The sequence below is a fragment of the Polyangium sp. y55x31 genome, assembly GCF_029946505.1.
In the GTDB taxonomy this organism is placed as follows: Bacteria; Myxococcota_A; Polyangia; order Polyangiales; family Polyangiaceae; genus Polyangium.
This window is the reverse complement of record NZ_JARZHG010000004.1, coordinates 285,499-400,841: the sequence shown is the minus strand read 5'-3', so window position 1 is coordinate 400,841 and position 115,343 is coordinate 285,499. Positions and strand designations below refer to the sequence as shown.

General features: G+C 69.5%; 94 protein-coding genes (2 of these 94 only partly in view). 59 read left to right on the top strand and 35 right to left on the bottom strand.

Going from position 1 to position 115,343, the window contains the following annotated elements:
* Both QHF84_RS10645 and QHF84_RS10640 read right to left on the bottom strand, forming a co-directional pair.
* Positions 1-576: the beginning of a prolyl oligopeptidase family serine peptidase gene (locus QHF84_RS10645; RefSeq protein ID WP_281313119.1), read on the bottom strand. The gene continues 1,554 nt to the left of window position 1, outside the view; the window shows 576 of its 2,130 coding nt (coding positions 1-576); the start codon lies at positions 574-576; its stop codon lies beyond the left edge, outside the window.
* Entirely contained in the window at positions 576-1,610 is a 1,035-nt protein-coding gene (locus QHF84_RS10640; protein WP_281313118.1) for an ATP-grasp domain-containing protein, read from the bottom strand. The genes QHF84_RS10645 and QHF84_RS10640 overlap by 1 nt, the downstream gene beginning before the upstream one ends.
* A gap of 70 nt (positions 1,611-1,680) precedes the next feature.
* On the opposite strand from QHF84_RS10640, the gene QHF84_RS10635 reads away from it, so the two are divergent.
* The gene (locus tag QHF84_RS10635; RefSeq protein ID WP_281313117.1) at positions 1,681-1,986 is read left to right on the top strand and encodes a hypothetical protein; all 306 of its coding nucleotides are present in this window, start codon (positions 1,681-1,683) and stop codon (positions 1,984-1,986) included.
* 17 nt (positions 1,987-2,003) lie between these two features.
* Positions 2,004-2,702 carry a hypothetical protein gene (locus QHF84_RS10630; RefSeq protein WP_281313116.1) on the top strand — a complete coding sequence of 233 codons (699 nt, stop codon included), beginning with the start codon at positions 2,004-2,006 and terminating at the stop codon, positions 2,700-2,702.
* Positions 2,703-2,710: 8 nt separating this feature from the next.
* Here QHF84_RS10630 and QHF84_RS10625 read toward each other — a convergent pair whose 3' ends face one another.
* Together QHF84_RS10625 and QHF84_RS10620 are read right to left on the bottom strand one after the other, a co-directional pair.
* On the bottom strand, positions 2,711-3,268 hold the full coding sequence (locus QHF84_RS10625; protein WP_281313115.1) for a phage holin family protein: 558 nt from the start codon (positions 3,266-3,268) through the stop codon (positions 2,711-2,713).
* A gap of 12 nt (positions 3,269-3,280) precedes the next feature.
* Positions 3,281-3,553, bottom strand: a complete 273-nt coding sequence (locus QHF84_RS10620; protein WP_281313114.1) for a hypothetical protein — start codon at positions 3,551-3,553, stop codon at positions 3,281-3,283.
* 133 nt (positions 3,554-3,686) lie between these two features.
* On the opposite strand from QHF84_RS10620, the gene QHF84_RS10615 reads away from it, so the two are divergent.
* Genes QHF84_RS10615 through QHF84_RS10605 form a run of 3 tightly spaced genes read left to right on the top strand, consistent with a single transcriptional unit; the run spans position 3,687 to position 6,651 of the window.
* Positions 3,687-5,087 (top strand): phosphomannomutase/phosphoglucomutase, encoded by a 1,401-nt coding sequence (locus QHF84_RS10615; protein WP_281313113.1) that lies wholly within the window; start codon positions 3,687-3,689, stop codon positions 5,085-5,087.
* Entirely contained in the window at positions 5,084-5,980 is an 897-nt protein-coding gene (prmC, locus tag QHF84_RS10610; protein WP_281313112.1) for a peptide chain release factor N(5)-glutamine methyltransferase, read from the top strand. Before QHF84_RS10615 ends, prmC begins: the two co-directional genes overlap by 4 nt.
* Positions 5,981-6,036: 56 nt before the next feature.
* Positions 6,037-6,651, top strand: coding sequence for a DUF4272 domain-containing protein (locus tag QHF84_RS10605; RefSeq protein ID WP_281313111.1), 615 nt, complete (start codon positions 6,037-6,039; stop codon positions 6,649-6,651).
* A 15-nt stretch (positions 6,652-6,666) separates the two neighbouring features.
* On the opposite strand, the gene QHF84_RS10600 is transcribed toward QHF84_RS10605, so the two are convergent.
* Entirely contained in the window at positions 6,667-7,437 is a 771-nt protein-coding gene (locus QHF84_RS10600; protein WP_281313110.1) for a hypothetical protein, read from the bottom strand.
* Between the two features lie 30 nt (positions 7,438-7,467).
* On the opposite strand from QHF84_RS10600, the gene QHF84_RS10595 reads away from it, so the two are divergent.
* On the top strand, positions 7,468-9,822 hold the full coding sequence (locus QHF84_RS10595; RefSeq protein WP_281313109.1) for a radical SAM protein: 2,355 nt from the start codon (positions 7,468-7,470) through the stop codon (positions 9,820-9,822).
* Here the strand turns inward: QHF84_RS10595 and QHF84_RS10590 are convergent.
* On the bottom strand, positions 9,755-10,609 hold the full coding sequence (locus tag QHF84_RS10590; RefSeq protein ID WP_281313108.1) for a hypothetical protein: 855 nt from the start codon (positions 10,607-10,609) through the stop codon (positions 9,755-9,757). The two genes, QHF84_RS10595 and QHF84_RS10590, sit on opposite strands and share 68 nt — an antisense overlap.
* Before the next feature lie 127 nt (positions 10,610-10,736).
* Here QHF84_RS10590 and QHF84_RS10585 point away from each other — a divergent pair, with 127 nt between their 5' ends.
* From QHF84_RS10585 to QHF84_RS10560, 6 genes are all read left to right on the top strand, one after another.
* A complete protein-coding gene (locus tag QHF84_RS10585) occupies positions 10,737-11,099 on the top strand; it encodes a hypothetical protein (RefSeq protein WP_281313107.1) in 363 nt (120 codons plus the stop codon).
* Positions 11,096-11,458: a hypothetical protein gene (locus tag QHF84_RS10580; protein ID WP_281313106.1), complete on the top strand. Its 363-nt coding sequence runs from the start codon at positions 11,096-11,098 to the stop codon at positions 11,456-11,458. The genes QHF84_RS10585 and QHF84_RS10580 overlap by 4 nt, the downstream gene beginning before the upstream one ends.
* A 79-nt stretch (positions 11,459-11,537) precedes the next feature.
* On the top strand, positions 11,538-11,942 hold the full coding sequence (locus QHF84_RS10575) for an encapsulin-associated ferritin-like protein (RefSeq protein ID WP_281313105.1): 405 nt from the start codon (positions 11,538-11,540) through the stop codon (positions 11,940-11,942).
* 3 nt (positions 11,943-11,945) lie between these two features.
* Positions 11,946-12,755, top strand: a complete 810-nt coding sequence (locus QHF84_RS10570) for a family 1 encapsulin nanocompartment shell protein (RefSeq protein WP_281313104.1) — start codon at positions 11,946-11,948, stop codon at positions 12,753-12,755.
* 76 nt (positions 12,756-12,831) lie between these two features.
* Positions 12,832-13,161 carry a hypothetical protein gene (locus tag QHF84_RS10565; RefSeq protein WP_281313103.1) on the top strand — a complete coding sequence of 110 codons (330 nt, stop codon included), beginning with the start codon at positions 12,832-12,834 and terminating at the stop codon, positions 13,159-13,161.
* Positions 13,162-13,181: 20 nt separating this feature from the next.
* Positions 13,182-13,838, top strand: coding sequence for a hypothetical protein (locus tag QHF84_RS10560; protein WP_281313102.1), 657 nt, complete (start codon positions 13,182-13,184; stop codon positions 13,836-13,838).
* Positions 13,839-13,895: 57 nt separating this feature from the next.
* Here QHF84_RS10560 and ggt read toward each other — a convergent pair whose 3' ends face one another.
* Together ggt and lpxC are read right to left on the bottom strand one after the other, a co-directional pair.
* Positions 13,896-15,815 carry a gamma-glutamyltransferase gene (gene ggt / locus QHF84_RS10555; protein ID WP_281313101.1) on the bottom strand — a complete coding sequence of 640 codons (1,920 nt, stop codon included), beginning with the start codon at positions 15,813-15,815 and terminating at the stop codon, positions 13,896-13,898.
* A gap of 81 nt (positions 15,816-15,896) precedes the next feature.
* On the bottom strand, positions 15,897-16,730 hold the full coding sequence (gene lpxC / locus QHF84_RS10550; RefSeq protein WP_281313100.1) for a UDP-3-O-acyl-N-acetylglucosamine deacetylase: 834 nt from the start codon (positions 16,728-16,730) through the stop codon (positions 15,897-15,899).
* Between the two features lie 146 nt (positions 16,731-16,876).
* Here lpxC and QHF84_RS10545 point away from each other — a divergent pair, with 146 nt between their 5' ends.
* Positions 16,877-17,827, top strand: a complete 951-nt coding sequence (locus tag QHF84_RS10545) for a diacylglycerol kinase family protein (RefSeq protein ID WP_281313099.1) — start codon at positions 16,877-16,879, stop codon at positions 17,825-17,827.
* Positions 17,828-17,890: 63 nt separating this feature from the next.
* Positions 17,891-19,099 carry a 2-dehydropantoate 2-reductase gene (locus QHF84_RS10540; protein WP_281313098.1) on the top strand — a complete coding sequence of 403 codons (1,209 nt, stop codon included), beginning with the start codon at positions 17,891-17,893 and terminating at the stop codon, positions 19,097-19,099.
* Here QHF84_RS10540 and QHF84_RS10535 read toward each other — a convergent pair.
* The gene (locus QHF84_RS10535; protein ID WP_281313097.1) at positions 19,094-20,692 is read right to left on the bottom strand and encodes a hypothetical protein; all 1,599 of its coding nucleotides are present in this window, start codon (positions 20,690-20,692) and stop codon (positions 19,094-19,096) included. The genes QHF84_RS10540 and QHF84_RS10535 overlap by 6 nt on opposite strands.
* 197 nt (positions 20,693-20,889) lie before the next feature.
* Entirely contained in the window at positions 20,890-21,018 is a 129-nt protein-coding gene (locus QHF84_RS10530; RefSeq protein ID WP_281313096.1) for a hypothetical protein, read from the bottom strand.
* 85 nt (positions 21,019-21,103) lie between these two features.
* Between QHF84_RS10530 and QHF84_RS10525 the strand changes: the two genes are divergently transcribed.
* The 13 genes from QHF84_RS10525 to QHF84_RS10465 all read left to right on the top strand — a co-directional run bounded on the left by QHF84_RS10525 (position 21,104) and on the right by QHF84_RS10465 (position 40,580).
* Positions 21,104-23,020 (top strand): DUF4139 domain-containing protein, encoded by a 1,917-nt coding sequence (locus QHF84_RS10525; protein WP_281313095.1) that lies wholly within the window; start codon positions 21,104-21,106, stop codon positions 23,018-23,020.
* A gap of 39 nt (positions 23,021-23,059) precedes the next feature.
* Positions 23,060-24,799, top strand: coding sequence for a carbon starvation CstA family protein (locus QHF84_RS10520; RefSeq protein WP_281313094.1), 1,740 nt, complete (start codon positions 23,060-23,062; stop codon positions 24,797-24,799).
* 239 nt (positions 24,800-25,038) lie between these two features.
* Positions 25,039-26,664, top strand: a complete 1,626-nt coding sequence (locus tag QHF84_RS10515) for an AgmX/PglI C-terminal domain-containing protein (protein WP_281313093.1) — start codon at positions 25,039-25,041, stop codon at positions 26,662-26,664.
* 425 nt (positions 26,665-27,089) lie between these two features.
* Positions 27,090-28,340, top strand: coding sequence for an AgmX/PglI C-terminal domain-containing protein (locus QHF84_RS10510; protein ID WP_281313092.1), 1,251 nt, complete (start codon positions 27,090-27,092; stop codon positions 28,338-28,340).
* A 33-nt stretch (positions 28,341-28,373) separates the two neighbouring features.
* Positions 28,374-29,375, top strand: a complete 1,002-nt coding sequence (locus tag QHF84_RS10505) for an asparaginase (protein WP_281313091.1) — start codon at positions 28,374-28,376, stop codon at positions 29,373-29,375.
* The gene (locus tag QHF84_RS10500) at positions 29,372-30,325 is read left to right on the top strand and encodes a DMT family transporter (protein WP_281313090.1); all 954 of its coding nucleotides are present in this window, start codon (positions 29,372-29,374) and stop codon (positions 30,323-30,325) included. The genes QHF84_RS10505 and QHF84_RS10500 overlap by 4 nt, the downstream gene beginning before the upstream one ends.
* Positions 30,326-30,400: 75 nt before the next feature.
* Complete coding sequence (locus QHF84_RS10495) at positions 30,401-32,935, top strand: glycosyltransferase (RefSeq protein ID WP_281313089.1); 2,535 nt, start codon at positions 30,401-30,403, stop codon at positions 32,933-32,935.
* A 115-nt stretch (positions 32,936-33,050) separates the two neighbouring features.
* Positions 33,051-33,722, top strand: a complete 672-nt coding sequence (locus tag QHF84_RS10490; RefSeq protein WP_281313088.1) for a ClpXP protease specificity-enhancing factor SspB — start codon at positions 33,051-33,053, stop codon at positions 33,720-33,722.
* A 58-nt stretch (positions 33,723-33,780) separates the two neighbouring features.
* Positions 33,781-35,013 carry a branched-chain amino acid ABC transporter permease gene (locus tag QHF84_RS10485; RefSeq protein ID WP_281313087.1) on the top strand — a complete coding sequence of 411 codons (1,233 nt, stop codon included), beginning with the start codon at positions 33,781-33,783 and terminating at the stop codon, positions 35,011-35,013.
* Complete coding sequence (locus QHF84_RS10480) at positions 35,010-35,822, top strand: ABC transporter ATP-binding protein (protein ID WP_281313086.1); 813 nt, start codon at positions 35,010-35,012, stop codon at positions 35,820-35,822. The genes QHF84_RS10485 and QHF84_RS10480 overlap by 4 nt, the downstream gene beginning before the upstream one ends.
* Entirely contained in the window at positions 35,819-36,577 is a 759-nt protein-coding gene (locus tag QHF84_RS10475; RefSeq protein WP_281313085.1) for an ABC transporter ATP-binding protein, read from the top strand. The genes QHF84_RS10480 and QHF84_RS10475 overlap by 4 nt, the downstream gene beginning before the upstream one ends.
* Before the next feature lie 153 nt (positions 36,578-36,730).
* The gene (locus QHF84_RS10470; RefSeq protein ID WP_272419547.1) at positions 36,731-37,096 is read left to right on the top strand and encodes a response regulator; all 366 of its coding nucleotides are present in this window, start codon (positions 36,731-36,733) and stop codon (positions 37,094-37,096) included.
* Between the two features lie 217 nt (positions 37,097-37,313).
* Positions 37,314-40,580, top strand: coding sequence for a MopE-related protein (locus QHF84_RS10465; protein WP_281313084.1), 3,267 nt, complete (start codon positions 37,314-37,316; stop codon positions 40,578-40,580).
* Between the two features lie 58 nt (positions 40,581-40,638).
* Here QHF84_RS10465 and QHF84_RS10460 read toward each other — a convergent pair whose 3' ends face one another.
* Positions 40,639-41,700: a hypothetical protein gene (locus tag QHF84_RS10460; RefSeq protein WP_281313083.1), complete on the bottom strand. Its 1,062-nt coding sequence runs from the start codon at positions 41,698-41,700 to the stop codon at positions 40,639-40,641.
* 245 nt (positions 41,701-41,945) lie between these two features.
* Between QHF84_RS10460 and QHF84_RS10455 the strand changes: the two genes are divergently transcribed.
* From QHF84_RS10455 to QHF84_RS10440, 4 genes are all read left to right on the top strand, one after another.
* Positions 41,946-43,478, top strand: coding sequence for a cellulose synthase family protein (locus QHF84_RS10455; protein ID WP_281313082.1), 1,533 nt, complete (start codon positions 41,946-41,948; stop codon positions 43,476-43,478).
* A gap of 118 nt (positions 43,479-43,596) precedes the next feature.
* Complete coding sequence (locus QHF84_RS10450; RefSeq protein WP_281313081.1) at positions 43,597-43,923, top strand: integration host factor subunit alpha; 327 nt, start codon at positions 43,597-43,599, stop codon at positions 43,921-43,923.
* Positions 43,924-43,928: 5 nt separating this feature from the next.
* Positions 43,929-44,318 (top strand): MerR family transcriptional regulator, encoded by a 390-nt coding sequence (locus QHF84_RS10445; RefSeq protein ID WP_281313080.1) that lies wholly within the window; start codon positions 43,929-43,931, stop codon positions 44,316-44,318.
* A gap of 11 nt (positions 44,319-44,329) precedes the next feature.
* Positions 44,330-44,986 carry a hypothetical protein gene (locus tag QHF84_RS10440; protein ID WP_281313079.1) on the top strand — a complete coding sequence of 219 codons (657 nt, stop codon included), beginning with the start codon at positions 44,330-44,332 and terminating at the stop codon, positions 44,984-44,986.
* Here QHF84_RS10440 and ssb read toward each other — a convergent pair whose 3' ends face one another.
* Together ssb and mgtE are read right to left on the bottom strand one after the other, a co-directional pair.
* Positions 44,987-45,616 (bottom strand): single-stranded DNA-binding protein, encoded by a 630-nt coding sequence (gene ssb / locus QHF84_RS10435; protein WP_348652855.1) that lies wholly within the window; start codon positions 45,614-45,616, stop codon positions 44,987-44,989.
* Positions 45,617-45,704: 88 nt separating this feature from the next.
* Positions 45,705-47,093 (bottom strand): magnesium transporter, encoded by a 1,389-nt coding sequence (mgtE, locus tag QHF84_RS10430; protein WP_281313077.1) that lies wholly within the window; start codon positions 47,091-47,093, stop codon positions 45,705-45,707.
* A gap of 395 nt (positions 47,094-47,488) precedes the next feature.
* Here mgtE and QHF84_RS10425 point away from each other — a divergent pair, with 395 nt between their 5' ends.
* The gene (locus QHF84_RS10425; protein ID WP_281313076.1) at positions 47,489-49,897 is read left to right on the top strand and encodes a hypothetical protein; all 2,409 of its coding nucleotides are present in this window, start codon (positions 47,489-47,491) and stop codon (positions 49,895-49,897) included.
* A gap of 89 nt (positions 49,898-49,986) precedes the next feature.
* Entirely contained in the window at positions 49,987-50,682 is a 696-nt protein-coding gene (locus tag QHF84_RS10420) for a response regulator transcription factor (RefSeq protein ID WP_281313075.1), read from the top strand.
* A 2-nt stretch (positions 50,683-50,684) separates the two neighbouring features.
* Here QHF84_RS10420 and QHF84_RS10415 read toward each other — a convergent pair whose 3' ends face one another.
* Positions 50,685-51,488: a hypothetical protein gene (locus QHF84_RS10415; RefSeq protein WP_281313074.1), complete on the bottom strand. Its 804-nt coding sequence runs from the start codon at positions 51,486-51,488 to the stop codon at positions 50,685-50,687.
* 234 nt (positions 51,489-51,722) lie between these two features.
* On the opposite strand from QHF84_RS10415, the gene QHF84_RS10410 reads away from it, so the two are divergent.
* Both QHF84_RS10410 and QHF84_RS10405 read left to right on the top strand, forming a co-directional pair.
* A complete protein-coding gene (locus QHF84_RS10410) occupies positions 51,723-52,418 on the top strand; it encodes a hypothetical protein (RefSeq protein WP_281313073.1) in 696 nt (231 codons plus the stop codon).
* On the top strand, positions 52,415-53,242 hold the full coding sequence (locus tag QHF84_RS10405; protein ID WP_281313072.1) for a class I SAM-dependent methyltransferase: 828 nt from the start codon (positions 52,415-52,417) through the stop codon (positions 53,240-53,242). The genes QHF84_RS10410 and QHF84_RS10405 overlap by 4 nt, the downstream gene beginning before the upstream one ends.
* Here QHF84_RS10405 and QHF84_RS10400 read toward each other — a convergent pair whose 3' ends face one another.
* The 12 genes from QHF84_RS10400 to QHF84_RS10345 all read right to left on the bottom strand — a co-directional run bounded on the left by QHF84_RS10400 (position 53,243) and on the right by QHF84_RS10345 (position 70,044).
* A complete protein-coding gene (locus QHF84_RS10400; RefSeq protein WP_281313071.1) occupies positions 53,243-54,646 on the bottom strand; it encodes a hypothetical protein in 1,404 nt (467 codons plus the stop codon).
* A 1-nt stretch (position 54,647) separates the two neighbouring features.
* Entirely contained in the window at positions 54,648-55,268 is a 621-nt protein-coding gene (locus tag QHF84_RS10395; protein ID WP_281313070.1) for a penicillin-binding protein activator LpoB, read from the bottom strand.
* A gap of 17 nt (positions 55,269-55,285) precedes the next feature.
* Positions 55,286-57,814 (bottom strand): leucine--tRNA ligase, encoded by a 2,529-nt coding sequence (gene leuS, locus QHF84_RS10390; protein ID WP_281313069.1) that lies wholly within the window; start codon positions 57,812-57,814, stop codon positions 55,286-55,288.
* Between the two features lie 118 nt (positions 57,815-57,932).
* A complete protein-coding gene (locus tag QHF84_RS10385) occupies positions 57,933-59,363 on the bottom strand; it encodes a hypothetical protein (protein WP_281313068.1) in 1,431 nt (476 codons plus the stop codon).
* Positions 59,360-59,974, bottom strand: a complete 615-nt coding sequence (locus QHF84_RS10380; RefSeq protein WP_281313067.1) for a hypothetical protein — start codon at positions 59,972-59,974, stop codon at positions 59,360-59,362. The genes QHF84_RS10385 and QHF84_RS10380 overlap by 4 nt, the downstream gene beginning before the upstream one ends.
* Positions 59,971-60,927: an acyltransferase domain-containing protein gene (locus tag QHF84_RS10375; protein ID WP_281313066.1), complete on the bottom strand. Its 957-nt coding sequence runs from the start codon at positions 60,925-60,927 to the stop codon at positions 59,971-59,973. Before QHF84_RS10375 ends, QHF84_RS10380 begins: the two co-directional genes overlap by 4 nt.
* 2 nt (positions 60,928-60,929) lie before the next feature.
* Positions 60,930-61,679, bottom strand: coding sequence for a 3-oxoacyl-ACP reductase FabG (fabG, locus tag QHF84_RS10370; RefSeq protein WP_281313065.1), 750 nt, complete (start codon positions 61,677-61,679; stop codon positions 60,930-60,932).
* Positions 61,676-62,725 (bottom strand): glycine cleavage T C-terminal barrel domain-containing protein, encoded by a 1,050-nt coding sequence (locus QHF84_RS10365; protein WP_281313064.1) that lies wholly within the window; start codon positions 62,723-62,725, stop codon positions 61,676-61,678. Before QHF84_RS10365 ends, fabG begins: the two co-directional genes overlap by 4 nt.
* The gene (locus QHF84_RS10360) at positions 62,712-63,014 is read right to left on the bottom strand and encodes an acyl carrier protein (protein ID WP_281313063.1); all 303 of its coding nucleotides are present in this window, start codon (positions 63,012-63,014) and stop codon (positions 62,712-62,714) included. Before QHF84_RS10360 ends, QHF84_RS10365 begins: the two co-directional genes overlap by 14 nt.
* Positions 63,011-65,041, bottom strand: a complete 2,031-nt coding sequence (locus tag QHF84_RS10355) for a beta-ketoacyl-[acyl-carrier-protein] synthase family protein (protein WP_281313062.1) — start codon at positions 65,039-65,041, stop codon at positions 63,011-63,013. The genes QHF84_RS10360 and QHF84_RS10355 overlap by 4 nt, the downstream gene beginning before the upstream one ends.
* A gap of 26 nt (positions 65,042-65,067) precedes the next feature.
* Positions 65,068-66,060 carry a hypothetical protein gene (locus QHF84_RS10350; protein ID WP_281313061.1) on the bottom strand — a complete coding sequence of 331 codons (993 nt, stop codon included), beginning with the start codon at positions 66,058-66,060 and terminating at the stop codon, positions 65,068-65,070.
* 63 nt (positions 66,061-66,123) lie between these two features.
* Positions 66,124-70,044 carry a serine/threonine-protein kinase gene (locus QHF84_RS10345; RefSeq protein ID WP_281313060.1) on the bottom strand — a complete coding sequence of 1,307 codons (3,921 nt, stop codon included), beginning with the start codon at positions 70,042-70,044 and terminating at the stop codon, positions 66,124-66,126.
* A gap of 118 nt (positions 70,045-70,162) precedes the next feature.
* On the opposite strand from QHF84_RS10345, the gene QHF84_RS10340 reads away from it, so the two are divergent.
* Both QHF84_RS10340 and QHF84_RS10335 read left to right on the top strand, forming a co-directional pair.
* Positions 70,163-71,068 carry a DMT family transporter gene (locus QHF84_RS10340; protein ID WP_281313059.1) on the top strand — a complete coding sequence of 302 codons (906 nt, stop codon included), beginning with the start codon at positions 70,163-70,165 and terminating at the stop codon, positions 71,066-71,068.
* Positions 71,069-71,282: 214 nt separating this feature from the next.
* Positions 71,283-73,100, top strand: coding sequence for a carboxypeptidase-like regulatory domain-containing protein (locus QHF84_RS10335; RefSeq protein WP_281313058.1), 1,818 nt, complete (start codon positions 71,283-71,285; stop codon positions 73,098-73,100).
* 30 nt (positions 73,101-73,130) lie between these two features.
* Here QHF84_RS10335 and QHF84_RS10330 read toward each other — a convergent pair whose 3' ends face one another.
* From QHF84_RS10330 to QHF84_RS10320, 3 genes are all read right to left on the bottom strand, one after another.
* Entirely contained in the window at positions 73,131-77,033 is a 3,903-nt protein-coding gene (locus QHF84_RS10330) for a serine/threonine-protein kinase (protein ID WP_281313057.1), read from the bottom strand.
* A 121-nt stretch (positions 77,034-77,154) separates the two neighbouring features.
* Positions 77,155-77,694, bottom strand: coding sequence for a response regulator (locus QHF84_RS10325; RefSeq protein ID WP_281313056.1), 540 nt, complete (start codon positions 77,692-77,694; stop codon positions 77,155-77,157).
* Positions 77,691-78,986 (bottom strand): HAMP domain-containing sensor histidine kinase, encoded by a 1,296-nt coding sequence (locus QHF84_RS10320; protein ID WP_281313055.1) that lies wholly within the window; start codon positions 78,984-78,986, stop codon positions 77,691-77,693. The genes QHF84_RS10325 and QHF84_RS10320 overlap by 4 nt, the downstream gene beginning before the upstream one ends.
* Before the next feature lie 70 nt (positions 78,987-79,056).
* Between QHF84_RS10320 and QHF84_RS10315 the strand changes: the two genes are divergently transcribed.
* Together QHF84_RS10315 and QHF84_RS10310 are read left to right on the top strand one after the other, a co-directional pair.
* Entirely contained in the window at positions 79,057-80,043 is a 987-nt protein-coding gene (locus QHF84_RS10315; protein WP_281313054.1) for a hypothetical protein, read from the top strand.
* Positions 80,036-80,476 (top strand): FixH family protein, encoded by a 441-nt coding sequence (locus tag QHF84_RS10310; RefSeq protein WP_281313053.1) that lies wholly within the window; start codon positions 80,036-80,038, stop codon positions 80,474-80,476. Before QHF84_RS10315 ends, QHF84_RS10310 begins: the two co-directional genes overlap by 8 nt.
* Here the strand turns inward: QHF84_RS10310 and QHF84_RS10305 are convergent.
* Complete coding sequence (locus tag QHF84_RS10305) at positions 80,461-81,240, bottom strand: alpha/beta fold hydrolase (protein WP_281313052.1); 780 nt, start codon at positions 81,238-81,240, stop codon at positions 80,461-80,463. The two genes, QHF84_RS10310 and QHF84_RS10305, sit on opposite strands and share 16 nt — an antisense overlap.
* Before the next feature lie 90 nt (positions 81,241-81,330).
* On the opposite strand from QHF84_RS10305, the gene QHF84_RS10300 reads away from it, so the two are divergent.
* Positions 81,331-81,984 (top strand): nucleotidyltransferase domain-containing protein, encoded by a 654-nt coding sequence (locus QHF84_RS10300; protein WP_281313051.1) that lies wholly within the window; start codon positions 81,331-81,333, stop codon positions 81,982-81,984.
* Between the two features lie 331 nt (positions 81,985-82,315).
* Positions 82,316-83,980, top strand: coding sequence for a SpaA isopeptide-forming pilin-related protein (locus QHF84_RS10295; protein WP_281313050.1), 1,665 nt, complete (start codon positions 82,316-82,318; stop codon positions 83,978-83,980).
* Positions 83,981-83,985: 5 nt separating this feature from the next.
* On the opposite strand, the gene QHF84_RS10290 is transcribed toward QHF84_RS10295, so the two are convergent.
* A complete protein-coding gene (locus QHF84_RS10290) occupies positions 83,986-84,708 on the bottom strand; it encodes a 3-hydroxyacyl-CoA dehydrogenase NAD-binding domain-containing protein (RefSeq protein WP_281313049.1) in 723 nt (240 codons plus the stop codon).
* A 161-nt stretch (positions 84,709-84,869) separates the two neighbouring features.
* On the opposite strand from QHF84_RS10290, the gene QHF84_RS10285 reads away from it, so the two are divergent.
* A complete protein-coding gene (locus QHF84_RS10285) occupies positions 84,870-85,784 on the top strand; it encodes a TIGR02757 family protein (protein ID WP_281313048.1) in 915 nt (304 codons plus the stop codon).
* 65 nt (positions 85,785-85,849) lie between these two features.
* A complete protein-coding gene (locus tag QHF84_RS10280) occupies positions 85,850-87,436 on the top strand; it encodes a hypothetical protein (protein ID WP_281313047.1) in 1,587 nt (528 codons plus the stop codon).
* Here QHF84_RS10280 and QHF84_RS10275 read toward each other — a convergent pair whose 3' ends face one another.
* Positions 87,437-88,342, bottom strand: coding sequence for a metallophosphoesterase (locus QHF84_RS10275; protein WP_281313046.1), 906 nt, complete (start codon positions 88,340-88,342; stop codon positions 87,437-87,439).
* 81 nt (positions 88,343-88,423) lie between these two features.
* Here QHF84_RS10275 and QHF84_RS10270 point away from each other — a divergent pair, with 81 nt between their 5' ends.
* The 9 genes from QHF84_RS10270 to QHF84_RS10230 all read left to right on the top strand — a co-directional run bounded on the left by QHF84_RS10270 (position 88,424) and on the right by QHF84_RS10230 (position 99,062).
* A complete protein-coding gene (locus tag QHF84_RS10270) occupies positions 88,424-89,254 on the top strand; it encodes an EI24 domain-containing protein (protein ID WP_281313045.1) in 831 nt (276 codons plus the stop codon).
* A 61-nt stretch (positions 89,255-89,315) separates the two neighbouring features.
* Positions 89,316-90,350 (top strand): uroporphyrinogen decarboxylase, encoded by a 1,035-nt coding sequence (hemE, locus tag QHF84_RS10265; protein ID WP_281313044.1) that lies wholly within the window; start codon positions 89,316-89,318, stop codon positions 90,348-90,350.
* Positions 90,347-91,783 (top strand): protoporphyrinogen oxidase, encoded by a 1,437-nt coding sequence (hemG, locus tag QHF84_RS10260; protein ID WP_281313043.1) that lies wholly within the window; start codon positions 90,347-90,349, stop codon positions 91,781-91,783. The genes hemE and hemG overlap by 4 nt, the downstream gene beginning before the upstream one ends.
* A gap of 29 nt (positions 91,784-91,812) precedes the next feature.
* The gene (locus QHF84_RS10255) at positions 91,813-92,664 is read left to right on the top strand and encodes a class II glutamine amidotransferase (protein ID WP_281313042.1); all 852 of its coding nucleotides are present in this window, start codon (positions 91,813-91,815) and stop codon (positions 92,662-92,664) included.
* A gap of 322 nt (positions 92,665-92,986) precedes the next feature.
* Complete coding sequence (locus tag QHF84_RS10250; RefSeq protein ID WP_281313041.1) at positions 92,987-93,892, top strand: GGDEF domain-containing protein; 906 nt, start codon at positions 92,987-92,989, stop codon at positions 93,890-93,892.
* Positions 93,893-93,972: 80 nt separating this feature from the next.
* Entirely contained in the window at positions 93,973-95,322 is a 1,350-nt protein-coding gene (locus QHF84_RS10245; protein WP_281313040.1) for an aspartate aminotransferase family protein, read from the top strand.
* Between the two features lie 60 nt (positions 95,323-95,382).
* Positions 95,383-96,498, top strand: a complete 1,116-nt coding sequence (locus QHF84_RS10240) for an acyl-protein synthetase (protein ID WP_281313039.1) — start codon at positions 95,383-95,385, stop codon at positions 96,496-96,498.
* A complete protein-coding gene (locus QHF84_RS10235; RefSeq protein ID WP_281313038.1) occupies positions 96,495-97,580 on the top strand; it encodes an acyl-CoA reductase in 1,086 nt (361 codons plus the stop codon). The genes QHF84_RS10240 and QHF84_RS10235 overlap by 4 nt, the downstream gene beginning before the upstream one ends.
* Positions 97,581-97,637: 57 nt before the next feature.
* On the top strand, positions 97,638-99,062 hold the full coding sequence (locus QHF84_RS10230) for a GAF domain-containing protein (protein WP_281313037.1): 1,425 nt from the start codon (positions 97,638-97,640) through the stop codon (positions 99,060-99,062).
* Positions 99,063-99,164: 102 nt separating this feature from the next.
* On the opposite strand, the gene QHF84_RS10225 is transcribed toward QHF84_RS10230, so the two are convergent.
* Positions 99,165-99,299 carry a hypothetical protein gene (locus QHF84_RS10225; protein ID WP_272419605.1) on the bottom strand — a complete coding sequence of 45 codons (135 nt, stop codon included), beginning with the start codon at positions 99,297-99,299 and terminating at the stop codon, positions 99,165-99,167.
* A 58-nt stretch (positions 99,300-99,357) separates the two neighbouring features.
* Here QHF84_RS10225 and QHF84_RS10220 point away from each other — a divergent pair, with 58 nt between their 5' ends.
* A complete protein-coding gene (locus QHF84_RS10220; protein WP_281313036.1) occupies positions 99,358-99,666 on the top strand; it encodes a (2Fe-2S)-binding protein in 309 nt (102 codons plus the stop codon).
* On the opposite strand, the gene QHF84_RS10215 is transcribed toward QHF84_RS10220, so the two are convergent.
* Positions 99,667-100,551 carry a radical SAM protein gene (locus tag QHF84_RS10215; RefSeq protein ID WP_281313035.1) on the bottom strand — a complete coding sequence of 295 codons (885 nt, stop codon included), beginning with the start codon at positions 100,549-100,551 and terminating at the stop codon, positions 99,667-99,669.
* 82 nt (positions 100,552-100,633) lie between these two features.
* Between QHF84_RS10215 and QHF84_RS10210 the strand changes: the two genes are divergently transcribed.
* From QHF84_RS10210 to QHF84_RS10185, 6 genes are all read left to right on the top strand, one after another.
* Positions 100,634-101,140 carry a peptidylprolyl isomerase gene (locus tag QHF84_RS10210; RefSeq protein ID WP_281313034.1) on the top strand — a complete coding sequence of 169 codons (507 nt, stop codon included), beginning with the start codon at positions 100,634-100,636 and terminating at the stop codon, positions 101,138-101,140.
* A gap of 50 nt (positions 101,141-101,190) precedes the next feature.
* Complete coding sequence (locus QHF84_RS10205; RefSeq protein WP_281313033.1) at positions 101,191-103,842, top strand: glucosidase; 2,652 nt, start codon at positions 101,191-101,193, stop codon at positions 103,840-103,842.
* Positions 103,839-108,485, top strand: coding sequence for an AAA family ATPase (locus QHF84_RS10200; RefSeq protein ID WP_281313032.1), 4,647 nt, complete (start codon positions 103,839-103,841; stop codon positions 108,483-108,485). Before QHF84_RS10205 ends, QHF84_RS10200 begins: the two co-directional genes overlap by 4 nt.
* A 123-nt stretch (positions 108,486-108,608) precedes the next feature.
* Positions 108,609-110,750 (top strand): alpha-amylase family glycosyl hydrolase, encoded by a 2,142-nt coding sequence (locus QHF84_RS10195; protein WP_281313031.1) that lies wholly within the window; start codon positions 108,609-108,611, stop codon positions 110,748-110,750.
* Positions 110,751-110,773: 23 nt separating this feature from the next.
* Positions 110,774-112,810: an alpha-amylase family glycosyl hydrolase gene (locus QHF84_RS10190; protein WP_281313030.1), complete on the top strand. Its 2,037-nt coding sequence runs from the start codon at positions 110,774-110,776 to the stop codon at positions 112,808-112,810.
* A gap of 45 nt (positions 112,811-112,855) precedes the next feature.
* Entirely contained in the window at positions 112,856-114,082 is a 1,227-nt protein-coding gene (locus tag QHF84_RS10185; RefSeq protein WP_281313029.1) for a cytochrome P450, read from the top strand.
* Between the two features lie 3 nt (positions 114,083-114,085).
* Here QHF84_RS10185 and QHF84_RS10180 read toward each other — a convergent pair whose 3' ends face one another.
* Positions 114,086-115,343: the 3' portion of a hypothetical protein gene (locus tag QHF84_RS10180; protein WP_281313028.1), read on the bottom strand. The gene runs 926 nt beyond the window's last position; the window shows 1,258 of its 2,184 coding nt (coding positions 927-2,184); its start codon lies beyond the right edge, outside the window — the gene reads right to left on this strand; its stop codon occupies positions 114,086-114,088.

The following is a 115,343-nucleotide window of genomic DNA, read 5'->3' as shown; positions in this document are numbered from 1 at the left end:
GGGGCATGCCGCATAGAAGAACCCGGATCCATCGGGACGCCAGGCCAGCGACGCGTGGCCCGTCCCGCGAGGTCGATCGGGCAGCACGTGTCCCGTCTCGACGTCGAGCACGTGAATCACCGCCTCGTGCGTGCTGCCCACGGCCTTCCCGAACGCGACCCGTGCGCCGTCCGGCGAGGGCACGGCGAAGACCAGCGCCTCGTCGCTCGGCCATGCATTCGGGTCGATCACCGTTTCGAGCGGCGCGCCCTTCTCACGCCGCATCATGAGCTTGAGCTTCTCGTCGCTCGCGTCCGCTTGCCAGAGAAACGCACGACCGTTCGTGCCCGTACGAATCGGCGGCGAGAGCCGCGTATACCGCGTAGAACGAGCGACCGCGTCCCGGAGCCAGTCGCGCCCTGGCACCACGTCGAGCACGCCGCGCGTGACGACCTCTTGCGCGGCGAGGAAGCCTTGGGCCTCCGCGTCGTCGAGCCGTTCGAGCCACGCGTACGGATCGTCGAAGCGCCTGCCGTGCAGCGTGAAGCCGCTCCCAGGATCGCGTCGCGCCGGGGGAAACGAAAACCGAGCCGGCATCAGCCTTCGTGCCCCCGCGCCACCTTGTGCGGCAAGAACCACGGTGCTCGATATCGATCGAGCGCCGTCCGCACGAGCCGCTCGACCAGTCCCTCGAACGTCATCCCCGCGGCATACGCCGACTTCGTGAAGCACGAAATGTAATCGAGCTCCGGGTAAATCCCCGGCAGCGGGTTCACCTCCAGCACGTACGGTTTTCCCGCGCCGTCGAGGCGCAGATCCACCCGCGCCCAATCGCGGATCCCGAGCACCTCGCACGTGCGGATTGCCAGGGACGCGAGGTCACGCCGGAGCCCGTCGTCGACGTTCGCCGGGCAGAGCATGTGCTTCGTGCTGTGCCACGTGAACTTGGCGTCGTACCCATACACGCGCCGCGGGCTCCCGGGAATCTCCGTGAAATCGATCTCCACGAGCGGCAACACCTCGAACGAGCCCCGATTGCCGATCACCGCCGCCGTGAACTCCCGACCCGGTAAAAATTCCTCGACGAGCAGCGGCTGGCGATATCGATCGAGGTAGCTGCGCACGATGGCCGCGAGCGCCGTGTCGTCGTCGACCACGTTGGCATCGTAAATCCCTTTGCCCGCGCCTTCCGCCACCGGCTTCGCGATCACCGGGAAAACGAGCCCGAGCGGCCGTTCGAGCGGGCGATGGATCACCTCGGCGCGGGGCGTGGGAATGCCCGCGCGATCGAGAATGCATTTCGTGTACCATTTGTCGTGCGTGATCCCCAGCGTCACCGGATCGCTGCCCACGTACGGCCATTGCAACCATTCGAAGAGGGCAGGGGCCTGGGCTTCCCGGCCGGTGCCATAGATGCCCTCGGCCAGGTTGAAGATCAAATCGGGGCGGCGCTGCGCGGCGATCTCCTGCGGCGAGAGGGTCGTCGTATCCCACACGCGCACGGTGCCGAGGCGTTCGAGCGCCCGGACGACCGCGGCCTCGAGCTCCGGGCTGTCGAGCTCGGCCAGGTCCTCGTCTCCGAGGTGCGAGGTGTCTTTCGGGGTGAGCGAGATGCAGAGGGCGAGGTCCATGAAGTACCCGCACTCATATCATCGCGCGCCTCGCTCCTGCTCGTCCGCATCCTGCGCTATGTTCCGCGCCGTGAACCGGAAGGCCTTCGCGACCAACCCACGCCTCGTCCTCGCGCTCCCGCTCGTCCTCTCGCTCCTCGCCGGCTGCAACCGCAGCGTCGAGTGCACGACCGAGATCACCGCCGGCACGGGCACGTTCAAGGGGACGGCCCGCGGCGAGGGCGAGAAGGGTCCGGTCATGAAGGCCGCGCTCCGCGACGCCTGTCAGCGCATGTGCGTCGACACGAAGTCCCCCATGCTCGACGCGTGCGTCACGCGCTGCACCGTCGACGTCGGCGCGACCAAGATCGGCGCGCGTACCTCCTGCAACGACTGAAGCAGAGGCTCCCTCCCATGATGCTCGCCTGGTCCTTCTCCGCGCGCACCGTCGAAGACATCGAGCGCCTCCTCCGCGCTCTCGGCAAACACCGCTACGTCCGCGAGGTCGATCATCGCATCCACTGGACCGTCGATCGCGCCCTCGCCGATCTCCCCGCCTTCGCCCCGCACGCGCAGGCCTTCGCCGCCCGGCAGAGCCGCGAGAAGGGCCTCGAGATCGCATCGCGTGATCCCTCGCTCTGGCGACCGGCCACCGCCGACGATGTCTGCGCCGTCTTCCGCGCCTTCTGGACGCCGGGCGAGGCCGCCGAGCGCTACAAAAAAGCCCTTCGCGCAGCGCTCGCCGAGACGGGCCTGCCTCCCGCGACGCACGCGCCCTTCGAGGCCTCCGCGGACGAACCCCCGCACCCCGAGCTCATCCTGCTCGACTGGGAGCTCTTCCCCGTCGACGAGCTCGACGCCGATCGACATCGCGGCGCGCTCGAAGCGATGGAAGAAGCGGGCGAGGAGGTCGATGCCTCCGCGCCCGTCTTCCAGGAAGGCCCGATCCTCGCCGCGCCGGAGCTCCTCGACGGCGCCCCGGGCGGCGAGCTTCGAGAGGACTTTTTTGTTTGGTCCGACGGGCCGTACAGCTACTCGGACTACGTGTTTCGCGGCGCTGCGAAGGTCGCAAAACTCGCCGAGCCGCCGGTCGGCTACAACGACCTCGACTAGGCCCCGCGTTACGGCCCCACCATCGGCCGCGATCGGCCCGGCTCGCCCGGGAGCGTCACGCCCGGCAGCTCCGCCTTGTGGACGCCTTCCTCGACCGCCGCTTCCGTCGCGCTGATCGGCATGCTCAGGCTCGCCCGCCCCGAGCGCATCGCGCGCACCGCGCCGAAGAAGGCGACCACGAACAGCACACCCGCGAGGATCGCGAGCCTGCCCGCCACCGAGGGGATGATCGCTCCGAGCCCGATCATCACCGCGATGATCGCCACCACGACGGCCGCGGCCCCGCAGGCGAAGGCCACGAGGCCCCACACCACGCGCGGCACCGCCTCGCTCACGGCGCGCTGCGCTTCGAGTTTGCCGAGCGCGATGCCGTCGCGCACGAGCTCCGTCGCCACGTCGATCGTGTCCCGCGCGACCGCGGCGATCGCCTCACCGGTCGACATTCCCACGCCGGCCGGCGGCCGCGCGATCGGCGGCAGCTCACGCTCCGTGATGCCGGGCGGCAACCTGGCCGAGCCGCGCACGAGCGCGTGCCCGTTCCCGTTTGATGGTCGATCCTGCTTCATCGCTCGCTCCCTTCACAGCGAGCGCCACGCGAGGCGCCGACGCCGACGCACCACGGCCGACACGATCCCGAGGAGCAAGAGCCCTCCGATCGCGACCGCGGCGCGCACGATGTTCTTGCGCATCGAGCCGGCGCTCGATTTCAGCATCGAGGAGACACGACTGAGATCCGCGACGAGGCGCTCCTTCGCCAGCTCCAGCCTGTGCTCGAGCGCTCGCCGCTGTTCATCCACGGGCACCATCGTCGTGCCCGACGCCCTCAGATCCTGGTCGCTGAGACGGTTCACGCCCGGCGAACGTGCAATCCGCGTTCCCCACACATGCGGCGCCTGTGCGCAGCGAGCGGCCCCGGCCACACGCTACTTTGGGGTTTCGTTCCTTCGCCCGACGTGCCAAATCGGCCGGCGAGTAGGCATCCTCATGAAGATCCCGCGCCACATCTTCCGCGAGTACGACATCCGCGGCGTCGCCGATCGCGACCTGGAAGGCGACCTCGCCCGCGAGCTCGGCCGCGCCTTCGCGTTCGTCCTTCGCAAAGACGCGGGCACGCCACGCGTCGCCGTCGCGCGGGACGGCCGCCTGTCGAGCGATCGCCTCTTCGCGGCGCTCACCGAGGGCCTGCTCGCGGGCGGTGCGGACGTGATCTACGTCGGCGTGGGACCGACGCCGATGCTCTACTTCGCCGCGCATCACCTCGAGACGCACGGCGCGGTGATGATCACCGCGAGCCACAACCCCGCGCCCGACAACGGCTTCAAGATGATGCGCGGCAAGGGCTCGTTCTACGGCAAGGACATCCAGGCGCTCGCCGACCTCATCGAGCAAGAAGCCGCGCTCGCCGATCCGCCCGCCGCGCGCGGCAAGCGCACGGAGACCAGCGTCCAGGATGCGTACATCGCGTCCGTCCGCCGATCGAGCCGCCTCGCCCGCACCGACGTTCGTTTCGTCGTCGACGCGGGCAACGGCGCGGCCGGTCCGCTCGGCGTCGCGACGCTCTCTGCCCTCGGGCTCTCGCCGGAGGCGCTCTACTGCGACATCGACGGACGCTTCCCGAACCATCACCCCGACCCCACGGTCCCTGCGAACCTCGCCGCGCTGCGCGAGCGCGTGCTCGCCACGGGCGCCACGCTCGGCGTCGCGTGGGACGGCGACGGCGATCGCATCGGCGCGATCGACGAGACGGGCGAGGTGGTCTGGGGGGACAAACTGCTCCTGCTCTACGCCCGCGCCCTGCTCCGCGAACATCCCGGCGCCACCATCCTCGGCGAGGTGAAGTGCTCCGAGACGCTCTATGCCGACATCACGAAGCACGGCGGCCGGCCGATCGTGTGGAAGACGGGGCACTCGTTGATCAAGACGAAGATGAAGGAAGAACACGCGCTCCTCGCGGGCGAGATGAGCGGCCACATGTTCTTCGCGGACCGCTGGCCGGGCTTCGACGACGCGATCTACGCCACGGTGCGCCTCGTCGAGATCGTCGCGTCCGAGGGCAAGACGCTGCGCGAGCTGCTCGCCGACGTGCCACAGACCTTCGCCACGCCGGAGATCCGCGTCGATTGCCCCGACGTGGTGAAGTTCGACGTCGTCGCCGCCGTCGTCGCGCACTACCGCGGCAAGCGGCCCGTGCTCGACATCGACGGCGGGCGCTTCGATTTCGGCGAGGGCGCCTGGGGCCTTTGCCGCGCGTCGAACACGCAGCCCGTGCTCGTGCTTCGCTTCGAGGCGCCGACGCCCGAGCGGCGCGACGAGATCCGGCGTGAGGTCGAGGGCGTGGTCGCGGACGCGATCCGCCGCGCGACCGAGGCAGGCGGCCACCCGTGACGGCGACGCGCGGCGAGGCGCCGGGCGAGACGTGGACGATCCGTCGCGTGCTCGCGTGGGCGGTCGACGACCTCAAGAAGCGAGGGTTTTCCTCGGCGCGCCTCGATGCCGAGCTTTTGCTCTGCCACGTCCTCCGCACCGACCGGATCAAGCTCATCGTCGACGCCGAGCGCCCGCTCGACAAGGCCGAGCTCGGCAAGTACCGCGAGCTCTACCAGCGCCGTCGCGCCGGCGAGCCGATCGCGTACCTGCTCGGCGTGCGCGAGTTTTACGGCAGGCCTTTCCGTGTCGATCGACGTGTCCTCATCCCGCGCCCCGACACCGAGACGCTCGTCGAGGTCGCGCTCGCGCGCACGCGGCACCTCGACCTCTCGGCGCGTGTCCTCGACCTCTGCACGGGCTCCGGCTGCGTCGCGATCTCGCTCGCGCGTGAACGACCGACCACGTGTGTCCTCGGCCTCGACCTCTCGCCCGACGCGGCCGTGGTCGCGCGCGAAAACGTCGTGCGCCTCGGCGCCACGAACTGCGCGATCGGCGTCTCGGACCTCTTCTCCGCGCTCGAAGGTCGCGGCGCCGTGTTCGACCTCATCACGGCGAACCCGCCCTACATCCCGGAGGCCGAGATCGACACGCTCGCGGTGGACATCCGCGGCTTCGAGCCGCACCTCGCGCTCTCGGGCGGGACGGACGGGCTCGTGCTCCTCCGGCGCATCGCTGCGGAGGCGCCGCGTTACCTCGCCCCGGGCGGCGTGCTCGCGGTCGAGGTGATGTCCGGCCAGGCCGAGGACGTGAGCGCGCTTTTTGCCGCGGCGGGTTTTACCGATATCGAGATCCAGAAAGACCTCGGCGGGCACGATCGGATCGTCTCCGGCGTTTGGAAAGGCAAACCATGAGGGCGCCCGGGGGCCGCGCGCCGGGGGATTCGCCGTTGGATGGAGAGGCGCTGCGCATGATTCGCCAGCGCTCGCTGTTCATGGCGCGGCGGCTCGGCTACCCGGTCGACGTCAGCTTGCCGCTGATCACGGACCGCGGGGTTTTACGGGACAAGGACGAGGTTGTCGACCGCATGCTCGCGCTCGACGCGGTGATCGCGTGCGCCTCCGGCATGCCGCCCGAGATCGCCTCCGATTGGGTCTCCGAGATCGGCGTCACGGGCGCGCTCTCGCCCTCGGAGGCGCGCGTGCTCGAAGGTCGCGCCGAGGAGGTACCCGCGGGCCTGCTCGAGCGCATGGAGGCGCTTTGGGCGCTCGGCTGGGCGAGCTCGCTCTTCCGGGCCCTCGATTATTCGCGCATCTGCGGCCCCGAGCTCGCCATGATCTTCGGCGAGCTCGACGATGCCCGCGACGTGCGCGCCTTGCGCAAGCGCTGCCGGATGCGCCGCCACGAAGAAGTCCTCTCCGCCTGCGACCTCGCCCGCTGCTTGCACCGCGGGATCGAGATCGCCGCGCGCAAGCGAATGAGCTTGCCCGGCAAGATCCAGCCGAACGTCATTCTGGAGCGGAGGAAGGCGCTCGAATGGCTGCTCGGCGAAGAGGAGTGGGACGAGGTGTTCGTCGGGGTTTGAGTCCGCCGGCGCGCTTCACTTCTGCCGCGGATAAAGCGCCGTCCGCCATCCGAGCACGAACGCACCGCCGCGGATCGAGTTCCCGTACATGTAATCGTACGCGAGATACGGCCCCATTCCGACCTTCGATCCGAGCCGGAGCCCCTCGTAAAACACCCCGAGCCCGAGCGCCGAGGTCAGACCTCCGTCGACGAGCAGCGTCTCCTGGTCGTCGGCCGGCGTCACGATCGCCGTCCCCACGCCCGTCTCCACCATCAGCCCGAGGTCGCGCAGCGGCCCGCCGAGCGTGTAGAGCGGATAAATTTCCGTGTGAAACCCGACCATCCCGCTGAACATCACCTTGTCGCCCGCGTCGATCCCGAGTGACCCGAACGTCAGGCCGAACGACAAGAAATCCCGGAGCGCCACGCCCACCCACGCGCGCGCGCCGAAGCCCGCGCCGATCCCCGTGTCCGTGTAGTACCGGAGCAGGCCGATCTTCGTCGGGTCGTTCGGGAACCCCGCCGCGCTGCCGAGCGACGCGCCGATCGCGAGACCAAACGTAAAACTGCTTCGCCGCTCCGGCGTCACCACGCGCATCGTCGGGTCGTTCGGATCTTCGAGGCCACTCGTCCCGAGCGTCCGTATGCCGGCCTCTTCCTTCTTCGCCTCGGCCTCGGCCTCCGTCGAGCTCCGGCCGCCGCGTGGGCCTTGCTGCGCGCTCGAAGGCGAGGTCCACGACGTGATCGCCGCGGTGAGGGCGATGGACAGAGCGGCCACTTTTTTCGGGGAAACAACCTTCGCCATGCGGAGCCCTTCCCTTATACGATACGGCCGATGTCCCGCATCGCGATCGTCTTCCCTCCGATCCGCGTCTCGCGCGACTTCATCGACTACCCGTACTTCGCCGACCTCGGCGCCCTCCAGGCCGCCGCGGTCTTGCGTGCGTCGGGCTTCGAGGTCGACCTCGTCGACGCGCTCGCGATGGAGGGCGCGACGCTCGCGAGCCACGACGACGACCCGGGCCACGTTCGGCTCGGCGCGTCGCTCGATGCGGTCCTCGCGCGTGTCTCCGACGAGAGCGACGCCGTCCTCGTCGCGTACACGCCGTTTCACAGGCCGCCCTCGCGCGACGATCTGCTTGGGAAGCTCCTCGCTGGTCTCGCCGCGCATCGTCCGGATCGTCCTCTTGTCTTGGCAGACCTCTACCAGAGCGGCCAGCACGTCGTCGACGTCCCGTCGAGCGAGATCCTCGCCGCCTACCCCGAGGTCTCCGCCTTGATCCGCTACGAGGCCGAAGGCGTGCTCGCACGGGTTTTTTCCGATCTCGTACGACGAGGCCGGCCCGAAGCGCCGTTCGCGCTCGTCCCCGAGGACCCGCCGCACCTCGACGACCTGCCCTTGCCCGCGTGGGACCTCGTCGATCTGCCCGCCTACTTCGCCTTCCACGAGGCCACGATCCGCGGCCTCGGCCGGCCTCACTGGGCCTTCCCGATCGACGGCCGGAGCGCGCCGATCCTCACGAGCCGCGGCTGCCCCTACCGCTGCGTGCACTGCTCCTCGAACCCCACGGCCCGCAAGGACGGCGAGCTCGTCCGGCCCAAGACCCAGCGCCGCTACGGCCCGGCCTACCTCGATCGCCTCCTCGGCGACCTCGCCGCGCGCGGGGTGCGTCGCGTGCACCTGCTCGACGAGCTCGTGAACGTGAACGAGCGGCATTTCGACGCCGTGCTCGAGCTCCTCGAAAAGCACGATCTGCGCTTCGAGATCCCGAACGGCGTACGCGCCGACTACGTCCTTCCGCGCCACGTCGAGGCCATGAAGGGCCGGATGACCACGCTCAGCGTGAGCGCCGAGAGCGGCGTGCAGCGCGTCGTCGATGAGGTCGTGGACAAGCAGCTCGACCTTCACGCCATCCAGGAAGCGGCGAAGCTCGCGCACGAGGCGGCGCTCCCGATGCTCGTGCACTTCATGATCGGTTTGCCCGGCGAGACGAAGCGCGACATCAACGGCACGCTCGCCTTCGCGCTCGACCTCTTCGAGCAGACCGGCGCGTTCCCGAGCATGCAGTTCGCCACGCCCCTGCCCGGCACGCGCCTCGGCGCCGAGGCCAAGAAGAAGGGCCGCGCGCTGCCCGTCGTGAACGACTGGGGACCGCGCTTCCAGCAAGCGCCGACGATCGAGACCGACGCCTTCACCGCGGAGGACCTCCGCCGCTTCAAGTGGACGTTCGACGAGCGCATCCGGGCCTCGCAGGGCCCGAAGAAGGTGATCATGAACGTCACCTACAAGTGCAACAACCGCTGCACGTTCTGCGCGACGGGCACGCGCACGCAGTTCGACGGCGACCTCGATCGGCAACGTGAGCTGCTCGTGAAGTACCGAAAGCTCGGCGTCACGCTGCTCGACTTCGACGGCGGCGAGCCCACGTTGAACCCGAACCTCGTCCGCCTCGTGCAGTTCGCCCGCCGCATCGGCTACGAGCGCGTCAACGTCACCACGAACGCGCGCATGTCGAGCTACGACGAGTTCGCGCAGAAGCTCGTCCACTCCGGCGTCACCTCGATCCTCACGAGCATCCACGGCCCCGACGCGCAGACGCACGCGCAGAACGTGGGCGTCGCCGAGGCCTTCGATCAAACGATCGCGGGCGTGAAAAACTTCGTCCGGCTCGCGCCGCCCGGCGTCGAGCTCGGCGCGAACATCACGCTCACGAAGTCGAACCACAAGAAGCTCCACGACGTCGCGGCGCTCGTCTTCGATCTCGGCCTGCGCTGGTTCAACATCCAGTTCCTCACGCCCTTCGGCCGCGCCACGAGTTCGGTCTGTCCGGACACGGACGCTGCGGCGCGGGAGACGAAACGCGTCATCGACGACTTCCGCGATCGCATGAAGATCCAGGTCATCAACCTGCCCTTCTGCTTCATGCCCGGCTACGAAGAGTTCCTCCTCGGCGACATGCTCAAGCTCGAGCGGCACATGCTCTTCGTGAACAACGAGGAGGTGAACCTCTTCGAGTACCTGCGCGAGCGGCGCGTGAAAAAGCCCGTCTGCGAGACGTGCCCGCACGAGGTCTTTTGCGGCGGCTTTTACGAGCTCGAAGACGTCCCCGAGCCGACGTGGCTCATCCAGCCCGAGGATCTCGTCCGTCCGATTGCAGCGGATGTTCCGCGACCGTTCGCGCGCCACTGAAGAGCCCCTTCGCGACCACCACCGCGACGAGCACCACGAGGCCGAGGATCCGCAGAGGCCAGCCGAGGTAGAGCACCCAGCCGTCGTGCTCCAGGCTCACGAGCGCGATGGAGAGCCCCACGAGACCCGCCACGATCTCGGTCACCCGGCTCCGCGCGCTCTCCTCGCCCGCCTTCGGCGCGTGCGAGAGCGCGTGCAGGAGGAGCCCCGCCACCGCTGCGACGAGCCACGGCCGGATCGAGGCGATGCGCGCCGCGCCCACGAGGTCGAGCGAGAGCGCGCCGCCCACCGTCGAGAGCGCGCAGCCGGCGAGCGAGAGCGCCGCGATGAACTTGCTCTTCGGCCCGGGCACGTGTTCGAGCGCCTGGATCGCCACGACCATCGCGAGCGGAATCGTGTGCCCCGCGATCGCCAGGATGATCGTCGGCTTGAGCTCGCCCGCGCGCGCGAGCGAGGCGACGGCCGTGCCCTCGCCGGCCTGATGCAAGAGCACCGCGACGTAGCCCATGAGGAGCGTGGGGTCGTCCGCGTGCGCGCCGCGTTGCGGGACGAGCCGCTCGATCAAAAACGGCACGAGGAAGCCGGCCGCGGCGGCTGCGATCGTCAGCCATCCGGCCTCGACGATCGCCTCGGGCAGGAGGTGCAGGAGCGCGATCGCGGTCGAGCCGACCATCGCAAACGTCCCGAGGCCCGGCATGACGCGCTGCCCGTGGTCACGCCAGATCGCGGCGATGCCGCCGAGCAGGACGGCGAGCGCGAGGACGGCGAGCCCGGCGGGGAGGGACACGGCGCGCGTCGTAGCATGAATTCGGGCCGGTCCGGGCGAGAGCCTTCTTCCCTCGCGGTGTGTCTCGGACACGTGTAATGTCGGGCCCGTTCGTCGACGGAGCGCCGAGCGGCGCGAGGGAGGAAGGATGAACCCGGCAGAACGTGGTCTTTTGTCATTGCTCGGGGGCGTGGCCACCGGGGTGCATGTCCTCGTGGCCATCGCGGTGCTCGTGCTGGGGCTCGTCCTCGTGCGTCCCGTGAACCAGAACGCGGGGCTCGTCTTCGCGGGCGCGGGCGGCGTTCGGCTCGTCGGGCTCGGGCTCGACTTCATCGTCGACATGCTCATGGCGAAGAGCGACTTCGACTCGATCATGCTCTGGAGCGCGCTCGGCAGCGTGATCTGGCTCGGCACGGGCACGGTGTTCTTCGGCGGGATCGCGTTCGGGGCGTACAAGCTCGCCGAGACGCGGCAGCCGCAGCAGAAGGGCGGTGGGGCATGGGCGGGGTGAGCGGAATCGGCGCGAGCCTGCTCGGCCTCGCGAACACGGGCGTGCTCACGCTGCTCGGCGTCGCGCTCGTCGTCGTGGGGCTCGGCACCGTGAAGAAGACGCATGCCGCCGCGGGGTTTTGCCTCGCGGGCTCGGGCGCGCTCATGGCGTTCGGCTCGGTCCTGCGTGGGATCCTGAACTTCGCCCTGAGCTTCGCAGGCGGGGGGCTCGGGACCTTGTACACGCTCTCGCATGTCCTCACGACGCTGATGAACCTCCTCGCGGCCGTGCTCCTGCCGGTGTCGATCTTCCTGCTCGCGAACGCGGTGAAGCAGGGGGCCGGGCAGAGCCAGGCGCAGGGGCCGCGCATCCACTACTGATCTCTCGGGCCGCGCCTGCCTGCGCGGCCTTCGCCCCCGACGCTCCGCAACTCGCGCCCGGCTCCGGCATCCGAAGGGCATGGGCAGCGAGACCTACCACGAGCCATACGACGTCCTGTCGCCTGCGGCTCGCGACATGCACCGAGCGATCTGGTCCCTCATCGAGGAGCTCGAGGCCATCGATTGGTACGCGCAACGCGCCGAGGTCACGGGCGACGCGGAGCTTCGGGCCGTCCTCTTGCACAACCGTGCCGAGGAGATCGAGCACGCGATGATGAACCTCGAATGGATCCGCCGGCAGGATTCGTTATTTGACAAGAATATACGCACCTATTTGTTGAAGGACGTCCCCATCACCGAAATCGAGGCGGAGGAGGAAGCCAAAGCAGGGGGCGGGGGCGCAAGCGAGGGCGCGGGTGCATCGCCGCCCGAGCGAGGCAGCTCGGGTCGTGGGCTCGGGATTGGCAGTTTGAGGGGGAGGTGAATCGTGGCCCTGGATCTGCTCCGTCGTGACCTCGCTCCGATCCTGCCCGAGGCGTTCGCGCTCATCGACGCGGAGGCGCGGCGCGTGCTCCAGTTGAGCCTCGCGGCGCGAAAGCTCGTCGATTTCCGCGGTCCGTTCGGCTGGGGATATGCCTCGGTCAATACGGGCCGGCTCCGCCTGCTCGGCGAAGGGCCCGTTCCGGGCGTGACCATTGGACAGCGCATGTCGCAGCCGCTCCTCGAGCTGCGCACGCCGATCGTGCTCGACCTCGCGGACCTCGACGCGGCGGCGCGCGGCGCGGTCGACCTCGACATGTCTGCGGTGGTGCAGGCGGCCGAGCGCATCGCGCGGGTCGAGGACGGCGCCGTTTTTCATGGTTATGCCGAGGGCGACATTCCCGGCATCGTCCAGAAGAGCCCGCATCCGCCCGTGCGCATCCCGGCGGTCACGGCGTTCCCGGCCGCGGTGGTGCAGGCGAAGGAGGTCCTCCGGTCGGCCGGCGTCACGGGTCCGTACGTGCTCGTGGCGGGCTCGCGTGAATACGACGAGCTCGCGGCGGGCTCGGACGACGGGTATCCGATCTTGAAGCGCATCGAGCGACAGATCATCGATCACCCGGTCGTGTGGGCGCCTGCGCTCTCCGGCGCGGTGCTGCTCTCCGTGCGCGGCGGCGATTTCGAGCTGACGGTCGGGCAGGACCTCTCGATCGGTTATGCGTACCATGAAAAACAGCGGGTCGAGCTCTTCTTGACCGAGTCGTTCACGTTCCGCGTCCTCGAGCCGCAGGCGGCCATCGTCCTGCGCCGCGGCTAGATCCCGCCCGCCCTTCCGTTTGCCCTCGCCCTCGTGTACGGTGCCCTGCCGCCCGAACGGCAGGAACACCGGCCTCATGAAAAACCCCTCCCTGCGCGCCTATGCCGCGCTCATACTCGCCTTGCCCCTCGTGGCCCTCGGCTGCTCGAAGGAAGCGAAGGCCAAGGGCACGCTCGAAAATTACGAGGCGGTCTTCCGGGTATGCAAGGAGGAGACGGAGAAGGCGAAGCTCTCGCCGGGGGAGCATCGTTGCTCGCTCGTGGCGAGCATCGCCGTCGATCTCGGCCTCGAAGAATCGGGGCTCGAGGAGCCGAAGCGGCGCGAGCTGCTCTCGGCCTGGCTCGAAAAGAAGGGATTCGGGGCCCATTACCTGCCGCCGGACAAGCGGCCGAAGGAAGAGCGCTGAGGGCGCGAGAAAGGTTTGTCATGACCGAGGAAGGGATCGACGATCCGCGCAGCGTCCTGTCGCTCGCCGCGAGCGAGCTCGGCGCGGGGCAATTCGAGGAGGCGCTCCGGCGCGTGAAGGCGCTCCAGCCGTCGCTTTCGGGAATTCCCGACCTGCTCGCGCCTTCGCGTGCGCTCGAAGCGCGGGCCCTCGCGAGCCTCGGCCGCGGGGAGGAGGCGCTCGTGGTGCTCGATCAGGCGCAAAAGGACGCCGAGGCGGCGAACCTGCCCGCGCACGTCGAGGGCCTCGGGCGGCTGCGGGCCGGGCTCGCGCAGGCGTTCGAGATGGAGCAGCTCGCGTCGATATCGGCCGACGATCTGGAGCGACAAACCGAGGATCCGGCCCAGCGCGCCGTGCTCTTCTCGAACAAGATCGTCGCGGCGCTCTCCGTGGGCGACATCGAAGGCGCGCGCGAGCTCTTGCCGCGCGCCCGCGTGGCCGCCGAGCAGGCCGAGGATCCGGCGGCGCTCCTGCCCGTGCTGCTCGCGACGACGCAGCTCTGCGTGGCGACGGACGACGTGAAGACGGCGAAACGCGCGCTCGAAGCGGCCCGCAAGGTCGCCGAGGCGCACGAGCCGGATGCGATCCCGCTGATCGACGAAATGGCGGGGTATCTTTTGCGGGATCCCGAGGCCTGATTCCCATCCCCTCTCCCGCCGGGCGGGAGAGGGGCAGGGGTGAAGGTTCTTCCGTTCCTATTTCGGCTCCACCACCATCGCGCTCCCGCCATTGCGGCGCACCGGCTCCGCGACGGCGGTCATCGTACCATCCCCGTTCAATCGAATCGCCGTCGCCGCGCCGATCAGGCCCGCGTCGGAGAACGCGTGGCCCTTGGCCTGGAGCGCCGTCGCCTCGGGCGAGCTCATGAAGAGCGGCTCGGCGCTACTCGTGGCATTCGGCGCGTTTCGTTGCGACACGCGCGGCGCGGCCAGCGCCTCGTCGATCGGCATCTTGAAATCGAGGTGGTTCACGAGGATCTGCATCACCGTCGTGATGATCGTCGCGCCGCCGGGCGAGCCGAGCGCGAGCACGGGCGCGCCGTTCGAAAGCACGATCGTCGGGCTCATGCTGCTGCGCGGCCGCTTGCCCGGTTCGAGCACGTTCGGGTGCGGCGTGTCCGGCGTCGGGGGCACGTTGAAATCGGTGAGCTCGTTGTTCAGCAAGAACCCGCGCCCCGGCACGACCATGCCGTTGCCGCCCTCGTATTCGATCGTGCAGGTATACGAGACCAGGTTCCCGAACGAATCCGCCACCGTGATGTGCGTCGTCTCCGGATCGAGATCGGCGGGCGACTCCCCCGCATACACCCAGGCCGGCGGCTTCGGCTTCGCGCCGCTCGGGTCCACCTGATGCGCGAACGGATTGCCCGCGGGTTTGGCCTCGACGGAGGCCGTCGCCGGGTCGATGAGGGCCCGCCGCTCGGCCGTGTACGCCGCCGAGAGCATTCCCTCCACGGGCACGTTCACGTATTCGGGATCCCCCATGAAGGTATTTCGATCCGCATACGTGAGGCGCGAAGCTTCGAGCCACAAATGCAAAAAGTCCGCTTTGCTGATCGAGGTCGGATCGAATCCTTCGAGCAGGTTCAGCGTCATGCCCGCGGTGAGCCCGCCGCTCGACGGCAATCCGACCCCGAGGATCGTGAGCCCGCGATAACTCGTTTGCACGGCCGGGCGCACGCGCGCCTCGTAGGCCGCGAGGTCCGTGAGGGCCATGAAGCCCGGTCGAGAGACGATCGTCGCATCCGCGGTGAACGGCGGGTTCGTCACGGTCGCGACGATGTCTTTGCCGATGTCGCCGTCGTAGAACACGGCCGGACCATTCTTCGCGATGAGCTCGTACGTCGCGGCGAGGTCCGGGTTCGTGAAGATCGCGCCGACGGGGAAGGGATCCCCGGCCGCGTTCAAGAAGAGCGCGCGGGTGCTCTGGATCTGCCGAAAACGATCGATGTTGCGCGTCGTCTGATCGAAGAAGGTCGCGTCGACATCAAAACCCTTCTTGGCCACGAACGTGGCGAGCTTCAGCGCGTCGGCGAGCGAGAGTTTTCCATAACGACGCAGCGCCTCGTCCCAGCCGCGCAGCGTGCCCGGCACGCCGACGGACAGGCCACTCGTGAGCAGATCGTTGAATGCAATGGGCGCGCCGTTCTCGTAATACGCCGTGTGCTTCATTCCTTGCGGCGTCGTCTCGCGGTGATCGATCACCACGGCCTGCTTCTTGTCCGCGAGCCATACGAGCATGAACCCGCCGCCGCCGACGCCGCACGAGAATGGATCGGTCACGCCGAGCATTGCGGCCGCGGCGACCGCCGCGTCGACCGCATTGCCGCCGGCTTTCAGCGCCTCGATCGCGGCCCACGTCCCGCGGTGATCCACCGTGGCCGCGGCGCCGCCCTTCCCGGCGGCGGTCGGCACGAACATCGTGGGCGGCACCGGATCCGGCGGAGGCTCCGCGTCGGCCGGGGCATCGGGCCCCGCGTCCATCGGCTCGGGCCCGGCGTCGTTTCCGCCGCCGCTACCCGCGTCCGGATTCGTGGTGGGAGGGGCCGGCTGCGAATCGAGCGAGCAGCCGAGCAGCGTGGCCGCAAAAAGAAGAGCGAAACTCGTGTGACGCATGGCGTCGAGGAGAACACGGCCGCGAGGGCGAATCCATCGGGAAATGACGAATTCGCGGACCGGGAAGGACGCGGGGGTCGGCTACCCGCCTTCGGAGAGCCGCCTCGCCAGCCGCACGTGGAGCGCGTGCCCCGCCTTGAACGCGAGGTAATGCGCCCGCGGCAGCGGATCCAGGAGCGAAAGATCTCCCACGAAATCCAGGAGTTTGTGGCGCGCTGGCTCGTCCGGGAAGCGCAGCGGCCCGTTCAGCCATTTCGCCTCGTCGCAGACGATGGCCGAATCGAGGCTCGCCCCCGCGAGGAGCCCCCGCGCCCGCATCACCTCGACGTCGGAGACCACCCCGAACGTCCGCGCCGGCGCCACCTGCGCGAGGAATCGCTCGGGCGACGCCACGAGCGACGCCCATTGCTCGCCGATCGGCGCTGCCTCGAACGCGATTCCACAAGAGAAACGTAAATCCGGCGAGGGGATCGCCGCGACGAACGCGTCGCCGCTCGACGGCACCCAGATCGGCGCCTCCAGAATCGTTTGCAGCCGCGGCGCATACGCCGCCGAGAGCCCGACCCGCGCGATCGCCTCGGCCCACGGCAGCGCCGAGCCGTCGAGGATCGGCACCTCGGGCCCCGTGAGCTCGATACACGCGTCGTCCACGCCCATCCCCGCGAGCGCCGCCAGCAAATGCTCCGGCGTCCGTACCTCTGCCGCCCCATTGCCGAGCGTCGTCGACCGCGTCGTATCGACGACGAACGCCGCGCGGGCCCGGATCACCGGCGCGTCCGGCAAATCCTTCCGCACGAAAAAGCGCCCTTCGCCTGCCGCGACGGGGCGGATTCGCGCTTCCACGTGCGCGCCCGTGTGCAGGCCTCGCCCCGCGAGCACCACGTCCTCGGCTACGGTTTTTCGCTTTTCGACCATTGTTCGTTCGTGAGGGCTCCGGTCTTCGGCGTGGTCATCGACCTCGGAGAGGAGGCGCGAAAAACATTTCGCGGCGCGCTCGGGAGTGAGAAAGAGGCCGGTTCGATCTTGTGGCGCGCTGGCATGTCATGGCAAGGGTTAGGTCGATGAAGCCGCTTCTCATCGTGAACCCCCGGTCGGCGGGAGGGAAGACGGGCGCACTCTTCGAGAAGATGCGCGGCCCGATCGAGCGTCACCTCGGGCACTTCGACGTCGCGTTCACCGAACGATCGCGGCACGCGGTCGACATCGCGCGCGACGCGGCGAACGAGGGGCGGGCGATGGTGGTCGCGGTCGGCGGCGACGGCTCGATCCACGAGGTCGTCTGCGGGCTCATGGAGGCGCGCGACGCGGGCAAGAAGCCCCCGCAGCTCGGCATCATCGGCGCAGGCACGGGCGGCGACTACCGGCGCACGCTCGGCTTCGAGAACCGCCTCGACCGTTATTGCGAGGCCATCGCCGAGGGCAAGACGCGCGCGGTCGACATCGGCCGATTCTCCTACGCGACGCACACGGGGGAGCGGAAAAGTTCTTTCTTCGTGAACATCCTCTCCGTCGGCATGAGCGGGCTCGTGGATCAGCTCGTGGCCGAGTCGACGCGTACGCTCGGCGGCACGATGGCGTATTTCACGTCCTCGGTGAAAGGCCTCGCGCGGAGCGTCGTGGGCCGCGTCAAATGCACGATATGGCGGGAGGACGGCTCGCGCGAGGAGACGATCGAGACGCGCTGCATGGCGATCTGCAACGGCCGGTACTTCGGCAGCGGCATGCAGGTCGCGCCGATGGCGCACCCGGACGACGGGCTCTTCGACGTCGTCGACCTCGGCGCCGCCTCGCGCCTGCGCTTTTTTGCGGTCTCCTCGCGCATGTACACCGGCACGCACGTGCACTCGCTCGACGTGAAGCACTACCGATGCGAGCGCATCCAATTGGAACTTTTGAACAAGGACGTCGCGGACCGTTTCCTCCTCGATGTCGACGGCGAGCCGCTCGGCCGCTTGCCTTTGGAGATCGAGATGGTGCCCGGCGCCCTCGAGGTCCTCGTCCCGAAGCAATAATGCGCTGCGGCATTGCGGAATGGGCTCGCGCGCTGTTCGATTGGATGTAGAATCGATCGTCCCATGAGCCAAGACAGCGTCTCGAGCGGCGCGCGATCCTCTGGACCGCGCTTTCTGGTCGTTGGATGCGGCGGTATCGGTGGCCTCGTGGCCGCGCACCTGTTCGCAGGTGGGCACGACGTCACGGCGCTGACCACGAATGCACGGATCGCGGAAGCGATCAATACGAAAGGCCTGCGGGTCCTCGGCGAGAACAGCCCCGGCACGGTGCGAGGGCGGGCGATCGCGGAGCTTTCGCCGGGCACCGAGCCTTTTGATTACATCCTGCTCGCCACGCAGCCGCCGCAGGTGGAAGAAGCCGCCCGCGGTGTATTGCCCTTCCTCGCCGAGACGGGCGCGATGGTGACGTTCCAGAACGGCCTCTGCGAGCCGCGCCTCGCGCAGATCGCGGGCCCGGATCGGGTGCTCGGCGGCGTGGTCGCGTGGGGCGCGTCCATGATCGAGCCGGGCGTGTACGAACGCACGTCCCCCGGGGGGTTTGTCCTCGGCCGCATGGATGGGCAGCCGGACGACAGGCTGTATCCGCTGGCGAAGGCGCTCTCTTCGATCGGCGAGACGATCATCACGGACAACCTCGCGGGCGCGCGCTGGTCGAAGCTCGCGATCAACTGCGCGATCACCTCGCTCGGCGCGCTCGGCGGCGACAGGCTCGGCGCGCTCTTGCGCCATCGCTTCATTCGGCGGCTCACGCTGGAAGTCATGACCGAGGTCGTGCTCGTGGCGCGCGCCTCCGGCGTGAAGCTGCAAAAGGTCTCGGGCACGCTCGACCTCGACTGGATCGCGCTCTCCGACGCGGATCGTATGGCCGTCGCCTCGCCCTCGCTCTTCGCGAAGCACGCCATTTTGCTCGCCGTGGGCACGCGCTTCCGCAAGATGCGCTCGTCGATGCTCGCCGCCATCGAGCGAGGCCGGCCGCCCGCCGTGGATTTCTTGAACGGTGAAATCACGAGCCGCGGCCTCTCGCTCGGCGTCGCGACGCCCATCAATGCGGCCATCCAGGCCGAGGTGCACGCGCTCGCCGCGAACCGCACGCCGCCGTCGCTCGCGCTTTGCCGCGCGCTGTACGAGCGGACGCGTTCGCTCGTGAATGCGCCGTTCTCGATCCCGCCGCCCCCCGCGGAGGCGGATCCGGCCGCGCTCGACCCGGAGATCCCGCCGCCGCCCCGCAAGGCGACGGCGTCCCGTGTCTCTCCCTCGTCGCTCGAACTATGACGTGACGCCGAGCAGGCGGTCGGCGGCCGGATAGATCGGACGGATATCTACCGGGATATCGCCGAGCTTTCCGAGCGCGCGCGCGAGCGGCTCGCTCATCACGCCGTATTTCGACAGCATGGCCCGCGCGCCTTCCTTGTCGCCGCGGGCCTGCACGAGGAGAATTTCACGCAGCAGCTCGCGGATCGCGCCCGGCATCTTTTCGTGGTCGATCGAGAAGAGCCCGCTCGCCGCATCTTCACGGATCACGTCTTTCTCCATCAGCCAGTGGAGCTGCAGCGCCGTGCCTTTGCCGTGCGCCTCCTCGATGCCGAAGCGCGTCGCGCGGAACATGCCGGCGAGGAACGTGGAGAAGAGTTCCGACCGCCACTCGGCGGGCAGCACGCCTCGATCCATCAAAAAGAGGATGTTGTAGATCCCCATCACGTCCGCCTTCGCCTCCTCGAACGGCGAATGCAGCTCCTCCAGCCGCAGCCGCACCTCGGTCGACGTCCCGTCCACGACGATCCGCCCCGGCCCGAGGCCGTGCGAGAGCTCGTGCAGGAGCGTGTGATGGAAGAAGGCGTCCGCCGAGAGGCGCGATAGCTCCTCGGGCGCGAGGAGCCGCGCCGCGATGGGCTTCAAGATCCCCTCGAATTTGGCTTTCATCACGTTGCGGAGCAGCACGTTCTTGCTGCCCTTCGCCTCGCGGACGCGCTCGTCGTTCGGCAGGTTGAACGCGAGCGTCTGCACGCCCGCCTTCGTATCGCCGGCCGAATACACGAGGTCGGCCACGCGAATCGGCGAATCGGTGCCGCGGTTCGGGTTCTTGTGCTCGTCCGGGATCGGCAGGTTCCACTCCATCGCCGGGAGCTCGGACTTCAATCGCGCGAGCGTGCCGCTCGCGGACGGATCGATCACCGTCACGAACGAGGTGAACGCGGCCTTGTACCCGAAGAGCCGGTCCTCGTAGGTCTCGTAGGGGCCGATCGTGACCTCCACGCGGCTCTCCATGTCCATCCAGGCGATGTCACTCTCGTAATATTCGTCCGTCCCGAGCGCCTTCACCACGGCGCCGAGATACCGCGCGAGCCCGGCGTCCTTCGTCGCCGCCGCGGCCATTTCGAGCTCCGCCACGACGGGCTCGAGGGGCGACCGGAACGCCGTCGAATACCGAATCGTGACGAGCCCGTGTTCCCCGCGCCGGACGAGCGTGTAGAGGCTCCGCAGCGCGTCGGCCTTCTCCGGATGCGCGGCGATCCACGCCTCGAATTCCTCCTTCGTCATGTCGACCGGGTAATACCCCGCGCCGGGGGGCCTCGGCATGTCGCCCACGAACGGCTTTTGATCGAGCCGATCCCACGGCCCGGCCGAGAGGTCGAAATACGCGAGCGCGTCCTTCGCGAGCGGCGACGTCTCCTTCGCGAGCTCCGCGCGTAGGTCCGGCGCCTCGGCGAACGATTGCCGCAGGAAAATGGCGTCGATTGGCAGGGACGCGCGGACGAGGTGCAAGAGGACCTCGCGTTCGTCCGGCGTGAGGGCGTCGAGGTCGGCGTCGATGGGCGTGGGCACGAAGCGCGCGAGGCGCGCCGAGACGTCGGGCAGGATGTTCATGGCTCCTGCGAAAGGTGTAGCCGGCTCAGGGGGCCTTGGCGAGGTCCATCCTCGGGCGCTGGATTCGTGCTTCGGCCCGATCGTCTCGCCGAGGCCCGCAATGTTCTCCGCGGGCAATCGATACCCGTCGCTATCGTGCCCAATTCGTTGCGTCGAAATGGGCGACGCAGCGGGCGTTCAGCAATGGGGCACGGCACCTACCGCTGCTGATTGTTTTGCCGCGCCGCGCAGCCGCAGCCCGGATCGGCCGCGGGAGGCGGCGGCCGGTGCGAGCAGCCTGCGAGGAGGGCCGAGAGCGTGACGAGGGCGACGAGGAAGTGGCGCATGGCCGCATCGTTTCCGAGCCGATGCGGCAGGTCAAGCGCCCGCGCTTTTCTCGGGGTGCGCTTCGGCGATAGCCTCTCGCTTCGCATGGGACGAAACCTCGGGCCCCGCATCCGGCGCGTGGTCCTCTCCAAGGAAGGCCTCGCCCACGTCGAGCGACGCGGCAGCGCAGACGGTAGCTTCGAACTCCCCTTCGGCCGCGCCGAGCTCGGCGAGGTGCTCCGATCCCTCGTCGTCTGGGTCGAGCGCGGCGAGGGTCGAACGACGGCGCTCGCCTTCGACGCGCCCGAAGACCCGGACGCCGCGCTCGCCGAACGAAAGCTGCGCTTCGAGCCGGGGACGACGCTGCGCGGCATCGTGCACGCGGCGCGGGGTCGGCGCGTGCGGGCCTTCGGCAGCGACGGGCCGATCGAAGGCGAGGTGCTCGGCTTCGAGGAATCGACGGGCGGGCAAGGGCCACGCAGGTGGCTGCTCCTGCGCACGGGCGCCGGGCAGATCGAGGTCGTCGACATGGCGTCGGTGCGAAAGATCGAGCTCGCCGATCCCGCGCTGCAAGGCAGCCTCGACGTGCTCGTGAACCGCGGGCGCACCTCGGCAGGTGGAGACGGCCGCGCGGTGCGCGTGGGCCTCGCGGGCCCCGTGGAGGACGTGCGCGTGCTCTACGTCGTGCCCGCGGCGCCGTTCCAGCTCTCGTACCGGCTCGCGCTCGCGGGCGCGGAGGCGCGGCTCTTCGCGTTCGCGCTCGTGCAGAACCCGCTCGATGAGGACCTCGAAGACGTGGAGCTCGTGCTCTCGTCCGCGCAAGCTGCCGCGGCGTCGAGCGACTCGTACGGGCGCGGCGATCGGCGCACCGACGACGAGACCGAGAACGCGACGAAGCTCGAACGCACGCGCAGGGCGCACGGCCAGCCGGCCACGATCCGCGCCGCGGCGCCGCTCGGCACGCTCGTCGCGCTCGCGGGACGCCCGGCCGAGCGTATCGACGAAGCCGACACGATGGACACCGAGCAGGCCGCCGCCGAGCTCGCGGCCGCGGCCGCCGTCGAGCCGAGGGAGTGGGTCGCCGAGGGACCCGTCTCCATCCCGCGCCGTGGCGCCGCGATGGTCCCCGTCCTCGCGGCGAGCGTCCGCGTGCGCAAGGAGCGCATCTTCCGCGAGGGCGCGGGACCGAGCCCCGACCTCGTCCTCTGCTTCGACAACGACACCGGCGCGCGCCTCGACGAGGGCCGATGCGCCGTCTACGACGAAGGCCGCTACGTCGGCGAATCCGCGATCGGGGCCGCGACGCGCGGCGCGCTCGTGCGCGTCTCGTTCACGAAGGACCCCGGCGTTCGTTGCCATCGCACGAGCCGCAAGGACACGTCCTTCGCGGGCCTCGTCTTCGAGGCGGGCGGCCTCATCGAGCAGCGCCGCGTCGAGGAGCGCCACACCTACGCCGTGCGCAACGATCATCCGACCGTCGTCGACGTCGTGCTCGAGATCTCGCGCAAGGACGGCCGCACGCTCACGGGCGAGGGCCTCGCGCCCATCTCCGAGACGCCGCGCGTCATGCGCTTCCGCGTCGAGGTCCCGCCGCGCGGCGAGGCGACGATCGTGGTGCGCGAGGCGTGGACCGAGTCGACGCGCCTCGCCTACGAGTCGATCGAGCCCGGGCACATCGAGTCCTGGCGCGCCTCCGGGCGCGTCGATGCAAACGAACTCGACGTGCTCTCCGAGCTTTCCCGGAACGTCGAGGAAGCGACGGAGCTCGAGGCCGAGCGGATGCGGCTCGATCGGGAGCTCGTCGAGATCTACACCCGGCACGGAAAGATCGCCGAGCAGCTCGCCGTGCTGCGCGACGCGGGCCCGGAGGGGGCGCTGCGCGCGCGGTACGTGAGCGAGCTCGACGCCATGCAGCAGCGCATCGGCCCGATGGAGGCGGAGATGCGCAGGCTCCGGGACGAGGCCGACACGCGCAGGCGCGCCGCGGAGCGAGCGCTCGGGAGCCTCGCGCGGGGCGCGTAACGCGCTTCGACGAACGCGGCGTGGCCTTATACTCGCCGCGTGCTGCCCCTGCTCGCGCTCGGCGTCATCGTCGTCCTCACCGTCGGCTACTTCTCCTACGGCCGCCTCATCGCGAGGAACTACGCGCTCGACGACAGCGCCGAGACGCCCGCGGTGCGGCGCGCGGACGGCGAGGACTTCGTGCCGACGAAGCCCTTCTACCTGCTCGGCCAGCACTTCAGCGCCATCGCCGCGGCCGGCCCCATCGCGGGCCCGATCCTCGCGGCGCAGATGTTCGGCTGGGTGCCGTGTGTGCTCTGGATCGGCTTCGGCGTGATCTTCATCGGCGCCGTGCACGACTTCTCCGCGCTCGTGGCGAGCGTGCGCCACGAGGGCGAGAGCGTGGCCGAGATCGTCCGGCGGCAGCTCGGCCGCCGCGCGTGGCTGCTCATCCTCACGTTCATCTGGCTCGCGCTCATCTACGTGATCGTGGCCTTCGCCGACATCACGGCGAGCACGTTCGTCGGCAAGACCGAGGAGTTCGAGGGCGGCAAGTACAGCTTCAACCCGGGCGGCGCCGTCGCGGCGGCGAGCACGATGTACCTCGGCCTCTCGATCCTGATGGGCCTCATCGACCGGCGCTTTAAGCCCCCGCTTTGGCTCACGACGATCATCTTCGTGCCCGCGACGCTCGGCGTCGTCTGGCTCGGCACCAAGATCTCCACCTCGTTCGTGCTCCCCTTCGAGAACCCGCAACGCGCGTGGGGCCTCGGCATCCTCGTCTACTGCTTCATCGCCTCGCTCCTGCCCGTGTGGCTGCTCCTCCAGCCGCGCGGCTACCTCGGCGGATTCGTCCTCTACCTCGCGCTCGCCGTCGGCACGATCGGCCTCTTCTTCGGCGGCCTGCGTTATCCGGGCGAGTTCGACATCCGCATGCCGGCCTTCAAGACCTTCGACGCCGGCGGCCCCTTCGGCGGGCTCTTCCCGTTCCTCTTCGTCACGATCGCGTGTGGCGCCTGCTCGGGCTTTCACGGCCTCGTCTGCTCGGGCACGACCTCGAAGCAGATCGCCAAGGAGTCGCACACGCACCCCGTGGGCTACGGCGCGATGCTGCTCGAAGCCTTCGTCGCCATCATCGCGCTGACGACGGTCATCACCCTCGCGCCCGAAGGAAAGCTCCCCGGCCCCGGCAAGATCTACGGCGACGGCGTCGGCCGCTTCATGACCGTGATCCTCGGCAAGGAGCACTTCCTCTTCGCCGCCACGTTCGGCGCGATGGCCTTCTCCACCTTCGTCTTCGACACGCTCGACGTCTCCACGCGCCTCGGCCGTTACGTCCTCGAGGAGCTCTTCGGCTGGAGCAAGAAGCGCAAGGCGGGCGCGATCGCCACGGCGCTCACCTTGGTCCCGCCCGCGTACTTCGTCGCCACCGCGCGCCCGCCCGCGCCCGGCGTGCGGCCCGCGTACCTCGATTTCTGGACCCTCTTCGGCACGAGCAACCAGCTCCTCGCCGCGCTCACGCTCCTCGCCGTCACCGTGTGGCTCCACCGCGAGAAGCGCCGCGTCTGGTACACGGCCGTGCCCATGGTCTTCGTCATGACCGTGACCCTCTGGGCGCTCATCGCGCAGATCCGCCACGCCTTCGGCGCCATCCGCGAGGGCGGCTTCTCCTTCAACACCGCGACGATGAACGGCGTGGTCGGCGTCCTGCTCGTCGGCCTCGCGATCGCGCTGCTCGTCGAGTCGTCCCGGGCGCTCCTCGGCCGGACGCCCGCGCCGGCCGAGACGCGCGCCGGCTGAGCCCCCCAACCCCCCCGATTCCCCTGCGATCCCCGATGTTTCGGGGCCATGTCGCTTTTCTGGAACCGCGCCCGGATCTCGCTGTCGTTAGGTACGTGGACGCGATGCTGAACGCCGGATGAGACGCGCGGACGCCCTGGAGAGGGCGCCCGACGAGTCGCCCGCGTAGCAGAGCTTCACAGAAGAACACGGCAAGAGTGATCCCCGCCGAGCGCGGAGGAAATCAGGAGAGGTTTGTCATGGATCATCGCAACGAGAAGAAGCCGGCACTCGACTCGAACAACCCGTTCGTCGCCAAGGCGCCCGTGGATCTTTTCGGCGCGACCCAGGCGCGCCCCTTCGATCCCCGCGCCCTCTTCGCCGACAAGGCGAGCGAGCCCGAGATCGTGGCCGCCGACGCGCCCGAGGGTTCGTACACGTACGCGCTCGTCAAGAGCGGCCCCGAGGTGCCGGCCGAGGAGTGCGAGCGCGCGGACGAGGCGGTCGAGATCATGATCCTCTGGGGCGACTCGATCCTGCACGTCGCGCACCTCTCGCCGGTTCGTCCGTTCCACGTCGGCGAGGAGAACGCGGACTTCGTGATCCCCGCGGCCACGCTCGGCGCTTCGCATCTGCCGGTCGTGCTCGTGGGCGCGGATGGCAAGGCGCGCGTCGTGGTGCCCGCGACGGCGAAGGCCTCGATCGAGACCGAGGGCCGGCGTGCTCCGGTCGACGCGACGAACGCGATGCCGTGCGCGGCGCTCGCGGGCAGCGTCGAGGTTGCGCTCTCGCTCGGCGCGCGGGTGAAGGTGGAGATTGGCGGCCTTTCGATTCAGGTCGCGAGCGTGAAGGCGGGCCGCAAGGTCAAGGGCGGTGCTGTGGCGATGCAGGGCAAGGGTCTGTCCTGGCACGGCGTCTCGCTCGCGGTGCACGCGGGTTTGCTCGCGGCGGCTGCGTTTTTCCTTCCGCCCCTCGGCGCGACGGACGAGGACGCGGTCTCGGACGAGGACAAGTACTTCATTCAGCACGCGCTCGACGTGAGCGCGGAGCGCGAGGAGGACAAGAAGGAGACGCCCGAGCTCGCCGAGAACAACGAGAAGTCCCCTGGCGGCAGCTCCGGCGCGCGTGCGCAGGACAGCGAGGGCAAGATGGGCAGCACGACGAGCCGCAAGAGCGAGGGTCGCTTCGCGCTCGCCGGGGACAAGAACAACACGGACCCGCAGATCGCGCGGCAGGCCGCCATCGACGAGGCGCGTACCTTCGGCATGATCGGGATGCTGAACACGATGAACGGCGGCGACCCGAACGCGATCACGGCGAAGTGGGGCGGCGACACCACGTTCGGCAGCGACGAGCGCAGCGCGCTCGGCAACATGTGGGGCCCGTCGATCGGCGAGGCCGCGGGTTCGGGCGGGCTTGGTCTGTCGGGGCACGAGGAGGGTGGTGGTGGCAAGGGTGAGGGCATCGGGATCGATCGCATCAACACGATCGGCTCGAACCTCGGCGGCATGGGCGGCTTCAACCGCAACCTGAAGCCGAAGGACCACAAGACGAGCGCGCCCGTCATGCGTCCGCAGGGCATCACGACCACGGGGCGTCTCCCGGCCGAGATCATCCAGCGGACCGTGCGGCAGAACTTCGGTCGCTTCCGGTTCTGCTACGAGCAGGGCCTGCGGCAGAACCCGAACCTCCAGGGCCGCGTGGCCGTGCGGTTCGTGATCGGTCGCGACGGCAGCGTCTCGCAGGTGTCGAACGGCGGGTCGGATTTGCCCGACCAGAACACGGTCTCCTGCGTGGTCCGCTCGTTCTACGGGATGAGCTTCCCGGCGCCGGAGGACGGCATCGTCACCGTGACGTACCCGATCATGTTCCAGCCCGGGAGCTGATCCTCGGATCCCCAACCAACTGCGGTAAATCGAGCGCCGGGGCCATCTGACCTTCGTGTCAGGTGGCCTCGGCGTTCTCGTTTTGGAGGTGACACGCGTGTACGTCGCCGTCGCTGAGCAGGCGGGGCGCGTGACACGTGTGTAGGTCGCCTGCGTTGAGCAGGCGGGGCGAGTGACACGTATGTAGGTCGCTCGTCGCCGAGCAGCCGAGGCGAGTGACACGTGTGTAGGTCGGCGGCGCTGAGCAGGCGGGACGAGTGGCACGCGTGTAGGTCGGCGGCGCTGAGCAGGCGGGGCGCGTGACACGTGTGTAGGTCACCGTCGTCGAGCAGGCGGGGCGCGTGACACGTGTGTGATCCGCTTTCCGCGATGCCGGGCCTCATGTAGCCTCGTGGAGGATCGGCTGGAACGATCGGGAGGGTGACGTGGTCGGTGTGTCCGTGGCCTCCGATCCGCCGGTTCTGGATGCAAGGGTGAGCGCGGCCGCGGCGCGCGCCGTCGACGTCGTCGTGCGGTGGGGAAGCGACTGCGTGCTCGCCGCCGTGGAGCTCTCGCCGCCGCGTCCGTTCTTCGTCGGTGAAGAGGAGGGCTGCGACGTCGTGTTGCCCGCGGAGATCACGGGCGCTTCGCGCGTGCCCGTGCTGCTCGCGCGCTGGGACGGCGACGTGCGCGCCGTCGTGCCGAAGGGCGCGCGTGTCGTGTTCGACGGCGAGGGCAAACCCATGACCCCCGCGCGCGCCGTCACGCGTGGGCTCGCGGAGAGCTCGCGCGTGTACCGCGACGCGGCCGAAATTCCGCTCGGGTATGGCAGGACGATCGCCGTGCGCATGGGGCCTTTCACGATCGAGATCACCGGCAGCGACGGCGCTCCCCGCGCGCCGAAGCAGCCCGTGCTCGAGCGTCGCACGGGGCTCTCGCATCTCGCGTCGGTGCTGATCCATCTGCTCTTCTTCGCGGCCGTGGCGTCGCGGTTCCGGCCGATCGACGACGACGACTTCGACGGCGTCACGGACGATCAGAAGTTCTTCATCCAGCAGATGCTGAACCGCAGCAGCGAGCGGGAGATGGAGGGGATCTACGCCGACGAGATCGCGGGCCTCGAATACAGGGCGCGACGGCGGCAAAAGCGCAACCGCGCGGAGATGGATCTCGAAGCCGCGTGGATGCGCTCGCTCCAGGCGGCGGGCGAGCGCTGGAGCGCGGAAGAGTTCGCACGCGCGCGCGCCGGTGAGCCCGAGGACGCACGCGAGGCCGGCTTGATCGGGCTCCTCTACGAGCGTCCCCCGCAGCCGGCCCCGACGGCGGCCCCGAACATCCCCCCCGAAGATCCGCCCAAAGGACGCACACAAACGCAGCCGCGCCCGGGCGCCATGGCGCTGAGCGGTCGGCTGCCGCCGGAGGTCGTGCGGCGGATCATCCGGCAGAACTTCGGGCGCTTCCGGCTCTGTTACGAGAACGGCCTGCGAAGGAACCCGAACCTGCAAGGGCGCGTCGCCGTGCGGTTCGTCATCGGCGCCGACGGCGCGGTGTCGAACGTCGGAAACGGCGGCTCGGACATGCCCGACGGCGGCGTCGTGTCATGCATCGTGCATGCGTTCGAAGGCCTGAGCTTTCCGAGGCCCGACGGCGGGATCGTGACGGTGGTCTATCCCCTCATGTTCGCGCCGGGCGGATGAGCCAAACGCCGAACGTTTGCTAGTCTCGCGCCCGTGCGGCTCTTGCTGATCCACACGGGGGGGACGCTCATGATGCGCGGCGGCGATCCGACGCCGCTCGAACCCGACGTGTACACGCGCGACCTCGTCGCGGAGCTGCCCGTCCTTCGCAAGCTCGCCGAGATCGAGACGAAGATCCTCTACAACCTCGACTCGGCCGACTTCCAGCCACACCACTGGGTCGAGCTCGCCGAGACCGTCCACGCCTCGCTCGATCGGTACGACGGTTTTGTCATCGTGCACGGCACCGACACGATGGCCTACACCGCGAGCGCGCTCGCATTCCTGCTGCCCGGGCTCGATCGTCCGGTGATCCTCACGGGCGCGCAGAAGCCGCTCGCCGACGTGCGCACCGACGCGCGGACGAACCTCGTCGACGCGTGTCATCTGGCGACGACGCGGATCCCGGAGGTGGGCATCGCGTTCCACTCGGAGCTGCTCCGCGGCTGCCGCGCGACGAAGCTCGACGCGTGGGGGATGAAGGCCTTCGGCTCGCCCGCGTGCCCGCCGCTCGCGGAGCTCGGCCTCGGCGTGCACCTCGCGCCGCACGTGCTTCCGCCGCGGCCTCCGGCGTCGTTTGATGGACGGCTCGAACCGCACGTGCTCGCGGTGCGAACGTTCCCGGGCCTCGATCCGCGGCTGCTTCATGGAGCGCTGGCGGCGGGCGTGAAGGGCATGGTGATCGAGGCGTTCGGCGCGGGGAACGTGCCGCGCCTCGAGAACTCGCTCGTGCCCGTGATCGAGGCGGCGCGCGCGGCGGACGTGCCCGTGGTGATCGTGAGTCAGTCGACGCGCGGGGCCGTGGATCTGACGCGGTACCACGGCGGCGTCGCGGCCGCGCGGGCAGGGGCGATCGGCGCCGGTGACATGACGACGGAAGCCGCGCTGACGAAGCTCATGATCGTGCTCGGTCGAGCCGAGAGCGCGAGCGAGGGCCGCACCTCCGCGGCGCGCATGGGGTTCGCCTCGTCGTGGGCCGGCGAGATCAGCCTGTGAGCGACGCGAGCATAACGCCCGCAGGGCGCGGTCGCGCGGTGCTGTTCGTCACGCTCGCGAGCTTGTCCTTCGCCGTGAGCTCGCCGATGGCCGTCGTGGCGAAGCCCGCGCATCCGCTGTTCCTCGCGTTCGGCCGCGTCTTTCTCGCCTCGCTCCTGCTCTTCGCGTTCGATCCGGCGGGCGTCGTGCGCCACGCGCGCGCGCTTTCGCCCGCGGTGCGCCTGCGCATCCTCGCGTGCGGGGCGATGCTCGGCGCGCACTTCGCGCTCTTCCAGGTCGGCCTCTTCGCGACCTCGCTGCCCGCGGCCGTCTCGCTCGTCTCGCTCGAACCGCTCAGCGTGGTCGTGTTCGCGTTCCTCGTGCACGGCGTGCGCCCGACGCGCCGCGAGCAGGTCGGCGTGCTGCTCGCGACCGCGGGGGCCGTGGTGATCGGGCGCGCGGCGGGGACGGGCGAGCACAAGCTCGCGGGGGATCTGTTCGTGCTCGGCGCGGTCTCGCTTTACGGGCTCTACGTGGCGGCCGCGCGCGCGATCAAGGACGCGCTCCCGGCGCGGCACGCGGGCTCGTTGATCTACGGCGTCGCCGCGCTCGTGACCTTCGTCGTCTTGCCGCCGCTCGGCGCGCTCGACGGCGTGACGAGCTTGCCCGCGAAGTCGTTCCTGGCGCTCGCGGTGATCGCCGTCGTCCCCACGATCATCGGACACACCTCGGTGCAGGCCGCGGCGCGCACGCTCCCGCCTGCGATCGTGGCGCTCGTGTCGCCCGGCGAGACGCTCGGCGGGCTCGTGCTCGGCGCGCTCTTCCTCGGCGCCAAACCCACGGGGATGGAGCTCCTCGGCGCGGCCATCATCCTCGCCGGCGTGCTCGTCGCGATCGCCTTCCCGGAGCCGCGGACGGACGCGCCGCGCGCCGCGGAAGCCCCGGACGCACGCGAATCGACCCGGGCGTGATCGAAGCGTATTTCCCGCTGGATCCAGCACAGCCGCGCGCTTGACACAGGCGCCTTCCGAAGGACGCTCGCTGCGATGTACGCGAGCCTGTTCCAGTCGGTGCTTTTCCCGCTGTACGAGACCCACCTCCGCAAGCGCGACACCTTGCGCGCGCTCGCCGAGCTCGAACAGTCGCAGTGGCGCACGCCCGAAGAGGTCGCCGAAGACTCGTTCCGGCGCCTCCTCGAAGCGCTCCGCCACGCCGAGCAAAACGTGCCGTTCTACCGGCGCCGCTTCGCCGAGTACGGCGTGCGCTCGAGCCAGGTGAAGGCGCCCGAGGACCTCGCGGCCTTCCCGATCCTCACGAAGGACGACGTGCGCCTGTACGGCAAGGAGCTCGTCGCCGAGACGCACGTGGGCCCGCTCCATCAGAGCGCGACCGGAGGCTCGACCGGAGAGCCGATGCGCTTCGCCTACGATCACACGACGTACGAGCGCCGTGTCGCGGGCGCGCTGCGCGCCGACGGATGGGCCGGCGCCGAGCTGGGCGAGAAGGAGCTGCACGTCTGGGGTCGTCCGCCCGGCGAGAAGAAGGGGCTCGCCACGACGAAGCGCGCGGTGCAGGAGACGCTCTGGCGGCGCAAGTACGTCTCGACGTTCCACCTGCGCGCCGATCGGCTCGCCGAGACGGTGCGCGAGATCGTCGACTACGCGCCGCGCGTGGTCGTCGGTTACACGACGCCGCTTTTCCTCCTCGCGCGCGCCGCGCTGGAGCACGGCATCGAGATCCCGCCGCCCCGGGGCATCATCACCGCCGCGGAGAGGCTCTTCGAGCATCAGCGCGAGGTCATCGAGCGCGCGTTCGGAGCGCCGGTCTTCGATCGGTACGGCTGCCGCGAGGTGATGCTGATCGGCGGCGAGTGCGAGCGGCACGAGGGCCTGCACCTGCACGCGGAGGGCGTGTTCGTCGAGCTCGAAAGCGGAGGCCGCCCCGCCGCCGTGGGCACGCCCGGCGAGGTGATCCTCACCGATCTCTACAACCGCGCGATGCCCTTCATCCGCTACCGCAACGACGACGTCGCTGTGGCCAAGGCCGGCGCCTGCGCGTGTGGTCGGGGGCTGCCGCGGCTCGCCTCGGTCGAGGGCCGCGTGCTCGATCTGCTCGTCGGCGAGGACAGCCGCATCGTGGCAGGCGAGATGATCCCGTTCCTGTTCAAGGACCTGCCCGTCGAGCGCTACCAGGTCCACCAGCGCGCCGATCGCACGGTGACGCTGCGCATCGTGCCCGGGCCGAGCTACGGGCCCGAGGTGACGAAGCTCGTCGACGAGCGCCTGCGGCTCGTGCTCGGGACGAACGCGCCGCTCACCGTGGAGATCGTGCGCGACATCCCGCTCACCGCCGCGGGCAAGCATCGGGTCACGGTCTCCGAGGTGCCCGTCGATCTCGGCAGCGCGGCGATCAAGACGTCGACCGAGGACAAATCCAGGTCGCGCGCGGCGGCGCCGAGGCGCCGCGCGCGTGTCGCGCACGTGGTGCTCGGCCTCCGGGCTGGCGGGCTCGAGCGCGTGGTGCTCGACCTCGTGCAAGGCATGGACCGCTCGCGCTTCGATCCCATGGTGATCGCGCTCGACGAGCCGGGCGAGCTCGCGCCGCGCCTCGCGCCGATGGACGTGCCGCTCAGGCTGCTCCAGCGCGGGCAGGGGCTCGATCCATCCGTGATCGGCGAGCTCGTGGATCTGTTCGGTCGTGAAGGAATCGACCTCGTGCACACGCACAACCCTCGCCCGCACGTGCACGGCGCGCTCGCGGCCCTCGCGGCGCGGCGCGTGACGGGCAAGCGGCCGCGCGTGGTGCACACGAAGCATGGGCGCAACTACCCGGACGACCTCGGGCGCGTGCTCGCGAACCGCATGGCCTCGGCCCTCTCGGACCGCATCGTGGCCGTGAGCGACGACGCGCGGCGCGTGGCCCTCGAGATCGAGCACGGCAGCGCGCGGCGGCTCGTGACGATCCGCAACGGCGTGGACACGCGCGCCTACAAGCCCGGCGACGCCGAGCGAGCGCGGCGCGCGCTCGACGTGCCCGCGGGCGTGCTCCACGTGGGCTGCGTGGCGCGCCTGTCGGCCGAGAAGGACCACGCCACGCTGATCCTGGCGTTTGCGCGCGTGCGCACGAGCCACCCCGGCGCGCGGCTGACGCTCGTCGGCGAGGGGCCCGAGCGCGCTTCGCTCGAAGCGCTGGTGAAGAAGTTCGGCCTGCAAGGCGCGGTGCACTTCCTCGGCCACCGCGACGACGTGGCCGCGCTCCTGCCCGGCTTCGACCTCTTCGCGCTCGCCTCGCGCACCGAGGGCACGAGCCTCACGCTCCTCGAAGCCGCGGCCGCGGGCGTGCCGATCGTGGCCACACGTGTCGGCGGAAATCCCGAGATCGTGGCCGACGGCGAGACGGGCCTCCTCGTCCCCGCCAGCGAGCCCGCCATGCTCGCGGACGCGATCGGGAGCCTCTGGGCGCGGCCCGATCGCGCGCGCATGGGCGAAGCCGGCCGCGCGCTCGTGGAGGCGCGTTACGGCATGGGCAAGATGATCTCCGCCTACGAGACCCTCTACGCCGAGGTGTTGCGCCTCGCCTGAGGCTGGTTGCCCTCGGCTCGCCCGCGCGCGCCGGCCTCCGAGCGGGCGCGCGCGGCTTCCGGCTCGCGCATTCCGGGCTTGGCGAGGAGCGCGCTTACAGGGTATCGGAAAGGAGATGTCCGACGGTCACCAGAAGCTCCCGCCCAAGAAGGAGGTCGCGCTCGCCCTGCTCGAGGGGCCCAGCATGTTCGTGCACCTCGACCCGCGACGCCCGGGCGTGCTGGTGCCGAAGCGCTTCCTCGACAAGCCGCAGCTCGTCCTGCAAATCGGGCTCAACATGTTCATCCCGATCCCCGACATGAAGGTCGACGACGAGGGCATCTCCTGCACGCTCTCGTTCGATCGGGCGCCCTTCTGGTGCCGCATGCCGTGGAACGCGATCTACGCGCTCGTCGGCGAGGATGGCCGGGGGATGATGTGGCCGACGGACATCCCGCCCGAGGTGGTCGCGCAAATGCAGGCGCCGCCGCAACAAGCGAAGGAAGCGCAAAAGCCCGCGGCGAAGAGGCCACGCCCCAAGCTCACCGCAGTTTCCGCTGCGCCGCAGGAGTCCGAGTCCGAGTCCGAGCCGCTCGCCGAGGAGTCCGCGCCGGCACGGGCCGAGTCGGCCGAAGAAACGGCCGCGAAGGAAAGCGCGTCGGACGAAGCGGCGGCAGCGGCGAGCAGCGCCGAAGAGCCGAAGACCGTGGAAGCAACGGAGTCTCCGCGCCCGCAGGCAGCGCCCGCGCCGGTCCCGGGTCGCAAGCCGCGCCGCGAGCTGCCGCCCTACCTGCGGGTGGTGAAGTAAAAACACGCGTCGCTCCTGCTTGACCGTGGGAGCCGGCCGCGCGAGTTTTCACCCCCCCATGTCCCCCTCGACCTTGGGAGACGGTGCTCGGACGAGCCGAGCCGCGTCGCCCAACCCCCTCCTGCGCCGCATCCTGGTCACGCTGGCCCTCCTCGGCGCCGTCGTGGGGCTCGAGTTCGGGTTCGACACGCTCGTGCCCGACGTGGCCCTGCAACAGCTCGTGCTGTTCGCCCTGGTGAACGTCGTCGTGGCCCTCTCGCTGAACGTCATCAACGGGATGGCCGGTCAGTTCTCCATCGGCCACGCGGGCTTCGTGGGGATCGGCGCCTACACGGCCGCGATCGTCGCGGGGCACATCCACAAGGCGCTCGGCGTCGACGACATCCTCTTCTCGAACTCGTTCATCGTCATGCCCGCGGCGATCCTCGCGGCGGGCGGCGTGGCCGCGATCTTCGGGCTCGTCGTGGGTCTGCCGAGCCTCCGGCTGCGCGGCGACTACCTCGCGATCGTCACGCTCGGATTCGCGGAGATCTTCCGGCTCGTCATCGCCACGGCGCAGACGGGCGGCGACGTCGAGGGGCCGATCGCGAAGTTCCTCGCCTACCTCGGCGGGCAGAACGGCTACGCGGGGCCCGATCGCAACGGCGTGCCTCAGTACGCCGGCCCGTTCTGGATCTTCGGCGCGGCCGTGGTCGCGGTGATCATCGCGTGGCGGCTCAAGTTCTCGGGCTGGGGGCGCGCGCTCCGGGCGCTGCGCGAGGACGAGATCGCGACGGCGAGCGTGGGCGTCGATCCGACGCGGTACAAGGTGACCTCGTTCGTCATCGCGGCGACCGGGGCCGGCGTCGCGGGCGCGATGCTCGCGTCGATGCGCAACGGCAACCCCACCGTGCAGCCCGATCAGTTCACCTTCGCCTACTCGTTCGACGCGATCACGATGGTGATCCTCGGCGGCTCGGGCAGCGTCTCCGGCGCGATCGTGGGCGGCGTGTTCGTCACGTTCACCGTGAAGATGATCGAGCAGCTCCAGCGCTTCGAGTCGGTGCAGGCGCTCCAGGCGGCCTACCCGTCGCTCGACCTCAACGCGCTGCGCATGGTCGTCTACGCCTCCGTGCTGATCGGCCTCATGATCCTGCGCCCCGAGGGCATCTTCGGCGAACGCGAGATCATCCGGCGCAAGCCTCGCCAGCGTGTCAGCCACGCCCCGCCCGAGCCTTTGCCGGCGCGCACCGAGGCGGAGGCGAACCCCGAGAGCGAGACGGGGCCCCTCACCGGAAAGGCGGAGAAGTGAGCGCGCTCGACCTCCAGGGCGTGACCAAGACCTTCGGCGGCCTGCGCGCCGTCGGGGGCGTGACCTTCAAGGTGCCCGAGCGCTCGATCTTCGGCCTCATCGGCCCGAACGGCGCGGGCAAGACGACGGTCTTCAACCTCGTGACCGGCGTCTACAAGCCGGACTCCGGCTCGATCCGCTTCGCCGGCGAGGAGCTCTCGGTCCTCAAGCCCGCGCAGATCGCGCGCCGCGGCGTCGCCCGCACCTTCCAGAACATCCGCCTCTTCGGCCAGCTCACGGTCCTCGAGAACGTGCTCGTCGCCTGCGAGAACCGGCGGCGCTCGGGCCTGCTCTCGGCGCTCCTCCGCTCGCCCTCGTTCTTCCGGGACGAGGCCGAGATGCAGCGCCGCGCGCTCGAGCTGCTCGCGATCTTCGACCTCGACAAGCTCGCCGACGAGACCTCGACCTCGCTCTCCTACGGCAACCAGCGGCGGCTGGAGATCGCCCGCGCGATGATGCTCGAGCCGAAGATCCTGCTGCTCGACGAGCCGGCCGCGGGCATGAACTACGGCGAGGCCGAGGGCCTGAAGAAGCAGATCCGCTGGCTGCGTGATCGCTTCGACCTCACGGTCATCCTCGTCGAGCACAACATGCAGGTCGTCATGGGCGTGTGCGAGGAGATCCACGTGCTCGACCACGGCGAGACCATCGCCCACGGCACGCCCGAGGAGATCCGCAAGAACCCCAAGGTCCTCGCCGCGTACCTCGGCGAAGAGACCCCGGACGAGGCCGCGTCCGCAGCCGCAGCCGAGGAGGAGGCCGCGACGTGAAGACCGCGCACCCGACGCGAAAGGCCCCGACGGCCGAGGCGGGCAAGCCGCTGCTCGTCGTGGAGAACCTCGCCGTCTCGTACGGCGGCATCAAGGCGCTGAAGGGCGTGAGCCTGGAGGTGCGCCGCGGCGAGATCGTCGCGATGATCGGCGCGAACGGCGCGGGCAAGACGACGACGCTGAAGACGATCGTGCGCCTCTTGCCGATCGCGACGGGCAAGGTCGTCTACGACGGCAAGGACCTCGCGGCTGTCCCGGCCGAGGAGATCGTCGGCCTCGGCATCTCGCTCGTCCCCGAGGGCCGCGCGATCTTCGCGAACCTCACGGTGCGCGAGAACCTGGAGATCGGCGCCTGGAACCACAAGAACCGCGGGGCGATGGACGAGACGCTCGAGGACGTGGTGCGCCTCTTCCCGCGGCTCGGCGAGCGCATGAAGCAGGAGGGCGGCACGCTCTCGGGTGGTGAGCAGCAGATGCTCGCGATCGGCCGCGCGCTGATGGCGAGGCCCTCCATGCTCCTGCTCGACGAGCCCTCGCTCGGCATCGCGCCGCGGCTCGTCGCGGACATCTTCGAGGCGATCGCCCGCGTCGCGCAGGCCGGCACGACCATCCTGCTCGTCGAGCAGAACACGCGCCTGGCGCTGAAATACAGCATGCGGGCGTACGTGCTCCGCACCGGCGAGATCGCGATGACCGGCGACTCGAAGGCGCTCGCGGAGAACGAAGAGGTCCGCGCCGCGTACCTCGGCGGCTAGCGCTCCCGATCGCGCCCTCGCTGCGTAATGACGCGGCACGTGATGTGCACGCGCGATCGCACCGCGCTGCCCCGTGCGCCGCGCCGAACCCGTCTTCGCGGGTTCGCCGGCTTCTGGGCCCACGGGCGCGTCTTTTGCTAAGGGCGAACCATCATGGATAACGCATCGATACGCGTCCTGGTCATCGACGAGAACCCCACGAGCGCCGGTGATCTCGCGTCGTTCCTCTCCGCGCATCACTACGACGTGTCGACCTGCTCTGCCCTGGACGGGGCCCGGAGCGCGGTCTCGTCGCGCAGGCCGCACGTGCTCGTGCTCGCGACGAAGGATCATCCGCACGCCGAGGTGGAGGAGGTGCGCAAGGTGTATCCGCGGCTGCCGCTCGTGCTCCTCACGGAGGAAGCGGGGCAGGAGCTTTTGCTCGACGTCGAGGCGTTCGCCCCCGCGGTCCCTGCGTGCCCCGCGCGCGGCTTGGGCCACATCGAGTCGGCCGTCGAAGCTGCGGCGCACTTTTCCTGAACCGATTCACCTCGATCCTCTGAAGCGCTCTCGTGCTCGTCGTGGCTCGACGGACACGTAGGCGTGTCCTCGCGCCGTGCTTGCGCAGCGCGGCGGGAAAGGCGACGATTCGCCGCCCCTGGTCGGACGATCGACCAAGGGGATGAGGCGCGCCCACCTTCCGACGGCGCGCCCCCGCCGAGGCCCCCGCCTCGTTCGCGCCCTTCCCGGAGGACCGATGTCGAAATTCAAGGGCTTCCTCGCCGTCCTCGCGGCGCTTTGCGTCTTCGTGTTCGCAGGGCGCGCCGAGGCGACGCACATGCGTTACGGCAACATCACCTGGTCGATCCCCAATCCGGACACGCAGCCGCGCACCGTCGCGTTCGAGGTCACGACGGCGTGGCACAAGGACTCCTTCGTCGGGACGTCGGCCCTCCAGTTCGGCGACAACACCTCGAACCCCTCCACGACCGGTAGCTACGTGGGCTCGGGGTTCGACGCGGCGGGCAAGGAATACGAGTTCTATCGCTACCGGGTCACCCACACCTATCCCACGGCGGGGCAATACACGGCGTACTTCTCGGACTGTTGTCGCGTCCAGCCGATGGGCAACCAGCCGCTCCAGGACGATTACCGGGTCGAGGCGAAGGTCGACCTCACGCCCGGCAACACCGCGAACCCGGTCTCTGTCATCCCCGCGATGATCCAGATGCAGGTGAACGGGATCCGCACGATCCAGATCCCGGCCGTCGATCCCGACGGCACCCCGGTCACCTGCCGCCTCGCCACGAAGGCCGAGACCGGCATGATCCTCGCCAACTCGGTGCATCCGCCCGTCATCAACAACAAGGCGCCGACCCTCGCGCCGAGCAACACCCCACCCGGATGCACGCTGACCTGGGACACGAACGGCGGCGTCGCCGGCACGCGGTACGCGGTGCAGGTCATCCTGGAGTCGCCGAACCCGCTCAACAACAACATCAGCAGCGCCGCGCTCGACTTCATCATCGAGCTCGTGCAGTCGCCCGTCCCCACGTGCACGGGCAGCGGGAGCTTCGTCGTCGACATGGGCCAGACGCTCACGACGAACGTCACCGGCACGTCGAACTCGTTCCTCACGATGACGTCGATCGGCTCGGTCGGCAGCATGAACCCGGTCCCCGGCACGGTGAAGCCGAGCCCCTACACGGCGACCTTCACCTGGAAGCCCGTCATGCTCGACGACGGGACGCACGTCGTCGCGGTCATCTTCACGAACCAGCAGAACGTCAGTGGCTACTGCACGATCACGGTGACCGTGCCCGAGTGCTCCTCGTACGGGACACCCTGCGGCGGGGGCGTCGGCGGGTGCTTCACTCCCGGGATCCTCCAGTGCGTCGGGCCAAACGTCGAGTGCACGGCCGTGCCCAAGGACCCGTCGCCCGAGGTCTGCAACAACATCGACGACGATTGCAACGGCACGGTCGACGACAACAACCCCGAGTCGGGCACGCCTTGCTCGACGCCTTACCCGTCGATCTGCGGACCGGGCCACAACAACTGCAACGCGGGCGTGCTCGAGTGCGTGGGCGATATCGCCCCCGGCAGCGTCGCCGAGACCTGCAACGGCGTCGACGACGATTGCGACGGCCAGATCGACGACGGCTTCGGCCTCGGCGTCACCTGCTCCGTGGGCGAGGGCGCGTGCGAGGTGTTCGGCAAGGTCATCTGCGACGGGCCGAACAGCACGAAATGCAGCGCCACGGCCAACGACCCCAGCCTCAACGAGAAGTGCGACGGCATCGACAACGATTGCGACGGCCAGACCGACGAGGGCATCGGGCTCGGGGACGCCTGCGTGGCGGGCCTCGGCGAGTGCCAGACGAGCGGCGTGAACATCTGCGACGCCCAGGGCGGCGTGGCCTGCACCGCGGTGCCAGGGGCGCCGGTCTTCGAGGCCTGCAACGACGGCAAGGACAACGACTGCGACGGCACGATCGACAACGGCTGCGGCGACGCGGACGGCGACGGCCTGTTCGACGGGATCGAGGAGCTCCTCGGCACGGACCCGAACGACGCCGACAGCGATGACGACGGCGTGATCGACGGCGACGAGCCCCTCTGGGACGAGGACTCGGACGGCGACGGCGTCATCAACGCGCTCGATCCGGACAGCGACGACGACGGCCTCTTCGACGGCACCGAGCTCGGCAAGGACTGCAACGATCCGGACACCGCGGCGCAGCTCGGTCACTGCCGGCCCGACGGCGACGTCGGCCAGACGTCCACCGATCCGCTGAACCCCGACAGCGACGGCGACGGCAAGAGCGACGGCTCGGAGGATCCGAACCTGAACGGCGTCGTCGACCTCGATGAGGGCAACCCCGACAACGCCGGCGACGCGAACACGACGAAGGACTTCGACGGCGACGGCCTCGGCGACGCGCTGGAGAAGGCGCTCGGCACGGACGAGAAGGACGCAGACTCGGACGACGACGGCCTGCTCGACGGCGACGAGGCGAACCCGAGCGACGACACCGACGGCGACGGGATCCTCAACGTGCGCGACGTCGACAGCGACAACGACGCGCTCTTCGACGGCACCGAGGCGGGCAAGGGCTGCCAGCACCCGGCGACGAACGCGATGGCCGGGCATTGCCGCGCCGACGGCGATCTCGGCGGCACGAAGACCTCGCCCGTCGCCCGCGACACCGACCGCGGCGGCGTGATCGACGGCGCCGAGGACGGGAACCTGAACGGCGTGGTCAACGCGGGCGAGCTCGATCCGAAGGACAAGTCCGATGACGTGGACGTGGTCGACAGCGACGGCGACGGCTTGAGCGACGCGCTCGAGGACGCGCTCAAGACGGGCAAGAACGACGCGGATTCGGACGACGACGGCCTCGCCGACGGCGCCGAGCCGAACCCGAGCGACGACACCGACGGCGATGGCGGCATCAACCTGAAGGACTTCGACGCCGACAACGACGGCCTGGCCGACGGCACGGAGGCGGGCCGCTCGTGCGACGGCGAAGGGACGGACCCGGAGGCGCAGAAGTGCGTCGCGGACGCGGACAACGGCGCGACGAAGACGTACGTGCTCATCGCGGACACGGACGGCGGTTCGAAGAATGACGGCGCCGAGGACGCGAACGTGAACGGCGTGGTCGACCCGGGCGAGACGAACCCGCTCTTCGCCGGCGACGACGTCACGCCGCCCGAGTGCACGCAGGACGCGGACTGCGGCGACGCGTCGAGCGGCATGATCTGCACGGATCAGCACTGCGTCGCGGGTTGCCGCGCCGTGGACGGCAACGGCTGCCCGGACGGGCAGGTGTGCACGTCGACGTCGGGCGCGGCGGGCCAGTGCAAGAGCGAGCCGCCGCCGGACAACCAGCCCGAGCCGCCGCCGACCCCCGAGGGTTGCGGCTGCCGCACTGCGCCTGCGCAAGGCGGCGCGTTGCCCCTCACGCTCACCCTCGTCGCGGGCCTGCTCTTCGCGACGCGCCGCCGCCGCGCGGCCTGAGCACCCGCCTCACGCGCCCCTCTCCCGCCGCTGCGGGAGAGGGGAACGCGGTGAGGTCCTACCCCACCTCATCCGAAGCCACGAGCCCGTCGTAAAACTCGGCCACGATCGACGCGAGCCACGCCTGCGCGGCCGGCGTCCCGATCGTCGCCGTGAGCGCGGGGAACGTCGCGTCCGCGAGCGCGGTGACGATCTCGCGCGGAGGTTTGTCCGGGAGCCCGAGCGACGCGAACACCTCGGATACCGGCTTCGCCTCGTTCTCCTTCACCCACGCGAGCACGAACGCGCGCCGCCGCGCCGCGAGCTCCTCGTTCGCGGCGAGGTGCGCCGCGATGTCGACGCCGATGCGCGCGCCTTGCTTCGTCGCCTCGACGTCGAGCAGCACCTCGGCGAACCGTTGTTCCAGGAGAAACCCTGCGAGCCTTTGCCGGAGCGCCACGAACGGCGGTTCTCCTCCCCGCGCGAGGATCGACTCCGCGGCGTTTTTCACGGCCTTCTGCGAGAAGCCGAGCAAGAACTTCCGGATCTCCGGATCGAGCCGCTTCTCGAAGTCCACGCGCATCCCGTCGATCGACTTGCCCACGCCGCCGAGGCCGAACGGCCCGAGCTTCTTCATCAGCGAGGGCAGCCCCCACTCCGCGACGAACGGGTTCACGCGCTCGGAGAACTGCTTCAGCGCGTCGTGCATCACCTCGCGCATCACCTCGCGCGCGGCCTCGCTCTCCGCGACCTCGCGCACGAGCTTCGGCGGCAGCACGTCGGGCCGCGCGAAGAGGGTGGAGAGGGCCTTCTGCGCGTGCTCCGGGACGAACGATCCGATCGTCGCGCGCTCCTTCACGAGCAGCGCGTGCGCCTCGCGCGCGAGCCGCTCGATCGCGGGACGGAGCGAGCCGTCCACGGTCTGCTTCGTGATCGCCTTCTCGAGCGCGAGGGCGAGCGAGCTCGGCTCGACGAGACGACCGAGCGGCGCGAACCTGAGCTCGTCGAGCACGTCGGCCACGGTCTTCTGCCACTCGGCGCGCGCGGCGGGCGAGGTGAGCCGCGCTTTGAGGAAGGCGATGTGCCGCGTTTTGAGGTCCTCGAGCGCGGCGCGGGTCGTCTGCACGGATCGGTCGTTCACCCCCGAAAGGTAACCCGCGTGCCTGGGCAGCGCGAGACGGCGGCCGCTCCCGGGGCGCCTCGCGCCTCGGCGAAGTGTCTAGGTTCGTCATGAGTTGTCACGGAGGGCCGGGGAGTCGCGGCAGGCCGTGACGAGCAGAGACAAACCGAGACAACGTTTTACAAGTCCATGACAACTGTGACGGCCGGCCTCTGGTACTCCCTCGTTGTTCCGCAGTTTTTTTGCGCCCGAGGGAGGCGCGCACGATGCTCCACACGATGCTCGTCGTCCTGTACTTCGCTGTCCTCCTCGCTCTCAGCGCTTACGGTCTGCACCGGCTGCACCTCGTGTTCTTGTGCTTGCGGCATCGCCGCGAGATCGAGCGCGCGAAGCAGATGCCGCACATCGCCGAGGAAGACCTGCCGCGCGTGACCATCCAGCTCCCGCTGTTCAACGAGTCCACCGTGGCCGCTCGCCTGCTCGACGCGACCGCGCGCATGGACTACCCGGCGGACAAGCTGGAGATCCAGGTCCTCGACGACTCCACCGACGAGACGCAGGCGCTCGTCCGCGCGCACGTCGACCGCCTGCGCGAGCGCGGCGTCGACGCCGTCTACCTGCACCGGACGAACCGCGTCGGCTACAAGGCGGGCGCGCTCGACGAGGGCCTCAAGGTCGCGAAGGGCGATCTCGTCGCCATCTTCGACGCGGACTTCATCCCGCAGCCCTCGTTCGTTCGCAGCATCGTCGGTCACTTCGCCGACCCGAAGATCGGCATGGTCCAGACGCGCTGGGGCCACCTGAACCGCGAGCACTCGGTGCTCACGAAGGTCCAGGCGCTCAGCCTCGACGGCCACCACCTCGTCGAGAACCGCGCGCGGTACGGCGCCGGCCTGCTCTTCAACTTCTCGGGCACCGGCGGCATGTGGCGCAAGAACGCGATCCACGAGGCCGGCGGCTGGCAGCACGACACGCTCACCGAGGACCTCGACCTCTCGTACCGCGCGCAGCTCGCGGGCTGGAAGTTCGTCTACCGCGAGGACGTGGTCTCGCCGTCGGAGCTGCCCGAGGACGTCTCGGCGCTCCGCGCGCAGCAGTACCGCTGGGCCAAGGGCACCGTGCAGACGGCCCGCAAGCTCCTCAAGCGCGTGCTCGCCTCGGACATCTCCTTCGCGCAGCGCCTCGAGGCGTTCTTCCACCTCACGCCGCACTTCGCGTATCCGCTGCTCGTCACGCTGAGCGTCCTGCTCCTGCCCGCGCTCGTGCTGATGCCGGCCACGGACACGCTCACGATGATCATCGTCGACCTGCCGCTCTGCGTGGCCACGACGGGCTCGCTCGCGGCGTTCTACATGCTCGCGGAGACGGCGCAGGGCCGTTCCCGGACGAACGCCCTCGCGCGCCTGCCGATGCTCATCGCCCTCGGCACGGGCCTCGCGCCGCACCTCTCGAAGGCGGTCTTCGAGGGCCTGCGCCACATGGCCGGTGAGTTCGTCCGGACGCCGAAGCACGGCACGAACAAGGGCCGTTACCGCGCCCGCGCCGACCTGCCGCTCCTCGAGACGGGCCTCTGCCTGCTCTCGTTCGGCTCGACGGTCGCCTCGCTCCAGACGGGCCACTACTTCGCCACGCCGTTCGCCGCGCTCTTCACGATCGGCTACGGCTACGTGGCGATGCTCGTGGCGCACGAGCAGGCGACGCGCCGCCGCGAGGCCGCGCCGCTCCTCGCCACGCCGAGCGAGCGTCCCAGCGAGCCCACGGCTGCCGCCGAGCAGCCCGTCGGCAAGCTCGCTGCCTGATCGTCTCTCCCCCTCACGCGCCGCTCGGGCGCCCCTCCTCGCCGTTCCACATCACTCCCCCCTGGATATTCCTGGCCCGGGCTCTTATCCTCGGCGTCGTAAGGGCGGGACTTCGTCTATGACCAAGGCCGAAATCGTACAAGCCGTCTACGGCCGGCTCGGGGGGTTCTCGAAGAAGGAGTCGGCGGACCTCGTGGATCTCGTCTTCGAGACGATGAAAGAGACCCTCGGCCGCGGAGAGAAGATCAAGATCTCGGGCTTCGGCAATTTCGTTCTGCGCGACAAACGCCAGCGTCAGGGCCGGAATCCGCAGACGGGTGATCCGATCGTGATCACCGAGCGCCGTGTCCTCTCCTTCAAGGCGAGCCAGATCCTCAAGCACGCGCTGAACCCGCGCGTCGCTGGGGCGAGCGGCGCCGCGGCTTCCGCCGTCGCGGAGGAGTGAGCGGCTTGTCCGGGCGTCGAGAGCTTCCTGCGAAGCTCTACTACCGCATCGGAGAGGTCGCCGGGATCGTCGGCGTCGAGCCGCACGTGCTCCGTTACTGGGAGAGCGAGTTCCGCTCGATCCGACCGCAGAAGTCCGCCAAAGGGCAGCGTGTCTACTCGCGCCGCGACGTGGAGACGCTGCTCAAGGTGAAGGACCTGCTCTACGCGCACCGCTTCACGATCGCGGGCGCGCGCCGCAAGCTGCGCGAAGGCGGCATCGAGCCGCCGGGCGAGGACGATCCGAGCGTGGAGCAAGCGCGAAAGATGCGCGAGGCGCTGCTCGACATCCGGAGCGAGCTCGTCGCGATGATGCGTGAGCTCGACGAGCCCAAGGCCACGGGCAAGAAGAGCTAGAGCGGCGCGCGATGAGCGAGCGGCGCGAGGAGGCGCTCTCTGGCAGCGCGATCGTGCGTTTCGGCGTGCCCGCGGGCGCGACGGAAGAGCGCGCCGAGGCGCTGCCACAGATCGTGGTGTCGAGCCTGAGGGGCGCGCGCGTGGGCCTGCGGCGTGGTTTCGTGGACGAGGCGGGCCTTCGGCTGCGCGTCGCGTGCGTGGAGGCGCCGTCGGACCGCTTCGCGCCGGGCGTCGAGGAGATCGTGCTCGGCATGGCGACGTCGATCGCGCGGGGCGCGGTCTCGGACGGCCTCACGCTCGAGCGCTGGGATGCCGAGGGCATCACGCGGCACGAGGGCCGTTTCGAGCAAGCGCTCACGGGGCAGGGCATGCGCGGCGAGAGGCCCGTCGTGCTCCGGGGACGGCACGTGCTCGGCTTCGAGGGCGCCGCGAGCGAGGCGGTGCTGTGTACGTTCGTCTGCGAGGAACCACGAGCGAGCGAGCGCTGCGCCGACCTCGTGACGAACGCCGAGCTTGCGTCGCTCGTGCCGCCGCCGCCGCCGAGCCTCCTCGTGCGTACGATCTTGATGGCTGCCGAGCGGCCGCGGGATGCGGCCTTGCTCGGCCTGGGGATTGGCGTGTTGTTCGTCGCGGTGCTGCTCGCGCGCAGGCCGCGACCGACGCCTTGATCAGAACGGGATGTCGTCGCCGCCGTCGTAGCCGTAATCATCCGGCGGAGGCCCGGGATCCGGCGCGGGACGACCGCCGCCGCCACCACCACCACCACCGCCGCTGCGACCGCCGCCGCCGCCACCACCACCACCGCTGCGACCGCCGCCGTAGCCGCCGCCGCCGCCACCGCGACCGCCGCCGCCGCCGCCACCACCGCCGCTGAAGTCGCTGTAATCACCGCCGCCGCCGCCGCGCGCGGGCGGACCGGAGAAGTCGGCGGGCGGGCCCATGTCGTCGCCGGCGGGCGCGCCGCGACCGCGACCGGCGAGGATCACGTTGTTCGCGATGACCTCGGTCTTGTAGCGCTTGTTGCCGTCGCGATCGTCGTAGCTCGACGTGCGCAGCGAGCCCTCGACGAAGAGCGACGAACCCTTGCCGAGGATCTTCGCCAGCGCCTCGCCGCGCTTGCCCCACACGACGACGTTGTGCCAGTCGGTGCGCTCGCGGCGGACCTTGTCTTTGTCGAGGTAACTCTCGGTCGTGGCGAGGCGGAGGTTGAGCACGGCCTGGCCACCCTGGGTGAACCGAAGCTCGGGATCCGCGCCCAGATTTCCGAGCAACATGACGCGATTGAAGCCTTCCGCCATCGACTTGTCCTTCCTCTCCTCGCCAGGATGTCCCCCGTTCATGACGACGCGTCAAGGGCGAGGGTTTTACGTAGGGCCCGGTCGCCTGCTAGTGCACGCCCTTGGCGGCCTGCGCGATCACCTCGGCGAGCAGGAGCTTCGCCACGTTCAGATAGATCAAGATCCCGAGCACGTCGATCAAGGTCGCGATGAACGGCGTCGAGCTCGTCGCCGGGTCGAGGCCGAGCTTGCGCAGGAAAAGCGGCAGCATCGAGCCCACCGTGCAGCCCATGATCACGATGCCCATCAGCGTGATGCCGACCGTGAACATGAGCGCGTAGCCGTCGCCCCAGAGGTAGATGCGCGTCATGCCGATGATCGCGAGCATCAGCCCGAGCACCACGCCCTGCCCGATCTCGCGCACGATGACGCGCTTCCAGTCCGTCGGCTTCACGTCGCCCACGGCGAGGCCCCGGATGATGAGCGACGACGACTGCGATCCGGTGTTGCCGCCCGTCGAGATGAGCATCGGCACGTAGTAGGCGAGCTTCGAGACAGCCTCGATGATCTCGTCGTAGTGCCGGAGAACGGTGCCCGTGATGAACTCGCTCACGAGCAGCGCCGCGAGCCACGGCGCGCGCTTCTGGATGAACGTCCAGAAACCGGTCTGGAAGTAGCCCTCCTCCATCGGCTCGACGGCCGCGAGGCGCTGCAGGTCTTCGGTCTGCTCCTGCGTGAGCACGTCCATCACGTCGTCGACCGTGATCACGCCGAGCAGCTTTCGATCGGGGCCGACCACGGGCATCGCGGCGAAGTCGTACTTCGCCATCTTCCGCGCGACCTCCTCCTGATCGGTCTCGGGGCTCAGCGCGAAGATGTTCTCCGTCATCACGTCCGTGATCCGGTCCGTGGGCGCGGCGAGCAGAAGATCACGCAAGGACACGATGCCGAGCAGGCGCTCGTCGTCCGATAGTACGTAGACGTAATAAATCGTCTCGGCGTCCTGGGAGGACTTGCGGATGCGCTCGATCGCTTCGGCGACGGTGATCGTGGGCGGCACCGAGACGTAGTCGGTGGTCATCAGACCGCCGGCGCTGTCCTCGGGCCATTTCGCGAGCTCCTCGACCTCGGCGGCGGCCTCGGGATCGACCTTCTCGAGCGACTCGAGCAGGTTGTCGCCGACCTCCTCGGGCAGGGCCTCGATGAGATCGGTCCGCTCGTCGGCGGCCATCTCGGAGACGATCGGCGCGGCGTTCTCGACGCCGAGCTCCTCGACGAGCGCCTCCTGCTGATCCTCGTCGAGGCGCTCGAAGATCGGCGCCGCCTCCTCGGGCTTCAGCGTCTTGAGGATGAGGGCCGCTTCATGCTCTTCGAGCATGCCGAGCAGGTCGGCGAGGTCCTCGTCGTGGATCTCTTCGAGCAAGGCGCCGATCTGCGCGGGATCCTCGGCGAGGAGCTCTCGCACCTCGGGCAGCATCGCGACGGCGACTCGCATCATCGGGCGCCAATCAGCCAGAGGAGCCGCGCGCCCGCAAGCAGGATCGCGGGGGCGCGGCGAGGCCCGCGGGCAGGGCCCTGCCGGCCCCCGGCCCCCGGTCCCGGACCGACTCGCCCGTTGTCCATGCTGCCAACTCAGTTGGCGATCGCCAGAGCAGGATCTCTACGCGAGTCAGGATCGATTGCCGGCACGCCTGTTGCTCTGACCCCTCCTCGGATCCCGGGGTTTCCTGCAAATAGGCGGTTCCCAGGCCGGATCTCGAATTGACAGCCTTCCCGGGACATCCCTAGCATCGAGGCCATCGATCACGGACGGGCCCGGCAGCATGGGTCCGTTCGTCGCGGCAACTCCGTTTCTGGGACGAGCCCAGCGTAAGGTCGGCTAAGGAGCTCAGCATGAAAGGCTTACAGCGTCAGAAAAGCTTCCTGGGGAAGCGCGCGGCCAAAGCGGCCCTCTCGATGGTCGTAGCCACCACGGCGGCTGGCGCCGCAGGCTGCCTCGATCGGCCCGTCGAGACCGTCGAGCCCCGTATCACGGCGACGATCGTCGAGCGGCTCACCCAGAGCTCGGTCGACAAGATCGACATCCTCCTCGCCATCGACAACTCGCGCTCGATGGCCGACAAGCAAAACATCCTCGCGCTCGCGGTGCCCGACCTCGTGGCAGGCCTCGTGAACCCGCGCTGCATCGACGACAACGGCGTGCCCGTGTCCGCGGCGCAGCAGCCGGCCTACCCGACCGACGACTGCCCGGCCGGCACCAAGCGCGAGTTCGAGCCGATCGTCGACATCCACATCGGCGTCATCAGCTCCTCGATCGGCGGCCACGGCGCGGACTCGTGCCCGAACTCCGACGCGAACAGCAAGGAGTGCTCGCCGAGCCCGAACACGACGAACAACGACAAGGGTCACCTGCTCTCGCGCCTCAACCAGTGCGGCGGCGCCTCGGTCGACACCTATCCGTACGGCACGGGCAGCACGGACAAGGGCTTCCTCGCCTGGGATCCGAAGGCGAAGCTCTCGCCGCCCGGCGAGACCGACATTCCGAACCTGCAGCAGGGCCTGCGCGACATGGTCATCGGCACGGGCCAGATCGGTTGCGGTTACGAGTCCCAGCTCGAGAGCATCTACCGCTTCCTCGCGGACCCCGAGCCCTACGAGACGATCTCCGTCGTCAACAACCGCGCCACGCCCGACGGCACGGACACCGTCCTCCTGCAGCAGCGCGCCGAGTTCATGCGGCCCGACTCGCTGCTCGCGATCGTCATGCTCACCGACGAGAACGACTGCTCCATCAAGGAGTACGGCCAGTTCTACTACGTCGGCCAGCTCCGCATCGGCAACACGAACGTCCGCATGCCGCGCGCGCGCCAGGAATGCGCGGCCGATCCGAACGACCCGTGCTGCAAGTCGTGCGGCCAGGATCCGGGGAGCTGCCCGCCCGACCCGAGCTGCACGAACCCGCAGGGCGGCCCGGCGCTCCTCAGCGTCGACGAGGACGACATCAACATGCGCTGCTGGGATCAGAAGCGCCGCTTCGGCATCGACTTCCTCTACCCGACGTCCCGCTACGTCCAGGCCTTCTCGAACGCGGAGATCGCGAACCGCGCGGGTGAGCTCGTCCCGAACCCGATCTTCTCGGACCTGAACCCGCAGGACAACATCACGAACATCCGCGACTCCGGCCTCGTGTTCTTCGCCGGCATCGTCGGCGTGCCCTGGCAGGACATCGCCCGCGACAAGACCGACCTGTCGAAGGGCTTCAAGAACGCGAACGAGCTCAACGCGCCGATCGACGCGAGCGGCTTCTCGACCTGGGACGTCATCCTCGGCAGCGAGAAGACGGACTTCAAGCCCCTCGATCCGCTCATGATCGAGTCGATGGACAAGCGCACGGGCACGAACCCGATCACGGGCGACGTGCTCGTCGACGCCTCCACGCCGAACGCGAACCCGGTGAACGGCCACGAGTGGACGATCACCGCGAAGGACGACCTCCAGTTCGCGTGCATCTTCCCGCTGCCCACCAATGATCAGCGCGACTGCACGAACACGAACCTCACGGCCTGCGACTGCTTCGAGGCGAACAACGACAACCCCCTCTGCCAGCAGGACCCGAACAACAACAACGCGCCGACGCTTCAGGTCCGCGCGAAGGCGTACCCCGGCATCCGCCCGCTCGAGGTCATGCGTGACCTCGGCGATCAGGGCATCGTCGCCTCCGTGTGCCCCGACAAGATCGACCCGGTCCTCGACATCGACAAGCCGGACTTCGGCTATCGCCCGGCCATCGGCTCGATCATCGACCGCCTGAAGAGCGCCCTCAAGGGCCAGTGCCTGCCCCGTACGCTCACGCCCGACGCCGAGGGCAACGTGCCGTGCCTCATCCTCGAGGCGCGCAACACGCAGGGCGCCGGTTGCGTCTGCGACCCGAACGCGGCGCGCGCCGAGATCCCGAGCGAGGGCCCGAAGGCGAAGGCCGTCGAGCTCGCGAAGGAGGATCCGGCGTACGACAAGGCCAAGTGGGATTGCTTCTGCGAGATCACGCAGGCCGGGGCGGACGGGAACAAGGATGCGCGCGCGGCCTGCCAGGACGACGCGACCGAGCAGCCGCAGCTCAACGGCCAGCCGGTCAACGGCTGGTGCTACGTCGACGGGACGACCACGCCCCCGACGGGCAACGTCGAGATCGTCAAGGACTGCCCGGCGAACGAGCAGCGCATCATCCGCTTCGTCGGCGCGGGTGAGGCGCAGCCCGGCTCCACGCTGTTCATCACCTGCTCGGGTGATACGGGCGGCGGCTGAGCCTGACCGTACCTGACGACGTGACGTAGTGACGTGACGAGGCCCGGCATCGGGCCTCGTCGCGTTTTGTGATAAGACGGCGCCCCGAGGTGACGTCGAAAAAGAAGATCCTGATCATCGAGGACGAGCCCCACATCGTCCTCGGCCTGACCGACGCGCTCGAGTTCGAGGGGTTCTCCGTCGTCTCGGCGGGCACGGGCAACGCCGGCGTGCTTCTCGCGCGGCAGGAGAAGCCGCAGGCGATCCTGCTCGACCTCATGCTCCCCGACACGAACGGGTTCAAGGTCTGCGAGGAGCTGCGCCGCTGGGATGCGTTCATCCCGATCATCATCCTCACGGCGCGTGGCCAGGAGCTCGACAAGATCCGCGGACTCGACGCGGGCGCCGACGACTACGTCACGAAGCCCTTCAGCGTGGGCGAGCTCATCGCTCGCATGCGCGCCATCTTCCGGCGCACCACGCGAGGGCCCGGCGATCCGACGCCCGAGGTCTTCACGATCGGGCAGGCCAAGATCAACATGACGACCCACACGGTCGCGCGCGGCTCGAAGTCGAGCCCGCTCTCGTTCTACGAGGTCGAGCTCCTGCGCCTGCTCTACGAGCGCGTCGGCCAGCCCGTCTCGCGCGAGGAGATCCTGCAGAAGGTCTGGGGCGTCGAGGGCTCACCGACGAACCGCACCGTCGACAACTTCATCGTCAAGCTGCGCAAGAAGGTCGAGAAGTCCCCGGACAAACCGCAGCACATCCTGACGGTGTACGGGCACGGCTACAAACTGGCGCCCTGAGATCAGCGCAGGGGCAAGGCGTTGCGCACGTCCACGGAGACGCTGACGATGTCCTCGCGGATGCGCGCGGCGTCGAGCCCGCCGAGGCTCGTGCCTTCGCGGAGCTGACGCGCTTCGAGGTAAAGACCGGGGCGACCGCGGAAGGCGCTGTCGCCGACGAAGCCGATCTCGTCGCCTGCTTCGAGCGGCGCGCCCACGACCGCGCGTTCGCTCGGCCGATCGAGGTTTCCGTGCACGAGGAGCACCTGCCGCAGCCGGCCTCCATCCCGCACGAGATGCGCCGTGACCACCGTCTCGCCGAGCATCTCCCCGACGAACGCGACCTCGGCCGGCCCCTCTTGCCCTTCGAGCGCGAGCGCCACGACCGCATCGCCGCTCGACGCTTCGAGCAGCACCGCGCCGGGCCCGGGCGCGACATCGCCCGCTTCGAGCGACAGATGGAAGGGCCGATCGAGCCCCGCGACGACCGACGGCGCAGCTTCGGCCGTCAGCGGCACGTGGTACGCCGTCATCTCGGCGGGCCGCTCGGGCCTTCGCGGGACGAGCGTGCTCCGCTCGGACGCCGTCTCCGGGCCCTCTGCGAGCACTTCGCGCCCGTCCGGCTGCGGCGCCCGACCTGGCGGGGGCAGGGGGATGCACACGTCGCCCTCGGGCAACGTCCGCGGGCCACACGACGCGGCCACGGCCGGGGCGACCGTGGAGGGCGCACTCGTGGGCTCGGGCGCCTTCGGCCTGGGGGTTTTCCCGAGCGCACCGAGGGCCGCGAGCAGGGCGGCAAAGGCGGCGGCCCGGACGAGCGGCTGCATCGCCCTTCGCTATAGCCCAGCCCGCCAAAACGAGCCAACCGAGCGCCCGAGACGAAAGCGAGCCGTCACGGAGCAGAGCGAAGTGAAGGCGAGCGGCGGCGGGTGTGGGGGCAGAGGAAGGCCCGGCGATGTTCGCGAAGCGAAAATCGCTGTCAGGTCGGGCCGACCGGAGCCCCCCACGTAGGGAAACAACCTGGCTTGCGTCGGCCCGACGCTGTTGATAGCTCCTGTCTCGTGCAAGACCGCTCCTCGATCGAAAAGTCTCTGAACGCGCTCTTCGACGCCGAACGCACGGTTCGCCGCCTGCATGACGAGCTCGCCGACAAACCCGAAGGTACGCTGCTCGACGTGCTCACCGATGCGATCGCGGCCGCTCTCAAGGAGGGCGACGAGGACGAATCGGCGCTGCGACTCGTGCGGATCGCGGCGCTGCTCGGTGAGCTCCAGGGGCCGCGGGTCGTCGACGCGATGATCGACGTCCTCTCGTCCGAGCACCCGGAGGCGCGCCGCGCCGCGGGCGAGCAGCTCGAAGAGCTCAGCTTCGAGCGCTTCAAGGAGGTCGCGCTGGGCGTCGAGCGCGCGCTCAGGCGCCTGCCCGTCGGCTCGCCGGCGCTGCCCGAGCTCCCGTACATCCTCGCCGAGGTCCCCGAGCCCGGCGTCACCAAGGTCATCGGCCAGTTCTTGAAGCACGGCGATGCGGACGCGGTCGCGGCGGCGATCGAGGCGCTCGTGCAGATCGGCGATCCGGCTTCGGCGCGGCTCATCGAGTCGCTCGTCGACGACACGCGCACCGTCGAGCTCGAAGAGGACGGCTCGGACGCGACGACCGAGGTCACGATCGGCGAGCTCGCCGAGGAGGCGCTCGAGATGCTCGAGGCCGTCGGTGAAGACGAAGGCGAAGGGAACGGCGGGAACGGGAGAGCTTCGTGAGCCTCGGGACCCCGCTCACGGGGGCGGAGGCCGCGGTTTTCGACACGTCCGTCATCCCGCGTTACCTCACGTATTTCGGCACGGCCGCGGTGGAGATGGTCATCCCGTACTCGCCCGCGTCCGTGGCCGACATCGGCTGCCGTACGGGGTACGTCGAGCCCATGCTCGCGGACAAGCTGCCGGGCGCGAACATCGTCGGCGTCGATCCTTCGCCCGAGGCGCTCACGCTCGCGCGCGCGAAGGCATCGACGCTCACGGGCGTGAACGTGAGCCTCGAGCTCGCGACGGGCATGCCGCTCCCGCTGCCGGACGCGAGCTTCACGCATGGTCTGCTCGTGCATCCGGTCGTGAGCGCGCAGGCGCGGTATGCGCTGCTCGCCGAGCTTCGACGTATCCTCGTCGTGGGCGGGCAGGGCCTCGTCGCGTTGCCCGTGCGTGGTTCGTTCCCCGAGATCTACGACATGCTGCGCGAGTATGCGCTCCGGCAGGACCTCGCGGATTTCGGCAAGGCCGTGGAGGTCGCGGCCGCGAGCCGACCGACGATCGAGTCGCTCTCGGAGGAGCTCGAGAAGGTCGGCCTCGGCGAGGTCGACGTCGACGTGCAGCTCATCGGCGTCGCCTTCAACAGCGGCAAGGAATTCCTGGACGATCCGATCGCGCAGATGATCGTCTTCCCGGACATGCGCGCGCTGCTCGAAGCCGACCCGGGCGGCGTCGAGGCGGGTTTCCGCTACGTGAGCGACGCGATCACGAAGTACTGGTCCGAAGGCTCCTTCGAGCTCACGGTCAACATCGGCTGCGCGAGCGGCCGAAGGTTCGAGTAGTCAGCGCAGCACGAAGAACGGCACGAGCGCCCAGCCGCCCGCGTCTACTTTGACGTCGAACGTTCTGCGCTGCCCCCGCGCCTCGACCGTGATCGCATGTTTCCCCGCGGGGACACGCGTCCTCGCGATCGCGATCCGCGCCGGCAGGGTCGACCACGACCGCGTGTCGGGCGTGTCGAGCGCCGACATCGTCAGGCTCGTGGCGAAGCCGAGCAGCATGCCCACGGCTTCCGCGCTTCCATCGCGGCGCTGCCGATCGTCCTGCGCTGCGTTGATCCCTGCCGCCGTCGCGCCTGCCACGGCCACGCTCGCCGCCGTGCGCGCGAGCAGACGCGTCATCGCCGCGAGCACGAGCGTCCCTTCGCGCTTGTGCCACGCCGATCGCACCTCGCCTTCCACGTCGAGCGCTTGCTCCAGCGGCAAGACCTCCTCGCCCATCGACGCATTCGGCACCTCGTAGCCCCCGCGGCCCGGGCCCAGCGTGGGGTAGTTGATCCACGCCACCGCGCCCTGGAGCACGAGCGAATCCATCTCCCTGCGCTCCATCGGCGACAGCTCGCTGCCCACGATCTGCATCGCCATCCCGATCGGGATCCGCACAGGCGTCTTCGGCGGCACCCGCCCGAACCCCACGACGACGAGGATCTCCGCCTCGCCCGTCTCTTCCACCGACGCCAGGGGCTCCGCGCCTTCCACGAGCGCGTCGACCGCCTCGTGCTTCGTCGTCTTCTGCCCGCCCGTCAGCGAGCGGAGCGGATCTCGCAGCGACTTGTACCGCGCGTATTCGAGCGCCTCGTCGTAATGCAGCAGCGCCTCGTCGCGTTGCTTCGACTTCTCGTAGGTAAAACCCGCGAGGTAACTCCCGAGCCCGAGCAGCGCGCCCTCGTCGCCCTGGCTCTCGATGTACTTCTGCATGACCACGAGCCGCCGCGCCTCCACGCGCGCCCCGTTGAGGTCGTGCCGCGCGAGGTAGCTCAGCATGTTGAGCGTGTTCAGAAGGAGCTTTTCGTACGCCGGCGCCTTGTACGGCCCCGCGTCGTCCGAGAACACGTAGCGGCCGATGTCCGCCGCCTTGCTCGTCGAGAGGTCGAGCACCTCGATCGCCTGATCCGCGGCGCCGAGGTCGCGCGAGGCCTGCTCGTACTTTCCCATCGCGAGGTGGATGCTGCCGCGGTCGAGCAGGAGCAGCGCCTCGTCCTGCTTGACCGGCGGGATCTCGCCCGGCGACTTCACGCCGAGCTCCTGATCGAGCGCGGCGACGGCTTGCTCCATCGAGCCACGATCGAGCGCCGCGAGCGAGTCGCGGATGCGCACCTCGTGCCCGGCGCAGCCCGTGTTTCCGAGCGCGCCGAGGGCGAAGGTGATCACGCAGGCGGCGCGCCGGAGGCCGAGGAGCGGGCGCACGTCAATCCTGGTTGATGAGGGCCTTCGTGAAGGCCGCCTTGTTTTGCCAGCGAACCGCGCTCGTCTCGGTCTCGATGACCTGCATGAACATGAAGTATTGCACGCGCCGCCCGCCGGCCGTGCGCTCGTCCGAGGTGTAGACCTTGCCGGTCATGTAGTACTTCGCGCCGAGCTGACGGCCGTACTGAGCTGCGTGATTCGGATCGAACTGACCGCCGTTCTGCCGCTCGACCTCGGCGATCATCTGGTTCTGCCGCTCGCGGCTCACGACCGTGACGAGCTGCGAGTTGACCATGAACGTCTCGGCGTCCGAGAGCACGGCCTGGAGCTGGCTGTCGATGTGCTGGCTCGTCTCGTTGAGCATCGGGAAGATCGCCAGCGTGGGCTTGTCGCCCGCGTCGGCCCAGGCCTTGGCGAGGGGCGAGGCCACGAGGTGCTTCATGTTCTCGTGGAGGAGCTGCTCCATGTCGCGCTTGTCGATGCCCGTGCTCATCGGCGGGTCATCGAGGCCCTCGACCTCCGAGCCGCGGACGAACACGGGGTCGCTCGAGCAGCCGGCGGCGAGCGGCGCGAGCAGGAAAGCGACGACGGGGACGAGGCGAAGGAAGCTTCGGTTTTTCATGGGTGGTGATGTGACGCTCAGGCGACGACGAGATTCACGATCTTGCCGGGTACGTAGATGAACTTTTTCAGCGTCTTGCCGGCCGTGAACGCAGAGACACCCTCGGCTGTGAGCGCGGCGTTACGGGCCTCGTCTTCGCTGGCCTTGATGGGCAGCGTCACGCGGCCGCGGACCTTGCCATTTACCTGCACGGCCATCTCGATCACGTCGTCGACGCACAGCGCCGGATCGAAGGTCGGCCAGGCTTCGAGCGCGATGGAACGCGGGTTGCCCCAGAGGTGCCAGACCTCCTCGGCCACGTGCGGCGCGAACGGCGAGACGCAGATCAACAGGCCACGGGCGGCCTCGCGCGGCAGCTCCTTCAGCGAGCCGAGGTGGTTCAGGAGCACCATCATCGCCGAGATCGCCGTGTTGAACGAGAGCGCCTCGATGTCCTCGGTGACCTTCTTGATGGTCTTGTGCACGAGGCGCTTCGTGGCGTCGTCGATGGCGTCGACGAGCGGCCGGCCCGTGAGGATCGAGAAGATGCGGTCGCGGAAGCGGACGACGCCCTGGATCTGCGCGGATTGCCAGGGTTTGACCGCTTCGAGCGGGCCCATGAACATCTCGTAGAGGCGCAGGCAATCGGCGCCGTAGGCCTTCACGATGTCGTCCGGGTTCACCACGTTGCCGCGGGCCTTCGACATCTTCTCGCCGTCCTCGCCGAGGATCATGCCCTGGTGGACGAGCTTCATGAACGGCTCGGGGTGCGACACCTTGCCGATGTCGAAGAGCACCTTGTGCCAGAAGCGCGCGTAGAGCAGGTGCAGCACCGCGTGCTCGCCGCCGCCGACGTAGAGGTCGACGGGCATCCAATCGTTGTACGCCTTCTGGCTCCACGGCTCGGCGTCGTTCTTCGGGTCGAGGAAACGCAGGTAGTACCAGCACGAGCCAGCCCATTGCGGCATCGTGTTCGTCTCGCGCGCGTACCACTGCCCGTCTTTCTGGAAGAACCTCCAATCGACCGCGCGGGCGAGCGGGCCCTGCGGGTCTTCGCCGGGGCGGAAGTCGACGAGATTGGGCAGGCGCAGCGGGAGCTCGTTCTCGGGCACCGCGATGGGTTTGTCGTAGCGGATCACATGCTCGTCGCCCTTGCGCGGGTCGCCGGCCGGATCCTTCATCTCGACGGGGAAGTAGACCGGGATCGGCTCGCCCCAGTACCGCTGCCGGGAAAACACCCAGTCGCGCAGCTTGTACGTGATCTTCGACGCGCCTTTGCCGAGGCGGACGAGCTCGTCCACGATGGCGCGTTTCCCGTCGGTCGACTTGAGCCCGTCGAACTTGCCGCTCCGCACGAGGATGCCCTCGTCGACGTAAGCCGCGTCGAGCGAATCGTGGAGCTTGCCGTCGGGGCTCACGACCTCGATGACGGGCAACTCGAACGTCTTGGCGAACGCGAAGTCGCGCTCGTCGTGGCCCGGGACGGCCATGACCGCGCCCGTGCCGTAGCTACCGATGACGTAGTCCCCGACCCAGATCGGCACGGCCTGGCCCGTGAGGGGGTGGATCGCCATCGCGCCCGTGGGCACGCCGGTCTTCGTCTTCTCCGAGGTGCGGTCGAGGTCGCTCTTGCTCGCGGCGGCCTGCACGTAAGCCCGGACGGCGTTGAGCTTGTCGGCCGAGGTGATCTTCTCGACGAGCGCGTGCTCGGGCGCGAGCACGACGTAGGTACACCCGAGCAGCGTGTCGGGGCGCGTCGTGAACACGTCGATCTTCGCGCCCTCGAATCCTTGGACGTCGAACGAAATGGTCGCGCCCTCGGACCGCCCGATCCAGTTCCTCTGCATGGTGACGGTGCCCTCGGGCCAGTCGAGGAGCGAGAGGTCCGCGGCGAGGCGATCGGCGTACGCGGTGATGCGCAGCATCCACTGGCGCAGCGGGGTGCGGACGACGGGGTGACCGCCGCGCTCGCTCTTGCCGTCGATGACCTCCTCGTTGGCGAGGACGGTGCCGAGGGCGGGGCACCAGTTGACGAGGACCTTGTCCTGATAAGCGAGGCCGCGTTCGAAGAGCTTGACGAAGATCCACTGGGTCCAGCGGACGTAGTTTTCGTCGATCGTGCCGAACTCGCGCTCCCAGTCGTAGCTGAAGCCGAGCATCTTGAGCTGACGCCGGAAGGTGTCGATGTTCTTGCGCGTGGTCTCGGCGGGGTGGGTGCCGGTCTGGATGGCGTACTGCTCGGCGGGCAAGCCGAAGGCGTCCCAGCCCATCGGATGCAGGACGTCGAACCCCTTCATGCGGCTGTAGCGGCAGAAGATGTCGGTGGCCGTGTAGCCCTCGGGGTGCCCGACGTGGAGGCCCGCGCCCGAGGGATAAGGGAACATGTCGAGCACGTAGCGCTTCGGCCGACCTTCGTGGCGCACGGCGCGGAAGACGCCGGTCTCCTCCCAGAAGCGCTGCCAGCGGGGCTCGGCCTCGGCGTGAACGTAACGAGCGGGCTCCTGCGCAGCCGGAGCGCCGTCCGCAGGCGTGCTCGGCGAGGTCGTGTTCGCGGTGGGGGACGTCATGGCGACCGTACGATTAGCACCGACACGGCGCGTGTGTCAGCGGGCGGGCGAGGGGAGGGACGCGCGAGAGAAGCGGGAAAGAACGGGGCGGTAGGGACGCACGAAGCGCCGGACAGCCTCAACGCGAGGGTGGACGCCTCGACAGGGCAAGCTCCGCCGCCACCCACCGCCGCAGAAGCTCCGCGTCCGCGGCCCGCATCGCCCGCGCTTCGAACCTCGGCTGGGTCATCGCCGCGGCCAGCTCCTCCGCGTCGAGGGGCCTCTTTTTCGCGCCGTCGATCACGATGAACAGCTTCCGCGCCGCCTTGTCGACCACGAGGCAAGCCCAGCCGGGCCCTTCCTCCGCGTGGACGAGCGTGCCGGCGATCACGCTGTCGAACGGGGTCGCGGCTCCATCGTGCATCACCCGCATTCGTTCGCCGTCGTCGGCCAGGTAGGCGTGATATCGGCCGTCGGCGCTGAACGTCAGATCCGCCGCCCATGCGAATGGTCTCTGCTCGCGCCCGTCGATCACCACGAATCGCGCCCCGCGGCTTCCGGCCACGTAACCGAATTTCGCCCCGCGCCGCGCGAAGACCGGCCGATCCACCGCGTCATACGCCGGGCCTTCCTCCCCATGCACGACGATGTGCCAGCCGCGCCCGCGCCGCGCCGCATACGCCAGGCGCCCGCCTTCGCCGCCGAAGACCAGGCTCCCGGGCGCGACTTCGTCGTACGGCGGGCCTTCCACGCCATCGAGGACGATGACCTCGCCATCCGCGCGCCGGCCGGCATACGCCACGTGCGCGCCGTCTTCGCTGAACACGACCTCCGAGATGCGGGCATACGGCGTGGATTCGACGCCGTCGACGGTCACGCGCCATTGCCCGGCGCGCTTGGCCAAATATGCGAATCGACCCCCGCGCGGCGCGAGCGCATGGTGTGCGATCGCCTCCGCAGGCGGCGATTCACGCCCGTTCATCCAGAAAAACGCCTCCTCGCCGCGCCGCCCCACGTGGGCCACCGCGGCGCCGTCCTCGCTGAAGCGTAATGCGCCGATGCCGTCGTAGCGCGGCCCGGCGGTGCCGTCGACGATCGCGCGAACGAAGGCGCCTTGCCGCGCCACGTACGCAAAACGTCCGCCGTGCCCGAACAGCAGCGTGCCCTCCAGAATGGCGTCGAACGCGGGGCCGGGCGTTCCGTCCAGCACCACGAACCACGCGCCCTTTCGTTGCGCTGCATGCGCCACATGCGCGCCGTCCGGGCTCAGGACGACCTCGCCCAATCCGTCGAAGGTCGGGCCCGCGCGCCCATCCACGATGAGCGACCAACCCTTTTCCCGGCGCGCGGGGTAGGCGAGGCGACGACCATCTGCGCTCCACACGAGTGATTCGATCCCGATACCGAGATACTCGGCGCCGTCCACGCCGTCGACGCGCACCCGCTGCTTGCCGGCGCTCTCCAGCACCTCGATGTAATGCCTTCGATCGGGGCTATGACCCAGCCAAACCACGGATGGCCCGCAGCCCGCCACGAAGAGCAGGGCGAGCGAGAGGGCGATCGACTTCATCCGAAGATCGGCGCGGGCAGCGGCGGGATGCTGCGCGTGCTCGTCATCACGCCCTTCGCCACCGTGCGCCCCTCCACGCGGGCCTCGACCTCGTACCGCGCGAGGTTTTCCATGAGATGCGATTGCGAGACGATGTACTCGATCCGCTGCCCGGCGAAGACCGGCTGGAGCAACTTCACGTCCACCGATGCGCTCATTCCCACGTGCAGATTCGAATGCGTCTTCAGCGACGCGACGAGCTCCGCCGAGACGTCGGGCTTGTACCCCGGTTGCAGCCGATATCCGAGCGCCAGGTTTTGCAGGGCCTCGATCACCTCGTTCGGATCGCGGCCCTTCGCTTCCCACGCGTCTTGATATGCAGCAATGATGCCGAGGAGGTTACCGCTCTGGCCGAGCCCCTCGATCGTGTACACGCCGGGCCAGAGGTGAAGGCCGGGGAAATGGCCCTCGAACACGGGCTCGTTCGCCGAGACGCAGCGCGCGGCCCGCAAGGTCGGCCGCGGCGTTCGCTCGTACGATTCGATCACGTCGACCATCGAGAACGGGCGACGGTGCGGGATCAACAGGTTGATGACGTCTGCGCCGAGGGACAGACGGGCGCTCGTTTTCATGAAAGGCTCCACCGCAGCGCGTCCACGGTGCGCCGGATGTCGTTCGCATTTTCGGTCGCGTGGACCCGCACCTTCGTCCCGAGGTTCGTCCGGACGAGCGATCGCAAAACGGCGCCCGGGGCGATCGTCACGAAATCGGCGACGCCGCGGTGTTCGAGGGTGGACATGACGTCGGTCCAGCGCACGGTATGGACGAGCTGGCCGGCGAGCAGGCGCGGGACGAGCGCCTCCTCGGCGACATTTCCCGTCGCATTCAGCACCATGGGGACCTGCATGGCCCCGCGACGCGCGCGCGTGAGCGCCGCTTCGAGCTCGGGAGCCGCGTCCTTCATCGATTCGCTGTGCCAGGGACCGGCGACGGGCAAACGTCGCGCGTGGCGCCAAAGGTCGACACCGAGGGCATCGCCGAGGGCGCGTACCACGTCGCGGATCACGCCCTCGTCGCCGCTGAGCACCACTTCGTCGGGCGCATTCGACGCCGCCACGTGGATTCCGGGTTGCGTGGCCGCGCGCTGCATCGTCCCCTTGAGGAATACCTCGGAAAGACCTGTCGGCGAGAGCGAGAACGCGATCATCGCGCCCGGATTGCGTGCGGCTTCCCGCGCCATCAGCCGTCCACGAAGCGCCGCGAGCGTGATCGCATCCTCCGGCGTGATCGCGCCCGTCGCGGCCCAGGCCGGGAGCTCGCCGAGCGAATGACCTGCCACGACGTCGGGCTCGATCCCCGCGGCGACGAGCTCCGCGTGCACGAAGAGGGCAATCGCCGTGAGCACCGGCTGCTGAATTTCCGTGCGTTCGAGGGCCCGACCGCCCTTCGCCAGGAGCTCGCTCGGCGCGACGTCGGCCGCGGCTGCCGCCCGTTCGAGCATTTCCTTGCCTCGCGGCTCACTCTCCACGAATTGCACGGCCGCGACGATCCCCTTCGCGCCCTGCCCCGGAAACAGAAACGCCACCGTCACAACGTGAGCCCCCCATCCACCACGAGCGCCTGCCCGATGACGTACGAGGCCTCCTCCGACGCCAGAAACAAGACCGCCCGCGCGACCTCGTCGCCCGTCCCGAAACGCCCGAGCGGAATCTGGCCACGCGCTTTCTCCGCGATCCGTTTGTCCAGGCGCTTCGCCATTCCCGTGCCGAGCAGCCCCGGCACCACGGCATTCACCCGGATTCCGCGCGGCGCCAGCTCGGCCGCGAGCGTGCGCGTGAACGCGAGGATCGCGCCTTTCGAGGCCGCGTAATTCGATTGCCCCGGGCTCGCGTGCTGGCCCGCGACCGAGGCGACGTTGACGATCGCGCCCCGCCGCTTCGCCATCATCGGCCGCACCACGGCGCGGCAGCCGTGAAAGGCGCCGCCCGCATTGACGCGCATCACCTCGTCCCAGCTCTCCTCGGCCATCAGCGGGAAGAGCTCGTCCGCCGCGACACCCGCATTGTTGACGAGCACGTCGATCGAGCCCCTCGCGGCGAGCGCTTGCTCCACGGCTGCATTCATGGACGCCGCGCTCGCGACGTCCATCGCGAGCAACGCGCCCCGACCGCCGGCCTCTTCCATCGCTCGAAGCGTCTCTTTCGCCTCGTCCTCGCGCGATCGGTATCCCACGAAGACGAACGCCCCCTCGGCACCGAACGCCGTCGCGATGCTCCGGCCGAGCCCGCGGGAGGCGCCGGTCACGATCACCGTATTGTCTTCGAATCGCGCATTCATAAAGGCAACACGAACGGCGGCATTTTCGACACGTCCCGGTCCCGGTAGCTATGCCGCTGCGGGCTCACGTACAGGCTGCGGTTGTTGATGAGCGGCGCCGAGGCGGTGCGGATCGGCCGGCGCTCCCCCGCTCTCCGGATTTCGTAGCGGTCGATGCCCGCGTACGCATAGGGCCGATCGAGCAGGAGCAGGGCCACCCATTCGCCCCGGATGACCGAAAACCCGGAGACGAGGACATGGCCGATCCGCTGTTCCTCCAGAAAAACCTCGTCCCCCTCGGCCACGGGCGCGCCGGCGACGGCCCATACGACCCGCGAATTCGCCCCTGCCTCGCGTCGCGACCGCAGCGCGACAGATCCCACGTATTCCTTGCGGTACGAGACGCGCCATTGCAGGCCGAGCTCCAGCGGCGAGAGGCCGGCCCGACCTTCGCGCCGGATGTTGAAGAAACCATTTTCGAGCGCACATTGATCCAGCGCGGGCAGGCTCGCGCGCGCGAGGTCGAACGCCGCGCCCTCCCTGAGCAGCGCCTCGCGCACGGTCTCCACTTCGCCCGTGGGAATGAGCAAATCATACCCGTACTCGCCAGTCTTCCCCGACCGGAAAAACACGCCTTCGTCGGCGCGGTAAAACGCGAGATAGGGAAGACTCCCGACATCGGGGCCGAGCACGGCCGTGCAGAGCTCCCAGGCATAAGGCCCGTGGAGCGAGAGCAGCGTGCCGTCGCATCGTCGGGCGGTCGCCTCGACGCCCGCGGGAAAATGTTTTTCCAGGAACGCGACGAGCTCCTCGGGGGAGGGACCTTCGGCAAGCAAATAGAACGATTCGTCGTCGCGGGCCACGTGGATGTCTGCGAAGGGGCGGGCCTGCTCGTCGAGCAGGAGGCTCGGCCGCATCTGGCCGTCCTGCAAGAAAAGATCGCAGGCGACCACGTGGTCGAGCGCCTCGTACGCGCCCTCGCCCTCGATGCGCAGGCACGTGACGTGATCACCCGCGGCGAGCGCCACGCTCGTGCGCAAGGCGCGGATCTCGTCATCCATCGACATCGTCCGTCCTCCCGTGGGCGAGGGCCAGGTCGACCAGCGTATTCACGGTGCGCATGGCCGGCCGCGACAAACCTTCGTGCGGCAGCTTCACGCCGAGCTCGGATTCCATGCTGACGAGGAGCTCGACTGCGTCCACCGAATCCAGGCCGAGCCCCGTGCCGAAGAGCGGCGCGTCGGGGTCGATCTCGTCGGGCGCGCGGCTCACGTGCAGGCGATCGACGAGGATCGTGCGCACCTTGTCGAGGATACGCTCGCGACGCTGGATGTACCGGGCAAGCTCGGGGTTCATGCGGCTCCTTTTCGGCTGAAGACGACGGCGGCCGCGGCGGTGCCGCCCGGATCGGGGACCAGCACGTGCTCCCACGTCCCCCGCAAAATCGAAGCGACCGCGAATGCGCAGGCGAACATGGCCGCGGCCCCCGGCGCGGGGCCGAGCACGGGCGTGACGTCCGGCGCCACGAAAACGTCTTTTTCGTCGATGCCGGCCATTCGAATCGCGCGCCGTTTGGCCTCCTCCACGTCGCCCGGACCCGCGAGCCCGAAGCCCGCGAGGCGCACGGCTTTCGAGGCGTCGGACGCAGGGGTTTTTCCGAGGACGAGGCACGCCGCGCCTTCGCCCTCGTGCGCGTCGGATTCGAGGCAGACGCGCTCGTCGACGCCCGCCGCGAGGAGCAGATCGACGTCGGACCGCGTCGATAGGTGCATCGCCGCGTAAATGAGCGCGACGAGGCCGCTTCCTTCACCCGTGGTGAGCGTCGTCGTTGGTCCTTTGAGCGCGCAGAGCTTCGTGCACGTCCCCGCGGACGCATTGAGCACCATTCGCGTGAACGCCGTGGCCGAGAGGCGCACGAGGCCACGCTCTCGAATGCTGTCTCTGAATTCGCGTTCGCTCTCGGTCGAGGCGCGCGTCGTGCCGACGAAGAGCCCCGCCCGCTCGCGTTTCGCGCCGCGCAACGTGATTCCCGCGTCGGCGAGCGCGAGCGCCGCGGCCGCCGAGAGGTATCGCGAGGCGGGATCCATCCCGCGGCCGTCCGCCGTGGGAATGAGGCTCTCGATGCGGAACGCTGGCGCGCGGCGGCGGAGCGGAACATTCGCGGCGAGAGCAACCTCGAGCGCGTCGAAATCCATCCCGTGCGGGCCCACGGCCGATGCGCCGAGAACCAGCACCTTCGCCGCGGTTTGTCTCGGCGCAGTATGCTCCGCTCTGCCCACGATCACGGCCGCATTCGCGCCTCCGAACGCGGAGTTGTTGCAAAGCGCGCGCTCGACGCGGGCCACGCGGGGCCGGTCGCCGGCCACCGGATCGGCCGGCGAGCGCGGCCGCGGCTTTTCGTAATGCAACGTTGGAGGGATCTTGTCCTGCGCCATGCCACACAGGGTCGCGATGAGCTCCAGCACGCCCGCAGCGCCCTGCGCATGACCGAGAAAACTCTTCGTCGAGCTCACGGGCAAACGCGCTGCGCGCTCGCCGAACACCTGCTCGATGGCGCGGTATTCGGCGGCGTCGTTGGCCGCGGTGCCCGTGCCGTGTGCATTGACGTAATCGATGCTGTCGGCCTCCGTCCCCGCATCGAGGAGCGCGCCTCGCAGCGCGCGCGCGACGCCGGCGCCCGTGGGATCGGGCGAGGTCGGATGATATGCATCCGCCGAGAGACCATACCCGAGCAGCGTCGCGAGCACCCGCGCGCCCCGGGCGCGGGCCTCGTCGCCGCGTTCGAGCACCAAAAACCCCGCGCCCTCGCCCAGCGTGGTGCCCACGGGCTCGCTGAACGGCGCGCATTTCGAGGGGCAAAGCAGCCCGAGCGCGTGGAAGCCGGCGAAAATCTCCGGCGTGAGCTCGTCCGTGCCGCCGGCAATCGCCACGTCGCAAAGCCCCGCTTCGAGCAGATCGCGGCCGAGCCCGAGCGCATTCGTCGAGGAGGAGCACGCCGTCGAAACGGTGAGTGTCGGGCCCTCGATTCCGACGGCGTGCGCGACCTCCGCGGCGACGAGGTGCAGGCCGTCCACGTGCATGCCGAGGCTCGTGCCGAGGACGAGGGCCACGCGGCGCCCCGCCACGCCGCCCGGCCCGATCTGCAAGCCGGCATTGGCGAGAGCCTCGCGCGCCGCGGTCGTGGCGAATGCGGCGCACGGATCTCCGGAGATCGCCCCCGGCACCATCCCGCCGAGCGACACGGAAAAACCATCGGTCGAGAATCGCTCGATCGGGCGAATCCCGTCGCGGCCCTCCTCGACGGCGGACCATAACGCGGTCGCGGTCGCGCCGAGCGCCGAGACGGCGCCCATGCCCGTGATGGCAACCGGGAGGCTCTGCATTTGCGAGAGCATGCCGCGGGGCGAGATCAGTCCTCGGTCGCCCGGATGATCGCGCCCACGATGAGCGTGATGAGCCCCGCAATGCCGAGGAGCGCGCCGACGGTCATCACGAAGACGCCACCGCCGGACGCGAAGATGGCGCCGATCGCCAGGGCGAGCAGGCCGACGCCGAGGAGAATGCCGCCTACCGTGAGCACCGTATTGCTGCGTTGATGCGGGTTCGACTTGGGCGCATAAGGCCCGTCGCCGTCGTTCTTCGGATCGGTGCTCGCCACGTTCCAGCGCCGCGCGTGCATCTCCGTGCGCTCCCGGAGCTGGAAGACCGCCTCCTCGCCCATTTGCGCGACGAGCCGGCGCTCGAACTCCGCGGCCGTCGCCGGCCGCGCCGCGACCTTGTTCACCTTGGTCACGTACTCGTCGATCAGCAGCGGCGTCGATTGCCTCATGCGGGCGCATGCCTCGACGGCTATCGACCGCAGATGCAGCCGCCGCTCCATGGAAATCCCGGCCTTGGCCGCGTCTTCGTCGATCGCCTCGACGATACGCATCCCGAGCCCCGGATCCTTGCGCATCCGGAGGCCGATGTCCGCGCGTTCGGTGGGGGTCAAAGCTTCGAGCTCGCTCGTCATGCCGAGCATCGCTTCGTCCATCTCGCCCATCCCGTCCCACATGCGCGCCTGCATGCCGGGATGCGCGCGCCCCTCCTCGGGCAGATCGTTGAACGAGCCCACGAGGAGCAACGAACGGAGCGTCTTGCGGACGAGCTCGTCCTGCTTCTGATACTTCGAATCCGTAGCATCGAGCTTCGGAAACATCGACGTGATGGGGCTACTGTTGCCGTTCTTCAGCGAAGCGAGGCCCCCATCGAGGCGCGCGAGGAACCGATCCATTTCCTCGGGGCTCATCACCGCGATCGGCGACGCCGCCGTGCCGGTCGTGCCCACGCAACCCACGGTGCCCGCGGCCGCGGTCCCCGCCCCGCCGATCAAGCCCACCTTCAGGAAATCACGTCGCTCCATGGCCCACCCCGAACGTTGGAGAAGGAAGTTCCTTTCGTGAGGATGCCCAACTGGTTGGAGGCGTCAAGCCGCGCCCGGTGACGCACCGAGCCACGCCTCCGCGAGCGTGAGCGTGCGGGCATTGTCCGGAACGGCGCGCAGAAAGCGCATGCGGCGCGCAGGGTCGCCAATCTTCTCGGCCCGGCCGAGGAGATGCGCGCGCGCGGCCGAGAGCGCTTCTTTCGCGCGCTCGTGATGTCCGTTCGCGTGCAGCGCCTCGGCATACACGAGCCGCACGAGAGGCTCGTCCGAGAGGAGCGCGCCGACCTGCTCGAGGAGCTGCATCGCTTCCTCCGCGGCCGAGAGCGCCTCCGCAGGACGTCCACACGCGAGCAGCACGCGCGCCAGCGTCGCGAGGTACGAGCAGCGCCGATTCGGCGGCGCGTCCACGAGCGCCACGGCCTCGATCGCGGCGCGCTCGGCGGCCTCGCTGTCGCCCTGCCGCACGAGCACGAGCGCGAGGAACTGCCGCACGTCGTGCGCCGAGAGCACGAGACCCGCGTTCGTGAGCGTCTCCAGGATGTCTTCGAGCAGCGCGCGCGCCTCGGCGAGCGCCCCGCGCGCCGCGAGCGCCTCGGCGAGCCCGTGGCGCGCACTCGCCGCGAGCATCGGCAAGCACTGCGCCTCGGCGCGCGCGACGAGCGTGGCGAGCTCCGCCTCGGCGCCGGCATGATCGCCGAGGTCGCAGAGCACGAGCGCCGCGTAGATGCGCATCGAGATGCCGAACCTGTCGACCTCGGCCTGCTCGAAGCACCGCGCCGCTTCGAGGAAAAACTCGTACGACGGTTCGAGGTCGCCTTCGACGAGCGCGCGCGTGGCCGAGACGGCCGCCCACTCGGCCCGCACGATCGGCCCGCCCCGCGCGGATTCGGGCGCCTGAAGGAACCGCTCGGTGAGCGTCTCGGCCGCGCTTCGCTGCCCCGAGCGCAGGAGCATGCGCGCGATCCAGCCCATCGCCGCGAGCCTGCGCGTGAACGGCGATGCTTCGCGATCGGCGCGTTCGAGCATCGACTCCGCGATCCCGAGGAGCTGCCTTCGCTCGCCGCGCGAGCTCTCGGCCCACGCCGCCGCGCTCGCCGCGCCGAACCAGAGCGGGCTGTCCGGCGAGAGGAGCTGCATCGCCTCGCGTGCCCGCCGCGCCGCCTCCGCGAGCTCGCCGCGATAAAAATGCGCCTCGGCCTGCGCTTGCCGTACCTCGCCGAGCAGGCCGCCGTCCGCGCCGCATGCCTCGGCGCGCTCGGTCCGTTCGAGCACAGCCTCGAAGTCGTTCGCGCTGAGGGCCTGCGTCGCGGCGCGCACGAACCACACCGCGGCCTTCTCGCGCTCCTCGCCGTGCTCGCAGTGCTGGGCGAGGACCATCGCGTCGCGCTCGCCCGCCACTTCGAGCCACTCCGCGGCGAGCCTGTGGCCGAGCGCGCGGTCGACCTCGGTCAGCGCCGCATACGCGACGTCGCGCAGGAGATCGTGCCGGAACGCGAGCTCCTCCTCGCCGGGAAAACGGCTCTCGCGACGACGCATGAGGAGCTCGCGATGGACGAGCGTCTCGATCCACCGGCCCACGTCGACCACGCTGCTCTCGCCGCCGAGAAGCGCGCGCACGCCGCCGCTCCAGAACGTCTCGCCGAAGACGCTGCCCGCGCGGAGCAGCCAGCGCGCCTCGCTCGGCAGCGCTTCGAGGCGCGCTTGCAGCATCGCGAGCACCGTCTTCGGCAGCGCGGTCTCCTGGCCCTCGGCGACCGCGCGCAAGAGCTCCTCCAGGTAAAACGGATTCCCCGCGGCCTGCGCCACGACGCGCGCGAGCAAGGACGGCGGCGCGTCGTCGCCGAGCACGTGCCGCGCGAGCCGCTCGCTCGCGCGCCGCGACAGCTCGCCGAGCCGGATCTCTTGCATGCCGCGATCCGCCCAGAGCCCCGGGAACCTCTCGTGCACGTCGGGCCGCGCGAGCGCGAGCACGAACAGCGAGCGCTCGCGCGCGAGCCGGAGCGCTGCATCGAGGAGCTGCACGCTCGGCGCGTCGGCCCAGTGCAGATCCTCGAGCACCAGCACCACGGGCCGCGCCGCGCTCGCCGCGCTCACGAAGTCCTCGAAGCCGCGGCGGAGCTGATCACCCATCAGCACGGGATCTTTCCGTGCGGCCCGCAGGAACGTGCTCGCCTCCTCGGCGGCCCACGGCGCGCCCACGAGCTCGCCGTAAAGCTCCATCACGCGCCCTGCGTCCGCGCCGAGGTGCCGCGTCACCGCGCTGCGGATCTTCTCCCGTCGCACCTCGATCGGGTCTTCCTCGTGGAGCGAAGAAGCCCGCCGCAAGAGCTCGGCGGCCATGCCGAAGGGCGCGCCCGTGCGCGTCGGATCTCCCTGCGCAAGCCAGATCTCGGGGCGCGGCTCGGCCGCGGCGAGCTTCTGCAAGAGCTCGTGCCGGATGCGCGACTTGCCGATGCCGGCCACGCCCGTCACGAGCACCGCGCGCGCCGCGGGCTCGCTCGCGCACTCGTCGTAGAGCGCGAGCAGCGTCGAGAGCTCACGCTCGCGGCCCACGCACGGCGTCACGCGACCGAGCAAGAGCCGCGATCCCTCCTGCGCTTGCGCCTCGCCGAGGAGCGACCGCATCTCTTCGTTCCCCTCGATCACGAAGCGCGCTTCGAGCAGCTCCGCCGTCAGCTCGTCGAGGCGCACCGCCTGACGCGCGCGGCTCTCGGCACTTTCGCTCTTCGCCGTGCGCCGCTCCTCCTCGCGCAGGAGCTTGGCCGCGCGATCGATGCCCTCCCCGACGGGCAGCGCATGCGACAGCACCCCTCGTCCCGTCACGAGCACCATGGGCGCATCCGGCACCACCGCCCGCAGCGCGAGCGCGCACCGCGCCGCTTGCGCCGCTTGATCCGTCGCCATGCCCGCGCCCGAAAGCACGAGCGCCGCCGACCCGTCCGCCAGCGCCTCCACGCGCGCCCCGTACGACCGAGCCACTGCGCGCAGCGCCGCGAGAGGCGCGGTGCCGGCCGAATCCAAGGTCCCACCGAGTGGATCGACGGGCAGGCCCTCCTTCGGCGCGGACAGCAGGATCACGCTCACGAGGCGCTGCTCTCCGCTGCCGAGCGCGCCCTTCGATCGCAGCGTATGCGGCGGCTCGCTCGTGATCTCGTCATTCGCCACGCGCGCGAGCGCGCCCATCACCGCGTCGCCGTCGGCGAGCCGCTCTTCCGGCTGCTTTGCGACCATCCGCGCGATGAGCATGTCGAGCGCGGGCGGCACACCGGGCCGGAGCGCCGACACCTTCGGAACGTCCTCGAAGAGCACCTTCGCCAGCACGGCCACCACGTGCTGCCCCGTGAATGCGGGCTTGCCCGCGAGGCACTCGAACAGCACGCATCCGAGGGCGAACACGTCGGCCCGCGCGTTCACCGCGCGATCGCCGCGGGCTTGCTCGGGCGCCACGTAGCCCGGCGTCCCCATGAACACGCCCGTCTTCGTGACGACGTTCGGGTCCGACGCGCGCCGTGCGATCCCGAAGTCGAGCAGCATCGCGCGCCGCACGTCGCCGTCACGCAGGAAGATGTTGCTCGGCTTGATGTCGCGATGGACGATCCCGTGCCGGTGCGCGATCGCGAGCGCGCCTGCGATGCGCTCGGCGAGAGCCATCGTCTCCTCGACGCTGAGCCGCTCCCGCGCGATGCGCGCGTCGAGCCCCTCGCCCGAGAGCCACTCCATCGCGAGGTAGGGCTCGCCCGAGTCGAGCTCGCCGTAGCCGAGGTATCGAACGATGGCCGGGTGCGAGAGCGTGGCGAGCACGCGCGCCTCGCGATCGAACCGCGCGCGCTCCTCGACGCTCGCGCCGTTCATGATCTTGATCGCGACCTTGTCGCCGGTCTCGCGGTCGCGGGCCTCGAAGACGGCGCCCATGCCGCCTTGGCCTGCGAGACGCACGAGCTCGAAGCGCTCGCCAACCGACACTCCTACCCGCATCTCCAGCATTATCGCACGTCAGGCGTGGTCTTCGAGAAGGCAGTTCGGCTGCGTGGCTTCTTTCCCGGTCTGTCGCAACCGGCTATCTTGCGCGCCCCTTTTCCCCATGTCCATCCCTCTCGGAGAGCTCGCGGCCCTCGGCACGGCCCTTTGCTGGACCGCGAGCTCGCTCGCGTTCGCGGCCGCTGGACGCCGCATGGGCTCCTTGTCGCTCAACCTCGTCCGCCTCGTCCTCGCGTTCGTTTTTCTCGGCGTGTACAATTTCGGTCGTCGTGGCCTGCCATTGCCGCTCGACGCCTCCGCCGAGGCGTGGGGCTGGCTCTTCGTGAGTGGCCTCGTCGGATTCGTCTTCGGCGACATGTGCCTCTTTCGAGCATTCGTGCTCATCGGCCCGCGCGTCTCGATGCTCGTCATGTCGCTCGCGCCCCCGATCGCGGCCGTCCTCGGGTGGATCGTCCTCGGCGAGCGGATCGGGACCCTCGGTATCGTGGGAATGGCCGTGACGCTCGTGGGCGTCGCGGCCGTCGTGCTCGAACGAACGGGCAATACGAACCCTGCGGACGCCGGACCAAAAGGCGAATCCGGCAAGGGCGTCTTGCTCGCATTCGGCGGCGCCGCCGGCCAGGCCGTCGGGCTCGTGCTGAGCAAGATCGGCATGAAGACCTACGACCCGTTTGCCGCGACGCAGATTCGCATCATCGCGGGCATCGTGGGTTTCTCCTTCCTGTTCACGTTCATCCAATGGTGGGGGCGAACGGCGGTCGCGGTCCGCGACCGCGCGGCGCTCGGATTCGCCGCACTCGGCGCGATTGCGGGTCCGTTCGTGGGCGTCTCGCTGTCGCTCCTCGCCATTCAGCATACGGAGACGGGTGTCGCGGCCACGATCATGGCGACGACCCCCGTCCTCCTCATTCCGGCCGTCATTCTGCTCCACAAGGAGCACGTGAGCCTGCGCGCCGCCCTCGGCGCGCTCGTCGCCGTCGGCGGCGTCGCGCTGCTCTGGATCCGGTAAGGGAATGCGGTCACCGCTCCCGGTAAGGGAATGCGGTCACAGGCTCCGGTAACGAAATGCGGTAAGGGCTCCCGGTAAGCCAATGCGGTAAACCGATTGCGCATGGTTTCACCGTTTTCCATAGCGAAATTCGTGCTGCCCCCGGCGACACGGCGACGGACCTTTGTTATGGTCTTGTCGTCGCTTTGCGAAAACGAATGGGAGGTCCTTCCAGATGAACTTCCGCAAGCTTTCTTGGCTCCATGGCGCCGCGTTTTCCCTCGCTTTCGCTGCCGTCGGCTGCGGGCCCACGCCCGAAAAGCTCGGCGATGCGTGCGAGACCGACGGCGACCCGTGCCCCTCGGGCTCGGTCTGCGCCCCCGGCGGCGAGGATCACATCTGTCAGATTGCGCCGGGCGGCGCCTGCACGCCGGGCGGCACCGATTATTGCCAGGGCCCCACCGTCTGCGGCCCCGATAACACCTGCTCGATCCCGCTCGGCGAGGCCTGCGAGTCGGCCACCCCCGATCACTGCATCGCCGACGCCGTGTGCACCGACGCGAAGATTTGCGAGATCCCCGTGGGCGGCGCCTGCGACCCGGCCGGCCCGGACCACTGCCAGGGCGACAACGTCTGCGGCCAGAACCTCGACGGCACGGGCACGTGCGGCATCGCCGAGGGCGGCGCCTGCGATCCGGCGAATAACCAGTGCGCCGGCGGCCTGACGTGCGCCGAGCTCACGGCGGGCGGCAATGCGTGTTATCCGCCCGTCCTCATCAAGGGCATGGTGTTCGACTCCCAGACGAAGGGCCCCGTCGCCGAGGCGCAGGTGATGGCCCTCGACGATCAGGGCGCCTCCGTGAGCGACGTCGCGATCACCGACGACAAGGGCAATTACCTCCTCGCGGTCCCCGTCCCGCGCCAGGACGACGGCGTGCCGGCCCCCGACGTTGCCTTCACGCTCCGCGCGAGCGCCACCGATTACCAGACCTTCCCCGGCGGCCTGCGCACCGCGCTGCCCATCCTGTCGAGCGAGGCGAAATCGGACGTCGACGGCTGGAACATCAAGTCGACCCTCACCGACATCGCGCTCATCGGTGTGCCCGCGGATCAGAAGGGTTTGCCCTCGATTTCCGGCAAGGTCGCCGCCGACGACATGTCGGCCGGCGTGCTCGTCGTCGCCGAGGACACGATGAACCACGGCTTCTCCGCGATCACCGACAAGAGCGGCGCCTACACGATCTTCAACGTCCCGGCCGGCGCCTACACGGTGCGCGGATATGCCGCGGGTTTGCAGCTCACGCCTGCCACGGCCGACGTGGCCATGACGAACCTCACCGGCATCGACCTCGCGCGCTCGAACGACGGCCTCGGCGTCGTGTCCGGCAACCTCAACATCGTCAATGCTCCGGGCGGCTCCGCCACGAGCGTCGTCCTCGTCGTCGCCTCCACGTTCAGCGACACGTTCGTCCGCGGCGAGGTCCCGCGCGGCCTGCGCACGCCGCTCACGGGCCCGCCCAGCGTCACCGCGGCCTTCAGCATCAAGGACGTGCCCGCGGGCCGTTACAAGGTCCTCGCGGCGTTCGAGAACGACAAACTCGTCCGCGACCCCGACCCGAACATCGCCGGCACGCAGATCGTCGAGGTCGACATGCCGAGTCCCGGCGTCGACATGCCGCTCTCGGATTCGTTCAAGATCACCGAGGCCCTCAGCGTCGTGAGCCCCGGCGCCGACAAGGCCGAGGCCGTCACGACCGCGCCCATGCTCACCTGGGCCGACGACAGCAGCGAAGACTTCTATACCGTCGTCGTCTACAATGCCTACGGCGAGCTCGTCTGGTGCCTCTCCGACCAGATGATGGGCTGCGCTGGGTCGAGCATTCCCGGCGTGAGCGGCCAGCCGAACGTCTCCGTGCCTTACGGCGGCCCGCTCGAGCCCGGCATGTATTACCAGTTCCGGGCCACCTCGTGGCGCGCCTCCGGCGGCATGCCCGGCCCCATCTCGAATACCGAAGATCTCCGCGGCGTGTTCTACGTCGACGTCATGCCCTGAGCCGCGGTCTGTCTTGTAAAACGTGCCGAGCTAAACGCCCGGGCCGAGCCAGGCCCGGGCGAGCTCCAGCGTCCGCGCATTCTCGGGCACGTCTTCGAGGAAGCTCCGCCGATACGCGGGGTCCAGCGTCCGATCCGCCATCCGAAGGAGCCTGTCGCGTGCCGCCGCGAGCGCCCCGCGCGCCTCGTCCCGCGCGCCCGCCGCGTCGAGGCATTCGGCGAGCACGAGCCGCAAAAACCCACCACGATATCCGAATCCGTGCACGGCCTCGTACCGCGCATGGGACTCCCGCGCCGCCGCGAGCGCCTCGTCGACGCGCCCCTCCGAGAGCCGTGCCCGCGCGAGCACCGCGCCCGCCGCGGCCCGATCGAGCGGCAGCACCCCGCCGAGCTCCATCGCCGCCTGCGCGTGCCGCGCCGCCTCCTCGTGATTGCCCGCGCGCCGCGCCACCTCGCCGAGCGCCCATCGCCCGCGCGCCTCGTCCGCCTCGTTGCCGTTCATCTTCGCGCCCGCGAAGAGCCGCATCGCCTCGTCGCGCGCCTCGTCGAGCCGGCCCGCGTCCGAGAGCGCGAGCACCCGGAAGAGCGCGCGGAGCGAGGCCACGATCGCATACTCCTCGTCGAGCCGCGCCTCCTGCCGGAGCGTCTCGGCCGCGCGCGCATTCGCGCCGAGCAGCCACTCGTTCATCCCGACGAACACCCGCGCGAGCACCACGCCTCGCCGCGATCCGGCCTCGTTGAAGGCCTGCAGGGCCGCGCGCGACCGTGACAAACTCTCCCAGGGGTCTTCCTTGATCCACGCCTCCCAGCGCGGATAGGAGAGGTGCCAGAACGCCCGGGCCATCGGGTCGCGGTCGGCCACGGGCTCGACGAGCGCGCCGAGCCTGCGTTGAATGGGCTCGACGATATCGATCCGCCCCTCCGTCAGGAGCAAAACCGTCGCCATGGCGAGCGCGAGCGAGACGGTGCCGAGGACCTCGGGCGCGGGCTCGATCGTGGCAATCGCGTCGAGGATCGCGATCGCCTCGTCGACGTGCTTCATGCGGAGGGCGTACGTGAATTGCGCGAGCGCTCCGCGCACCCAGGGCGCGCTGCCGGGCGGGGCCCTGCGCGTGAGCCGCGCGCCGTGCGTCGCCGCCTCTTCGAGGTGGTTTTGCCACATGCGCGCCTCGGACACGATTCCGAGCAGCCCGACTTCGGTCTCGGGGTCGGGGCCGAGGGCGAGGGCGCGTTCGGCGCGACGAACGGCGTCCTCGTCGTCGCTTGCGCGATGCGCCTGCTCGGCCGCGCGAAGGAGGTGGCGCACGGCGCGGCTCGGCTTCTGGCCACGCTCGAAATGGGTCGCGAGCACGAGCGGGTCGGTCTCGCCGTGGGATTCGAGCCACGCGCCCGCGAGCCTGTGCCCGAGCTCGCGGTCCTCCTCGGTCAGCATCGTATATGCGCCCTCGCGCACGAGCGCGTGCCGGAACGCGAATTCTTCCTCCCCGGGGAGGCGGCTCTCTCCGCGGAACGACAATAGCTCTCGCTCTTCGAGCGCCACGAGCCGCTCGCGCACGGCATTTTTGCTGACGGCTTCGCCGAGCAGCGCCCGCGCGCCGCCGGCCCAGAACACGTCCCCGAAGATGCTGGCCGCGCGGAGGAGCCGCCGATCTTCATCGTCGAGCGAGGCCAGGCGCGATTGCACCATCGCGACCACCGTCTCGGGCAGCTCCGCGTCCCGCCCCTCCGCCGCGGCGCGGATCAGTTCTTCCAGGTAAAACGCATTTCCTTGCGCGCGCTGGACGATCCGCTCGACGACCTCTTGCGGCGCGCTCTCGCCGAGCGCCCCGCGCACGAGCTTCTCGCTCGCCCGCTTGCCGAGCTCCGTGAGGCCGATCTCCTGCAATCGACGACCTTCCCAGAGCCGCGGGAATCGCTCGCGCACGTCGGGGCGCGCCGTGGCGAGGACGAAAAACGGTTTGTCGGAGAGCGTGCGCAGCGCCGCGTCCACGAGCCTGACGCTCGGCAGGTCGCCCCATTGCAGATCCTCGAGCACCAGGAGCACCGGCGCCGCGTCGCACTCGGCTCCGAGGAAATCGAGGAACGCCGCGCGGATCTGGTCGACCATGAGCTGCACGTCCGCGCGCGCGGCGCGCAGCGGCAGGTCGTCCTCGTCCGGGAACGGCGCGTCCACGATCTCGCCGAGGAACCGCGAGACGCGTTTCCCATCCGCCCCCGGAAAGCGCGCCGAGACGCGCGCGCAGAGTTTGTCACGGCGCACGTTCGGTCCATCACTGGCCACGATGCCGAGCGCCATGCAGAGCGCCTGCGACACGAGCCGGAATGCCGACCCCGCCCGGCGCGCATCTCCGCCCGAGACCCACGCGTTCGCGAGCGGCGCCTCGCGCAGCGCGATCTGCACGAACTCCTGCGCGAGCCTCGATTTGCCGAGGCCCGCGGTCGCCGTCACGAGCGCCGCCTGCGCGGCCGGCTCCTCGATGCAGTCCTCGAACAGGCCCGCGAGCGTGCGCAGCTCGCGGTCGCGGCCCACGCACGGCGTGGGATTGCCGAGCAGCGTGCGCGTGCCGAGCAGCGCCGGACGCTCGCCGTGCAGCGAGAAACCCGTGCCGTCTTTGCGCACCTCGAAGCGCGCGTCGAGCAGGCCCGCCGTGAGCTCGTCGAGCGCGATCGGGCATTCCTCGTAGCTCGCGCCGCGGTGCTCGGCGAGCGCGTGCGCGGCCCTGTCGATCGCGTCCCCGAGCGGACTCGGCCCCGCGAGCGAGCCCCATCCGACCGCGAGGGCGAACGGCCTTCCGCTGCCCATCGCCCGGAGCTCCATCGCGATGCGCGCCGCGCGCGCCGCGAGGTCCTTCGCCCCCGCGCCCGCGGTCCAGAGCGCGAGCGAGCCGTCGCGGAGGATCTCGCACGGCACGCCGCGCGCTTCGGCCTCGGCTTGCAGCAATCGATCGAGCTCCGAGGCGCGGCGCTCGCGGCTCTCGAACGATCGTCCGAAGGCCGGCGGCGGCAGCGAGTTTTTCGAGCGCCCGATGAGCAGCGCCGCGACGGGCCGGCGCTCGGTGGTCGTGAGCGAGGGCGGGCGCAGCGAGGGCGGCGCGACGGCGCGCACCGTGGCCGCGCCGCTCTCCAGAAGCTCGAGCTCTTCCACCACGGCGCGCCCGTCGCGAGGCCTGTCGGCCGGGTCTTTCGCGAGCATGCGCATCACGAGTGCTTCGAGCTCGTACGGAATTTCCGGCCGGAGCTCCACGAGCGACGGCGGCTCGGCGAAGAGCACCTTCGCGAGGATCGCGTGCAGGTGATCGCCGGGGAACGCGGGCGCGCCTGCGAGGCATTCGAAGAGGAGACACCCGAGCGCGAACACGTCCGCGCGCGCGTCGACCTCGGCCTCGCCGCGCACCTGCTCGGGCGCCATGAAGCCCGGCGTGCCGACGATGCTGTCCGTCCCCGTGATGCGCGTTCGCCGCCCGAGCTTGGCGATGCCGAAGTCGAGCAGCTTCGGCTGGTCGGGCCGGCCGTTCACGAGAAAGACGTTCTCGGGCTTGAGGTCGCGGTGGACGATGAGTTTTTCGTGGGCCGCGGCGAGCGCCTCGCCGACCTTGCGCGCGAGCGCGATGGTGTCCTCGATCGAGAGCCGACCGCGCGCGAGCGTGCGCGCGAGCTCCTCGCCGTCGAGCCATTCCATCACGAGGTAACGCGTCCCGTTCACGAGCGTGCCGTGCCCGAGGTAGCGGACGATGCCCGGGTGATCGAGCGATCCGAGCGCCTCGATCTCGCGGTCGAAGCGTGCGTCGTCCACGGGGCTCGCCTCGGTGACGAGCTTCAGCGCGACCGGCGCCATGGTTTGCCGATCCCGCGCCCGGTGCACCTCGGCCATGCCGCCGGTCCCTGCGAGGTGCAGGATCTCGTACCGCTCGGCGAAGACCGTACCTTCCCTCATCCGTAATGAATCAGTCTACCGGCAGCGCGAGGGCCTTGCAAACCCGGAAGCGCGCCTCGGCCCGCGCCGCCCGGGGCATCCCTCGGCGCGCAAATTCCGCGCGGCCGCGCAAATGCCGCGCTCAGCGCGCGGGCGGCATTTTGGCAATCTTGCGCTGGAGCGAGCGCCGGTGCATCCGCAGCCGCCGCGCGGCCTCCGAGATATTGCCGCCGCAATCGCCGAGCACCCGGTGCAGATACTCCCACTCCACGCGATCGAGCGACGGCACGTCGTCCGGCGCGCCCTCCGCGGACGGACGACCGGCGAGGGCCCGCTCGCACGCGGCCGCGTTCACGGGCTTCGTCAGGTAATCGAACGCGCCCGCGCGCATCGCCTCCACCGCATTCGCGATCGTGCCGTATCCGGTGAGCACCACGATTCGTGTCCCCTCGTCGAGGCCCCGCAGCGATCGGACGAGGTCGATCCCGCTGCCGCCCGGCATTCGCACGTCGACGAGCGCATATTCGAAGACCTGCCGCTCGGCGAGCGCGAGCGCCGCCGCGGGCCCCTCGGCGAGCGACACCGAAAAACCCCGACGTTCGAGGGCCTCCCCGAGCGCGGCCCGGAACGCGGCGTCGTCGTCCACCACGAGCAGCGTGGGTTTTCCCTCGGCCGCCGTCACGCCCGCGCCTCCACGAGCCGGATCGTCACGCGTGTCCCTCGCGGCTCCCGCGGCCCGATATCGAGCGTCCCTCCGGCGATCTCCACCACGCGCCGCACGAGCCAGAGCCCGAGGCCCATTCCCTCGCCGGGCTCCTTCGTCGTCAAGAACGGCTCGCCGAGCCGCTCGCAAAGGTCCGCCGGCACGCCCGTGCCCTCGTCCTCCACCGCCACGAGGATGCGCTCGCCCTCGCGTCGAACGTGCACGCCGATCGGCGCCGTCACCGATCCGGCCCGGCACGCGAAGAGCGCATTGTCGAGCAAAGCCCCGAGCGCGCCCTCCACCTCGGCCGGGGACAAACCCACGCGCGCGCCGGAATCACACGACATGGAGATCGTGACATGCGCGTCGGGGTGCGCCGCGCGCCAGGCCGCGACCGCGCGTGTCGCGGCGTCCGTGATGCTCGCGTGCTCGCCCTCGGCGCTGCGCGTGCTGCCTGCGGACAGACGCGTGATCACCTGCCTGCATCGCTCGACCTGCGCGCCGATCGCCGCGCCGTGCCGCTTCGCCGCCTCGGGCTCGCAGCCGCCTTCGATCTCGTACGCGAGCACGGCGATCGTCCCGAGCGGCGTGTTGAGCTCGTGCGCGGTGCCGGCCGCGAGCGTCGCGAGCGCGCGGAACCTCGCGTTCGCCTCGGCCTCGCGGCGCAGGCGCGCGATCTCGCGGCCCCGCGCGGCGAGCGCGCCGCGCACGTGCGTGACGAACGTGGCGATGATCCCCGCCGAGATCGCGAAGGCGAACCACATCCCGTAGAGGTGCGTCGAGAAGGCGCCGTTCTCCGGGTGGCTCGGACAGCAGGCCCCGGACGGCACGCTGAAGAGCGCGAGGAAGAGGCACGCGGCGAAGCCCGAGAGCGCGAGCGTCGTCCCGAGCGGCAAGACCGCGGCCGCGAGCGCGATGTGGATCAAGAACAGCGCGCTCCACGGGTTCGCCGCGCCGCCCGAGGACGCGAGGACCACGAAGATCCCGACGAGGTCGAGCGCGAGCCCGGCCGCGAGCGCGCGCGGCGACGGCGGCGGGCGGCCCCGCCGCGCACGGGAAGCGACGAGCGCATTCGCCGCGGCGACGAGCAGCGTCGCAGGCACGGCGATCTCGTAGCGGACGTGAAAGCCGAGGACGTGCTCGCTGAAGGGCAGCGTCGCGAGCAAGAGCACGGAGACCGCGATCCGCAGGCCGGACAGACCTCGCTCGACGATCCCGATCGCGTCGTCTTCCTCGTGGGCCGCGGGCAGGCCGAGGGGGGCGCCTGACATGGGCGCGAGCGTAGCAACCGGAGAGCGCGCCGGGGTGCGTCGGATCGTCGCACCGCGCTGCTCGGACGTCATGCGACAACGTGTCTCATGGATCTTCCGCGCGCGCGGCTCCATGGATGCACCCGTGCTCGGTGCCCGCAAGACGTTCGCCTCGGCCGTGTTCGGCTGCGTGCTTTTCTTCGCTTCCCGTGAGGCCTCGGCATCTGCTTGTTGCGGCAGCGGTCACGGCCTCGGCCAGAGGCTCGGCCCGCTCGAACGGGCGGCGGTCGGGCTCTCGTTTCGCTTCTCCGATCGGTTCGGCTCGCACGGACACGCGGGCGGCTTCACGCTCGCGCCGCCTGGCACCCTCGACGCCGAGGGCCGCGCCGAGCTCGGCGTTCTGTTCGCGCCGGTGCCGCGCCTGCAGCTCGGCCTCGTCGCGCCGGTGCTCCTCAACGTCCGCGGATCGCGCGACGACACGTTTGTCGGAGGCGGCTTCGGCGACCTCGCATTCTCGGCGCGCTTCGACATCGTCCCGCTCACCACGACGAGCGCCTGGCCCGCGATCGCCCTCACGGCCGGCGTCGGCCTGCCGACGGGCCGATCCGCGGCGGATGCAAAGGACCCGCTCGCCACGGACGCGACGGGCCTCGGCGCCGCCGAAATTCGTCCGGGCGTGTTCGTCGAGAAAAACTGGTCGGGTGAAGCCACGGCGATCTTCAGCGCGTCGATCGGCTTTCGCACGCCGATGACGGGCGCGCGCGGCGAGCGGATCGAGCTTGGCCCGCGGGCGCGGTTCGTCGCGGCGGCGGGGCCCGTGTTCGCCTCGGGGTGGTCGCTCTCGGCGGGGCTCGTGCACGAGCGCGAATCCGCGCCTTCCATCGGCGGTGTGACCAGCCCCGACGCGGATCGGCGGCGCACGGCGGCGCTCTTGTTTGCGGGCTACGACTTTTCCGAGCGCTTCACCGCGCTCGCCTCGCTCGAGGTGGACCTGCCGGTCCCCTCGATCGGCAAGAACGAACCATCCGCCGTGGCGTTCGCCATCGGCCTACGGAGAGCATTTCCGCGTTATGAATGAGACGAACCGCATCTCCCGCGCCCGTTTTTCGAGGATGCTCCTCTGCGCGATCGCCTTCTCGTCGCTCGCCGCGTGCGGCGGCGCGGAGCAGGCCTCGGGGAGCCCGGACCAGGAGTCGATCGGCCTGCGCGGCGCGCTCGAATTCAAGCTCGTCCCCGAGGCGCCCATCATGCAGGGCGAAAACGATCTGCGTTTGACCCTGCACGACGCCGCGACCGGCGCGGTGATCGAGGGGGCCTCGATCGAAGTGACCGCGATCATGCCGGCGATGGGGCACGAGGCGACGGACGCGCCTGCGATCGAGGAGGCGGGCGGCGGCGCCTACGCCGTGCGAGGGCTCGCGCTCTCCATGCCGGGCCGCTGGGACGTCCACGTGAGGGTCGAGCACCAGGGCACGACCGACGAGGTCCATTTCTATTACGACGTGCCCTGAGCGCCCCGACAATCCTCCAGCACCTTGCGCAGCGCCTCGGCGAACGCCGCCTTCGATTGCTCGTACAGATAAAAATGGCCGCCCTCGAAGATGCGCGAGGTGAAGGCCGCGCTCGTGTGCTCGGACCAGGCCTCGATTTGCTCGGGGCGCGTCGAAAGATCCTGTCGCGCGCCGAACGCCGTGATCGGGAGCGCGAGCGGCGCTTCGGGCGCGAAGGCGTTCGTCTCGTAGATCCGAAGATCGGCGCGGAGCGGCGGCAGGAACAGATCCATGAGCTCGTCGTTCGTCAGGACGGCTTCGGGCGTGCCTCCATAACGACGAAGCTCGTCGATGAGGTGCGGCCTCGGCAGATCGTGCAGGGGAATGCGCCCGAGCGGCAGGTGCGGCGCGCGGCTGCTGGAGACGACGAGGGCCCGGGGCGCCGCGGCACCTCGCGCGCGGAGCGCCCGCGCCATCGCGAATGCGACGTGCCCGCCGAAGCTATGCCCGAAGAACACGAACGGGCGGTCGAGCTTCGGCGCGAGGACGGGGACGAGCGCTTCGGTGAGCGGGGGCATCGACCGGTAAGGTGTCGCCGAGAAGAGCGATTCGCGGCCGGGGAGCTGCAAGGCGTGAAGCTCGACCCAGGGCGGCAAATTTGCGGCGAGCGCGCGGTAAGGGAATGCGCCGCTCCCCGCGTGCGGGAAGACGAAGAGGCGAAGCTCGGTCGCCTCTTTGGCGGGAACGGTGACGAGGACAGGGGGCGGAGGCGGGGTCTCGGCCATGGGAGCGTGCGCCTTAGGCATCACGAAGGCCCGCCGAGGTCAAGCCCGCCGTGTTGACGGCCCGCGCGCATGTCCGTAGCCTCACCGGGCATGGGAAAACCCTCCGAGGCGCTCGCGAACGATCCCGTCCTCGCAGAGCTCGTGAACGAATTGGTCACGCGGCACGGCTGCCACACGGTCGTTCTTTATGGCTCGCGCGCGCTCGGGGCGGCGGCGCCGGAGAGCGATTGGGACATGCTCGGGATCCGCGCGGAGGGCGAGGCGACGCGGGATGCGCGGCTCGTGGACGGGGTTTTTCTCGACGCATTCATCGTGCCCGAAAAGGACGTCGCCTTCGCGGGGGCGAATTTCCTGCACGTGCGCGGGGGCGTGGCCGTGCTCGATCCGCGGGGGCTCGGCGCGCGCCTCGTCGCGGACGCCGCAGCCGCGCTCGCTCGGCCGCCAAGAGGTTTGCCCGAGGCGGAGATCCAGGCGCGGCGGGTGTGGTGCGAGAAGATGCTCGGGCGCATCCGGCGCGGCGGGCCCACGGACGTGGAGGCGCATTATCGGCGCGCGTGGCTGCTCTTCGATTTGCTGGAGCTCTATTTCGTGCTTCGACACCGCCATTTCCTCGGCCCCAAGGAGAGCTTCCGCTGGCTCTCCGCCGAGGACCCGGCGGCGCACGCGGCGTTTTCGGCCGCGCTCGCCCCTGGCGCGCCCGTCGAGGCCATCGAGGCGCTCGTTCTGCGCGTGCTCTCCGGCTGACCTCGTTCCCTCGTTCTACGACCGGAACGAGGCGACGCGCGGTTGTCCGGGCGGACCCCTTCGTCTCGCGCGGCGAGGCGCACGGCGCGCGTGTCGAAAAGGTGCGCTCGACTTGCGCGCGCCCGTTCGGGCCATGGAGGGGACCGTCGCGAGCGGGGGGCGCGCGGGCGGGGCGATATCGGGCGGGTAGGTCCTACACGGTGGGGTCGCGGCGCCCGCGGGTACGCAGCTTGTAAAGCCGCGCCGTCGTGGATCGCCTGGAGAAACAGGCGACGCGGGGCGCAATTCGCCTCGATGAAATGCCTCCCGAAGCGGGAGAGAGGACGAAACGATGACGAGCGCGAAGTGGTTCGGCCACGGTCGTGGCACGGCGATGATCGTTCTGGCGTGGGCGGGGGCGCAAAGCCTCGTGATTCCGGGCTGTTCGAGCGAGACGCCCCCGGAGGACGAGGAGAACGTGGCGGCGTCGAAGGCGGCGATCTTGCCGCAGATGCTCTTCGAGGCGCACGACGGAAACATGCAGGTCGACGGCGCCGGGCACCTCGACTGGGTCAACGCGCCGGGGCTCACGCAGAAGGCCGACGCGCCCACCGGATCGCAAGACGACGCGCTCGGCAATGGCGCGAAGGAGGATCAGCTGGCGCCAAGCAAGGTGGCCGGAGGGATCCCCAAGAACAAGAGCGACCTCCGGATGTTCCGCGTCGCGCACGAGGCCGCGGCGTGCCCGCCGCCCGACAGCGGAAAATGCGCATACCTGTATCTATCGTGGGAGCGAAACAACACGCTCGGCACGGCGAACATCGATTTCGAGCTCAACCAGTCCACGACGCTCTCGGCGAACGGCGCTACGCCCGTGCGTACGGCGGGCGATCTCCTGGTCATGTACGATTTTCAGGGCGGCTCGCCGGCGATCAGCGTGTCCAAGTGGCTCACGGCGGCGACGGGCGGCACGTGTGAATCGAACGGAGCCTCGGCGAGCGCCGGGTGCTGGGGCAAGCGGACGACGCTCGCCGCGCCGGTCGCGGAGGGGGCCATCTCGAGCGACCTCAAATTCGGCGAGGCGGCCGTGAACCTGACGAAGGCGGGCGTCGTGTCGGGGTGTTTGTCGTTCGGCAGGGCGTTCATGAAGAGCCGGTCGTCCGCCTCGTTCACCGCCGAGATCAAGGATTACATCGCGCCCATGCCCGTCGAGGTCGACATGTGCGAGCCCTGGACGATCGACGTCGAGAAGGTCGATCAGGCGGGAACTTTGCTGCCCGGCGTGCAGTTTGGCCTCTTCCGCGACGCGAACCTCAATGGCGCGCTCGATGTCGCCTCGGATACGCTCGTCGCGTCGTGCACGACGGACGCCACCGGCCATTGCTCGTTCGGCGTCGTGTCGGATCCGGACGCGAGCGGCACGTACATCGTGCGGGAGACGGGCCCGCTGCCCGGATACTCGACGGCGCCGGACCAGATCGTGAACGTGCAGATCGACGAGGTCGCCCAGCACGTGGCGCTGCATTTCGTCAACGAGAGGCTCGTGGGGCAGGTCGACATCAAGAAACGCGACGACGCGAACCATCCCTTGGAGGGAATCACGTTCACCCTCACGGGCCCCGGGGGAACGTACTCCTGCGTCACCGGGATGTCGGGCGAGTGCTCGATCTCGAACGTGCCGATCGGCGCGTACACGCTCGACGAGGTCGTCAATGCGTCGAGCGTGTATGGCCACGACGCGTCGCTCCCGAGGACCGTGACCGTGGAGCATGGGAAAACGACGGTCCAGACCGCCGTGAATCCGCGCAAATATCGGGTCGTCACCATCGTTTGTCACGAGGGAACGAACGACCTCGCCCCGTCGACGGTGACGCTCGGGGGGCAGAACTTCATGTCGCTCGGCTCCGTGCCCGCGTCGCTCCCGGGCGTGACGGCCGCGGATCTTTGTGGGCTCGCAGGGGCCCGGTTCGAGCGCCTGCCAAAGGGGACGCACGGCGGGCAGGTGGTCCTCGACTGATCAGGTCAAACCACGATGCGGCCTGCGGTGCCGCAAAAACCCGGGGCCGCGTCGAGCCTCTCCAGCGACGAGCGGGCAGACGCGCCCCGGGTCGTCCCGAGCCGGGCCCCTTGCGACTGAAGAAGGAGGCAAGCGGGCGTGTCGTGGACGATCACCGCGTGCTTGCCGAGCGCCTTCACGAATTGCACGGCCGTCTCGACCACGGTAGGCTGGGTCCGGTTCGTCACGGACACCTCGCAAAACCCGGCCAGCACCGCGGGGGCGAAGAAATGCAATCCCACGAAGTTCTCACGTACGTCGAGGCGCGTCGAGAGCGCCCGGAGCAGCGCGGTCGGGGCCGTCGTGGCCAGAATGGCGCGACCTTGCGTGGCGCGCTCGGCCTGCGCGAGCAGGGTTTGTCGCGTTTTCCAGGCGGAATCGGTCGATTCGAGGACGAGGTCGGCGCTCGCCGCGGCCCCGATGTCCCCGGACGCACGGAGGAGGTCGAGGGCGCGCTCGATGGCGTCCCGGTCGAGCCGGCCGCCGCGGCGTTTGTCGTCGAGCGAAGAGACCAATCGGCGGCGGGCCTCGGAGACGCTGCCGGGCGTGGTTCGAATCATCGTGGCGGACAGGCCGGCGAGCAGGCAGGCCTCGATGACGCCGATGCTGCCCGAGCCTCCGCCGATGACGGCCACGTCCATGATCGCGCGGGGCGTCGTATCGCCGTTCGCGTTCTCCAGCGGCTCCATGGTCCCCCTTTCGAAAAACCTCCGGAACGCCCGCGTCCGGGCGGTCGGGGTGGGAGGTCGTATGGGTCCTACATGGGTACCGTCAATACGGCAGAGTTCGTCTGGGCCAGGCGACGCCGCGGGCGCAATCGAGGCGGCATGTGCGTGCGAGGCGTAGGCGAATGAGCCGCGGCGGATCGTCTTTGCGAGGGGCGGACGCGGAGCTCCGGCGCGCGCTCGACGACGTGCGGGCGCGTTGCGACGTCGAGGCGCGCAAGGCTGCCGATCCGGTGCATTTCGTGCACCGTTATGCCCGCCGCGACGATCAGGAGATCGTCGCGATGATCGCGTCGGCGCTGGCCTTTGGCAACGTGAAGGCGCTTTGCGCGAAGATCGAGGACGCGCTCGCCCGGCTCGGCCCGCGCGTCGCGGAGATCGCCGACGATCCGGCGGCGGTGCGCGCGCGGCTCGCGGGGTTCCGGCATCGCGTGTACCGGGACGAGGACCTCGCGGGACTCGTGATTGGCGCCCGCGCGGTGCAGCGCGCCCATGGCTCGCTCGGCAAAGCGCTCACGGATAAGCTCGGGGCGACGGGCACTTTACGGGAGGCGCTCGGGGCCTGGGTCCGCGAAATTCGGGAGCGGGGCGCGCTCGGCGAAGGCGCCGGGGGGCGGCGGGGCGCGGAGCATATCTTGCCGGATCCGAGCAAAGGCAGCGCCGTGAAGCGGATCCTGCTCCTCGTGCGGTGGATGGCGCGTCCGGCGGACGGGGTGGATCTCGGGTTGTGGGACGTGCCGACGTCGCGGCTCATCATCCCCGTCGACACGCACATCCACAAGCTCTCGCAAAACCTCGGGCTCACGGCGCGCAAATCGGCCGATTTCCGGGCGGCCGAGGAGATCACGGCCGCGCTCGCGCGGCTCGACCCCGACGATCCGGTGAAATACGATTTTTCCTTGTGCCACCTCGGCATGCTCCAGACGTGCCCGTCGAAGCGGGACCCGGAGGCGTGCGAGGGATGCGGGGTCAAGCCGGTTTGCCGGCACTGGCGGCGGGACGCGAAGCCCGCGCGGCGCGAGACGCGACGTCGTTCGTAAATCGAGTCAAGCGGGTCGAATCCGGATACAATGCGTCCTTCCCCGCGTCGAAGGAGGGACTTTCCATGCTTCAATTCATTCGCCCCGCGGTCGCGACCGCGTTCATTCTTGGCACTCTCGCCGCCTGCTCGGGCGGCGGGAACGGCGACGACGGCGCCGGCGCGTCCGGCGCCTCCGGGGGCTCGGGCGGCGCGGGCGCGTCGGGCGGCTCGGGGTCGTCCTCGGGTGGTGGTGGATCGGGTGGATCCGGTGGCGGGGGCGCGCTCGGCGGGCCGTTCCGGTATGGCGTCAATTATGGATTTCCGAACCCTGGCTGGAACGATCAGGACCTCGCCTTCCTATCGCACGAGGCGGGCGCGAACAGCGCGCGCCTGAAACTTTCCGAAGGGCACCTCGACACGTGGGGCTACGACATCGAGGTCGGGGACATGCAAGGCTACACGTCGCTCGGAATGGGCGAGCACGTCGCGTTCCTCGGCGTGCCCACGGCCGAGCACTCGACGGCGCCGGGGGGCATTCCGAGCTGGGAGCTCGAGCATTACATCCCGAAAAACCTCTACGAGCCCGTCTTCAACGGGGACGGGTCGATCAACCCGAACAATTACTGGGGCGCGTACGTGTACGAGACCGTGAAGACGTACAAGCCCTGGGTGCGGGTGTGGGAGGTGTGGAACGAGCCGGACTGGGTCCCCGATTGGCAGGTCACGCAGACGTGGGAGACGGAGCCGCCGACGAAGGAGCAGCTCGTGCGGTTCGGCGGGTCGATCTACGATTACGTGCGCATGCTGCGCGTTAGCTTCGAGGCGGCGAAGAAGGCCGATCCCGAGGCACGGATCGCGCTCGGCGGGATCGGATATCCGAGCTTCCTCTCGGCCGTGCTGCGTTACACGGACAACCCCTCCGGCGGGGCTGTGACGAACGATTATCCGAAGACGGGCAGCGCGTATTTCGACGTGGTGAGCTTCCATTATTATCCGGTCTTCGGGCCGGGCGGCTCGGACGAGGGCGTCGCGGGATTCCTGAAGCTGAAGTCGGATCTCGAAACGAAGCTCACGGCCGCGGGCGTGACGGGCAAGGGCTGGATCGTCACCGAGACCGGCGCGCCGCACGTGTCCGTCGGCGGCGCCCCGGGCGGGGCCGAATACGCGCCGAATTACCTGGTCAAGGTGATGACGGCCGCGCAGACGGTGGGGATCGAGCGGATCGATTGGTTCTGCCTGTCCGATGGAAAGCCCGTCGGGGAGAGCACGAATGCGTTCGATTACATGGGGCTCTACGTGGACGTGTCGAAGCTCGGACAAACGAGCGAGGCCGTGCGCACGGAGGCCGGTCGCGCGTACCGGACGCTCGGCAAGCTCCTCGAAGGCGCGCTGTTCGACCAGGCCGGCACGACGGCGCTTGGTTTGTCGGATGCGATCGGCGGCGCGGCTTTCCGCTTGCCCGACACGCGCCGCGCGCTGGTGCTCTGGGCCCGCACGTCGGGCGGCAGCGAGTCCGCGAGCGCGTCGTATTCGCTCGCCGCGGAGGGCGCGTACGAATCGTACGGGCTCGATGACAGTCAATCCGACGCCATGGAGACGCTCAATCCCGAGGGCGGAAAGATCACGCTCACGCTCGGCGGCGCGCCGCGGATCTACGTGCAGAAGCCCTGATCAGCCGGGCCAATCGAGGCGGAATCGATCCATCGGCGAAACTCGTGTCGCGCCCTTGGCCAGGCCGAGGGCGCGCACGTCGAGGCCGGTTTCGTCCGGCGCGAGCGTCAGGAAGTGAAAATCGCGAATCGATGGGCCGTCGAAGAGGTCGCGGAACGTCTGCCGCTCTTTCGGGAGAAGCCGATGCCGCGGCCCTCCGCCGCCGCCGCAGACGACGAAATGGCGGCCCTCCCGGACAAAATGCTCGTAGGCGTGCACGTGCCCCGAGAGCATCATGAGGGTCTTTCGGGAACGTAGGAACGAAGGGACGAACGAGCGCTCGGTGAGGGCCGAAGGGCCGGTGACGGTGCCGTTCGTGAACGGCGGGTGGTGGACGAGCACGAGAATGCCCCGCACGTCCGGATCGGCATCGAGGTCGGCGAGTGTCTTGTCGTAGAAGAGCGATTGTTCGTCCCATCGTGAAGACGGGGTGAAAAATCGGTTCGAATCGAGCGCGACGATGCCGAGGGGCCCGAGGCGCGTCGTGTAGAATCGGCGGCCTTCGAGCCGGGGAAACCGCGCGAAGTAATGGCGGAGGCCCCGCGGCCCGATCGACCAGCAATCGTGGTTGCCGAGGATCGGCAAGAGCTCGATGCCCGCGGCGCGGAGCGGCTCGACCAGCCGATCGAAAAAGGCCCAGGCCCGGGACGAGGCGCCGAGGAAGACGTGATCGCCGAGCAGGAGCAAGGCGTCGGGGCGCGCCTCCGCGAGCGCTGCGATGATGCCCGTACGCTCGGCGTCGTTCTGCTCGGCGAGCAGGAAGAGGCGCTCGACCAGGGCCGTGCGTTGCAGATCGGAGACGACCGCGACGCGCCCGCCGTCGGGAAAAGGGACGACGATCGAAGGCGCGCGTGTCGAGGTGGTCATGGGCGAGGGGAGGGATCGTAGCGCGCTTCTCGCGCAGAAGACGTTGACCGGATGCCCGCGCGCTGGAACGTTCGTAGCCGGATGATCACCCCCGATGCCCCCGTCGGTGTCCCCGCCGCTCCCGCCCCGAGCCCGCCCGCGGCCCTCGTGCCGTTCGAACGCCCCGGCTTCGTCGCGGGCCTCAAGGCCGTGCTCGGCGGCTACGGCTACCTCTTCCGCACGCCGGACATCTGGCCGCTCGCGCTCGTCCCCACGGGCATCGCGCTCGTGCTCACGGTCGTGCTCGGCTTCGCCGGCGTGAAGCTCGCGCCTGCGCTCGTCGCGCTGATCCTGAAGGAGCCCGGGACGGGCGCGCTCTGGACCGTGCTCGGCGTCTTGCTGAACGTCCTCTCGATCGTGGTGATGCTCGTGGCCGCGCTCGCCACCTCGTTCGCGCTCGCGAAGCCGCTCTCCGGGCCCGCGCTCGAACGGATGGTGCGGCGCGCCGAGGCCGATCTCGGCGCGCCGACGTGGGCCGAAGTGGGCTTCTTCGCGGACATGTGGCGCGCGCTCCAGTCGTCGCTCGTGGCGCTCGTGTTCACCGCGCCGATCCTCATCGTGCTCGGCGTGCTGAGCTTCTTCTTCGCGCCGGTGAGCATCGTCGCGTTCCCGCTCCAGCTCGCGATCACGGCGCTCGCGGGGGCGTGGGACCTCTGCGACTGCCCGCTCTCGATCCGCGGCGTTCCCGTGGGCGCGCGCATCGAATTCGTGCGCCGCAACATCGGCGCCGTGATGGGCTTCGGCCTCGGGCTCGCGTTGCTCTCGTTCTTGCCGTGCGCGCTGCTCATCGTGCTGCCGGCCGGCGTCCTCGGCGCGGCGCGGCTCGTCGTCATGCTCGAACGGTACGAGGCCGCGGGGCAGCAGCCGCGCTGAGCTTCGCCGGCACCACGCTTCGTCGTTGCCACGGGCGGGGCCCGAGGTCACTGTTCGGGCCATGTTCGATCGGTTTTTGCGCGCCTGCCGTCGCGAAGGGACGGACGTCACGCCCGTCTGGTTCATGCGACAGGCCGGCCGCTACATGGCGGAGTACCGCGCGCTTCGCGAAAAACACACGCTGCTCGAGATCTGCAAGACGCCGGAGCTCGCGCTCGAGGTCACGCTGCAGCCGCTGCGGCTCGGCGTCGACGCCGCCATCCTGTTCGCGGACATCCTCCTGCCGCTCGAACCGATGGGCGCGCCGTTCTCGTTCGAGAAGGGCGAGGGGCCCGTGATCCACGCGCCGGTGCGCGATCGCGCGGACATCGATCGGATGCGCGTCTTCGAGCCGGAAGAAGGCCTCGGCTACGTGCTCGAAGCGATTCGCCTGATCCGGCGCGAGCTCGACGGCAAGACGCCGCTCATCGGCTTCGCGGGCGCGCCGTTCACGATGGCGAGTTACCTCGTCGAGGGCGGCAAATCGTCGGACTACTTCCGCACGAAGCAGCTCATGTGGGGCGATCCCGAGTCGTTTTCGCTGCTGATGAGCAAGATCTCCGAGGTCGTGCGGCGTTACCTGCACGCGCAGGTCGAGGCCGGCGCGCAGGCGGTGCAGCTCTTCGATTCGTGGATCGGCGCGCTCTCGCCCGAGGACTACCGGACGCACGTGGCGCCGCACGTGAAGAACATCCTCGAGAGCGTGGAGAAGACGGGCGTGCCGGTGATCCACTTCGGCACGAACACGTCGACGCTGCTCGAAGCGCAGCGCGACTGTGGCGGCACGGTGATCGGCGTCGACTGGCGTTTGCCGCTCGGCGAGGCGTGGAAGCGCATCGGCTACGATCGCGCGATCCAGGGCAACCTCGATCCGCTCCTGCTCTGCGCGCCGCGTGACGTGGCCGCGGCGCGCGCGCGGGCCGTGCTCGCGGAGGTCGCGGGCAGGCCGGGGCACATCTTCAACCTGGGGCACGGGATCGTGCCGCAGACGCCGGTCGACAACGTGAAGGCGCTCGTCGACGTGATCCACGCGTACCGGCACGAGGGCGCGACGTGAGCGCTCGCCGCGTCGTCGTGGTCGGCGGCGGCGTGACGGGCCTCGTCGTCGCCTACCGGCTGCTCTCCGCGCAAAAAGGCACGCGGTTCGAGGTCACGCTGCTCGAATCGCGGGCGCGGCTCGGCGGCAACATCCAGACCGAGCGCGAAGGCGGCTTCGTGATCGACGGTGGGCCCGACTCGTTCGTCGTCGCCAAGCCTTTCGCCACGGATCTCTGCAAGGAGCTCGGCCTCGGCGAACGGCTGATCGGTACGACGCCGAAGAATCGTCGTGTGTACATCCCGCGCCGCGGCGCGCTGCACACGATGCCCGAGGGCCTCGTGCTCGCGGTGCCCACGCGTTTCTTGCCGTTCGCGCGGACGCCGCTCTTCAGCCTGCCGGGCAAGGCCCGCATGGCGCTCGACCTCGTGTTGCCGCAGCGCCCGAAGGAAAAGGGCGACGAGTCGATCGGGAGTTTCATGCGCAGGCGCCTCGGCAGAGAGGCGCTCGACGTGCTCGGCGAGCCGCTGCTCGGCGGCATCTACGCGGGCGACGTCGATCTGCTCAGCATCCGCAGCACCTTCCCGCAGCTCGCCGAGCTCGAAGATCGTCACGGCAGCCTGATCCGCGGCGCGCTCGCCGAGCGCCGGAAAAAGCCCGCGACGAACGGGCCGCCGCCGAGCCCGTTCCATTCGCTCCTCGGCGGCATGGGCGAGCTCATCGAGGCGCTCGCTCGGCGCATCGAGAAGGCGGGCGGCGATATCCGCGTGGGCGCGCCCGTCGTCTCGGTCGAGCGATCGAGCGGCGCGGATTCGAAAACGCCGGCGCGCTGGGTCGTGCGGTACGGGGCGCGGGACGGGCAGACCGAGTCGATCGAGGCCGACGACGTGGTGATGGCGGCGCCTGCGCACGCGGCGGCGAGCGCGCTCGAGCCCATCGACACGGAACTCGGCGCGCTCCTGCGCGGCATCCCGTATCTCTCCACGGGCACCGTCGTCCTCGCGTATGCGCGGCCCGACATCCCGCATCCGCTCGACGCGGTGGGCGTGGTGATCCCCAAGGACGAGCGGCGTCGCATCCTCGCGGCGACGTTCATCTCCAGCAAGTGGACGGGCCGCGCCCCGCAAGACGCGGCGCTCGTGCGCGTCTTCGTCGGCGGGCATCGGGATCCCGGCGCGCTCGCGGCGAGCGACGAGGCCCTCGTCTCGCTCGCGCGCGAGGAGCTCGGCTCGCTCATCGGCGTTCGCGCCGCGCCCATGCTCGCGCGTGTTTTCCGGTACGAGCAGGCGAATGCGCAGCCGATCGTGGGGCACGCGGCGCGGGTGCGGCGCATCCGCGACATCGCGCGCAGGCTCCCGGGCCTCCACTTCGCGGGCGCTGCCTTCGACGGCGTCGGCATCCCCGACTGCGTGCGGCAGGCGAACGAGGCCGCGGAGGCCGTCGCGGCCCGCTGAGTTTCGCCTATACTCCCGAGCGCGCGGAGATGTGCGAGTTACTCGGGATGGAGTGCAACGTCCCCACGGACATCGTCTTCTCGTTCTCGGGCTTGTGCCAGCGAGGCGGGAAGACGGGCCCGCATGCGGACGGCTGGGGCCTATCGTTTTACGAGGGGTACGCGGCGCGTGTCTTTCTCGAACCGACGCCTGCGGCCGAGAGCCCGCTCGCGCGGTTCCTCGCGCAAAACCCGATCAAGACGATGCTGGCGATCGGCCACGTCCGCAAGCGCACGCGTGGGCCCATGAGCCTCGCGAACACGCACCCGTTCGCGCGTGAGCTCTGGGGCCGGCACTGGGTCTTCGCGCACAACGGCACGCTCCCGCGCGTCAAGCAGCGCAAGCTCGGCCGCTTCACGCCCATCGGCACGACCGACAGCGAGTACGCTTTCTGCGTCCTGCTCGAAGAGCTCCGACGCACCTTCGACGATTACCCGCGCAGGCCGAGCGAGCTCTGGCAGGTCGTGGCGAACGTCGGCGCGCGTATCGCGAAAGACGGCACGTTCAACTTCCTGCTCGGTGACGGCCGGCACCTGTTTGCCCGGTGCGGCACGCGGCTCTGTTACATCATCCGGCAGGCCCCGTTTGGCCTCGCGCACCTCGCGGACGACGATCTCGCGGTCGACTTCTCGGCCGTGACCACGCCGCGGGATCGCGTGGCCGTCGTGGCGACGGCGCCGCTCACGAAGAACGAGACGTGGACGCAGGGCAAACCCGGCGAGATGTGGGTCTTCGATCACGGCCGGCTGCTCGCGACGTTGCCGTCGGGCGCTCCGGATCGTCGGCCTGCGCGGGCCTCCCGCGAGCCACGCGCGAGCGCGACGCGAGGCCTCACGGCTTGAGGTGCTTCTGGATGTCCCGAGCGCACGAGTCCGTCGCTACCGTCCCGAGCGGGCACCTTGCATTCGTACAATCGTCGCACAACAATGTCGTAAACCTCGCCGTGGTAGCCCCTGGGCGACCGGACATCCGAGACGAGACGCGACGAGGACGAAACCCAGTAATCGAATTCACCTTGACGCCTGCGCGGGGGGATGGATACGCTGAAGCTGGAAGACTGGCTGGATCCGGGTGATTGAGCTTGGAACGGGCGTCTTTCGAGGGGCCCCGCTTCGATTGCTTGTCGACGAGACCGAAGTAGCAGGCAGACCGGGCTGAAACCGCGTGAACGACTTCGACGAAAAGACTCGCGTTACCACGGTGGTGCAGCCCCCGCCGGGTGGGGGTGAGGCGCCTCGGCTCGGGACCGACTGCCTCGTCGTCATTTACACGAAGGAGCCGACGCTGCTCGGCAAGCGCTTCGTGCTCGAGCACAACCCGACGCGGGTCGGCCGCGGCGCGGACAACCACGTGGTCCTCGACGGCGACTCGGTGTCGCGTCGCCACGCGCAGTTCCGCCAGCAAGGCAGCTACTGGGTCGTCGTCGACGACGGCAGCACGAACGGCACGTACTGCAACGACGAACAGATCTCGCGCGAGGTCGTCCTGAAGAACGGCGACCGCGTGAAGATTGGCCCGACGATCTTCAAGTTCCTCTCCGGCGCCGACGTCGAGGCGCAGTACCACGAAGAGATCTACCGGATGACCATCATCGATGGTCTCACGCAGATCTACAACAAGCGCTACCTCTACGAGGCCCTCGAGCGCGAGATCATCCGCGGCCGCAGGCACGATCGTGATCTGTCGATCCTGATGTTCGACATCGACCACTTCAAGCGCATCAACGACGTGCACGGCCACCTCGCGGGCGACTACGTCCTGAAGGAGGTCGCGCGCGTCGTGCAGTCGCGCATCCGCCGCGACGAGGTCTTCGCGCGGTACGGCGGCGAGGAGTTCTCGATCGTCCTGCCCGAAACCTCGCTCCAGGGCGCGATCGCGCTCGGCGAAACCTTGCGGCAGAAGGTCGCGGACAACGCGTTCGTTTTTCAAGCCGACAGCATCAAGGTGACGATCAGCCTCGGCGCCGCCATCCTGCAGGAGAGCGATCGCTCGGCGCAGGACCTCATCAAGCGCGCCGACGAAAAGCTCTACATGGCGAAGAGGACCGGCCGAAACAGGCTGTGCTCGTAATCCCGGAGTCCCTCGGCCCCTCCGGGGGACGCTTGTGTCCACGCCTGCCCGCCACGCTCGTGCGTGCTAGTTGAAACGACATGCCCCTCAGCGAGTTTCCCGCCCCCGCAGAGGAACAGACGGGTGATCAGCTCCCCGAGATCCGTGTGCCGCCTCCGGGCCCCGCGTCGCGCAGCCTCCTCGGCAGGCTCGAACGCGTCGAGTGCCCGGCGTTCGGGACGCGGAGAAAAACACGCGAGGAGTCGAGCGGCGCCGAGATGACGCCGATCGTCCTCGCCTCGGGCAAGGGCGCGAACCTGTTCGACGTCGATGGCAACCGCTACGTCGACCTCGTGGCCGGCTTCGGATCGCTCCTGCTCGGTCACGGCGCGACGAGCGTCACGCGCGCGATCGAGGCGCAGACCGATCGGCTCATCCAGGCGCTCGGCGACGTGTACGCCGCCGACATCAAGGTCGCGCTGCTCGAACGGCTCGCGTCGCTGCATCCAGGCCCTTCGCCGCGCGTGCTGCTTTGCCAGAGCGGCAGCGACGCCATCACGGCCGCGTTGAAGACGGTGACGCTCGCCACGGGCAAACCCGGCGTCGTCGCGTTCGAAGGCGCGTATCACGGCCTCGGCTACGGGCCGCTCGCGGCGCTCGGGCTGCGCGAGAGTTATCGCGAGCCGTTCAACCTCCAGCTCAACCCGCACGTCTCGTTCGCGCCGTATCCCGCGGCGGAGGCCGATCTCGATCGCTCGCTCGGCGCCGTGGAGAAGGCGCTCGCGGCGGGCAACGTCGGCGCGGTGCTGGTCGAGCCGATCCTCGGCCGCGGCGGCATCGTCGTGCCGCCCGAGCGGTTCTTGCGGGACCTCTGCGAGCTCGCGCATCGGTACGGCGCGCTCGTGGTCGCCGACGAGATCTGGACCGGGCTCGGTCGTTCGGGCTCGATGGTGCGATCGACGGCCGTGGGCGCGTCGATCGACGTGCTCGTGCTCGGCAAGGGCCTCGGCGGTGGCTTGCCGATCGCGGCGTGCATCGCGGCCGACGAGGTCATGCAGGCGTGGGCGCGCGAGGGCGAGGTCGTGCACACGTCCACGCACGCAGGCGCGCCGCTCGCGTGCGCGACGGCGATCGCCACGCTCGATTCGCTCCGGTTCCGCCAGCTCGTCGCGAAGACGCGCGAGATCGGCGCGCGGACGAAGGAGTACCTCGCGGCGGTGCTCGCGGGCGCGCCGGGCGTCGTCGAGGTGCGCGGCGAGGGCTTGATGCTCGGCGTCGTGTTCGAGAGCGGCGCGCTCGCCTTGCAGACGATGCGGCGCATGCTCGAGGCCGGTTACGTGGTGATCACGGGCGGACAGAAGGGCGAGGTGATCACCTGGACGCCGCCGCTCACGATCGCCGAGGAGCAGCTCACGGCGGCGGCGAACGCGATGAAGGCGTCGCTCGGTTGACGGGATGACCGAAGGCCGCTCGCTTGGCGGCCTTGCCTCGCTCCTGCTAGGAATCGCCGCGTGACGGTACGGCCGACGAGCGAAGCGCTGCACGAGCGCGTGCGGGCGTTCGTCGAGGGAATCTTGCGCGGCGCGCCGCCCGAGCCCTTCGACGACCTCGCGCTCGCGCTCGCGCGTTTCCAGGCCACACACGTGCCCGCCCTCGGGCGCCTCGTCCGCGCGCGGGGCATCGATCTCGCGAGCGCGCGTGATGCCTCCGTGATCCCCGCGCTCCCTTGCGACGTCTTCCGCCTCGCGCGCATCGCCGCGCACGCGCCGGTTGAGGACATGCGCGTGTTCCGGACGAGCGGCACGTCGCAGGGCAAGGAGGCGCGCGGGGAGCATCCGTTCCGCACCACGGCGACGTACGAGCTCGTCGCGCTGCGCTGGGGCGAGCGAATGCTCTGGCCGGATCGTCAAGACCTTGGCGTCCTCGTGCTCGCGCCGTCCCTCGAAGAGGTCGCCGACTCGTCGCTCGGCTTCATGCTCGATCTCTTCGCCCGCGAGCTCCGCGGCCCGGCGAGCTTCCACGTGCGCGAAGGCGTGCTCGACATCGAGGGCGTGGCGCGCGTCGCGGCCGAAGCGCGCGCCTCGGGGAAACCCGTGCTCGTCCTCGGCGCATCCTTCGCGTTCGTGCACCTGCTCGACGGCGCCGGGACCCGAGATTTTTCGCTCCCGCCGGGCAGCCGCGTCATGCAGACGGGCGGCTTCAAAGGCCGCTCGCGCGAGGTCGAGCCGACCGAGCTTCGGCGCGCGATCGCCTCGCTGTTCGGCGTCCCCGAGGCCCACGTGGTCGGCGAGTACGGCATGACCGAGCTTTCGAGCCAGCTCTACGAAGGCACGCTCGCGGCTGCGCTCGGCGCTCGAACCACGACGCGGCACGGCGTCTACGTCGCGCCGCCGTGGATGCGCGTGACCGCCTGCGACCCCACGACGCTCGCGCCGCTCGCGCCGGGCGAGACGGGCATCCTGCGGTTCGTCGACCTCGCGAACGTCGACTCGTCCGTGGCGATCCAGACGTCGGACCTCGGGCGCGTGACCGACGAAGGCGTCGAGCTCTTCGGCCGCGCGCCGGGCGCCACGCCGCGGGGATGCTCGCTCGCGATCGACGAGGTCCTCTCGCGCGGTTCGTCATGAGCGCCGAGGCCGAGGCGCGGGCGCGCGTTCTGCGCGTGATCGCCGCGGGCCGGCGGATCCAGGATCCGAACGATCCGCTCGGCGCCGAAGCGCGGGCGCGTTTGCCCGCGGTCACCGGGCTCGATCCGAAGGGCGTCGAGCTCGCGCTCTCCGCGCACCTGGAGACGCACGCGACCGACGCCGAGATCGACACGCTCCTCGCGCGCACGGGCCGCGCGCCCCGCTGCCACGTCATCCTCGCCGCGAACGTCTGCACCGCGCCGCTCCGCGCGCTCGCGCTCGCGGCCGCGACCTCGCCCGACATCGTCGTCCGTCCCTCGCGCCGCGATCCCGTCGTCACCGACCTCCTCGTCCGCGCGCTCTCCGCCGACGAAGCGTTCGTCCGGACGCACCACGCCTCCCTCACGCGCGCCGCATCCATCACGCCCGCGCCGGGCGACGAGCTACACGTCTACGGCTCGGACGCCTCGATCGAAGCCGTCACACGAGGCCTGCCGGCAGGCGTCTGCGTGCGCGGACACGGCACCGGCCTCGGGCTCGCAGTCATCGGCGGGGACGCTCCGATCGACGACGCCGCCGCGTCCCTCGCGTGGGACATCGTCCCCTTCGATCAACGCGGCTGTTTGTCCCCGCGCTTCGTCCTCGTCGAGGGCGGAGAAGCCCGCGCGGAGCAGTTTGTCCAAGCGCTCGACGCCGCCCTCTCCCGCGCCGCCGCGCGTGTCCCCCGCGGCCCCCTCGACCCTGCTCTCGCCGCGGAAATCGCGCTGTACGGCGCCTCCATGGAGGCCGTCGGCCTCTTCCTCTCGCGCCCCTCGCATGCCGTCGGCTTCGACCCTTCTCCATGCGCGCTCGTCCTGCCACCACCTGCGCGTGTCGTTCACGTCGTCGCGCTCGCGCCCACCGATGCACCAAACCTCCTCGCCCCGTGGGCCCCGTTCGTCACAGCCATCGGCCTCTGTGACGACGGTCTCCTCGCGCGCGCCGTCTGCGAACGCGCACCGTTTGCGCGATGCTCGCCGCTCGGCGCGATGCAGCGCCCGCCTCTCGATGGGCCCGTGGACTTGCGCCCGTCCCGCGCTTGATCGGGACTGACTGCGACCGCTTTCCAAGACCGCCCCTCCTGGTATGGTACGGCCCGAATGCCGTCGCGTCCCTCCGACGAAGTCCAGATCGACCCCGCCGTGACGCCGGTCGTCTCGACCTTGCCTCCGCCGCCCGAGTCGCAGAACCCGACCCGACGCGAGGTTCGCCTCGACCGCGTCCTCGACTTCGTTTCGTTTGTGGCCAAACCGATGCCGCTCTCGGTCCTCCTCGACGAGGCCCCGAAGCGCATCGCCGCCATCGTCCAGGCCGAGATCGTCTCGCTCTACCTGCTCGAAGGCGACGGCAACGCGCTCGTCCTGCGCGGCAACGTCGGTTTTCCCGTGGGCGCGCGTGGCACCGTGCGCATGACCGTCGGCGAGGGCCTCACGGGCACGGCCGTCGCGACCCGTCGGCCCGTCGCCGTCGTGAAAGCGCCCGGCGATCAGCGCTGGCGCGCGTTTCCGTTCATCGACGAGGACCGCTACCCCGTCTTCCTCGCCGTCCCGATCCTCGGCTTCGACCGCGTGCTCGGCGCGATCGTCGTGCAGCGCGCGGGCGACAGAGCGTACCGCCCGAGCGACGTCCGTCTGCTCGTCGCGCTCACCGCGCCGATCGCCTCGGCGATCCGGCATGCCGAGGTGCTCCGGGAGCTGCGCGACAAGAAGCTCCGTCGTACCGGCGGCGGCACGCGCAAGGTCACGCTCCCCGGCGTTCCCTCGGTCCCGGGGCGTTCGCTCGGCGCCGTCGCGGCCCTGCGCAGACCGGCCACGTCCCCGCAGCGCAAGGGCACGGTCGAGGATCCGAAGCTCTTGCGCGGGGCCTGGAACGCGGCCGAAAAAGCGCTCTCGTCACTCGTCGCCCGCGCGCAGAACCTCGGGCTCGCGCGCGAGTCCGCGTTTCTCTCCACGTACGAGCTCATGATCGGCGACCTGCGCTTGCGTCAGCGCGCGTTCGAGCTCGTCGCCGAGGGCCACGGCGTCGCGCAGGCGCTCGGCCTCGTCGCGCGGGAAGGCGTGCGCGCGGCGAACGGCATCGTCGGTGATCCCTTCCTGCAAGAGCGCGCGCGCGACATGGAAGACCTCTGCGACGCGCTCGTCATGCTCGCGACGCCCGACGCGCGCGCCGAGCTCCCGACGAAGGCCGTGCTCATCGGCGATCGTCTCACCGTCTTCGACCTCGTCGTCTCGGCGCGCACGCATCCCGTGGGCGTCGTGCTCAGCGAGCGCGCCTCGGATCCCCGCACGCCCGTGCTCTTGCGCCTCCTCGGCGTGCCGTCGATCACGCAGGTCGAGGGCCTCTTCCAGTGGGCGTCTCCCGGCGACGTCGCGCTGCTCGACGCCGATCACGGCTTCCTCGTGATCAACCCGTCACGCGCCGAGATGGCCTCGATTCGCGCCGAGCGGAAGAAGGGCAAGGCGCCGCCCGACGCGTCCGAAACGAACGAGGCCGAGGCCGAGGCGGACAGCGGCGAGATGGAATGAAGACTCGCGCGCGGCGTGATCACGCGCGCTTGGTTTCGTGCTGTCGTCGAGAACGTCCGTCCGATGCCGTGCGCGCGAGACGCACGGCACGGACGTTTGGCTTCAGGAGGCCGGCTTCGGCGCGGGGCTCTGCTGCGCCTGCGTCTGGGCTTCGGCGGCCTTCTTCGCGCGCCAGCGGGCGAGCCTGCGCGTCTGGCGGACCTTCTCTTTGGCACGAACCTGCGGTTTCTGAGGCATGCCCCCCGTATAGCCGATCCCCCCGGGGGGGCGCTACCATCCCGCGAGAGGTTCGTGCATGAAAACCCTGGTTTGCCGCTGTGAGGACGTGACGCTCCACGAGCTCGAAGCGGCGCTCGAGCGTGGCTACCGCGACATCGAGTCGGTCAAGCGGTACACCGGCTTCGGGACTGGCTGGTGTCAGGGCAAGTGGTGCCTCGCGCTCTGCGCGCGCCTCGTCGCCGAGCGCGGCGGCGACGTCGACAAGCCCATCACCCCGCGGCCCCCGTACCACCCCGTTTCGCTCTCCGTCCTCGCGGGCCTCGACGACCTCGACCTGCCCGGCGGCGGCCCGCACCACGGCGAAGGCCACGAACCGAAGGGCTGATCACGCAGGCACGGCGCGCACCTCGTCCGCGCCGTGCCGCTCCACGTAGTCGGGCCTGAGGCCCGGGCACGCATCGAAGTACCGGCAGCCTTCACAACCCGCGGGCTTCACGCCTCCCGTGAGGCGCGAGTTTTTCAGATCGAACACCTCGTCCGGCGTCACGACCCGCACGAGGTCCGCGCCCGGATGCCGCACGTGATCCTCGTATCCCGGCAAAAAGCAGCGCGGGATGTGCAGCGCGTGCACCTCGTAGCCTCCTTCCCGCGCCGTCTCGAACGCCTCGCGCGCCTTCGCGGCCACGTCCGAGAGCCGCGGGAGCTGATGCACGTTCGCGCGATTGTTGTCCGTCAGCGACACGAGCCACAGCCGGAAATGCCGGATTCCCTGCGCGAAGAGCCCTTCGACCCAGCCGCGCACGTCCCGGTACGTATCTTCCTTCAGGATCAGATCCGCGATCGGATCGAGCTTGCGCGCGACGAGGTTCTCGATCGCCTTTCGCCTGAGCTCCGCCGTGCCTTCGCGTTGCACCGTCTCCTCGTACGCCGCGTCGGCCTTCGCGTGCATCGACACGTGGAACTGATCGACGCCTGCCTCGACGAGCAGATCCAGGTACGGCGCGTGTGCGTACCGGAGGCCGTTCGACGCGACCTTCACGTGCTCGAACCCGCGCTTCTTCGCGTACCGCACGAGCGCAGGCAGATCGCTTCGGATCGTCGGCTCGCCGCCGGTGAACGCGACATCGCGGAAGCCGCGTGTGGCAGCCCGATCGATCTCCCGCGCCACCTGTTCCGTGGACAGCGCGCGACGCCGCATCGCATCGGTGATCGTGCAGTAGGTACACGCGAGGTTGCAGTCGTAGCCGAGGACCACGTCGAGCAGCGGCACGCCTCCCATCGTATCAGACGAGTCGGACGAGCCTTCCAAACCCCCTTGCGCGCCCGCGGCCTCTGGTCCACGTTCCCGCCCCATGGCAGCCCTCGCTGGCCGAGTTTCCGTTCTCCTCGCGCTCGCGTTCGTCTGTCCCGCGTGCACCACGCTCGCCACGGGGCCGGACTGGACCGGGGGTGGCCTCGAAACGATCGGGCCTGCGCGGGCGGCCGAGCGCGAGGCTGTGGAAGAGCGCGAGCGGCAGCGGCTCGCGCGTTTGCCGACCCGCATCGGCGCGCGCCACATCCTCGTCATGCACCAGCGCTCGCAGCAGCGCCCCGAGAACGTCACGCGCACCCGCGAAGAGGCGAAGAAGAAGGCCGAGGAGTGCCTGCGCGCGCTGCGCTCGGGTGCGGCGTGGGAGTCGGTCGTCACCGAGTGCTCCGACGAGCCCGGGGCGGCCGAGCGTGGCGGGGATCTCGGCCAGTTCGAGCGCGGCGCCATGGTCAAGGCCTTTTCGGACGCGGCCTTCGAGCTCCAGATCAACGAGATCAGCGAGGTTGTCGAGACCGCTTACGGTTTTCACATCATCCAGCGCACCGAGTGATCGTGCCCTCGGGCGCTTGGGGCTGCTTCGATCCCTGATATGTTCGAGGCATGCAGGCGTGGAGGACGGAGGAGCACCATCGACTGGCCCAGGAACGCGAGCGCGTCCTCCGCTGGAAGGACTGGGGCCCCTACGTCGCGGAGCGCGCCTGGGGCACGGTGCGCGAGGACTACAGCGCGAGCGGTGATGCCTGGGGGTATTTTCCGCACGACCACGCGCAGAGCCGCGCCTATCGATGGAACGAGGACGGCCTCGCGGGGATCTGCGATCGCACGCAGAGCCTCTGCCTCGCGCTCGCCCTGTGGAACGGCCGGGATGTCATTCTGAAAGAGCGCCTCTTCGGCGTCACCAACGCCGAGGGCAATCACGGCGAGGACGTCAAGGAGGTCTACCATTACGAGGACGCGACCCCGACGTCGAGTTACCTCCGTTTCCTCTACAAATACCCCCAGCGCCGATACCCCTACGAGGACCTCGTCGCGGGCAATCGAATGCGCGGCGGCGACGAGCCCGAGCTCGAAACCTGGGACCTCGGCCTCTACGACGAGGGCCGTTATTTCGACGTCCGTGTCGAATACGCGAAGCGCACGCCCAATGACATCTTGATGGTCGTCACCGTCGAGAACCGCGGCCCCGAGGACGCCCCGATTCACGTCCTGCCGCAGCTCTGGTTCCGCAACACCTGGTCGTGGGACGAGGTCGTCGTCGCGCCGCCCGAGATCCACGAAGGCGACCGCGGCGAGGGGTTCGTGTCGCTCCGCTGCAGTCACCACGACCTCGGCGAATTCCATCTCTACATCGAGGGCGACGATACGACCCTCCTGTTCACGAACAACGAGACCAACACCGAGCGCCTCTTCGGCTCGCCTTCGCGCACGCCCTACGTCAAGGACGCCTTCCACGCGCGCGTCATCCACGGCGACGAATCCAAGACGAACCCCGAGGGCCGCGGCTCGAAGGCGGCGGCGTGGCGCGTTTTCAACGTCCCTGCCGGCGGCCGCGTCGTCCTCCGCGCGCGGCTCAGCCCCGCGCCCGAGCGGGCCCCGTTCGAGGGCTCGGACGAGCTCCTCGCGAAACGCAAGGCCGAGGCCGACGCGTTTTACCTGGCCATCCAGGGCCCGCACATGTCGGACGAGCGCCGTTCGATCCAGCGCCAGGCCTCCGCGGGCCTGCTCTGGTCCTTGCAGTTTTACCATTACGACGTCGACGTCTGGCTCCGCGGCGACGCGCTCGCGCCGCCGGCCGAGCGGCTCCGCGGCCGGAACAAGGATTTCCGCCACCTCTCGGTCGCCGACGTCATCTCCATGCCGGACAAATGGGAATACCCCTGGTTCGCCGCCTGGGACCTCGCCTTCCATGCGCTCGCGCTCGCGCCGATCGACATGGACCGCGCGAAAAACCAGCTCAAGCTGATGGTCAAGGAGTGGTACCAGCACCCGAACGGCCAGGTCCCCGCCTACGAATGGGAGTTCGGCGACCTCAATCCGCCGATCCTCGCCTGGGCCGCCTACCAGCTCTACAAAATCGAGCGCAAGCAGCGCGGCAAGGGCGACCGCCTCTTCCTCGAACGCATGTTCCACAAGCTGCTCATCAATTTCGCCTGGTGGGTGAACAAGCGCGACGCCGAGGGGAACAACGTCTTCGAGGGCGGCTTCCTCGGCCTCGACAACATCTCTGTCTTCGACCGCAGCGAGCCGCCCCCGCCCGGCGTGAAGCTCGAACAGGCCGACGCGACCGCGTGGATGGCGATGTATTGCATCGACCTCATGCGCATCGCGCTCGAGCTCGCGATGGAAAACTCCGCATACGAGGACGCCGCGAGCAAGTTCTTCGAGCATTTCCTCCGCATCGCCTACACCTTCCATCACGCCGAGCCCCCCGAGATCCCGCTCTGGGACGACGCCGAAGGGTTTTACTTCGACATCCTCACCGTCCACGGACAGCCGCGCCACCTGCCCGTGCGCTCCATGGTCGGCCTCATTCCGCTCTTCGCCGTGCACGTCATCGGCCCCGAGGTCCATCGCAAGCTCGACAACTTCCGCCGTCGCATGGAGTGGTTCCTCGGGAAAAACCCTCACCTCGCCGAGGCCCTCGTCAAGCGCCCTGACGGCCGCTATGTCCTCACGGCCATTCCGCCCGGCAAGCTCGAACGCGTGCTCGGCCACCTCTTCGACGAGGACGAGTTCCTCTCGCCGTTCGGCCCGCGCTCCCTCTCGAAGGAGCACGCGCGGCGGCCCGTCGTCGTTTGGCAAGGAAAACAGCGGCTCGAGGTCGGCTACGAGCCGGGGGAATCGAAGAGCCGCATGAAAGGCGGGAACTCGAACTGGCGTGGACCCGTCTGGATGCCCACGGCATACATGATTTATCGCTCCCTCCTCCGCCTCGAACACGGCTTCGGCGACATCCTGCGCGTCCCGGCCACGCGCACGCACGGGCCGCGCACGCTCGGCGAGGCCGCCGACGAGATCGCGGCCCGCCTCGTCGCCCTGTTCGAGCGTGGCCCCGACGGGAAAAGGCCCGTCTACGGCGATACCGACATCTTCCAGTTCGACCCCCATTTCCGGGACAACCTTCTCTTTTACGAATACTTCCACGGCGACACCGGCGAGGGGCTCGGGGCCTCGCACCAGACCGGCTGGACGGGCCTCGTCGGGGATCTCGTGCTGCGACTCGAACGGCATCGGAGGCACGATTCGGCATGAGCCGCCTGGGCAAAGGAGACGAGCGGGGGCAAACGACCCTCGCCGCCGTCCTCGCGTCTCCCATGCAAACCCCCGAGGCGGCCGCGCGCATTTCGCTCGCGCTCGCCCTCACGCTCGACGAGCTCCACCGCGCGGGCCGCGTCCACGGCGATCTATCCCCCACGACGATCCTCGTCGATCCCGCGTCGGGGGACGCATTTCTCTCGGATTCGGGCCCGCGCAGCGGAGGTGATGGTCGCGTGCCTTCCCGCGAGGCCTCGCTCGCGTATGCCGCCCCGGAGCGTACGAGGCGCGCGAGCCGCGGGTTCGACGGGCGCGCGGATCTCTATTCGCTCGGCGCCCTCTTTTACGAAATGCTCACGGGGGCGCCGCCCTTCGTCGCCGCCGACCCGCTGGCGCTCGCCCACGCGCACCTCGCGCGCGCGCCCATACCCGCGCACGAGCGCGCCGCGTCCGTTCCGCGCGTGCTCTCCGACATCGTGCAAAAGCTCCTCGCGAAGGCGCCCGCGGAGCGTTATCAAACGGGCCGCGCGCTCGCGCTCGACCTCGAACGATTCTTGCGTGAAGGCCCCGAGGCCGCGCCTTTTCCGCTCGGCACCGGCGACGGCCCCGACGATCGGCGCCTCTGGGACAAAACCTTCGGCCGTGAGGCCGAGGCCCGCGCGATTGCCGAATCCGTGCAGCGGGCCATGTCCGGCGCGCTCGAGCTCGTGCTCGTCGTGGGCCCAGCCGGCTCCGGCAAATCCACGCTCGTCGCCGAGGCGCGCGAGCGAATCACCCAGCAGGGCGGCCTGTTCGTCACGACAAAACCCAAGGAAGGCGCCGCTCCCCGCGCGCCGCTCGCCGAGCTCGTCACGGCCCTCGCGCGCCGCGCCCTCGCCGAGCCGGAAGAGCGCCTCGAAACGATCCGCGCCCGCCTCCTCGATTCCCTCGACGGTGAGGGCGCCGTGCTCGAAGACCTCGCGCCCGACGTCGCCCTCGTCCTCGGGAAATCGCCGCCGCTCCCCGAGCTCGGCGCCGCAGAATCACGCCGCCGCGTGGGGCGCGCCCTTTCCGCCTTCCTCCGCGTCTTCTGCGAGCGCTGGCCGCTCGTCGCCGTCTTTTTCGACGACCTCGATCACGCCGATTCCGACACGCTCTCCATTCTCGGCGACGTCCTCGCCGACGAGGGCCTCTCGCATTTGCTCGTCCTCGGCGCGGCGCACGAGGAGGACATCACGCCTGCGCGGCCGCTCGGCGTTTTCCTCGCATCCATGGCTTCGCGCGCCGTCGCCCTGCGAAAGGTTTTGCTCGGCCCGCTCGAGCCCGACGACGTGGGGCGCATCGTCGCCGACGTCCTCTCCGTGCCCGAGCACGAGGTCGCGGCTCTCGCGCGCCTTCTGCACCGCAAATCGCGCGGCAATCCATTCCTCGTCCTGCACGTGCTCGACGCCCTCTTCTCCGAGGGCCTCGTCGATCGGGATCCCGCGACGAACGCCGTTCGGTGGGACGAACGGCGCATTCTCGAAGTCCCCATTCCGGACGACGCCGCCCGCTTCGTGGCCGACCGGCTGAGCAAGCTTTCCCACGAGGCGCGCCGCGCCCTCGGCGCCGCGGCCGTGCTGGGCCATGGATTCGAGGAGGACAAACTCGAAGCCGTGCTCGACGCGCCCGAGTCCGGCCTCTCCGCGGCGCTCGCCGAGGCGATCGATCTCGGGATGATCGTCCCGGGGACCGGCACCTACCATTTCGTCCACGAAAAAGTGCGCGAGGCGGCGCGATCGCTCCTCGAAGGGGATGAGCGGGCGCGCGTGCACCTCACCATGGGCCGCGCCCTGCGCGCCGAACCCGGCGCATCCGACGATCGGCTCTTCGAGGTCGCCCACCATTTCCGCGAGGGCGCCTCGCTGCTCGACGACGAAAACGAACGCCGCGCCGTCGCGCGCCTGCTCTTCGAGGCGGGCCGCAAGGCCCAATCGCAGGCTGCTTTTCACGTCGCCGTCGATTTCTACGACGCCTCCGCCTCCCTCCTCTCGCCGCCCGCGCTCGCGTCGGATCCCGCATTCGCTCTCGGGCTCTTCGCCTCGCGGGCCGAATGCGCGTACATCGAAGGTCACGCCGAGCGCGCCGAGGCGCTTTTCTCCGAGGCGCTCTTGCACGCGCAGACGCCCCTCGAACGAGCGCGCGTGCACGGGCAGCGCCTCGCCCTCCGGGTCTCGCGCGGCCGATACATGGACGCGATTGCCGCCGGGCGCGAGGGATTGTCCGAGCTCGGCGTCGTTTTGCCCGAGCGAGGGGCCGAGGCCGCGTCGCTCCCGGGGGCGCTCGCCGAGATTGCGCGCCTCCTGGGCGGGCGTTCACCGGAGGATCTCGCGCGCGCCCCGCGTATCGAGGATCCACGCGTCGTCGCCCAGCTCGATTTGCTCACGGCGCTCGTCCCGCCCACGTACATCGCCGATCAGGCCCTTTATCTCGTGGTCATCGTGCGCCTCGTCGCCGCCTGCGTCGAGCACGGCCACGCCGACGTCGCGGCGTATGCGTATGCGAGTTACGCCCTCATGCTGGCGATGATCCTCGGCGACGCAAAGACCTCGCGGGGCTTCTTCGACCTCGCGGTGCTGCTCGAAGATCGCATCGAAAACCCGGCGCTCCGCGGCAGGACGTCCTGGACCATCGGCGCGTGCTCCACGCCGTTCTTGCCCGTCCGGCACGCGCTCCCGTTCGTCGAGCGCGGGCTCGTCCATAGCCTCGAAATGGGCGACGTCCCGTACGTCTCGTATTCGCTCTACCTCGGCGTTGCCCTGCGATACTGGGCGGCCGAGCCGCTCGCCTCCGTGCGCGAGGCGTGGAGCAAGGCGTCGGTGATCCTGCCGGACGTGCTGGATCCGCTCGCCACGCACACGCTCGCCACCTTCGGCCGGATGCTCGACGCCCTCGAAGGGCGCACGGAGGGGCCCACCTCGTTCGACGGCGACGATTTCGACGACGCAGCGTTCGTTCAGACAATCGATGCGAATTTCGGATATGCGGCGTGCATGCACCACGCCCTCCGGGCGCAGCTCTGCTTGCTCCACGGCGATCTCGACGGCGCGCTCGTATGGGCCGAGCGCGCCGAGCAGCAGATGGCCGCGGGCATGTGGCTCTACCTCGAGACCTTCGCCACCTTCACCATTGCGCTCACCTTCGCGGCGCGCCTCTCCGGCGCGGACGAGGCCGAGCGCGCGCGCCTCCGGGAGCGCCTCGCGCCCCACCACACGAAGCTCGGCGCCGGGGTCGGGCTTTTTCCGGACAACTGGCTGCCGCTGCATCGCCTCGTATCTGCGGAAATCCAGGCCGCGGAGGGGCACCACGGCGAGGCCCGCGAGCTTTACGACGAGGCGATCGAGGCGACCCGGAAAAACGGGTTCTTGCACCACGAGGCGCTCGCCTGCGAGCGCGCCGCCCAGTATTATGCCGGCCGCGGAAGGCCCGAGCTCGCGCGGCCTTATCTCGAAGCCGCGATGCGCGCGTATTCGCGCTGGGGCGCGACGGCGAAGGTGCGCGACCTCGAATCACGGCACGCCGACGTCTTCGGCCCGAAATCGTCCGAGGATTGGGGCGGCCTCGTCGCCGCGGACAAACCGGCTCGGCGTACCGAGCGCCCCTCGCGCGGCGGCCGATCGCTCGACGTGATGGCCATCGTGCGCGCGGCGCAGGCCATCGCCGGCGAAAACGACCTCGAACGCCTGCTCGAACGCCTCCTCCGCACCGTGCTCGAAGTCGCGGGCGCCGATCGCGCCGCGCTCGTCCTCGTGCGCCGCGGCGAGCTTTTCGTCGGCGCCACCTTGACCGTCGACGGCGCGGACGTCGGCGCCATGCGCCCGCTCGCCGAGGCCTCGGGCGTCGCGCCGAGCGTCGTGCAATACGTCGCCCGCACGCGTTCGTCGGTCGTCATCGGTCGCGGCGCGGCGGGAACGCCGTTCGAGGCCGATCCGCACCTCGGGAGCGCCGCGCCCCGCTCCTTCCTCGGATTGCCGCTCGTCCACCGCGACGCCCTTTCGGGCATTCTTTATCTCGAAAATCGCCTCGTCGAGGATGCATTCTCGGAGGACCGCGTCGAGCTGCTCTCGCTCCTCTCGTCGCAGGCGGCGATCGCGCTCGAAAACGCGGTTCTCCTCGCCGATGTCCGGCGCCGCACGGACGACCTCGCGCGGGCGAACGACGGCCTCCAGGCCGAGCTCTTGCGCCGGGCCAAGGCCGAGGCGGAGCGCGCCTCGCTCGAGCAGGCGATGATCGAAATGCAGCGCGCGCGCCTCGCCGAGCTCTCCGCGCCGCTCGTACCGATCACCGACAACGTCATGGTGATCCCGCTCGTCGGCACCGTGGACGCTGCGCGCGCCGAGGATCTCCTGCGCGTCGCGCTCGAAGGCGCGAGCAAGCGGGTCTTGCGTGCGCTCATCATCGACATCACGGGCGTGCGCGTGGTCGACAGCCACGTCGCGGCCCGCTTGCTCGACACGGTCCGCGCCGTCGAATTGCTCGGCGCCGAGGTCGTGATCACTGGTATCCGCGGTGACGTCGCGCAGGCGCTCGTGAAGCTCGACATCGACTTCGGCGCGAAGGTCCCCACGCGGAGCACGCTCCAGGCGGGGATCGCGTATGCCCTTTCCCGCTGCCGACGCTAAAATCGATTCGACCGAGGACCCCTCACCGACCTTCGCCGATCCGTCCCCTGCGCTCGTTTCCGTCTTCGCGTGCTCCACGCATGACGAACGGCCGCTCGGTGTGGTAATGCATAACGAGGAGCCGTGCGAACGACGTACTTCCTTCACGCATGGGTTTTGGCGCTCGGGCTCGCCTCCGCGGGTTGTGGCGGGCCCGAGGTCCCGCGGCGCGATTGCACGACCGTGATCTGGGCCGAACCCGGCTCGGGCGGCGACATACGCGTCGAAGGAAGCTGGGACGACTGGGCCGAGACGAAGCCCCTCGAGCAGCGCGACGATGGTTGGTTTCTGCTCCCATTGAATCTTTCCCCCGGGGAGTACGGATACCGCATCGTTCGCGACGGCAAGCGATCGCTCGACCGGCTCAATCCGCTGACCACGTGGAAGGGCGACGAAGAGGTCTCGCTCGTGATCGCCGAGAGCTGCGGCGCGCCCGAGATTCGTGTCGACGCGGTCGATGTCTCCGGCGACGAGGTCACGGTGAGCGGCGTTTTTCTGGCCGCGCCCGAGGGGGCCGCGCTCGACCCCACGTCGCTCCGGGCCGAGCACCGCGCCGGCGGCGAGATTTTGCCCTGGAACGCGCAGGCGTCCGACGGGCGATTCACGTTCGTCGCGCGGGGACTCGGCCGCGGCAAGCATACCTTCACGATTCGCGGCGCCGACGAATCCGGGAGCGAAGCGAGCCCGAAGATCGCCGTCGCGTGGATCGATCCGGCCCAGGCCTCGTGGCGCGAGGGGCTCTTGTATCACCTCATGATCGACCGTTTTCGGGGTGATGCGGGCGCGCCGCTCGCGCCGCTGCCTCCGGACAAATCCGGCTCGCGCGCGGGCGGCACGCTCGACGGCGTGCGCGCCGAAATCGAGCGCGGCACGTTCGACGAGCTCGGCGTCACGGCGCTCTGGATTTCGCCCGTCTACACGAATCCGATCGAGATTCGCGAGGGCCGCGGCGATGGCCGGCCTTATGAAGGATATCACGGCTACTGGCCGCTCGAATCACGCGGGGTCGAGCCGCGGATCGGCGGCGAGGATGCTCTCCGGTCCATGGTCGACGAGGCGCATCGGCACGGGATCCGCGTCCTCTTCGACCTCGTGCCCAATCACGTCTACGAGCACAACGAGCGATACATCGCGAACCGGAACAAGGGCTGGTTCAACGACGGCGTCGACAAATGCGTGTGCGGCTCGCCCGGCTGCGGCTGGAGCGAGAAGATCTCCACGTGCTGGTTCACCTCGTACATGCCCGACGTGCGATTCGAGCACCCCGATTCGATGCGCGCCGAGGTGGACGACGCCGTCTTCTGGATGAAGGAGTTCGACGCGGACGGCGTGCGTATCGACGCCGTCCCCATGATGCCGCGCGCGGCCACGCGCCGGATCACGCATGCATTCAATTGTCTCGCCGCGGGCAAGGACGCGCTTTTTTCGATCGGCGAGGTCTTCACCGGCCCCGGCGCGGCCGGCATCGAGAGCATCCGCTATTTCCTCGGCCCGCATACCCTCTCCGGCGCCTTCGATTTTCCCCTCATGTGGAAGCTCCGTGAGGTCTTCGGCCTCGACCGCGGCAGCCTCTCCGAGCTCGAAGACGTCCTCGTCTCGACCGACGCTGCCATCGAAGGTTCGGGCGCGGTGCTCGGCCGCATGGTCGACAACCACGATACCTCGCGGTTCGTCTCCGAGGTCACGGGCGACGGCGCGAACGACCCCTGGTACGACAAACCCGCGCAGCCCACGGATCCGATCGTGTATGCGCGGGCCAAGATGGCGCTTGCGTTCATCCTGACGCTCCACGGCCTGCCGGTGCTTTATTACGGAGACGAGATCGCGCTCGCCGGCGCGGGGGATCCGGACTCGCGGCGGGTGATGCCCGATCCCGCGACCGTCGGGCCTTTGCAATCCGAGGTGCGGGACCTCGTCCGCAGGCTCGGGGCTTTGCGGCGCTGCTCGCCTGCGCTTCGCACGGGCACGCGCAGGCCCATCGTGGCCACCAAGGACGAATATGCTTATCTGCGCGACGCGGGGGATGGGGATCCGGTGCTCGTGTTTTTCGCGCGCAAGACGGCGCAAGTCTCCGTGCCGACCGGCGCCGTGCCGCTCGGCAATTACGTCGACGTGATGACCGGCGAGACGATCGAAATCACCGCCGGCGGCGCCGTCCCGCTCGAAGCCCTCTCCTTCCGCGTGCTCGTGCGCGCGGGGAGCCCTTGCCGTAACCCCTCACCCTGACGGGCCTCCGAATGAAAACTTCGATGAAAACGTTCACAGCGCTCGCCCTCTCGGGCCTCCTCGCCGCGCCCCTGGTCGGCGCGGCGTCCTGCTCGAGCGACGACCTCAATGGTTATCAGCCGCCCGATGGATTGGGCGGCTACGATCCGGGGGAAAAACCCCCGGTGCTCAGCGGCTCCGGCTCCGGCGTCGGCGCGGGCGGCCCCGGCCAGGGCGGCGCGGGCGGCGGCGAGCCCCCGGGCCCGCCCATGTGTGACGACAGCTTGAAGCGCTGCGATTACCTCTTCACCTTGGCCGACATGGGCCAGAGCAGCGTCGTCGTGCGCGGGAACTTCGCGGCCGACGGCTGGGACGTCGGCGTCCCCATGGAGAAGGCGAACGGGCAATGGGAAGCCACCGTCCCGATTCCCTACAACCAACCCGTGCAGTACAAGTTCGTCGTCGACGGGAACAACTGGATCAACGACCCGGGCAACCCGAACACGATCGACGACGGGTTCGGCGGGAAAAACAGCCTCGTCACGCCCACGACCTGTGACCCCTGGACGTGCGACGATCCGCCGGAGGACAGCCCTGTCGAGGCCTGGCGCGACGCGGTCCTTTATTTCGTATTCGTCGACCGATTCCTCGACGGCGACGCCTCGAACAACGGCACGCCCGTGCCGAACGTCCCGCAGGCCTCCAATTACCAGGGCGGCGACTGGCAGGGCGTCATCAACAAGATCAAGGAGGGGTATTTCACGAAGCTCGGCGTGAACTCCCTCTGGCTCACGGTCCCGATCGACAACACCGAGCTCGCCGGCTTCGGCAACGACGGCAAGAACTACAGCGCCTACCACGGCTACTGGCCGAAGGATTTTTACAAGGCCGAGGAGCGCTTCGGCACGATGGCGAAGCTGAAGGAGCTCGTCGACGAGGCGCACAAGGTGAACATCACCGTCCTCATCGATTACGCCGCGAACCACGCGCACGACTCGGCCCAGGTCTACAAGGACAACGCGAGCTGGTTCTGGCCGAACACGAACGGCAGCGGCGGCAACTGCGTCTGCGGCGAGGGCTGCTCCTGGGACGGCGCGACCACCGAGAAATGCTGGTTCACGCCCTACCTGCCCGATTTCAATTACGAGAACGCGGCGGCGCGCAAGTACAGCATCGACAACATGGTCTGGTGGTGGCAAGAGACCGGCATCGACGGCTTCCGCCTCGACGCGCTGAAGCACATGCACATCTCGTGGCTCACCGAGCTTCGCTCGCGCGTGACGGCCGAGATCGATTCGGTCACCGGCAAGCATTTCTACATGGTCGGCGAGACGTACACGGGCGACAAGGCGCTCATCAAGAAATACGTCAATCCGTCGACCATGCTCGACGGCCAGTTCGACTTCCCGCTCCGCGCCGAGATCTGCTCGAAGATCCTCATGCGCCAGGGCACGATGCAAGATCTCGAGGGCTTCATGAACGGCAACGACGACGCGTACGGCAATGGCGTCATGAGCACGTTCATCGGCAACCACGACCTGCCGCGCGTCATTCATCTGGCGCAGCAAACCCCGCTCTGGAGCGACGCCTGGGATGGCGGCAAGAACATGAACTGGCAAAACCAGCCGGGCTTGCCCTCCGGGGTGGACGCATTCGAGCGCATGGCGAACGGGTTCACCCTCATCATGACCACGCGCGGCGTGCCGCTCATCTATTACGGCGACGAGATCGGCCTGCCCGGCGCGGGTGACCCGGACAATCGGCGCTTCATGCAATGGAACGGCTACTCCGCCGGCCAGACCCTGCTCCGCACGCACCTCGAAAAGCTCGGGCAAATCCGCAAGGATCACATCGCGCTCCGTCGAGGGAAGCGCTCGTCGCTGTGGGCCTCGAACGATACGATGGCCTACAAGATGGTGCATGCGACCGAGACGGTCTACGTCGCCATCAACCGCGGCGATATGCAGGGCTCCGTCGGAAACTTGCCGAGCGGCAACCTCACGAACTTGCTCACGGGTCAGGCGGTGAGTGGTCCCACTGTAAACCTCCCGCCACGCAGCTCGATGATTCTCGTGCAGTAATTTTCCACGTCCGGCGGGCGCGTCATGGCGTGCTATGAATACGCCATGACGACGCTCGCACCTCTGCGTTTTGATCCGATGGATCCTTCTTACACCAAGGATCCGTACCCCACGCTCGCCCGCTTTCGTGAGAACGCTCCCGTGTACTACTGGGAACAGGGAGGCGGGCCGATCTTCTTTCGCTACAAAGATTGCATTGCACTGATGCGGGAGCCGAAGCTCGGGCACGATCCCACGCTCGGGGCTGGCTTTCCGGCCGAGATGAGGGCCGCTTTCCCCGATTTCGTTGAGCTTCGCGAGAGTGACCTCTTCATGGTCCCGCCGGAGTCGCACGCGCGGCTGCGCAAGCTCCTGAATCCCACGTTCAGCCCGCGCGCGGTCGAGGTGCACCGCCCGAAGGTGAAGGCCATCATCGAATCGCTGCTCGACAAGTTCCCGCGCGAGGGCGTGATCGACATCTCCTCGGACTACACGCGGCAATATCCCGTCCGCGTGATCGCCAGCGTGCTGAACATCCCCGACGACCACGTGTCGGATTTTATTGCCTTCGCGGAGAGCCTCATCGCCACGATCATCCCAGGGCTCCCACCCGAGAGGTTTGCTGCGTGCATGCCGCCCGTCGCGCGTGGCATGGCCCTCGTGCGCGAGATTATCGCCGACCGCCGGGCGCACCCGATGGAAAACGACCTCATGACCCAGCTCATCAATGCGTGTGACGCGCAGGATCGGCTATCCGACCCCGAGCTCGTCTCGCTCGTCGCGGGGCTGCTCGTCGGTGGCACCGACACCACGTACCACGGGACGAACCAGACCATTCTCTCGCTGCTCGAGCACCCCGATCAGCTCGCGCTCCTCCGCGCGGAGCCGAGCCTTTCGCGCAACGCATTCGACGAGACGCTCCGGTACAACATGTTCGGCCGTATGCCGTTCACGCGGTACGCCACCGAGTCCTTCAGCTACGCAGACGTCCCGTTCGAGCGCGGCAAGCCCGTGTTCCTGTTCATGATGTCCGCGTTCCGGGATCCGGAGTACCTTCCCGACGCCAACGTGTACGACATTCGTCGCCAGCACACGGGGACCCACTGGTTCGGCCTCGGCCCCCATTTCTGCCTCGGCGCCTCGCTCGCCCGCATGGAGGCCGAAATCGCGCTCCAGAGCCTGCTCGCGCGGTACCCCAAGATCGAGCTCGCCGGCGAGCCGGTCTACGGCAACCACCCGATCATGCGGACGATGGACAAATTGCCCCTCCGCGTCAGCACCTCGGCCGCCTGACCGTCATTCCGGACAAACCTTCCGCTCCGCGATCGTCTGCCCGTCGATCCCGAAGACCGTGAGGTCCTTGCCGACCACGGCAGCGCCGATCGCCCCATACCCGTAACTCGACAGGAGCTTCCGCTCGGGCCTTCGCACTTCGCCGTTCGGCCCGAGCTCGATCGTGATCACCTCGCGCGCGAAAGGCCCGGTCGCGGCAATCAAGAAGCCGTCGGCCGTGCCGACCACGAACGGGTTTCGGAGGAGCGCATGAGGCTCCGACGCGAGCGAGGGCGCGCCGATCGCCTTGCCTGTGTCGTCGAGGCGCACCACGCGAATCACGCTGGTCTCGGTCCGCTCGGTACCGGTCGAGCATGCGAGGAGCAGCCCCTTCGGGCCATGGCCGAGCGCGCATTCGTGGGGCTGGAAGGGCATTCGTGCCGCCGGGGCGGGCTGCGAGACGATACGCGCGGCGCTGTCGAGCAATGCCGTCATGACCGCGCCGCCGCGCGCGTAGGCGACCACGAGGCCCTTGCTCGTCCAGGCGAGCCCGGGCTTGCTCGTCATCGGATCACCGGGCAGGCGCGTCGTTTTTCGCATCGCGCCGGCCTCGTCGAGAGGGCCGACCTCGACCGCGCCATTCTCGTCGATCCACGCCGCCGCGAATCCCCCGGGGATACGCGCCAGCGTGGGTTCGCGTCGCCCCGCCGCCGCGGGAAGGACGGCGCGCGTGAGGGTTTTTCCTTCGCGATCGACACGCACGAAGACCGCCTCGTCTTTCTCGAAAAGAAGCGCGGCCCATCCGCCCTCGTCGAGCGGAAGGACGGAGGCCGCGGCCGCGTGCGGAGGCAGGCGCAAGGCCTCGGGCGCGGGGCGCGTGCGCGCGTCGCACGGGCCTTTCGGGGTCGCTTCATTCGGCGCCGGCGCCTCGCGGCAGGCGAGGCGCGCTGCCACGATTTTCGGGCTTTTCCCTTCCTGCAACCGATCCCGATTGTACACGACGAGCCATTCTTTTCCGGTCCACAGGACGGCCGGCATTTCCCCGGCGGACTTCTCGTTGTGCAGGGGGAGCGGCGGCGCGGTGGCGCCGTTCGGTTCCACGACCGTGATCAGGGCCTCCGGATCCCGCGCGACGAGGACCGACGCATGGAAATGCGCCTCGTAGGCCACCGCGAACCGCGCGCCGTCCCAGGCGAGGACGGGCTTGCGCGGCGTCGCAACGGGGTCGGGGTGCGTCGCGACGATCCGCGGCGCGAGCTTGGGGTTCCCCGCGGCGTCGAGC

Excerpts from the sequence above, each read along its gene's own strand:
- ggt (WP_281313101.1), bottom strand. The coding sequence starts at position 15,815 with ATGCGTCACACGAGTTTCGCTCTTCTTTTTGCGGCCACGCTGCTCGGC.
- QHF84_RS10335 (WP_281313058.1), top strand. The coding sequence starts at position 71,283 with ATGAACTTCCGCAAGCTTTCTTGGCTCCATGGCGCCGCGTTTTCCCTC.
- QHF84_RS10525 (WP_281313095.1), top strand. The coding sequence starts at position 21,104 with ATGGGACGAAACCTCGGGCCCCGCATCCGGCGCGTGGTCCTCTCCAAG.
- QHF84_RS10310 (WP_281313053.1), top strand. The coding sequence starts at position 80,036 with ATGAATGAGACGAACCGCATCTCCCGCGCCCGTTTTTCGAGGATGCTC.
- QHF84_RS10315 (WP_281313054.1), top strand. The coding sequence starts at position 79,057 with ATGCGACAACGTGTCTCATGGATCTTCCGCGCGCGCGGCTCCATGGAT.
- QHF84_RS10595 (WP_281313109.1), top strand. The coding sequence starts at position 7,468 with ATGTCCCGCATCGCGATCGTCTTCCCTCCGATCCGCGTCTCGCGCGAC.
- QHF84_RS10330 (WP_281313057.1), bottom strand. The coding sequence starts at position 77,033 with ATGAGGGAAGGTACGGTCTTCGCCGAGCGGTACGAGATCCTGCACCTC.
- QHF84_RS10605 (WP_281313111.1), top strand. The coding sequence starts at position 6,037 with ATGATTCGCCAGCGCTCGCTGTTCATGGCGCGGCGGCTCGGCTACCCG.
- QHF84_RS10425 (WP_281313076.1), top strand. The coding sequence starts at position 47,489 with ATGAAAGGCTTACAGCGTCAGAAAAGCTTCCTGGGGAAGCGCGCGGCC.
- fabG (WP_281313065.1), bottom strand. The coding sequence starts at position 61,679 with ATGAATGCGCGATTCGAAGACAATACGGTGATCGTGACCGGCGCCTCC.
- ssb (WP_348652855.1), bottom strand. The coding sequence starts at position 45,616 with ATGGCGGAAGGCTTCAATCGCGTCATGTTGCTCGGAAATCTGGGCGCG.
- QHF84_RS10530 (WP_281313096.1), bottom strand. The coding sequence starts at position 21,018 with ATGCGCCACTTCCTCGTCGCCCTCGTCACGCTCTCGGCCCTCCTCGCA.
- mgtE (WP_281313077.1), bottom strand. The coding sequence starts at position 47,093 with ATGATGCGAGTCGCCGTCGCGATGCTGCCCGAGGTGCGAGAGCTCCTC.
- QHF84_RS10640 (WP_281313118.1), bottom strand. The coding sequence starts at position 1,610 with ATGGACCTCGCCCTCTGCATCTCGCTCACCCCGAAAGACACCTCGCAC.
- QHF84_RS10320 (WP_281313055.1), bottom strand. The coding sequence starts at position 78,986 with ATGTCAGGCGCCCCCCTCGGCCTGCCCGCGGCCCACGAGGAAGACGAC.
- QHF84_RS10350 (WP_281313061.1), bottom strand. The coding sequence starts at position 66,060 with ATGGAGCGACGTGATTTCCTGAAGGTGGGCTTGATCGGCGGGGCGGGG.
- QHF84_RS10395 (WP_281313070.1), bottom strand. The coding sequence starts at position 55,268 with ATGAAAAACCGAAGCTTCCTTCGCCTCGTCCCCGTCGTCGCTTTCCTG.
- QHF84_RS10275 (WP_281313046.1), bottom strand. The coding sequence starts at position 88,342 with ATGACCACCTCGACACGCGCGCCTTCGATCGTCGTCCCTTTTCCCGAC.
- QHF84_RS10485 (WP_281313087.1), top strand. The coding sequence starts at position 33,781 with ATGTCCCCCTCGACCTTGGGAGACGGTGCTCGGACGAGCCGAGCCGCG.
- QHF84_RS10190 (WP_281313030.1), top strand. The coding sequence starts at position 110,774 with ATGAAAACGTTCACAGCGCTCGCCCTCTCGGGCCTCCTCGCCGCGCCC.
- QHF84_RS10450 (WP_281313081.1), top strand. The coding sequence starts at position 43,597 with ATGACCAAGGCCGAAATCGTACAAGCCGTCTACGGCCGGCTCGGGGGG.
- QHF84_RS10360 (WP_281313063.1), bottom strand. The coding sequence starts at position 63,014 with ATGAACCCCGAGCTTGCCCGGTACATCCAGCGTCGCGAGCGTATCCTC.
- QHF84_RS10220 (WP_281313036.1), top strand. The coding sequence starts at position 99,358 with ATGAAAACCCTGGTTTGCCGCTGTGAGGACGTGACGCTCCACGAGCTC.
- QHF84_RS10585 (WP_281313107.1), top strand. The coding sequence starts at position 10,737 with ATGAACCCGGCAGAACGTGGTCTTTTGTCATTGCTCGGGGGCGTGGCC.
- QHF84_RS10285 (WP_281313048.1), top strand. The coding sequence starts at position 84,870 with ATGAGCCGCGGCGGATCGTCTTTGCGAGGGGCGGACGCGGAGCTCCGG.
- QHF84_RS10300 (WP_281313051.1), top strand. The coding sequence starts at position 81,331 with ATGGGAAAACCCTCCGAGGCGCTCGCGAACGATCCCGTCCTCGCAGAG.
- QHF84_RS10385 (WP_281313068.1), bottom strand. The coding sequence starts at position 59,363 with ATGAAGTCGATCGCCCTCTCGCTCGCCCTGCTCTTCGTGGCGGGCTGC.
- QHF84_RS10470 (WP_272419547.1), top strand. The coding sequence starts at position 36,731 with ATGGATAACGCATCGATACGCGTCCTGGTCATCGACGAGAACCCCACG.
- hemE (WP_281313044.1), top strand. The coding sequence starts at position 89,316 with ATGTTCGATCGGTTTTTGCGCGCCTGCCGTCGCGAAGGGACGGACGTC.
- QHF84_RS10295 (WP_281313050.1), top strand. The coding sequence starts at position 82,316 with ATGACGAGCGCGAAGTGGTTCGGCCACGGTCGTGGCACGGCGATGATC.
- QHF84_RS10280 (WP_281313047.1), top strand. The coding sequence starts at position 85,850 with ATGCTTCAATTCATTCGCCCCGCGGTCGCGACCGCGTTCATTCTTGGC.
- leuS (WP_281313069.1), bottom strand. The coding sequence starts at position 57,814 with ATGACGTCCCCCACCGCGAACACGACCTCGCCGAGCACGCCTGCGGAC.
- QHF84_RS10290 (WP_281313049.1), bottom strand. The coding sequence starts at position 84,708 with ATGGAGCCGCTGGAGAACGCGAACGGCGATACGACGCCCCGCGCGATC.
- QHF84_RS10600 (WP_281313110.1), bottom strand. The coding sequence starts at position 7,437 with ATGGCGAAGGTTGTTTCCCCGAAAAAAGTGGCCGCTCTGTCCATCGCC.
- QHF84_RS10540 (WP_281313098.1), top strand. The coding sequence starts at position 17,891 with ATGAGCCAAGACAGCGTCTCGAGCGGCGCGCGATCCTCTGGACCGCGC.
- lpxC (WP_281313100.1), bottom strand. The coding sequence starts at position 16,730 with ATGGTCGAAAAGCGAAAAACCGTAGCCGAGGACGTGGTGCTCGCGGGG.
- QHF84_RS10440 (WP_281313079.1), top strand. The coding sequence starts at position 44,330 with ATGAGCGAGCGGCGCGAGGAGGCGCTCTCTGGCAGCGCGATCGTGCGT.
- QHF84_RS10625 (WP_281313115.1), bottom strand. The coding sequence starts at position 3,268 with ATGAAGCAGGATCGACCATCAAACGGGAACGGGCACGCGCTCGTGCGC.
- QHF84_RS10200 (WP_281313032.1), top strand. The coding sequence starts at position 103,839 with ATGAGCCGCCTGGGCAAAGGAGACGAGCGGGGGCAAACGACCCTCGCC.
- QHF84_RS10255 (WP_281313042.1), top strand. The coding sequence starts at position 91,813 with ATGTGCGAGTTACTCGGGATGGAGTGCAACGTCCCCACGGACATCGTC.
- QHF84_RS10210 (WP_281313034.1), top strand. The coding sequence starts at position 100,634 with ATGGCAGCCCTCGCTGGCCGAGTTTCCGTTCTCCTCGCGCTCGCGTTC.
- QHF84_RS10205 (WP_281313033.1), top strand. The coding sequence starts at position 101,191 with ATGCAGGCGTGGAGGACGGAGGAGCACCATCGACTGGCCCAGGAACGC.
- QHF84_RS10575 (WP_281313105.1), top strand. The coding sequence starts at position 11,538 with ATGGGCAGCGAGACCTACCACGAGCCATACGACGTCCTGTCGCCTGCG.
- QHF84_RS10245 (WP_281313040.1), top strand. The coding sequence starts at position 93,973 with ATGCCCCTCAGCGAGTTTCCCGCCCCCGCAGAGGAACAGACGGGTGAT.
- QHF84_RS10365 (WP_281313064.1), bottom strand. The coding sequence starts at position 62,725 with ATGTCGATGGATGACGAGATCCGCGCCTTGCGCACGAGCGTGGCGCTC.
- QHF84_RS10270 (WP_281313045.1), top strand. The coding sequence starts at position 88,424 with ATGATCACCCCCGATGCCCCCGTCGGTGTCCCCGCCGCTCCCGCCCCG.
- QHF84_RS10380 (WP_281313067.1), bottom strand. The coding sequence starts at position 59,974 with ATGAAAACGAGCGCCCGTCTGTCCCTCGGCGCAGACGTCATCAACCTG.
- QHF84_RS10495 (WP_281313089.1), top strand. The coding sequence starts at position 30,401 with ATGTACGCGAGCCTGTTCCAGTCGGTGCTTTTCCCGCTGTACGAGACC.
- QHF84_RS10305 (WP_281313052.1), bottom strand. The coding sequence starts at position 81,240 with ATGGCCGAGACCCCGCCTCCGCCCCCTGTCCTCGTCACCGTTCCCGCC.
- QHF84_RS10630 (WP_281313116.1), top strand. The coding sequence starts at position 2,004 with ATGATGCTCGCCTGGTCCTTCTCCGCGCGCACCGTCGAAGACATCGAG.
- QHF84_RS10545 (WP_281313099.1), top strand. The coding sequence starts at position 16,877 with ATGAAGCCGCTTCTCATCGTGAACCCCCGGTCGGCGGGAGGGAAGACG.
- QHF84_RS10515 (WP_281313093.1), top strand. The coding sequence starts at position 25,039 with ATGGATCATCGCAACGAGAAGAAGCCGGCACTCGACTCGAACAACCCG.
- QHF84_RS10185 (WP_281313029.1), top strand. The coding sequence starts at position 112,856 with ATGACGACGCTCGCACCTCTGCGTTTTGATCCGATGGATCCTTCTTAC.
- QHF84_RS10560 (WP_281313102.1), top strand. The coding sequence starts at position 13,182 with ATGACCGAGGAAGGGATCGACGATCCGCGCAGCGTCCTGTCGCTCGCC.
- QHF84_RS10235 (WP_281313038.1), top strand. The coding sequence starts at position 96,495 with ATGAGCGCCGAGGCCGAGGCGCGGGCGCGCGTTCTGCGCGTGATCGCC.
- QHF84_RS10355 (WP_281313062.1), bottom strand. The coding sequence starts at position 65,041 with ATGCAGAGCCTCCCGGTTGCCATCACGGGCATGGGCGCCGTCTCGGCG.
- QHF84_RS10455 (WP_281313082.1), top strand. The coding sequence starts at position 41,946 with ATGCTCCACACGATGCTCGTCGTCCTGTACTTCGCTGTCCTCCTCGCT.
- QHF84_RS10615 (WP_281313113.1), top strand. The coding sequence starts at position 3,687 with ATGAAGATCCCGCGCCACATCTTCCGCGAGTACGACATCCGCGGCGTC.
- QHF84_RS10415 (WP_281313074.1), bottom strand. The coding sequence starts at position 51,488 with ATGCAGCCGCTCGTCCGGGCCGCCGCCTTTGCCGCCCTGCTCGCGGCC.
- QHF84_RS10565 (WP_281313103.1), top strand. The coding sequence starts at position 12,832 with ATGAAAAACCCCTCCCTGCGCGCCTATGCCGCGCTCATACTCGCCTTG.
- QHF84_RS10490 (WP_281313088.1), top strand. The coding sequence starts at position 33,051 with ATGTCCGACGGTCACCAGAAGCTCCCGCCCAAGAAGGAGGTCGCGCTC.
- QHF84_RS10225 (WP_272419605.1), bottom strand. The coding sequence starts at position 99,299 with ATGCCTCAGAAACCGCAGGTTCGTGCCAAAGAGAAGGTCCGCCAGACG.
- QHF84_RS10340 (WP_281313059.1), top strand. The coding sequence starts at position 70,163 with ATGTCCATCCCTCTCGGAGAGCTCGCGGCCCTCGGCACGGCCCTTTGC.
- QHF84_RS10535 (WP_281313097.1), bottom strand. The coding sequence starts at position 20,692 with ATGAACATCCTGCCCGACGTCTCGGCGCGCCTCGCGCGCTTCGTGCCC.
- QHF84_RS10465 (WP_281313084.1), top strand. The coding sequence starts at position 37,314 with ATGTCGAAATTCAAGGGCTTCCTCGCCGTCCTCGCGGCGCTTTGCGTC.
- QHF84_RS10230 (WP_281313037.1), top strand. The coding sequence starts at position 97,638 with ATGCCGTCGCGTCCCTCCGACGAAGTCCAGATCGACCCCGCCGTGACG.